The organism is Brachyspira hampsonii 30446 (assembly GCF_000316195.1).
GTDB lineage: Bacteria > Spirochaetota > Brachyspiria > Brachyspirales > Brachyspiraceae > Brachyspira > Brachyspira hampsonii_C.
The window spans coordinates 1-115,343 of sequence record NZ_JH994111.1; the positions used below are offsets into that span (position 1 = coordinate 1).

Annotated in this window: 104 protein-coding genes and 1 riboswitch (1 of these 105 running past the window's edge); of the genes, 43 read left to right on the forward strand and 61 right to left on the reverse strand. The window is 27.3% G+C overall.

Annotated elements, in window-relative coordinates; all coding sequences use genetic code 11:
• Nucleotides 1-109: 109 nt before the first annotated feature.
• The 10 genes from A966_RS04820 to A966_RS13755 form a co-directional block, all read right to left on the reverse strand.
• Nucleotides 110-967 (reverse strand): hypothetical protein, encoded by an 858-nt coding sequence (locus A966_RS04820; protein ID WP_008723141.1) that lies wholly within the window; start codon nt 965-967, stop codon nt 110-112.
• Between the two features lie 328 nt (nt 968-1,295).
• On the reverse strand, nt 1,296-2,174 hold the full coding sequence (locus tag A966_RS04825; RefSeq protein WP_008723144.1) for an Rpn family recombination-promoting nuclease/putative transposase: 879 nt from the start codon (nt 2,172-2,174) through the stop codon (nt 1,296-1,298).
• A gap of 59 nt (nt 2,175-2,233) precedes the next feature.
• Nucleotides 2,234-3,103: a hypothetical protein gene (locus tag A966_RS04830; RefSeq protein WP_039955682.1), complete on the reverse strand. Its 870-nt coding sequence runs from the start codon at nt 3,101-3,103 to the stop codon at nt 2,234-2,236.
• 54 nt (nt 3,104-3,157) lie between these two features.
• Complete coding sequence (locus tag A966_RS04835; RefSeq protein ID WP_008723148.1) at nt 3,158-3,727, reverse strand: hypothetical protein; 570 nt, start codon at nt 3,725-3,727, stop codon at nt 3,158-3,160.
• A gap of 199 nt (nt 3,728-3,926) precedes the next feature.
• On the reverse strand, nt 3,927-5,126 hold the full coding sequence (locus tag A966_RS04840) for a bifunctional 3,4-dihydroxy-2-butanone-4-phosphate synthase/GTP cyclohydrolase II (protein WP_008723150.1): 1,200 nt from the start codon (nt 5,124-5,126) through the stop codon (nt 3,927-3,929).
• 80 nt (nt 5,127-5,206) lie between these two features.
• On the reverse strand, nt 5,207-5,860 hold the full coding sequence (locus tag A966_RS04845) for a riboflavin synthase (RefSeq protein ID WP_008723153.1): 654 nt from the start codon (nt 5,858-5,860) through the stop codon (nt 5,207-5,209).
• A 115-nt stretch (nt 5,861-5,975) separates the two neighbouring features.
• The gene (ribD, locus tag A966_RS04850; RefSeq protein WP_008723155.1) at nt 5,976-7,085 is read right to left on the reverse strand and encodes a bifunctional diaminohydroxyphosphoribosylaminopyrimidine deaminase/5-amino-6-(5-phosphoribosylamino)uracil reductase RibD; all 1,110 of its coding nucleotides are present in this window, start codon (nt 7,083-7,085) and stop codon (nt 5,976-5,978) included.
• A gap of 142 nt (nt 7,086-7,227) precedes the next feature.
• Nucleotides 7,228-7,362, reverse strand: a riboswitch (FMN riboswitch).
• Nucleotides 7,363-7,417: 55 nt separating this feature from the next.
• Nucleotides 7,418-7,870 carry a protein-tyrosine phosphatase family protein gene (locus tag A966_RS04855; protein ID WP_008723157.1) on the reverse strand — a complete coding sequence of 151 codons (453 nt, stop codon included), beginning with the start codon at nt 7,868-7,870 and terminating at the stop codon, nt 7,418-7,420.
• A gap of 1,146 nt (nt 7,871-9,016) precedes the next feature.
• Nucleotides 9,017-9,490: an alpha/beta hydrolase gene (locus tag A966_RS13750; RefSeq protein ID WP_008723159.1), complete on the reverse strand. Its 474-nt coding sequence runs from the start codon at nt 9,488-9,490 to the stop codon at nt 9,017-9,019.
• Nucleotides 9,491-9,736: 246 nt separating this feature from the next.
• Nucleotides 9,737-10,060 carry an alpha/beta hydrolase family protein gene (locus A966_RS13755; RefSeq protein ID WP_232817748.1) on the reverse strand — a complete coding sequence of 108 codons (324 nt, stop codon included), beginning with the start codon at nt 10,058-10,060 and terminating at the stop codon, nt 9,737-9,739.
• A 146-nt stretch (nt 10,061-10,206) separates the two neighbouring features.
• On the opposite strand from A966_RS13755, the gene A966_RS04865 reads away from it, so the two are divergent.
• The 3 genes from A966_RS04865 to A966_RS04875 all read left to right on the forward strand — a co-directional run bounded on the left by A966_RS04865 (nt 10,207) and on the right by A966_RS04875 (nt 13,094).
• Nucleotides 10,207-11,112 carry a LysR family transcriptional regulator gene (locus tag A966_RS04865; protein ID WP_008723160.1) on the forward strand — a complete coding sequence of 302 codons (906 nt, stop codon included), beginning with the start codon at nt 10,207-10,209 and terminating at the stop codon, nt 11,110-11,112.
• A gap of 102 nt (nt 11,113-11,214) precedes the next feature.
• Nucleotides 11,215-12,450, forward strand: coding sequence for an AAA family ATPase (locus tag A966_RS04870; RefSeq protein ID WP_008723163.1), 1,236 nt, complete (start codon nt 11,215-11,217; stop codon nt 12,448-12,450).
• Nucleotides 12,447-13,094, forward strand: a complete 648-nt coding sequence (locus A966_RS04875; protein ID WP_008723164.1) for a hypothetical protein — start codon at nt 12,447-12,449, stop codon at nt 13,092-13,094. Before A966_RS04870 ends, A966_RS04875 begins: the two co-directional genes overlap by 4 nt.
• 64 nt (nt 13,095-13,158) lie before the next feature.
• Here A966_RS04875 and A966_RS04880 read toward each other — a convergent pair whose 3' ends face one another.
• Nucleotides 13,159-14,253: an alpha/beta hydrolase gene (locus A966_RS04880; RefSeq protein ID WP_008723167.1), complete on the reverse strand. Its 1,095-nt coding sequence runs from the start codon at nt 14,251-14,253 to the stop codon at nt 13,159-13,161.
• Between the two features lie 35 nt (nt 14,254-14,288).
• Nucleotides 14,289-14,876 carry a DapH/DapD/GlmU-related protein gene (locus A966_RS04885; RefSeq protein ID WP_008723169.1) on the reverse strand — a complete coding sequence of 196 codons (588 nt, stop codon included), beginning with the start codon at nt 14,874-14,876 and terminating at the stop codon, nt 14,289-14,291.
• A gap of 209 nt (nt 14,877-15,085) precedes the next feature.
• Here A966_RS04885 and A966_RS04890 point away from each other — a divergent pair, with 209 nt between their 5' ends.
• The 7 genes from A966_RS04890 (at nt 15,086) to A966_RS04915 (ending at nt 22,737) form a co-directional block, all read left to right on the forward strand.
• Nucleotides 15,086-16,441, forward strand: a complete 1,356-nt coding sequence (locus A966_RS04890; RefSeq protein ID WP_008723172.1) for a PhoH family protein — start codon at nt 15,086-15,088, stop codon at nt 16,439-16,441.
• Between the two features lie 1,126 nt (nt 16,442-17,567).
• The gene (locus A966_RS13245; protein ID WP_256093391.1) at nt 17,568-17,777 is read left to right on the forward strand and encodes a nucleotidyltransferase substrate binding protein; all 210 of its coding nucleotides are present in this window, start codon (nt 17,568-17,570) and stop codon (nt 17,775-17,777) included.
• A 13-nt stretch (nt 17,778-17,790) separates the two neighbouring features.
• Nucleotides 17,791-18,081, forward strand: coding sequence for a nucleotidyltransferase domain-containing protein (locus A966_RS04895; protein WP_008723177.1), 291 nt, complete (start codon nt 17,791-17,793; stop codon nt 18,079-18,081).
• Nucleotides 18,082-18,546: 465 nt separating this feature from the next.
• The gene (locus A966_RS04900; protein ID WP_008723179.1) at nt 18,547-20,400 is read left to right on the forward strand and encodes an MATE family efflux transporter; all 1,854 of its coding nucleotides are present in this window, start codon (nt 18,547-18,549) and stop codon (nt 20,398-20,400) included.
• Between the two features lie 5 nt (nt 20,401-20,405).
• Entirely contained in the window at nt 20,406-21,116 is a 711-nt protein-coding gene (locus tag A966_RS04905) for an IspD/TarI family cytidylyltransferase (protein WP_008723181.1), read from the forward strand.
• Nucleotides 21,117-21,191: 75 nt separating this feature from the next.
• Nucleotides 21,192-21,740 carry a hypothetical protein gene (locus A966_RS04910; protein WP_008723184.1) on the forward strand — a complete coding sequence of 183 codons (549 nt, stop codon included), beginning with the start codon at nt 21,192-21,194 and terminating at the stop codon, nt 21,738-21,740.
• Nucleotides 21,730-22,737, forward strand: coding sequence for a guanido phosphotransferase (locus tag A966_RS04915; protein WP_008723186.1), 1,008 nt, complete (start codon nt 21,730-21,732; stop codon nt 22,735-22,737). Before A966_RS04910 ends, A966_RS04915 begins: the two co-directional genes overlap by 11 nt.
• 3 nt (nt 22,738-22,740) lie before the next feature.
• On the opposite strand, the gene A966_RS04920 is transcribed toward A966_RS04915, so the two are convergent.
• The 7 genes from A966_RS04920 to A966_RS04950 form a co-directional block, all read right to left on the reverse strand.
• Complete coding sequence (locus A966_RS04920) at nt 22,741-23,229, reverse strand: hypothetical protein (protein WP_008723188.1); 489 nt, start codon at nt 23,227-23,229, stop codon at nt 22,741-22,743.
• Nucleotides 23,229-23,720 carry an LEA type 2 family protein gene (locus A966_RS04925; RefSeq protein ID WP_008723189.1) on the reverse strand — a complete coding sequence of 164 codons (492 nt, stop codon included), beginning with the start codon at nt 23,718-23,720 and terminating at the stop codon, nt 23,229-23,231. Before A966_RS04925 ends, A966_RS04920 begins: the two co-directional genes overlap by 1 nt.
• A gap of 73 nt (nt 23,721-23,793) precedes the next feature.
• On the reverse strand, nt 23,794-24,207 hold the full coding sequence (locus A966_RS04930) for a hypothetical protein (protein WP_008723191.1): 414 nt from the start codon (nt 24,205-24,207) through the stop codon (nt 23,794-23,796).
• A 70-nt stretch (nt 24,208-24,277) separates the two neighbouring features.
• Nucleotides 24,278-25,105, reverse strand: a complete 828-nt coding sequence (locus A966_RS04935; protein ID WP_008723193.1) for a sulfide/dihydroorotate dehydrogenase-like FAD/NAD-binding protein — start codon at nt 25,103-25,105, stop codon at nt 24,278-24,280.
• Between the two features lie 36 nt (nt 25,106-25,141).
• Entirely contained in the window at nt 25,142-25,552 is a 411-nt protein-coding gene (gene rplS / locus A966_RS04940) for a 50S ribosomal protein L19 (RefSeq protein WP_008723195.1), read from the reverse strand.
• A gap of 343 nt (nt 25,553-25,895) precedes the next feature.
• Complete coding sequence (locus A966_RS04945; protein ID WP_008723198.1) at nt 25,896-26,933, reverse strand: substrate-binding domain-containing protein; 1,038 nt, start codon at nt 26,931-26,933, stop codon at nt 25,896-25,898.
• Nucleotides 26,934-27,014: 81 nt separating this feature from the next.
• Nucleotides 27,015-27,623 carry a LemA family protein gene (locus A966_RS04950; RefSeq protein WP_008723201.1) on the reverse strand — a complete coding sequence of 203 codons (609 nt, stop codon included), beginning with the start codon at nt 27,621-27,623 and terminating at the stop codon, nt 27,015-27,017.
• Between the two features lie 204 nt (nt 27,624-27,827).
• Between A966_RS04950 and A966_RS04955 the strand changes: the two genes are divergently transcribed.
• The 4 genes from A966_RS04955 to A966_RS04970 all read left to right on the forward strand — a co-directional run bounded on the left by A966_RS04955 (nt 27,828) and on the right by A966_RS04970 (nt 30,976).
• Nucleotides 27,828-28,571, forward strand: a complete 744-nt coding sequence (locus tag A966_RS04955; protein ID WP_008723204.1) for a basic amino acid ABC transporter substrate-binding protein — start codon at nt 27,828-27,830, stop codon at nt 28,569-28,571.
• A gap of 94 nt (nt 28,572-28,665) precedes the next feature.
• Nucleotides 28,666-29,379, forward strand: coding sequence for an amino acid ABC transporter permease (locus tag A966_RS04960; protein ID WP_008723205.1), 714 nt, complete (start codon nt 28,666-28,668; stop codon nt 29,377-29,379).
• Nucleotides 29,372-30,100: an amino acid ABC transporter ATP-binding protein gene (locus A966_RS04965; RefSeq protein ID WP_008723207.1), complete on the forward strand. Its 729-nt coding sequence runs from the start codon at nt 29,372-29,374 to the stop codon at nt 30,098-30,100. The genes A966_RS04960 and A966_RS04965 overlap by 8 nt, the downstream gene beginning before the upstream one ends.
• Before the next feature lie 138 nt (nt 30,101-30,238).
• Complete coding sequence (locus A966_RS04970; RefSeq protein WP_008723209.1) at nt 30,239-30,976, forward strand: site-2 protease family protein; 738 nt, start codon at nt 30,239-30,241, stop codon at nt 30,974-30,976.
• A 169-nt stretch (nt 30,977-31,145) separates the two neighbouring features.
• On the opposite strand, the gene A966_RS04975 is transcribed toward A966_RS04970, so the two are convergent.
• The 4 genes from A966_RS04975 to A966_RS04990 are packed head-to-tail and all read right to left on the reverse strand — an operon-like array spanning nt 31,146 to nt 33,836.
• Nucleotides 31,146-32,036, reverse strand: coding sequence for a hypothetical protein (locus tag A966_RS04975; RefSeq protein WP_008723211.1), 891 nt, complete (start codon nt 32,034-32,036; stop codon nt 31,146-31,148).
• A gap of 15 nt (nt 32,037-32,051) precedes the next feature.
• Nucleotides 32,052-33,128, reverse strand: a complete 1,077-nt coding sequence (locus A966_RS04980) for a hypothetical protein (RefSeq protein ID WP_008723213.1) — start codon at nt 33,126-33,128, stop codon at nt 32,052-32,054.
• A 25-nt stretch (nt 33,129-33,153) separates the two neighbouring features.
• Nucleotides 33,154-33,561, reverse strand: a complete 408-nt coding sequence (locus tag A966_RS04985; RefSeq protein ID WP_008723215.1) for a DUF948 domain-containing protein — start codon at nt 33,559-33,561, stop codon at nt 33,154-33,156.
• An 8-nt stretch (nt 33,562-33,569) separates the two neighbouring features.
• Nucleotides 33,570-33,836 (reverse strand): YtxH domain-containing protein, encoded by a 267-nt coding sequence (locus A966_RS04990; RefSeq protein WP_008723218.1) that lies wholly within the window; start codon nt 33,834-33,836, stop codon nt 33,570-33,572.
• Nucleotides 33,837-34,161: 325 nt separating this feature from the next.
• Here A966_RS04990 and A966_RS04995 point away from each other — a divergent pair, with 325 nt between their 5' ends.
• Nucleotides 34,162-34,674 (forward strand): PaaI family thioesterase, encoded by a 513-nt coding sequence (locus A966_RS04995; protein ID WP_008723220.1) that lies wholly within the window; start codon nt 34,162-34,164, stop codon nt 34,672-34,674.
• A 109-nt stretch (nt 34,675-34,783) separates the two neighbouring features.
• Nucleotides 34,784-36,577, forward strand: a complete 1,794-nt coding sequence (locus A966_RS05000) for a glycosyltransferase (protein ID WP_008723223.1) — start codon at nt 34,784-34,786, stop codon at nt 36,575-36,577.
• A 3-nt stretch (nt 36,578-36,580) separates the two neighbouring features.
• On the opposite strand, the gene A966_RS05005 is transcribed toward A966_RS05000, so the two are convergent.
• The 15 genes from A966_RS05005 to A966_RS05075 form a co-directional block, all read right to left on the reverse strand.
• On the reverse strand, nt 36,581-36,853 hold the full coding sequence (locus A966_RS05005; RefSeq protein WP_008723224.1) for a hypothetical protein: 273 nt from the start codon (nt 36,851-36,853) through the stop codon (nt 36,581-36,583).
• A 483-nt stretch (nt 36,854-37,336) separates the two neighbouring features.
• Nucleotides 37,337-38,290, reverse strand: coding sequence for an ABC transporter permease (locus A966_RS05010; protein WP_008723226.1), 954 nt, complete (start codon nt 38,288-38,290; stop codon nt 37,337-37,339).
• Between the two features lie 40 nt (nt 38,291-38,330).
• The gene (locus A966_RS05015) at nt 38,331-39,446 is read right to left on the reverse strand and encodes an ABC transporter permease (RefSeq protein WP_008723227.1); all 1,116 of its coding nucleotides are present in this window, start codon (nt 39,444-39,446) and stop codon (nt 38,331-38,333) included.
• A 436-nt stretch (nt 39,447-39,882) separates the two neighbouring features.
• The gene (locus A966_RS05020; RefSeq protein WP_008723229.1) at nt 39,883-40,728 is read right to left on the reverse strand and encodes an Rpn family recombination-promoting nuclease/putative transposase; all 846 of its coding nucleotides are present in this window, start codon (nt 40,726-40,728) and stop codon (nt 39,883-39,885) included.
• Nucleotides 40,729-40,768: 40 nt separating this feature from the next.
• On the reverse strand, nt 40,769-42,298 hold the full coding sequence (locus A966_RS05025; protein ID WP_008723231.1) for an ABC transporter ATP-binding protein: 1,530 nt from the start codon (nt 42,296-42,298) through the stop codon (nt 40,769-40,771).
• A 153-nt stretch (nt 42,299-42,451) separates the two neighbouring features.
• Nucleotides 42,452-43,528: a BMP family lipoprotein gene (locus A966_RS05030; protein WP_039955558.1), complete on the reverse strand. Its 1,077-nt coding sequence runs from the start codon at nt 43,526-43,528 to the stop codon at nt 42,452-42,454.
• 77 nt (nt 43,529-43,605) lie between these two features.
• Complete coding sequence (locus A966_RS05035) at nt 43,606-44,679, reverse strand: BMP family lipoprotein (protein WP_008723235.1); 1,074 nt, start codon at nt 44,677-44,679, stop codon at nt 43,606-43,608.
• Nucleotides 44,680-44,704: 25 nt separating this feature from the next.
• The gene (locus A966_RS05040; RefSeq protein WP_008723238.1) at nt 44,705-45,787 is read right to left on the reverse strand and encodes a BMP family lipoprotein; all 1,083 of its coding nucleotides are present in this window, start codon (nt 45,785-45,787) and stop codon (nt 44,705-44,707) included.
• A 46-nt stretch (nt 45,788-45,833) separates the two neighbouring features.
• Nucleotides 45,834-46,619, reverse strand: coding sequence for a nucleoside phosphorylase (locus tag A966_RS05045; RefSeq protein ID WP_008723240.1), 786 nt, complete (start codon nt 46,617-46,619; stop codon nt 45,834-45,836).
• A 14-nt stretch (nt 46,620-46,633) separates the two neighbouring features.
• Complete coding sequence (locus tag A966_RS05050; RefSeq protein WP_008723241.1) at nt 46,634-47,455, reverse strand: nucleoside phosphorylase; 822 nt, start codon at nt 47,453-47,455, stop codon at nt 46,634-46,636.
• Between the two features lie 22 nt (nt 47,456-47,477).
• Complete coding sequence (deoC, locus tag A966_RS05055) at nt 47,478-48,131, reverse strand: deoxyribose-phosphate aldolase (protein ID WP_008723244.1); 654 nt, start codon at nt 48,129-48,131, stop codon at nt 47,478-47,480.
• Between the two features lie 154 nt (nt 48,132-48,285).
• Nucleotides 48,286-50,124 (reverse strand): type I restriction-modification system subunit M, encoded by a 1,839-nt coding sequence (locus tag A966_RS05060; protein WP_008723245.1) that lies wholly within the window; start codon nt 50,122-50,124, stop codon nt 48,286-48,288.
• Complete coding sequence (locus A966_RS05065) at nt 50,117-51,412, reverse strand: restriction endonuclease subunit S (protein WP_008723248.1); 1,296 nt, start codon at nt 51,410-51,412, stop codon at nt 50,117-50,119. The genes A966_RS05060 and A966_RS05065 overlap by 8 nt, the downstream gene beginning before the upstream one ends.
• Nucleotides 51,399-54,416, reverse strand: a complete 3,018-nt coding sequence (locus A966_RS05070; protein WP_008723250.1) for a type I restriction endonuclease subunit R — start codon at nt 54,414-54,416, stop codon at nt 51,399-51,401. Before A966_RS05070 ends, A966_RS05065 begins: the two co-directional genes overlap by 14 nt.
• A gap of 211 nt (nt 54,417-54,627) precedes the next feature.
• A complete protein-coding gene (locus tag A966_RS05075) occupies nt 54,628-55,746 on the reverse strand; it encodes a DegT/DnrJ/EryC1/StrS family aminotransferase (RefSeq protein ID WP_008723252.1) in 1,119 nt (372 codons plus the stop codon).
• A gap of 218 nt (nt 55,747-55,964) precedes the next feature.
• Here A966_RS05075 and A966_RS05080 point away from each other — a divergent pair, with 218 nt between their 5' ends.
• Nucleotides 55,965-56,405, forward strand: a complete 441-nt coding sequence (locus A966_RS05080) for an ATP-binding protein (RefSeq protein WP_008723254.1) — start codon at nt 55,965-55,967, stop codon at nt 56,403-56,405.
• Between the two features lie 286 nt (nt 56,406-56,691).
• On the opposite strand, the gene A966_RS05085 is transcribed toward A966_RS05080, so the two are convergent.
• Together A966_RS05085 and A966_RS05090 are read right to left on the reverse strand one after the other, a co-directional pair.
• On the reverse strand, nt 56,692-58,242 hold the full coding sequence (locus A966_RS05085) for an ATP-binding protein (RefSeq protein WP_008723255.1): 1,551 nt from the start codon (nt 58,240-58,242) through the stop codon (nt 56,692-56,694).
• Nucleotides 58,243-58,361: 119 nt separating this feature from the next.
• Nucleotides 58,362-58,841 carry an ATP-binding protein gene (locus tag A966_RS05090; RefSeq protein ID WP_008723256.1) on the reverse strand — a complete coding sequence of 160 codons (480 nt, stop codon included), beginning with the start codon at nt 58,839-58,841 and terminating at the stop codon, nt 58,362-58,364.
• Nucleotides 58,842-59,021: 180 nt separating this feature from the next.
• On the opposite strand from A966_RS05090, the gene rpmH reads away from it, so the two are divergent.
• From rpmH to jag, 5 genes are all read left to right on the forward strand, one after another.
• Nucleotides 59,022-59,165, forward strand: a complete 144-nt coding sequence (rpmH, locus tag A966_RS05095) for a 50S ribosomal protein L34 (RefSeq protein ID WP_008723263.1) — start codon at nt 59,022-59,024, stop codon at nt 59,163-59,165.
• A 56-nt stretch (nt 59,166-59,221) separates the two neighbouring features.
• Entirely contained in the window at nt 59,222-59,575 is a 354-nt protein-coding gene (rnpA, locus tag A966_RS05100) for a ribonuclease P protein component (RefSeq protein WP_008723265.1), read from the forward strand.
• Nucleotides 59,572-59,781, forward strand: coding sequence for a membrane protein insertion efficiency factor YidD (gene yidD, locus A966_RS05105; RefSeq protein ID WP_008723267.1), 210 nt, complete (start codon nt 59,572-59,574; stop codon nt 59,779-59,781). Before rnpA ends, yidD begins: the two co-directional genes overlap by 4 nt.
• Nucleotides 59,782-59,869: 88 nt before the next feature.
• Nucleotides 59,870-61,744, forward strand: coding sequence for a membrane protein insertase YidC (gene yidC, locus A966_RS05110; protein ID WP_008723270.1), 1,875 nt, complete (start codon nt 59,870-59,872; stop codon nt 61,742-61,744).
• A gap of 63 nt (nt 61,745-61,807) precedes the next feature.
• A complete protein-coding gene (jag, locus tag A966_RS05115; protein ID WP_008723273.1) occupies nt 61,808-62,512 on the forward strand; it encodes an RNA-binding cell elongation regulator Jag/EloR in 705 nt (234 codons plus the stop codon).
• A 443-nt stretch (nt 62,513-62,955) separates the two neighbouring features.
• Here jag and galE read toward each other — a convergent pair whose 3' ends face one another.
• Nucleotides 62,956-63,948, reverse strand: a complete 993-nt coding sequence (gene galE, locus A966_RS05120; RefSeq protein WP_008723274.1) for a UDP-glucose 4-epimerase GalE — start codon at nt 63,946-63,948, stop codon at nt 62,956-62,958.
• A gap of 443 nt (nt 63,949-64,391) precedes the next feature.
• On the opposite strand from galE, the gene pfkB reads away from it, so the two are divergent.
• Nucleotides 64,392-65,321 carry a 1-phosphofructokinase gene (pfkB, locus tag A966_RS05125; protein WP_008723276.1) on the forward strand — a complete coding sequence of 310 codons (930 nt, stop codon included), beginning with the start codon at nt 64,392-64,394 and terminating at the stop codon, nt 65,319-65,321.
• 194 nt (nt 65,322-65,515) lie between these two features.
• Entirely contained in the window at nt 65,516-66,208 is a 693-nt protein-coding gene (locus A966_RS05130) for a hypothetical protein (protein ID WP_008723278.1), read from the forward strand.
• Here A966_RS05130 and ruvC read toward each other — a convergent pair.
• From ruvC to A966_RS05160, 7 genes are all read right to left on the reverse strand, one after another.
• Complete coding sequence (ruvC, locus tag A966_RS05135) at nt 66,201-66,683, reverse strand: crossover junction endodeoxyribonuclease RuvC (protein WP_008723279.1); 483 nt, start codon at nt 66,681-66,683, stop codon at nt 66,201-66,203. The two genes, A966_RS05130 and ruvC, sit on opposite strands and share 8 nt — an antisense overlap.
• Before the next feature lie 38 nt (nt 66,684-66,721).
• Entirely contained in the window at nt 66,722-67,465 is a 744-nt protein-coding gene (locus A966_RS05140; protein WP_008723281.1) for a YebC/PmpR family DNA-binding transcriptional regulator, read from the reverse strand.
• Between the two features lie 104 nt (nt 67,466-67,569).
• Nucleotides 67,570-69,879: an EcoAI/FtnUII family type I restriction enzme subunit R gene (hsdR, locus tag A966_RS05145; protein WP_008723283.1), complete on the reverse strand. Its 2,310-nt coding sequence runs from the start codon at nt 69,877-69,879 to the stop codon at nt 67,570-67,572.
• A 2-nt stretch (nt 69,880-69,881) separates the two neighbouring features.
• Nucleotides 69,882-71,108, reverse strand: coding sequence for a restriction endonuclease subunit S (locus A966_RS05150; RefSeq protein ID WP_008723284.1), 1,227 nt, complete (start codon nt 71,106-71,108; stop codon nt 69,882-69,884).
• On the reverse strand, nt 71,108-71,464 hold the full coding sequence (locus A966_RS13940; RefSeq protein WP_198643180.1) for an N-6 DNA methylase: 357 nt from the start codon (nt 71,462-71,464) through the stop codon (nt 71,108-71,110). The genes A966_RS05150 and A966_RS13940 overlap by 1 nt, the downstream gene beginning before the upstream one ends.
• Nucleotides 71,431-71,589, reverse strand: a complete 159-nt coding sequence (locus A966_RS13990; protein WP_332835046.1) for an N-6 DNA methylase — start codon at nt 71,587-71,589, stop codon at nt 71,431-71,433. The genes A966_RS13940 and A966_RS13990 overlap by 34 nt, the downstream gene beginning before the upstream one ends.
• Before the next feature lie 2 nt (nt 71,590-71,591).
• Entirely contained in the window at nt 71,592-72,551 is a 960-nt protein-coding gene (locus tag A966_RS05160) for a type I restriction-modification system subunit M (RefSeq protein ID WP_008723285.1), read from the reverse strand.
• A 208-nt stretch (nt 72,552-72,759) separates the two neighbouring features.
• Here A966_RS05160 and A966_RS05165 point away from each other — a divergent pair, with 208 nt between their 5' ends.
• From A966_RS05165 to A966_RS05190, 6 genes are all read left to right on the forward strand, one after another.
• Complete coding sequence (locus A966_RS05165) at nt 72,760-74,028, forward strand: hypothetical protein (protein ID WP_008723286.1); 1,269 nt, start codon at nt 72,760-72,762, stop codon at nt 74,026-74,028.
• A gap of 5 nt (nt 74,029-74,033) precedes the next feature.
• Nucleotides 74,034-74,705, forward strand: a complete 672-nt coding sequence (locus A966_RS05170) for a DUF6320 domain-containing protein (protein ID WP_008723287.1) — start codon at nt 74,034-74,036, stop codon at nt 74,703-74,705.
• A 34-nt stretch (nt 74,706-74,739) separates the two neighbouring features.
• Nucleotides 74,740-75,696, forward strand: coding sequence for an alpha/beta hydrolase (locus A966_RS05175; RefSeq protein WP_008723288.1), 957 nt, complete (start codon nt 74,740-74,742; stop codon nt 75,694-75,696).
• 109 nt (nt 75,697-75,805) lie between these two features.
• Nucleotides 75,806-76,381, forward strand: a complete 576-nt coding sequence (locus A966_RS05180) for a hypothetical protein (RefSeq protein ID WP_008723289.1) — start codon at nt 75,806-75,808, stop codon at nt 76,379-76,381.
• Between the two features lie 585 nt (nt 76,382-76,966).
• Nucleotides 76,967-78,385 carry a cysteine--tRNA ligase gene (gene cysS / locus A966_RS05185; protein WP_008723290.1) on the forward strand — a complete coding sequence of 473 codons (1,419 nt, stop codon included), beginning with the start codon at nt 76,967-76,969 and terminating at the stop codon, nt 78,383-78,385.
• A 24-nt stretch (nt 78,386-78,409) separates the two neighbouring features.
• Nucleotides 78,410-79,273, forward strand: a complete 864-nt coding sequence (locus A966_RS05190) for a ribonuclease H-like domain-containing protein (protein ID WP_008723291.1) — start codon at nt 78,410-78,412, stop codon at nt 79,271-79,273.
• Here the strand turns inward: A966_RS05190 and A966_RS05195 are convergent.
• Nucleotides 79,270-80,421 carry an iron-containing alcohol dehydrogenase gene (locus A966_RS05195; RefSeq protein WP_008723292.1) on the reverse strand — a complete coding sequence of 384 codons (1,152 nt, stop codon included), beginning with the start codon at nt 80,419-80,421 and terminating at the stop codon, nt 79,270-79,272. The two genes, A966_RS05190 and A966_RS05195, sit on opposite strands and share 4 nt — an antisense overlap.
• A gap of 445 nt (nt 80,422-80,866) precedes the next feature.
• Nucleotides 80,867-82,114 (reverse strand): RsiV family protein, encoded by a 1,248-nt coding sequence (locus A966_RS05200; protein ID WP_008723293.1) that lies wholly within the window; start codon nt 82,112-82,114, stop codon nt 80,867-80,869.
• Nucleotides 82,115-82,279: 165 nt separating this feature from the next.
• Here A966_RS05200 and A966_RS05205 point away from each other — a divergent pair, with 165 nt between their 5' ends.
• From A966_RS05205 to A966_RS05215, 3 genes are all read left to right on the forward strand, one after another.
• The gene (locus A966_RS05205) at nt 82,280-83,887 is read left to right on the forward strand and encodes a peptide ABC transporter substrate-binding protein (protein WP_008723294.1); all 1,608 of its coding nucleotides are present in this window, start codon (nt 82,280-82,282) and stop codon (nt 83,885-83,887) included.
• Between the two features lie 18 nt (nt 83,888-83,905).
• Entirely contained in the window at nt 83,906-85,507 is a 1,602-nt protein-coding gene (locus tag A966_RS05210) for a peptide ABC transporter substrate-binding protein (protein ID WP_008723295.1), read from the forward strand.
• Nucleotides 85,508-85,707: 200 nt separating this feature from the next.
• On the forward strand, nt 85,708-87,300 hold the full coding sequence (locus A966_RS05215) for a peptide ABC transporter substrate-binding protein (protein WP_008723296.1): 1,593 nt from the start codon (nt 85,708-85,710) through the stop codon (nt 87,298-87,300).
• Between the two features lie 73 nt (nt 87,301-87,373).
• Here the strand turns inward: A966_RS05215 and A966_RS05220 are convergent, their stop codons facing one another.
• From A966_RS05220 to A966_RS05235, 4 genes are all read right to left on the reverse strand, one after another.
• Nucleotides 87,374-87,694 (reverse strand): rhodanese-like domain-containing protein, encoded by a 321-nt coding sequence (locus A966_RS05220; protein ID WP_008723297.1) that lies wholly within the window; start codon nt 87,692-87,694, stop codon nt 87,374-87,376.
• 84 nt (nt 87,695-87,778) lie between these two features.
• Nucleotides 87,779-89,653, reverse strand: a complete 1,875-nt coding sequence (locus tag A966_RS05225) for a GerMN domain-containing protein (protein WP_008723298.1) — start codon at nt 89,651-89,653, stop codon at nt 87,779-87,781.
• Between the two features lie 174 nt (nt 89,654-89,827).
• A complete protein-coding gene (locus A966_RS05230) occupies nt 89,828-91,126 on the reverse strand; it encodes a tetratricopeptide repeat protein (RefSeq protein ID WP_008723299.1) in 1,299 nt (432 codons plus the stop codon).
• Nucleotides 91,127-91,148: 22 nt separating this feature from the next.
• Complete coding sequence (locus A966_RS05235) at nt 91,149-91,433, reverse strand: hypothetical protein (RefSeq protein ID WP_008723300.1); 285 nt, start codon at nt 91,431-91,433, stop codon at nt 91,149-91,151.
• A 422-nt stretch (nt 91,434-91,855) separates the two neighbouring features.
• Between A966_RS05235 and A966_RS05240 the strand changes: the two genes are divergently transcribed.
• A complete protein-coding gene (locus A966_RS05240) occupies nt 91,856-92,395 on the forward strand; it encodes a hypothetical protein (protein WP_008723301.1) in 540 nt (179 codons plus the stop codon).
• Nucleotides 92,396-92,931: 536 nt separating this feature from the next.
• On the opposite strand, the gene A966_RS05245 is transcribed toward A966_RS05240, so the two are convergent.
• Entirely contained in the window at nt 92,932-93,564 is a 633-nt protein-coding gene (locus A966_RS05245; protein ID WP_008723302.1) for a lactate utilization protein, read from the reverse strand.
• A gap of 322 nt (nt 93,565-93,886) precedes the next feature.
• On the opposite strand from A966_RS05245, the gene A966_RS05250 reads away from it, so the two are divergent.
• Together A966_RS05250 and A966_RS13770 are read left to right on the forward strand one after the other, a co-directional pair.
• The gene (locus tag A966_RS05250; RefSeq protein ID WP_008723303.1) at nt 93,887-96,166 is read left to right on the forward strand and encodes a BspA family leucine-rich repeat surface protein; all 2,280 of its coding nucleotides are present in this window, start codon (nt 93,887-93,889) and stop codon (nt 96,164-96,166) included.
• 461 nt (nt 96,167-96,627) lie between these two features.
• Complete coding sequence (locus A966_RS13770) at nt 96,628-96,699, forward strand: BspA family leucine-rich repeat surface protein (RefSeq protein WP_081588946.1); 72 nt, start codon at nt 96,628-96,630, stop codon at nt 96,697-96,699.
• A gap of 1,024 nt (nt 96,700-97,723) precedes the next feature.
• On the opposite strand, the gene A966_RS05255 is transcribed toward A966_RS13770, so the two are convergent.
• Nucleotides 97,724-98,581 (reverse strand): flagellin N-terminal helical domain-containing protein, encoded by an 858-nt coding sequence (locus tag A966_RS05255; RefSeq protein ID WP_008723304.1) that lies wholly within the window; start codon nt 98,579-98,581, stop codon nt 97,724-97,726.
• A gap of 1,291 nt (nt 98,582-99,872) precedes the next feature.
• Here A966_RS05255 and A966_RS05260 point away from each other — a divergent pair.
• The 4 genes from A966_RS05260 to A966_RS05275 all read left to right on the forward strand — a co-directional run bounded on the left by A966_RS05260 (nt 99,873) and on the right by A966_RS05275 (nt 103,343).
• The gene (locus A966_RS05260; RefSeq protein WP_008723305.1) at nt 99,873-100,253 is read left to right on the forward strand and encodes a PepSY-like domain-containing protein; all 381 of its coding nucleotides are present in this window, start codon (nt 99,873-99,875) and stop codon (nt 100,251-100,253) included.
• Nucleotides 100,254-100,904: 651 nt separating this feature from the next.
• Nucleotides 100,905-101,462, forward strand: a complete 558-nt coding sequence (locus A966_RS05265; protein WP_039955564.1) for a hypothetical protein — start codon at nt 100,905-100,907, stop codon at nt 101,460-101,462.
• A 669-nt stretch (nt 101,463-102,131) separates the two neighbouring features.
• Nucleotides 102,132-102,689: a hypothetical protein gene (locus A966_RS05270; RefSeq protein ID WP_008723308.1), complete on the forward strand. Its 558-nt coding sequence runs from the start codon at nt 102,132-102,134 to the stop codon at nt 102,687-102,689.
• Nucleotides 102,690-102,710: 21 nt separating this feature from the next.
• Nucleotides 102,711-103,343, forward strand: coding sequence for a hypothetical protein (locus A966_RS05275; RefSeq protein WP_008723310.1), 633 nt, complete (start codon nt 102,711-102,713; stop codon nt 103,341-103,343).
• Nucleotides 103,344-103,404: 61 nt separating this feature from the next.
• Here the strand turns inward: A966_RS05275 and A966_RS05280 are convergent, their stop codons facing one another.
• Nucleotides 103,405-103,986: a hypothetical protein gene (locus A966_RS05280; protein ID WP_008723312.1), complete on the reverse strand. Its 582-nt coding sequence runs from the start codon at nt 103,984-103,986 to the stop codon at nt 103,405-103,407.
• 637 nt (nt 103,987-104,623) lie between these two features.
• On the opposite strand from A966_RS05280, the gene A966_RS05285 reads away from it, so the two are divergent.
• Complete coding sequence (locus tag A966_RS05285; protein WP_008723313.1) at nt 104,624-106,156, forward strand: zinc ribbon domain-containing protein; 1,533 nt, start codon at nt 104,624-104,626, stop codon at nt 106,154-106,156.
• 473 nt (nt 106,157-106,629) lie between these two features.
• Here A966_RS05285 and A966_RS05290 read toward each other — a convergent pair whose 3' ends face one another.
• Nucleotides 106,630-107,112: a hypothetical protein gene (locus A966_RS05290; protein WP_008723315.1), complete on the reverse strand. Its 483-nt coding sequence runs from the start codon at nt 107,110-107,112 to the stop codon at nt 106,630-106,632.
• 315 nt (nt 107,113-107,427) lie between these two features.
• Here A966_RS05290 and A966_RS05295 point away from each other — a divergent pair, with 315 nt between their 5' ends.
• Both A966_RS05295 and A966_RS05300 read left to right on the forward strand, forming a co-directional pair.
• Nucleotides 107,428-111,162, forward strand: coding sequence for a DUF2723 domain-containing protein (locus A966_RS05295; protein ID WP_008723316.1), 3,735 nt, complete (start codon nt 107,428-107,430; stop codon nt 111,160-111,162).
• Between the two features lie 153 nt (nt 111,163-111,315).
• On the forward strand, nt 111,316-111,681 hold the full coding sequence (locus A966_RS05300) for a hypothetical protein (RefSeq protein WP_008723317.1): 366 nt from the start codon (nt 111,316-111,318) through the stop codon (nt 111,679-111,681).
• Between the two features lie 301 nt (nt 111,682-111,982).
• Here the strand turns inward: A966_RS05300 and metX are convergent, their stop codons facing one another.
• The 3 genes from metX to A966_RS13150 all read right to left on the reverse strand — a co-directional run.
• Entirely contained in the window at nt 111,983-113,083 is a 1,101-nt protein-coding gene (metX, locus tag A966_RS05305) for a homoserine O-acetyltransferase MetX (protein ID WP_008723318.1), read from the reverse strand.
• A gap of 61 nt (nt 113,084-113,144) precedes the next feature.
• A complete protein-coding gene (locus tag A966_RS05310) occupies nt 113,145-114,440 on the reverse strand; it encodes an O-acetylhomoserine aminocarboxypropyltransferase/cysteine synthase family protein (RefSeq protein ID WP_008723319.1) in 1,296 nt (431 codons plus the stop codon).
• Nucleotides 114,441-115,114: 674 nt separating this feature from the next.
• A protein-coding gene (locus A966_RS13150; protein WP_176719970.1) for a DUF262 domain-containing protein crosses the window boundary here: on the reverse strand, nt 115,115-115,343 show its 3' portion. 2,261 nt of this gene lie beyond the right edge of the window; 229 of the gene's 2,490 nt are visible here — the last part of the coding sequence; its start codon lies beyond the right edge, outside the window — the gene reads right to left on this strand; its stop codon occupies nt 115,115-115,117.

Below are 115,343 nucleotides of genomic sequence, written 5' to 3' on the forward strand. Positions count from 1 at the left end.
CAATGTATTAAAGTATTTTATGCTTCTGTAGTTATTATCCATCATACAAACATTATAATAAGATTAATATAAATTGTCAAAATTATTATATTATTATTGCTATGATCTTTTAATAGCCTCCGTTTTCAAGTTTTATCTGTGAACCATGCACAAAGCCATGAATCGCATCTTTTCCATCTTTAGCATTCGGAGGCATATAATATACTTCACACCAACCTTTATCATCTATTTCATAATAATAATAATTATCAATAGCTAATAAAAGACCTCCATTATTAATCATATCGTTTTTCAAAATCTTTCCTATTATTTTTCCATTTGCTTTATCTCTTATATTCACATAATCGTCTTTGGAATTATATTCAAGTTTGCTGTAATAAGCATCTCCTGCATTATAATTATTTTTAGTAAAATACTCTGTTTCTACATCACCTAAAGCCTTAAAACCTACAATATCACCGTAAGCCTCTCTTCCTGCTTCACCTTCTCCGTAAAAACGATAATTTCTAATTGTTACTTCAGCTCTTACCGCAGAAGCACCTAAAAATCTTTTATTTAAAGGTTCTGGTAATTTTACTTCAATATTTTTTAATAAAACACCGAATTCCAATCTGTCAAATTCAACACCGCTAAAATCCAAAGAATCACCATATTTAGAAGCACCTTGATTTTTCAAATCCATTTCAAATGAAGCAAATAAAAAAGGAAGATTTACATTATTATCAGGATAAAATCTTAAAGCACTATAAATAATATCAATATCAGAATTATCAGCTCTTTCAAGAACTCCTGTTAATGTAATCTCTCCATCAAAATAAACTATACCACCACTTTCTACATTATAGGCTTTAAGTGTATTTTTTGTCACTTTACCATTATCACTTAAAAGTTCAGAAAAATACGCTTCAGTAGGCGGAGATGCCCATAAAAAATTAATACTTAAAAGAAATAAAATAATTTTTTTCATTGAATAACTCCTATTATATATAAAAAACTTGTTCGTTACTAAGCCCTGCCATTTTGACAAATGGCAGACACTCACAAGTTTTTTATTTAGTTTATATAATATTCAAAGGCTCGTAATTTTTTATTCTGTTACTATGCTCGCGACGAAGTCCACATTACGAAGCAATGTGAATCCGCCTTAAATAATCTAGCGAGTAAACTCACTAGCTAGATTCAGCTCACTTTTTTATTTAGTTTATATAGTCTTCAAAGGCTCGTAATTTTTTATTTTGTTGCTATGCTCACCACAGTATAAAAAATTAACTAATAAATATATAACATTTATACATTTACAATTTCTCTACTTCCTCTATACTCAAACCTGTATTTTCACTAATTATTTTTATATCTATACCAGCTTTTTTCAAATTTCTAGCTATATATATCTGCTGTTCTTTTTTACCTTTTTCCATACCTTGTTTAATACCCTCTTCAATTCCTAGTCTTCTCTCTTCTTCAAGCATTATCTGATTACCATATAAATAAGCCTGCCTCTTATCGTATTCATTCATCATTAGCCTATCTTTAATGAAATTATTGTATCGTCTCTGTACCTCTTCCATTACAGGTTTTTCTTTTACTAATTCTGACATTATAACCTCCTCATTCTCTTTCATTGTAAAGAATTTTAGCCAGCAATTTAAATCTGGTTTTAATAAATTGTTATTAAATTTCTTTAGCTCAATTATATGTATTTGTAAATGATCAGTTAGTAATCTTTGATTAACCGTATCATAAATCATGTAACAGGAATGTATATTATTACTGTCATCTAAATTGAAATTAAGAAGATTAATACTTATTACAGGAGTTAGTGCATCGTATTTTTCGCCTTGCTTTAAAAGTTTACTGTAATTAGAAGCCCAATAATAAAGTATGCGTTCTGGAAATCTTGAATTGCCTTGAAGCTGAATCTCTATTATAACAACTGAACCATTTTGAGTTATACACTTAACATCTGCAATTGTTTCTTTATCTTCATAGTTCTCCTTATAGTTAAATGGCGTAAGTATTTCTACAGACCTAAAAGTCTTCATGCCAGCATCAAGCATTGTTGAATTAATAAAATCAAGTAATATTGCCTCGCTTCCTTTATCAGAGAAAAGATATCTCACAAAATAATCGTTCAATGTATTAAAATATTTTATGCTTCTGTAATTATTATCCATCATACAAACATTATAATAAAATTAATATAAATTGTCAAAATTATTATTGCTATGCTCTTTTAATAGCCTCCGTTTTCAAGTTTTACCTGAGAACCATGCACAAAGCCATGAATTGCATTTTTTCCGTTTCCAACCACTGGAGGAAGATAAAATACCTCATACCAATTTTTTTCAAAATTTTCATAATTCATATAATCAATACCTGCTCCATTGATAGATAATAAAACTCCCCCATTATAAATCATATCATTTTTCAAAATCTTACCTATTATTTTTCCATTTGCTTTATCTCTTATATTCACATAATCATCTTTAGAATTATATTGAAGTTCGTTGTAATAAACATTTCCGTCATTATAATTATCTTTACTAAAATACTCTGTTTCTACATCACCTAAAGCCTTAAAACCTACAATATCACCGTAAGCCTCTCTAGATGCTTCACCTTCTCCATAAAAACGATAATTTCTAATTGTAACTTCAGCTCTTACAGCAGCAACGCCTAAAAATCTTTTATTTAAAGGTTCTGGTAATTTTACTTCAATATTTTCTAATAAAACACCGAATTCCAATCTGTCAAATTCAACGCCGCTAAAATCCCAAGAATCACCATATTTAGAAGCACCTTGATTTTCCAAATACATTTCAGATGAAGCATATAAAAAAGGAAGATTTACATTATTATCAGGATAAAATCTTAAAGCAGTATAATTATCTCCCATATCTTCATTATCAGCTCTTTCAAGAACTCCTGTTAATGTAATCTCTCCATCAAAATAAACTATACCACCACTTTCTACATTATAGGCTTTAAGTGTATTTTTTGTTACTTTACCATCATCGCTTAAAAGTTCAGAAAAATACGCTTCGCTAGGCGGAAATGCCCATAATAAATTAATGCTTAAAAGAAATAAAATAATTTTTTTTATCATAATATAACTATCCTTTTTAATTTTTTAATATTCTATTATAAAAAAATATAATTATATACCTTTATCTATATCATGTATTGACATGCCTCTTTTATCTAAAATATAATTTCTAAGTAAAATGCCAAATATAGACATGATATCTTCAACTAAAATTCCATAATTATATGCTTGATTTTTCACTTTTAATAATTCTTCTTCATTTAGGTATTCTATTAATTTGTTCTTTGCTAAATCCATAGAATTTTTTTGTATGTCATAAGCAGAATTACAATCTTTTAAAGAAGTGTCATTTTCTAATTTATCTAAATATTTTTTTAATATTTCATTAGCATTCATGTCTTTACTTATTTTTTGTCCTACATCAGTTAAAGAAATAGGGCTATTAGACATTATAGGAGAATTTTTATTTGTATGCTGATAAATTAAATCGATTTTAGTTTCCACCTTTATAAGTCTATCTGATATATCATCTATTTTTGATAATTTATTATCTTGATTACTAAATTTTTCTGACCATTTTCCTAATTTATAAGTTAAAAATATAATGAATATTAAGATTATTACTAAAATAATGACACTAGAATTTAACTGCTGTATAAATAAACTTAATAATTCTACCATAATATTTTCCTCATAATAAAAATTTTATTACTAATAATATTATTAAATTAACAATATTATAAAATATTTTTTATATAAAACATATAAAAACCTTTCAATATAAAAAACTTGTTCTATTACTGCTATGCTCACCTCGCCGATAATTAGCAAATAAATAAATTTATTTGCTGGCTTCGGTTCGCTTTTTTATTTGAAATTATTAATCTAGTATGTGTCCCATTCTTTCTTTCTTTGTCTTTAAATAAAATGCATCATACTCTGAAGCCTCTATTTGTATAGGCACTCTGTCTTTTATTTCAAGTCCGTAATTATTCAAATACTTTATTTTGTCTGGATTATTAGTCATAATTTTTATGCTCTTAACACCCAATTTTTTAAGCATTTGATAAGCCTCATAATATTCACGCATATCATCTCTAAAACCCAAAGCTATATTAGCATCCACTGTATCAAGTCCGCTGTCTTGAAGCTCATAAGCTCTTAATTTATTAACAAGTCCTATTCCTCTGCCTTCCTGACGCATATATACCATTATACCTCTGCCTTCAGAAGCAATTTTTCTCATAGCATAATCATACTGCTCTCCGCAATCGCATCTTTTTGAACCTAATGCATCGCCTGTCAAACATTCAGAATGTACTCTGCAAAGCACATCCTCGCCGCTTGAAATGTCTCCCATAGTTAAAACTACATGATGTTCTTTTGTTATTTTATTTACAAAAGTAAGTATTTCAAACTCTCCGTATTTAGTAGGCATTTTAGCCTTAGCATAAAGCTCCATCAAGTCTTCATTCTTTTTTCTGTAGTCTATCAAATCAGAAACTGTTATCATTTTAAGATTATGTTTTTTAGCGAAATCAATCAAATCATCTCTTCTCATCATATCGCCGTCATCTCTCATAATCTCGCAGCATAAACCGCATTCTTTAAGTCCTGCAAGTCTCATCAAATCAACAGTAGCCTCAGTATGTCCCATTCTTACAAGCACTCCACCGTCTTTTGCAAGCAATGGAAACATATGACCTGGGCGTCTGAAATCTTCTGGTTTAGATTTTTCATCAACTACTTTTAAAGCTGTAATGGATCTTTCTACTGCGGAAATACCTGTTGTAGTGTCAACATGATCTATAGATACTGTAAAAGCAGTTTCATGATTGTCAGTATTTTTTGTAACCATTTGATTTAAATTAAGTTTGTTTGTAATTTCTTTGCTCATAGGCATACATATTAAGCCTTTAGCATAAGTAGCCATGAAGTTAATATTCTCTGTAGTAGCAAACTCAGCTGCACAGATTAAATCACCCTCATTTTCTCTATCTTCGTCATCGGAAACAACTATTATTTTTCCGTTTCTTAAATCCTCTAAAGCCTCATCAATAGTGCTGTAAATGTTTTCCATTTTTAATGCTCCATTTAATTTTTTTATTCAGCTTTTTCCTAATAATAAACTGTAAAAAACTGCAAAAAGTTCAAAAATTATTAAAATCCGTTCTTAAGTAAAAACTCCATTGTGATATTGGATTTTTTACTATTATCATTGTTTTCTTTATTATCTTCTTTAAATGTTAAAAGCCTTTCAACATACTTGCCTATAACATCATTTTCTATATTAACTTTATCACCCTCTTTTTTATAATAGAGTACAGTTTCCTTTAATGTATGAGGAATAACAGCTATAGAAAAAGTGTTATCAGTTAAACTTGCCACTGTCAAACTTATACCATCAACAGCAACAGAGCCTTTCTCTACTATATACTTCATTAAATGTCTAGGCACTTCAATAGTAAGTATAATAGCATTATCATCTTTTTTCATAGACTTAATGCTTCCCACTCCGTCAATATGCCCGCTTACTATATGACCACCGAATCTTCCGCTTAAAGTCATTGCTCTTTCAAGATTAACTCTGCTTCCGTTTTTTAAACTTCCCAAATTAGTACGGTTCAAAGTCTCCTGAGTAACATCAGCATTGAATATCTTATTATCAAAACTAGACACAGTTAAACAAGTACCATTAACAGCAACACTATCACCTAAATGCAAATCATCAAATATCTTTTTTGCTTCTATCGTAATAACTTTGCTCTGTACCGATTTAACAATTCCTATTTCTTCAACTATACCAGTAAACATTTTTAATATTTTCTCTCTTAAATAATTTTGTACTTTTTCCCGCCTTCGCCAAAAGTACCAAAAAGTGCAAGTGTAAAATTAATTATATGTAAAGCTAATATATTTTATCTATAAATTAATAATTTAAATAGTATTCCAAAAATAAATCCTCATCTATTTTTGTTATATCTCCGCCTATAAGTTTAAAAGCATTATTAGGGTCATCTATACCTTCGCCGCCTATAGGGCTTTTTGCTTTAACGCCTCCAAATATTTTTGGTGCTATATAAACTAAAACCTTATTTACTAGCCTTTCCTCTATCAAACTAGCATGCAAAGAAGCACCGCCCTCTACATACACACTATCAATATTTTTCTCTTCGCCTAATATCTTCATTAATTCTTTTAAATCTACTCTTCCATTATCACTTTCTGTTTTTATTATCTCTATTCCCAAACTTTCAAGCTCTTTTATTTTACTGTCATCATTGCTAATAGTAGCTATAAAAGTTTTTATTTCTTTTGCAGTTTTACAAATATTAGAGTCCAAATCTATTTTTAAAGAACTATCTAAAATTATTCTTATAGGGTTTCTAGTATTTGGAAGTCTGCAATTAAGTGTAGGATTATCTTCTATTACAGTATTTATTCCAACCATTATGGCAGAGTATTTATTTCTAAATCTATGAGAATGCTCTCTTGCTTTTTCAGAAGTTATCCATTTTGACTTTCCGCTTACTGTTGCAATTTTGCCGTCAATAGTCATAGCATATTTCATCACAACAAAAGGTCTTTTATTTGCTATATAATAGAAAAAAACTTCATTTAATTTTATGCACTCTTCTTCAAGTACATTAACTATCACCTCAATTCCAGCATCTTTTAATTTTTTTATTCCGTTACCTGCAACTTTAGGATTAGAATCCACACAGCCTATAATAACTTTTTTTATTTTATTTTTTATAATAGCATCAGCACAAGGAGGAGTTTTACCATAATGAGAACAAGGCTCTAAAGTTACATATATAGCAGCTCCTTCGACATCTTCTCCTTTTTTTTGTGCATCAAGAAAGGCATTAATTTCAGCATGATTTTCACCGTATTTTTGATGATAACCTATGCCTATAACTTTATCATCTTTCACTATTACAGCACCAACCAAAGGATTAGGACTAGTAAAACCTTCTCCTTTTTTTGCTTCTTCAATAGCCATTCTCATATATTTTTCATGCATATTTTGCTGCATAATGCTAATACTCTTAAAAAAATAATTTTTTATTTTTAATCTTTGGGTTTTATTTTGGCGGATTTTTGACTTGTAAACAAAAAAACTCTAAATGTTAAAAATAACAGTTAGAGCCATCATTTTATGTAGTAGTTTACATTAATTTTATCTTCTACCATCCAGACTTTAACTGTCGGTTTTGGAATTGCACCAAATCTGCCATTTTGAATAAGAAACATCAAAAAAGCTCGCGGACTTTACCGCCGGTATGGAATTTCACCTAGCCCCGAAGATTTATTATACTAATATTATAATACAAATATTTTCTGTTGTCAAGTTATTTCACTATAATACTAAAAACTCATTATTTCGTACCAATAATTATCAAAATATCTATACATTCCCATTCCTGGCGAATAATAAGTATATATCTCATGAAAATCTTTTAAAGCATCTTTAAATGAAGTATTATCAATATAGCCTTTTCTCGCCATATAAAGAAGTGCTATAGACGGAGATCTGGACATGCCAAAATTACAATGAACTAACACTTCCATATCATTTATATGTTCATCTATAAACTCCATAGATCTTTTTATCATAGGAAAAGCATATTCAAAAGATAAACTGCTTATATCAAGTAAATTTAAATATAAATTATTATTACTCTGATAAACTTTTTTATCGCCTATATTTCCCCTCACACCTCTTACAAAACAGCTTTGGCAAGCATGAACTATAGCTCCTTTAAACTCAGAACAGTCTCTGTCATTTCCTACATATAAATTTTTGTATATTTGCTTCATAATAAAAAACTCCAATAAGATTTACATTATAATTAAATAATTTAAATTGTCAATTTTGTTTTACATATTATTAAATATAAAAAATAATAATCAAATTAATATTTGTTACTAATTATTCCATTAGACCTGTTGTAATTTTGTACATACATATATTGATATTATTATATAATAAATTTAAAAATAATATTTATAGTTTTAATAATTGGGGCTTTGCTGCGAAGCACACAGTCGTGCCAAACCCCACTTCTTTTGTGACGCTGTCCGCCTTCGGTGTGGCACATACGAAGTACGCCTCGCTGTGCGTGCCTTCGGCAGGCGAGAAGCAGGCAAAGCCCGCCTACGGCGAAAGACTGCATTTTTATATCTTATTTGTATAAAATTATATTACATTTAAAACAAAAAATAATATATAAAACTACTATAAATAAAATTTATATTATGTATTTTTAATCATAACTGTATAAAAATATAAAATTGCAACAGGTCTATTATTCTAGAATATAAAAATTTATATAGTTAAATGATGCATTAACAATCTATAACGCACGATAAAAAAACATATAGTATAAATATATTTATATTATATGTTATTGCTTTGAACTAAAAATTATTTAATCGTGCGGTAATTGCATAACAAATAAAAAAAGATTTGGGTGGGTGTTTTTATTTATAATTTAAACAAAAAATATCAAATAATTTATAATGCAAAATAAGATTATAAAATCTTGAGGGTGGGAATTAGAATAAGTCAAAAAATTTAAAAACTTTTTCTCGCTCCCCACCCTTTAGAAATTATTACTTCACTTTGAATTTTAGCTTTGTATTATTTTGTTATTTAATTTACATATATTAGCACCCACCCAAGCGTATTTAAATTTATTATCTATTCACTGCACGGTAAACGAAATTCTTAAATATAAATCTATTAACAATACAATTTTAATTATGTTTTAAAATAAAATTTTGCGTGCGTTGTAAAAATTCAAAACCTAATCAAAACTTTGGTGGGAGTTAATAAATTAGAATAAAATATAAAGGCAAATAAAATCTAAATATCATAATTAAACAATAAGCCTAGAGGGTGGGAATTAGAATAAAGCAAAAAAATTAAAAATATTCTAACTTCCACTTTTATATATTTATTATTCATGAATTTTTATTTGTCATACTATTATTAAAGAATTCGCTTAATTTATCAAAAGGTATTAAATCTGTTCTGTCATATAGATCAACATGATTAGCATTAGGTATTATTATTAACTCTTTTGGTTCTTTAGCTTTTTGATATGCATCTTCGCTGAAATATCTTGAATGAGCTTTTTCACCTGCTATAAAGAGTATAGGTCTTGGAGATATAATATCGATATTTTCTAAAGGATAATAATTCATCAAGCTAATACTGCTTATAACAGACATGGCAGTTGTGGCACGAGGGTGAAAACCTCTTTTTGTACGATAATAACTGTAGAACTCTTTTACTATATCTGGGGCATTTTCATCTATAGTTTCAGGAGTACCTATTTGAAATTGTTTTTCTCCGCCCTGATATTCATTCCATCTTTGCATGGAAGCTGCTTCAATCATTTTTTTTCTCTCTTCATCAGTTAAAGAATCATACATTCCGTTTCTGGCTATCTTCCCATATCATACATACTAGCCACAACTATTGCTTTTATTCGGCTGTCAATTTTAGCTGCACTTAAAACAAAACTTCCGCTTCCGCATACTCCTATAGCTCCTATTTCGTCTCTGTCAACATAGCTTAATGAACCTATAAAATCTACTGCAGCACTGAAATCTTATGCAAATGCCTCTGGTGAAGCTGTATAATGAGGAGAGCCTCCGCTTTCTCCGTTGTATGATGCATCAAATGCTATAGCAACAAAGCCTCTCTCTGCCATAGCCTGAGCATATACTCCTGCAAGCCTGTTCTTTTACTGCACCGTAGGGACCTCCTATAACTAATGCCTTATATTTTTTATTGGTATTAATATCTATAGGTGTGTATAAGTCAGCAGCTATATTTATACCTAGTCTATTATAAAATGATACTTTTTTAACATTTACTTTATCGCTCTTTTTGAAAGTTTTATCCCATTGTAATGTATTGTTCTGTGCCATAATACTTCCTATAGGAAAAAGCATATATGCTGAAAATAATAAAGCTCTTTTTAAAAAATTTTTAAACATTATAATATCCTCCTTTTAGTTATTTATAGAATATAATAATTAATAAACTATAGTAAATATTTATTGATTATGAATATATATACTTTTTAGGTATTGATTAAAAACTAATAATTCTGTATTATAATAAATAAAGGAGATTTAAATATATGGAGATAAGAGCTTTAAAATATTTTTTAACTACAGTAAGAGAGGGAAACATTACAAAGGCGGCAAAATATCTTAATTTAACACAGCCTAATTTATCGCGTCAGATAAACATGCTAGAAAGAGATATAGGGCATAAATTATTTGAAAGGAAACATAATAATATAGAGCTTACTCCAGAGGGTATTTTACTTAAAAAAAGAGCAGAAGAAATATTAAATATGATAGATAAAACAAGGGCTGAGTTCAATTTTACTGATGAATTAATAGCAGGCGATATATTTATAGGAGCAGGTGAAACTTGGGCTATTGCATTGCTTGCCTCTATTATGCGGGATATGCAAAAAGACTATCCGCATATAAGATATAATATTTACAGCGGAAACTCTGAAGATATTACAGAGAAGCTAGATAAAGGACTATTAGATTTTGGGGTGTTGATAGATCCAGCCGATTTATCAAAGTATGATTATTTAAAAATGCCTGCCAAAGATACTTGGGGTCTTATTATGAGAAGAGATTCAAAGCTCGCACAAAAAAAGTATATATTAAAAAAAGATATTCTCAATATTCCTTTAATAGTATCAAGACAGACTATTCAGAATGATATGCAGAATAATGATTTTTTAAAATGGTTGGGAGGAAGTTTCAGCGGTTTGGAGATAGCGGCTACTTATAATCTTATTTACAATGCATTGATTATGGTACGCGAAGGTATGGGGTATGCTTTTGCTTTGGATAGGCTCATAGATAATATTAATAATAAAGATATATGTTTCTTGCCTTTAAAGCCTAAATTAGAATCTGGGCTTAATGTTGTATGGAAGAAAAATCAGGAGTTCTCAAGGGCTTCAAAAATATTTTTGGAAAGAATGAATAAAAGTTTTTGTAATATAATTGATAATTAAAAAATACTAGACTTAATTTATATATATGATAAAATTTATTATATAGAAATATTTTTTATTCCGAATTATATAATAATTTTTTATAGTAAAGTGAGAAAATAAATGCTTGTAAGTTTTAGTGCAAAGAACTATAAATCATTTTATGATGAAGTTACTCTTGATATGCGTATAGAAGTTAATGACAAGAACAGAGAAGAAATTGAAAATAATCCTTTTGTATATAAAATAAATGATGATTATATATCAAAACTATGCATACTATACGGACATAATGGAAGCGGAAAATCTAATTTGTTAAAGGCTATTCAATATTTAACTAATATTAATATAAATCATTTACCTTCAAATTATGAAGAATTATTTATTCCAAATATGATTTATGGTAAAGATAAAAATACAGAATTCACATTAGAATTTTATTATAATAATATTTTATTTTTCTATAAAATAATATTAGATAATAAAAATAAAAAAATAGAATATGAATTGTTAAAAGAAAATAATAATATAGTTTTTGAAAGAAATAATAGTAATATAGTAGATGGAAATGACTTTTTTATCAATATTAAAGGTATACCAACACAAATTACCGTCATATCTCATTGTTATAGTGTTGACGATTATAAAAAAAAAGTGAATAAACACAGAAAAATATTTGTAAAAAATTTTTCTATTTATTTAGACAATACAAAATTATGGCAAATATTATTTTTTGAAATTGATAATATATATTCTTCATTAAGAAAATCTAAGACTTGGAATATATATAAAAAACTTATCTCTCTTGCTGATGTTGGTATAGATGATATAAAAATTATAAAAAATAAAAAAGATAATGATATATTTGAAGATTTTATAAATAGAAATAAATATAAATTAACATCTATACATGAAAATTATGAAGATGATTTTAAAAAAATAGAATCTGATGGAACTAAAATTTATGCAAATAATTTAGTATCTATATTAAAATCTTTAATAAATGGAAATTTATCTGTATTAGATGAATTTCAAGGTGTGCAGTCTGAACTTTTAGAGCTTGTTATAAGTTTGTTTCAAAAAAATATGTTTGAAGATTTGGATAATCCTACAGTTCAATTAATATTATCAACTCATGATACAAATTTAATGAGCCTTAAAAATACATTGTTAAATCATTATTGGTTTCTAAACAAAGAAGATAATAAAAGCGAATTATACTGTGCTTCCGACTTTGAAGATTTAAAAAGAGAAGATTTAGAAAAAGAATATAAAAGAAACAGCCTAAAAGCAAAATACAACTCCCGATTATTTGAAGTTCCTTCAAAGTTTTTTATTGATGAGGATATAAATAAATGAGGAATAAACAAACACTAAATACTTTAAATAACAAAAAATATTATTTATATTGTTTTTCGCCCGGAGAAACCGAATTTGAATATTTAAAAAAATATATAAATGAAAAACTTAATGATAAAATTAAATATAATGGTAATGCTCAAACACATCAATTAAGTTCAAATATTAAAGATGATGTACAAAAAAATAAAGAAATAAATAAAATAGTAGATTTTATAACAAATAGAACTTCAACTATGAATGAATATGGTTTGGGAAAAATAATTGTGTTTATAACTGACTGTGATAATGCTGAACTTAACCATATAGAAGATTTAAGAAAAAAATTTAATAAGTGTCTGCAATTATACGGCAATATTAATTCTAGTATATTTATACTTAATTATCAGGCATTGGAAAGCTGGCTTGAATATTATTATGATAAAACAACAGATAAACAAATAATTAGAGATGATGTATTTAAACATTGGGATAAAGTATTTCAAAATAATCATGATAATGCTGTAAATAAATATTTAAACAAACATAATCAAAAAGTACCTTCATCAATAGATAATTATTCAGATATACATACTAAAAGCTATTCAGATTTTCCTTATGCTTTTAAATATTTGGAAGAACTTGAAATTAATAAAAATAGTTAACTTTTAAAAAACTCCCAAGCAAATTAATACCTGAGAGTTTTATTAATTAATGATTAGATTTATATTATTTTAGATTGTCATTGAAGAACTGTGTTATTTTTTCAAAAGGTATTTTTGACATGTCATCGTATAATGAAACATGATCTGCATCTTCTATTATTACTAATTCTTTATTGTTTCCTAATATTTCATTATAAACATCTTCAGAATAATATCTTGAATGTGCTCTGTCGCCTGCTATTAAAAGTACAGGAGTAGTATCCAAATCCCCAAGATTATCCATCAAATTAAAGCTCCAGAAAGAAAAAGGCATAGTAGCAGTCCAAGAAGTAACGAAGTTTATAGCACGAGGGTGATAAGCTCTTTTTGCATAATAGTTGTAAAAGGCAGCAAATACAGGATCAGCATTCTCTGGAAGCTCTTCAGGTACAACCATTGCAGAAGCCTGTATATTATTATTTTCATCAAAAGTAGGCTCATGATTACCTAAAGCATAATTTCCATTTTCAGCATCTTTCCAACGCTGCTCGCTTAAATACTCTCTTATTTTTCTTCTCTGCTCTTTTGTATAATAATCCTGATGTCCTTTGCTCATATCTCTTGACATGTCATACATTGAAGCAGTTGCTACGGCTTTAATTCTAGTATCAGTACCAGCAGCAGTTATAGCCATACCAGAAAGCCCGCATATACCTATTGCCCCAATGCGATTCCTATCTACATAATCAAGCAAACCTAAATAATCTACAGCAGCACTATAATCTTCTGTGAATATATCAGGTGAAGCATTATTTCTAACCTCTCCGCCGCTTTCACCAGTAAAAGACGGATCAAAAGCTAATGCTACAAAACCATTGCTAGCCATTTCCTGTGCATATAAACCTGATGACTGTTCCTTAACTGCTCCGAATGGTCCAGAAACTACCAATGCGGGATTTTTTTTATTGCTGTAGTCTTGAGGCAAATATAAATGTCCTACTATTTCTATACCGTAGCGGTTTTTGAATCTCACTTCTTTCATTTCTATATTTGTGTAAACTGTAAATACTCTGCTGTCCATATTATTTTCTCCTTTATTTTGATTGTTTTCTGTGCTGTTATTATTACAAGAAATTATAAATGCTAGTAATAATAAAATTGATGATATTGTTTTTTTCATGTTTTCTCCTTTTTTTATTTATTTTAATTTTTTATTTAATTTGCTATTTTTAATTTGTTTATTTCTTTTATGATTTTGGCAGGTATTCCTCCTACTATCACATTTGAAGGTACATCTTTATTAACTAAAGCTCCAGCTGCTATTATAGAATTATCTCCTATAGTTACTCCAGAAAGTATATGTACTCCTGAACCTATCCATACATTATTTCCAATTACCACTTTTTTTGGGTATGTTGTGCTTCTGTATTCTACTTCTATTCCATGATTGAGTGTTGAAATAGTGGCATTCATTCCTATAAATACATTATCTCCTATAACAATGCCGCCTCTATCCTGAAATGAACAGCCGCAGTTGAAAAATACATTCTTTCCTATCTTTATATTCTTTCCAAAGTCAGTATAAAATGGAGGAAAGCATGTGAAACTTTTATCTATTTTTTCGCCTGTAAGCTCTTCAAATAATTCTCTTACCTCATCTGTTGTATGATATTTATTATTAATTTCCATAGTTATTTTTATTGCATTCTGAGAGCATTCATATAAAAGCGGTGATAATTCTTTATCCTCGCTTGATATTGTATTGCCTTCTTTGCAGTATTTAATAAACTCTTCCATATTCATTTTAGTTTTTCCTTATGTTTTTGATTTATTTGCATTTTATAGAAAAATTAAATTATATCAAATAATTATGTGTTATATATTATTATACCTAAAAAGTATAATATTAATGCATACATTTAATATTCTTTTAATTAAAATGAATTTGCTTTTTTTATTTTTATGTATCATACTATAAGTAGGCGAAATACAAACAAAAAGGATTTGTGATAATGATAGAAAATTTTATACCTAATAAAAAAGTATTCGTATTTGATACTAATGTCATACTTCATGATTTTAAGTCAATATTTTCTTTTGAAGAAACTAATATAGTTATACCTATTACCGTACTTGAAGAGGTTGATAAGTTCAAAAAAGGAAGCGATACAATCAATTTTAATGCAAGGGAGTTTATAAGGGAGCTTGATGTTATAGTAGAGAAAAATGAAGAGCTTCAGGGTACTAAAGATATTTTTAAAAAAGGTGCTTTGCTTGATAATAAAAGTAAAGTATTTATAGATGTTAATAATGAAGAGAGAGATGATTTCAAAAAAATATTTGCAGGTAATATACCAGATCATAAAATATTATCATGTGCCTATAATATAAAATGCGAAAATCAGCGTGTAATTCTCATAACAAAAGATATTAATATGAGAATGAAGGCTAGAAGTTTAGGTATTGACACGCAGGACTATAATACTGACAAGATAGAAAAATTATCATCATTATTTACAGGTATAGAAAGCATATCTGGAGATAATGCACGCATTTATATAAAAGAGCTTAATGAAAACAAAGAAATAGCAGTAAAAGGTGAGCATTCTATTTATCCTAATACATATTTGTGCTACAGAGTAAAAGAAGAAGATGAGGCAGTAATAGGTAAATATAAAGATGATACAAAAACAATAGTTCATGTTGATACTAATATAGATGCTTATGGAATAAAGCCTAGAAATGAAGAGCAGGCTATGGCTTTGGACGTTTTACTTGATAATGATATACCTTTAGTTACAATAATGGGTAAAGCTGGTACTGGTAAAACTCTTTTAGCACTTGCTGCTGCTTTAGCAAAGAGAAGGGAGTACAGACAGATACTTTTAGCTCGTCCTGTAGTTGCACTTTCTAATAAAGATTTGGGTTTTCTTCCCGGTGATATTAACAGTAAATTAGATCCTTATATGCAGCCTTTATTTGATAATCTTTCTGTTATACAGCATATTCATTCTGACGACAGCGATGAAAGTAAAAATATTAAAAAAATGCTTGAAAATGAAAAGATAGTCATTTCACCTTTGGCATATATAAGAGGAAGGAGTTTGAACAAAATATACTTCATAGTAGATGAAGCACAGAACCTAACGCCTCATGAAATAAAAACTATTATAACAAGAGCGGGAGAAGGTACAAAAATAGTTTTCACAGGCGACATTCATCAGATAGACACTCCGTATTTGGACGAGAGAAACAATGGTCTTACTTATTTGATAGACCGCACAAAAGCGGAAGTATTAAGCGGTACTGTTACGCTTGAAAAAGGTGAGCGTTCAAAACTTGCGGAGCTTGCTGCCAATGTGTTATAAAATTATTTAACATTAACAATTAAAGCATAGAGGAATTGGTAAATCAAATCCTTTATGCTTTTTTATTTTTAACTAAAATAAAATTTATATTAACTTTTTGATTGATTAAAAAAGTATACCCACCAAAGATGTAATTAAGTTTATAACTTTTTAAACGCACGCAGAATTTATTTTTTAAACATACTGAAAATTGTATTTTTGATAAATTTTATATATTTAGTTTCGTTCACCGTGCGGCGTATAGGCTACAAATTTAAATTCGCTTGGGCGGGTTTTAATAAATTCTAATTAAATAATAAAACAGTATGAAGTTAAAATTAAAAATAAAGTAATAAATTCTAAAGGGCGGGAAGTGAGAATAAAATTTTTTACTTTATTCTAGTCCCCACCCTCTAGGCTTATTATTTAATTCTGAAATTAAAATTTTATTTGCCATTTTACTTTACTCTAATTTATTAAAGCCCACCCAAGTTTTGATTAGGTTTAGGACTTCTTTAACGCACGCAGAATTTATTTTTTAAACATACTGAAAATTGTATTTTTGATAAATTTTATATATTTAGTTTCGTTCACCGTGCGGCGTATAGGCTACAAATTTAAATACGCTTGGGCGGGTGCTAACAAATCTTATTTAAATAATAAAACAGTATGAAGTTAAAATTAAAAATAAAGTAATAAATTCTAAAGGGCGGGAAGTGAGAATAAAATTTTTTACTTTATTCTAGTCCCCACCCTCTAGGTTTATTATTTTAATCTGAAATTATAATTTTATTTTCCTTTTTACTTTACTCCAATTTATTAACGCCCACCCAAGTTATGATTAAATTTATAATCATAACTACGCACGGATAATGAAATTTTATAATATAATAAGATTTGTATTTCAAATAAAATCTATATTTATAATTTTTTCTGCGTGCGGTAAGTAAAACATTAAATTTAAATTAAAGCTTGTGATGGGGAGAACTTCTAAATCTAAATAGAGTTTAACATAAAAATAAGTTAATATATACTAGAGATGCTGGTTGAAACAAAATTTAAAACTTGATAAATATAGTCTAAATTGTATAATTAATAATTAAAAACTATTTGGAAATACTATGTATGAGAATATTCGCTGGAAAATATATCACCCAGAAATATTTTTAAAGAAGCATACGCAGCAAAGATTATTAAAAGTCAAGATGAATTTATTGATATGATGCTAAGCCGTAATTTGCTTTCACATACTTATGATTTTATTAAATTTAAGGAAGTTATTATCAAGATAGAGAATGATTATTTGAAAATATTAAATGAATTATATAGTTTCTTTTTGGAGAAAATAAATGATTAAAGGATAAATATTAATGCTTGATGAAAAGATAAAAGAAGGTATAAGAAATATATGCAGTTCTTATAAAAATATAGAAAAAGTTATACTCTTTGGCTCTAGGGCGATTAATAAAGAAAAATATAATTCTGATATAGATTTAGCTTTAGTCGGAGAGTTTGATTTACTTTTTTGCGAAAGATTAAAAGAAGAATTATCAGACCTTCCTACTCTTTTAAAATTCGATGTAATTTCCTATAATAATATTGAAAATGATGAATTATTAAATGATATAAAAAATCATGGAAAAGTTATCTATAAAAAATAATATACTCGTTTCAAAAGTGCTTGATAGGATTAAGGATAAAATTCTAAAATAGAATGTTTTATAGTGTATTGTTTTAGTATGTAAATATGTATTCTTCTGACTGCATGCTATACTCATAAAAGGGTACTTTGTATGTATTAGTCCATTCTTAAATGTAGTCTTACACATTGCCTAGCATGTCCCTTATATACAGTATGCAAAGAATCACTTTATATGCTTCTCAATGGTAAATAAACTCTTATAAAACTAAATACTATATTTTAAATTACTAAAAATAGTTATATAATACTTTTTAACTAATTATATTATAAAAAATTTGCTATTATTTATATAATAATTCGCCTATATGATAATTAAAAAAAATTAATTTTTTTATTTTATTTATGCAAAAAATTGTTTTTAATATAAAATAGAATATATAATAATCGGTTATATTGTTAATACGAGAAATTTTAAAGGATAAATATGATTAGTTTTTTTAAAAGTCAGTCTACAGAGGCAAGAAGAGATCTGATTCTTCATGGTCCTATTAGTAATACTTTAATAATGCTTTCTATTCCAACTCTTATAATGAGTATAGTTCAGTCTATGATACCATTGATGGACGGACTTTTTCTTAATAATGTTGCTGGTACTGTTATAGCAAGCAGCGTGCATTTTTCAGAGCCTATAATCAATATGATGACAGCATTATCTCAAGGTTTGGGGGTTGCTGCTATGGCTATAGTGGGGCAGTATAATGGACTAGGGGACTTTAAAAATGCCAAAAGAATATCCACACAAATAGTTGTTATAGGGGTAATGTTTGGAATTGCTATGGGGCCTACTCTATATGTTGTAAGTATATTAGTGTCAATGAATCTTTTGCCTAATATTAAAGAGAATGTATTTACCTATTTATCTTTATATAGTTTTGTTATGCCTATGACATTTTTAGCTGCTCTATATAATGGTATAAAAAACGCTAATGGTAAACCTGAAGCTACTCTTATAAGAAGTATAATACTTCTTCTTTTGAAAATATTATTTAATTTTATATATGTTTATTTACTTCATTTGGGCATAGTAGGAAGTGTATTGGCTTCCTTTTCCACTTATGCTATTGTAACAGTTTGGATGTATTATGATTTATTCATAAAAAAAAGCGATGATAAATTATCTTTAAAAGAATTTAAATTTGACTCTACAGTATTGAAGGAGCTTATGATTATAGGTATTCCTTCTATGCTCAATACATTTTTAACTAATTTAGGATTCTTTCTTATCAATACGGAGGTTGAAAAATATGGTGCTTCTGTATTAAACGGGCAGGGTATATCTAATAATATAGTTAATATATGCTTTAATTTTACAGCTGCTTTTGGTTCTGCTGTTACTACAATGGTTAGTATGAATATAGGTGCTAAATATAATGATAAAGCTAAGAAATCATGTTATACAGGAATCATAATGTCAGTTATTACATCCATTGTTCTTATAGCTATTATCATACCTCTTACGCCTCATCTTACTATACTTTTTACTAGGCAGGCTGAGGACTTATATGTGGCTAATGGATCTCTTCCTATATTTGCTTTTGGTGTATTGGGATTTGGAGTGGCTATGGTTTCTCAGGGTGCTTTGATTGGACTTGGAAGAACTAGAATACCTCTTATAATAAGCATACTTAGAATATGGCTTTTGAGATTTATATTTATTCTTTTAACAAGCAAATATTTATCATATTGGTCAGTATTTTGGGGCAATTTATTTTCAAACACTATGGCTGGAGTAATAGCACTATTAGTAATATTAAGAGTTCCTTGGGTTTCTGTTATTAATTTGAAAACACAAAACAGCCTTGTTTTAAGGACAAGATTATTTGTAGATGCTCTAGGTGCTAGATTATTTCCTAAAAATATTGGTAAGAGAAAAGATTATGTTCAGAAGATGAGAGATAAATTGAGTAAAATAAAAGATCCTGTTAAACTTGTTTTATTTAGAGAGAAAGAACTTGAAAAGATAGAGAGGATGCAGGAGAAGGAAGAGAGAGAAAAACAAAGAGAAGAAAAGAGAAAATTAGAAAGGGCAGAATGGAAAATGCAGCTTGAAGAGATGAAAGAATTGAGAGATAAGAAAAATCGAGAACGCAGAGAATATAATGAAAATAGGAAAAAAGAGAAAGAAGCTAAAAAATTACAAATGAAACAGGAAGTACAGGCTAGAAGAGAAGCAAGATATAAATTAAGAGAGGAGAAAAAATTAGAAAGTCAAAAGCGTAAGGAAGAGAGAATGAATTTAAGAAATAAAAATACAAAAAATAATAAGCCGAGAGAATAAATTTTATGAATAATACAACTTTAGTAATATTAATAGCAGGAAGTTCTAAAAGATTTGCAGGTAAAGTAAAAAAGCAATTTATAAAAGTTGATAATAAGCCTATATTTATTCATACTCTTATAAATATGCTTAAATTTAATTTTAATAATATTGTTTTAGTGAGTGCTGAAGAAGAGATAAAAAATATAAAAAAATATATTGAAAAAGAAGCTCTTATAAAAGAAAAAATAAGGAAAAATATTCATTATATAAAAGGCGGAAGTGAGAGGGTGTATTCAGTATATAATGCTATGAGGTTTCTAAATGAACATAGAGAAGATATTAAAACCGATTATGTATTCATTCATGATGGGGTAAGACCTTTAGTGAAAAAAAAGGAAATTATGCAGTTATATGAATATGTTGTAAAGTATGATGCTGCTATATTGGCTTCTAAGGTTGTAGATACGATAAAAAAGGTTAATGAAGATAAAACTATAATAGATACTATTGACAGAACCTATCTTTATAGGGCAGCCACTCCTCAGGGTTTTAAATTTGATAATTACATGTATGCAATTGAAAAGTATATTAATGATAAAAATGCTGTTTTAGTTACAGATGATGCTGAAATATATAGTAAATATTTTGGAGATGTAAAGATATATGAATGTTCTTCTGATAATATAAAGATAACCAGCAGAGAAGATTTAGATATTTTTATAAAATTAAGATAAAATCATATTAATTATTTGCTTTTTTTTTTATTCAATGATAAAATTTTGATAATAAGTTATTAGGGGCGGTATATTTTGAAGTGCAATATATGTGGTAAAGAAAAAGCTGTATTATACATTCAAGAAATAATCGGTAATGAAAGAAAAGAAATTTCTATATGCAAAGAATGTGAAATAAACGGCAATATTATAGAAAAATGTTTGGAATTGGAATTTAATAATATTGATACCATATTTCCGAATTATAAATCATTGCCTTCAAAAAAGAAAAAGAAGAAAACTCCTAATTCTAATAAAATATGCAAAGTTTGCGGATACTCCTTAGATAATTTTATAAAAACAGGCATAGTATCATGTCCTAAATGCTATGAATATTTTAAATCAGAACTTAGCAGGCATATTAAAAAAATACATAGAGAAAATAAACATATAGGAAAAATATCCAGCAGAAATTTAACTAATAAAGATATAGAATCCAAAATTAATAAATACAGAGAAGAAATAGAACTTCTTATAAAAATAGAAAAATATGAAGAAGCTGCTTTGATAAGAGATAAATTAGAACATTTGAAAAAAGATTTAATATCTAAAAAAACTAAGAGCGAAAAAAAAGATGTCCGTTAATAATACAGCAAATTGGATATATAAAAAAGGTGAAGATGATAATATAGTATTATATTCTAAAATTTCCATTTACAGAAATGTAGACGGTATTAGATTCTTTCATAATATGGATAAAGAAGATTTTAAAAATACAGAAAATATTTTAAAATCTAATATAGAAAAATTAAATCTTAATTTATCATATAAAAAACTTATTGAACTTCCTTCTATTGATATTAGAATGCTTATAGAAAATCTTACTATACCCAGCAATAAGAATATAGTGAATGCTTCATTATTTACAAATGAAGATGAAGATATATCTTTACTAATAAATTCTAATGAACATTTAGAAATTCAAACTATATCAAGAGGTTTAGAATTAGAGAGCTGTTTTAATAAAGCCTATGAAATAGAAAGCATTTTAGATCAGCAAATAGATTTTGCTTATGATAAGAAATTCGGCTTTCTTACAAGTTCTCCGAATATAATAGGTACGGCTATGATGGCTGAAGTTTGTATTGCCGTTCCTTGTCTTACTTGGAAAACTTCTGATAATATAGATTATATAATTAGCGAATGCAATAAAAAGGGATTAGAAGTAAATGTGAAAAACGGACTGCTTAATATAAGAAATAATATTATGATAGGAGTGACCGAAAAGTTTATACTTGACACTATTATAGAAAAAGTTAAAGAGATATCTGAAAAAGAAAAGAAAATAAGAAATAGAATAAAAAAACTAGACAGGGTAAAAGCTGAAGATAGAATATACAGAAGCAATGCTATATTATTATCAGCAAGAAGTTTAAAATATAGAGAACTTATTAATTATAGCTTATGGCTTAGGTTGGGTATTTATTATGAGATTATTGATAATATAAGTTTGGATACTATATATTATATGGCTTTTGTTGGAAAGAATGCCCATTTAAAGCATCTATATGAAAAAAGCAGTTATTATAGAAATGTTGATGAGATAAGGGCTAATGTTGTAAGAGATATATTAAAACAGTAGATACTATTTTATAAAATTTATTTCCACATTGTATTTAAATTGAAAGTTCATACCATAAACATTAAAGGTTAGTATTATATCAGCATTGCATTTATAACTTTCTGTCATTATAGCATCAAGGGCGGTTTGAAATAAATCCATATACTTTACTTTAGACTTCATATTCATTTCTCTGGAATCATTGGCTGGAATTCTTATAATGTCTGATTCTTCAGATGATTGTGAGTTTGCAAATACATCGCCTGAAGAATTAATAAGATTTATTTCAAGTTTTTCTATTGGAAGCTCAAATGGTAAATTATTTTTTATTTCAAGCAATGTATTTAATGTAATATCTGATAAAGTAATATTATATATAGATGCAGATTTTACAGTTATATCAGGTTTATATTTTTCTATATATTCCCTTGTAATTTTATCAGCCTCTGACTTTACTTTAGAGCATGATAGAACTGTAATTAACAATAAAATTGATATTTTAATTAATTTCATTATTCTTTAAATGTTAACTCTTTAGTATAAGGGAATTCAAATTGCATTCCGTATATAGTAAATGTTAAAGTTATTTTAGCATCGCATTTAAAAGATTTTGATTTTATAGCATCAAAAGCTGTTGTAAATACATCTACATATTTTGCTTTAAAATCTAAATTAATATCTTTTGCCTGATTTGCCGGTATCTTTAATGTTTCTACAGAATTAGCTGTTGCAAAAGTTTTTCCTGAAGTATTAATAAGATCTATTTGAACTTTATCAATAGGAACTTCAAAATCTAGATTATTCTTTATTTCAAAAAGAGTAGTTAAAGTGATATCCTGTAATGTTATGCTTGATATTGAGGCATTTTTAGCTTTTATATCAGGTTTATGTTCTTCTATATAGCTTCTTGTGATTTCTTTTGCTGATGATTTTAGGGTTTCACATGAGTACAATACAAATAGCATTGATAATATTGAGATTATAGCAGTTATTTTCTTAATCATAAATCATACCTTTTTTATTTAATACATATTTATATAACAAATACAACTAAAAATAGTGATATGTAGTAGTTTATTATTGATGATATAAATGTTTTATAATATTAAGTATATCAATATTATGTTCATAATTTTTTAAATTTATTGGTATTATAGAGAACATGTTTAATTTACCGGTTATTACATGAATTTTAAATATTGATTTTTTTAAATTAAAAAAGTTATTTATTAAATTTGAAAATTCTTTATTATATAAAATAAGATTAAAAGTAATATCTTTAGTTTCTTTTGATTTTACTGATATATCATCGCATTCTATATAAGCGAATTTTTCATTTAGGCAATTAATGAGATTAAGCTTTAAATTTTCAAATTTTATTTTTATAGGGTAATTATTTTTTACATTTAATGTTATTTGAAAGTATGTACTGTCCCATTCAAATTTTTGCAGAATAATATTTTTAATATTAATATCAACATGTAATTTCATTGTTATAATAGATATAGCATTATAAAAAAGTTACAATCTGATACAGATTGTAACTTTTTATAATTAAATATTAATTAGCTAATTTTAAATTGCATTCATGCTCTTCTTTTTTGTACATAGCCTGTCTTTTCATAAGAAGATCAAAATCAATTAAATGACCGTCAAATTCAGGTCCTTCAACGCATGCAAATTTAGTTTCATTTCCCACTTTTACTCTGCAGCATCCGCACATTCCTGTACCATCTATCATAATAGGGTTTAAGCTGACAACTGTAGGAAGATTATATTTTTTTGTAAGCAAAGAAACAAATTTCATCATAATAGCAGGACCTATAGCTACAACTTCTGAAATTTTTTCTCCTCTTTCATATATTCTAGTAATCATGTCGGTTACAAGACCTTTTTCCCCATAACTTCCATTATCAGTACAGATAAGAACTTCATCAGATATTTTTTTCATCATGTCTTCCATAATGATAAGTGATTTATCTCTTGCCCCTAATATAGAAATAACTTTGTTTCCGGCTTTATGATGTGCTTCCATGATAGGATGCAAAGGAGCAATACCAACTCCTCCTCCTACACCTAAAACTATTCCGTCTTTTTTTTCTATATGAGTAGGCTGACCTAAAGGACCTATAATATCCATTATTTCATCACCAACTTGAAGCTCCATAAGTTTAGCAGTAGAATATCCTATACTTTGAGTAACTATAGTAATAGTACCAGCTTCTGCATCAGCATCAGCTATAGTTAGCGGTATTCTTTCACCTTTTTCATCTAGTCTGAATATTATAAAATTACCTGCTTTACGATGTTTAGCTATATCTGGGGCTACTACTTTCATCATAAAAACTTTTTCCGACCATTGTTCTCTAGCGACTATCTTATAGCCCATAAAATTCTCCTTAAAATAACAAAATTGTAAATAATATTATTCTGCTGCTTTATTTTCTTCGGCAATGTTTTTTACTAAATCTGAATGTTTAGGGATTTTTACACCTAATCTTTCTACTAAGCGAGCTTTTTTACCAACTTTGTTTCTAAGGTAGTAAAGTTTAGCTCTTCTTACTTTAGCTTTTCTTATGATATCAACATGATCTATTCTAGGAGAATTCAATAAGAATATTCTTTCAACACCCACGCCGTAAGATATTTTTCTAACAATAAAACTTTTATTAATTCCTTTTCCGCGAATAGAAATAACAGTACCTTCATAAGCCTGTAATCTTTCTCTATCGCCTTCAATAATTTTTACCCATACTTTTAATGTATCACCTATTTCAAAAGGAAGTATGGCTTCTTTTTTATATTTTGCTTCTACTAATCTTATCTGTTGATCCATTTGTAATATCTCCTAATTAATTTTATTTATATTAATGTTATTTAATTTCATAAAGAATCTAAAATAAACAAATATAACATTATAGAATATAGTTGCAATATTCTATCATAATATGTTAATTTTATCAAGTAAAATTCCAAAATAAATTTTAATAATATTCTTGTTAAAAGTGCATGGCAAACAATTTTAGGATTGATTTATTTTGCTATAAATGTTTTATATGTTGTGCAAATTGTATCTATATTATAAAAATGCAGCATTTCACAAACCTAATGCACATAAAACAACGCAGCTATATACTTCAAAAATTAATAAATAAAATTAGTTTTGAAACAGCCTAATATTAATTTTCTAAATTTTCTAAAAATATTATTTTAGAGTCAGATACCTCCCAATTAGTATTAACATTTTTTTTATATATCATTTCAAACATTATTTTACCGGCATTATATCCTTCCATAAATACAGCTTCCATAACAGTAAATGATATTATACCTGATTTTATTAGGTTTTTTATACTTTCTGCCATACCATGAGTAACTATTTTTTTACCTATTAGTATGTTTTTATCTATCATATCATAAATTTCCTGAGCATATCTATTAATATAAATTCCTTTAATATCCTCTTTAAGGCATATTTCTTTTATAGTATGTATGCTGTCTTCTATATTTCCGCAGTAAATAGGACCTAAAATATCTATTTTTGTGTCTTTTATTCTTTTCAAAAATCCTTCTAAATACATTCCTGAAGAAATATTATCATCTCCATTATCAATTATCAGAAGTTTTTCATTGTCTCTCAAAATATTAGCAGCTATTCCAGCAACTATAGAACCTTGTTTTATATGATTAGGTCCTACATGCGATATGCTGTCAGACAATCTCGTTCCTATAGAGATTATATTAATTTTACCGAAATAGGGCTTTAATATATTATATATAATATCTCTATTTAAAGGCGTTATTATTAAGCCGTCTATATTACCTTCTTCTAATATCTTTTTTAAAGTTTCTATCTGCTTATCAGGAGAATGTATTTCTGTGGGCGTTATTTTTAGATTATAATTATATATAGAATATTCTTTCTGAACGGTATTAAGTCCTCGTATAATTTCTTTTGTATAAAACTCATTAAAAGAATCAGCTATGAGACAATGTACTATCTTTTCTTTTTGATTTGCCAGAGAACTTCCTATGTAATTTTTTTCATAATTTAATTCGGAGGCTAATTCTAATATTTTAGATTTGGTTTCTTCTTTAATAAATTCGCTTCCGTTTATTGCTCTGGCTACAGTTGTTCTGCTTATACCAAGTCTTTTAGCTATTTCTTTCTGAGTTACTCTCTTGAGTTTTGTTAATTCTTTTACATCATCGTTCATATTAATCCGAATAATTTAATTTAGTCTATTATAGTAAAAGTTTTAATTTTTGTAAATATGATTAATGCTAATATATTTTATCTATTGAAACATATTAGCAGTTTGTGCTATTATATTAGTTCCCGTTTCAAATTTCAAGAAAGGAAATTTTCCCATTATACCTGCTACTATACTTGAAGGAGGAGTTGTTGTAAGTCTATTATACTCCAATACATGATCATTATAGGCAGATATATATTTTTTTTCATCTTCTATTATAGGACGCATCTCATTTAAAGCGGATATATAGTTCTGATTTGTTCTTAAAACGGGATAATTTCTAGCTGTATAATTAATTTTATTTATATTTTCAGTTATTCTTGCCTGTATATATTGATATTCCTGAAATGTTAATGGTTTTTCTATTAAAGTAGAATCGGCTTCTATTGATTTTATTCTTGCTATATAATTGCTTAGTGAATGAAGTACATATATATCTATTTTTGGTATTACTGATACGGCATTATAATAATTTTCTGAAGCTATATTTTTTTTATAATAAGTATCCATTATGGAGTCTAATGATTCTCTTGATAATTTTTCTTCTGTTAATATAGATTCTTTTATAGAAGTTGTAGAAACTATCATAAATATAGTAATAGCTATTATATTCACTAAAATAAATATTATTGCTACCGCAGAGCCTCTCATATATTTTAATCCCCGTTTTTTATATATTTTAGATTAAAAATTATATATTATATATCTTATTAATTCAAATTTATTTATTTTATAAAACAGTTAATATCAATTTATGTGATAAATCAGTATTTGAAAAGTATATATATTTTACCTTGACTTTTTTACATTATTATATAGAATTATCAAAAAATATAAAATTATAGGATTTAAGTTATGTTTAAGAATAATATTGTAAAAATAGTGATAGCTTTGTTAGCAGTTTTAGTTTTATTCATAAGCTGTCAGAAAAAAGAAGAAAAAAACAAATTGTATGTAGGCACTAATGCTGAATTTGAGCCTTTTGAGTATAGAGAAGGGGATAAAATAGTTGGATTCGATATGGATTTGATAGCTGAGATTGCTAAGTTAATAGGTAAAGAAATAGAGATAGTAGATATGCAGTTTGACGGACTTCTTCCTGCTTTAGAAGCTAAAAAAATAGATATAATTGCTGCAGGTATGACTGCTACTGAAGAGAGAAAGAAGTTTGTTAATTTTACAGAACCTTATTATAATTCAAAACAGTCTATAGTAGTTCAGGCATCAAATACTGATATAACTTCTTTTGATAGCTTTGCAGGTAAAAAAATAGGTGTTGTTTTAGGATACACAGGAGATATTTTAGTAAGCGAAATGACTAATGTAGAAGCTCAGAAATTTAATAGTGCTTCAGAAACAATATTAGCTTTGAAATCTCAGAAAGTTGATGCTGTTGTATTAGATTATGAGCCTGCTAAAAATTATGTTGCTCAGAATGCTGAATTGAAATTAGTAGAAACTGATGCTGCTGTTGAAGAGTATTCTATAGCTATGAGAAAAGAAGATACAGAGCTTCTTGCTCAAATTAACGATGCTTTAAAAACACTTAAAGATAACGGCACTTATGATGCTTTAATAAGCAAATATTTTGGTGAATAATATATTATACTTTATATCTTCTTCTTATTACCTTTCAATTTTTGCTTTGAGATTATAAGAAGAGGATATATTTTTATTATAAAGGTTTATATATATGCTTGAATATTTAGAACTTCTAAAGTTAATATTCATATCAAATGACAGATATATTTATATTATAAAAGGGTTATTATTTTCTGTAGGAACAACTGCATGTGCTACAGTGATAGGTATTATATTGGGTATATTAGTTGCTTTGCTTCAGCTTTCTGAATTTTATCCATTTAAAAACTCTAAAAAATTGAAAGATTTTAATCCTTTAGCAAAAATAGCATTCTGGTATGTAAATATTTTAAGAGGAACTCCTGTTGTAGTACAGCTTATGATATGGGCTAATATTGTTTTTGTTGATAATTTAAGAAATACTCCTATACTTATTATAGCAGCCATTGCTTTTGGTATAAACTCTGGTGCTTATGTTGCTGAAATTATAAGGGCTGGTATACAGAGTTTAGATAAGGGACAAATGGAGGCGGCGAGAGCTTTGGGTATGAATTATGGACTTGCTATGAGGCTGATAATAATACCTCAGGCTATCAAAAAAATACTTCCTCCTTTAGTAAGCGAATTTATAGCTTTGCTTAAAGAAACTTCTGTTGTAGGATTTATAGGAGGAGTTGATTTACTTAGATCTGCAAACATCATAACAAGCCAAACATATAGGGGAGTTGAGCCTTTACTTGCTGTTGGTATAATATATTTTATACTTACTTCTATATTCGCTATGATTATGAAGAGAGTAGAGGAGGGTTTAAAAGAAAGTGATTAAGGTAAAAAATTTACATAAACAATTTGGAAAATTAGAAGTTCTTAAAGGTATTGATGTTAACATTGCAAAGGGAGAGATCATTGCCATAATAGGACCTTCCGGAAGCGGTAAATCAACATTTTTAAGATGTCTGAACAGACTTGAAGAGCCTTCTAAAGGTGATATTATCATAAACGGCAAAAACATAATGGATAAAGATACTAATATTAACATTATGCGGCAGGAACTTGGTATGGTATTTCAGCATTTCAATTTATTTCCTCATAAAACTGTTATGGAAAATATCACTTTAGCTCCTATGAAAGTAAAGAAAGTTTCAAAAGAAAATGCTGAGAAAAAGGCTATAGAGCTTCTTAATAAAGTAGGATTGGTTGATAAAAAAGATGTTTATCCGAGCAAACTTTCCGGAGGACAGAAACAGAGAATAGCTATAGCTAGGGCTTTGGCTATGGAGCCTGATATTATGCTTTTTGATGAGCCTACTTCTGCTTTGGATCCTGAGATGATTAAAGAGGTTTTAGATGTTATGATAGAGCTTGCAAGAGAAGGCATGACTATGTTAATTGTTACTCATGAAATGGGGTTTGCAAAGAATGTTGCTACGAGAATACTTTTTATGAATGACGGGCAGATACTTGAAGATGAAAAACCTAATGAATTCTTTTCTAATCCTAAACATGACAGAGTTAAAGATTTCTTGTATAAAGTATTAAATCATTAATTTTGATAATATATTAATAAAAAATAAAAATTATACTTTTTATTCTATAATAGTTTTATATGTTTTAATCTTAAATTGATTTTTTAATTTGGCATAAAAATAATTTTTAATAAAAACAATTTTTTAAGGAAACAAATAATGGTTTATGAAATATTTTCTAACAAACTTTCAATAGGAATCATATCTTATGTTGTATTTATAATATCAGCAAGTACGCATGAATATTCTCATGCCAGAACTGCATTTATGTTTGGAGATAGAACTGCTATGAGACTTGGAAGGCTTACTCTAAATCCTTTAGCTCATATTGATATATTGGGAAGTGTAGTTCTTCCAATAATTGCTGCCGTTACAGGTATTCCGGTTATAGGCTGGATGAAAGCTGTTCCTGTTAATCCGCATAATTTTAATAATTTTGAAAGAGATCAGGCATTAGTATCATTTGCAGGACCTTTTGCCAATCTCATAATTGCATCTATAGCTTTTATCATAATGAAAATACTAACAATAACTACAGACGGTACTTTTTTAATATATAAAATTATAATGATTTTAGAACAAAATAATAATGCTTTCTTTAATATGATAATTAATGCATTACCTATAATTTTGGCTATGCTTTTTATGTTTTATATGATTAATATAATGCTTATGTTTTTTAATCTTCTTCCTTTTCCTCCATTGGACGGAGGATGGATACTAAGGTTTTTCTTATCTCCAAAGGGTAAAGATACTTATGATAAAATATACCCTTACGGATTTCTAATACTTTATGCCTTGCTTTTCTTTGGAATATTAAGAACTATATTGGCATTTATACAGACTATATCTCAGCATTTATTGGGAAAGAGTATTAATATTATATTTTCTATATAAATAGAGTTTCTTCCAAACTAATTTTATTATTAATTGCCATGTATATTTTACATGTTTTTAATGCAGTATGTAGGCTTAAATACCGCATGTTTATACAACATGTAGAATATTATTTTTATAATTGATAAATTTCTAAAATTTTATCAAGCACTTTTTAAACTAATATTTTTTATCTGTTCAAACTCCACCAGCTACCTTTAGGAGAATAGAACATATATTCTATGGCAAAATTGAATGTTGATGTATTTGGGGCATTGCCTTTTCCATATACTGTTTTCTGATATGATACTGTCATATACAAAAAGTCCGATATTGTAGCTTTAAATTTTACAAATATGTCCAAATAAGAAAGAGTTGATTGTTTGGTATATGGAAATATATAATTAACTCCTGTATATAGAGTGATAAAAGGAGAAGTAATTATTTCTACGCCTCCGGATATTTCTCCTGTATTAAGAATATCTTTTAATAAATTATCTCTAGTATCAAATGTATAGCAAAAGAAGAAATTAAGAGGTATTACTTTAGGAATACCGGCAAACATTATTGTGGTATATAGATTAAAAGGATCTTTAATATCTAAATATATATGATTATTTTTCATAAAACTATAGCTTAATCCTACTTTAACACCTATAGATAAATACCAATCCAATAGTGTGGCTTTCATAGTGGCATTAATGGAATCAAAATTAAAATCATCTGTCATATTTGTAGCACTAGTGATATCATTTCTCCAATCTTGTCTTTGATATGTGAAGCTAGTTGATACTCCTAGTTCTAAATATTTAATAGGTCTTACTTTAAAATAAGGCATAAATGTAAAATATAAATCTCTTCTGCTTATATTTGGGTTATTAGGATCCAATATCTGTAATTTTCCATCAAACCAAGAATTATATTCAGAAAATATTCCGCCTATGCCTACAGAAAACATTTTATTTTTTTCTATAAGAGGTGTAACATCAAAATCAAAGTCATTTCTTCTTGCAAAAGATATTTGAGAAAAACAGAATAATATAAAAAGTATAAAGTATATAATTGATAATCTATTTTTCATAATATTAGTTAACAATCACTTTTTTAATAATAAATCAATATTCTTTTCTATATTGTATCGGTATCTTAGATCTGTAACTAATATTTGATATTTTTGCTGAGTTTTAGCTTCTACCACTAAGCTTGCTAATGCTTTTTGGGCATCAGCATAAGGCAAAGAATCTATATTATACATTTTACCATATCTTTCATAAGCTAAATTGATTTCTTCTTCTGTAGGAGTAGGTATAGTAGATCTTATGGTTTTATTTATAAAATTGGCATTAACAGCATTTCTAGTTAAGAAATTTTCTATAGATTTAGCCTGAGGGGTTTCATAAAATCCTACTTTTTTAGCTTCATACATCATAACTTCTCTAGCTACAAATGCCTTAAACATTCCCTCTTTAGCCTGAAGTTTTAAGGCAGCCGGAATATTTGCCCCAGCCTGTTTTATAGATTCATCAAACATATTATTAAATTCTGACAAAGGTACAGTTTTTTCTTCTATAGTAATGCAAGGATCACTATTAATTGAATATTTAAAATTATTATAATTAGTTCTTGCTGATTCTATGATTTTATCATATTCATTTCTCATACGCTCTTGAAGAATTGTTGTTTCTATTTCCATAGCAACCTGTTCATAAGTTACATTAGGACCTACAGCAGCCCTTATTCTTGATATATTATTATTAAAGAATCTTCTTTTTTCTTCATCTGTTACTACGGCAAAATCATCTGCAACTTTTTCTTGCATATAAAGCTGCGATAATTGATTATCTCTTTCTTTAGAAATTAATTTTAATACTTCTTCATCTTTATCATATCCCGCTTCAACGGCTTTTAAGTATATTAATTCCTGCTCTATAATTTGGGAAGCAAACTGCCACAATTGAAAATCATTAGTAAGAAGAGCATTAACAGCCTCTTCAGGAGCACCTCTTAAAACGGTAAGATTAGATATTTCAGACAAGCATTCTTCAACAGTCATAAGTTTTTTTATATTTCCTTCGCCGTCTCTTATCCTAATTACCCAATTAGTATCCTCTGAATATAAAAAAGAAGAAAATAATACTATACAAAAAATTGAAAAAAATATTTTTTTTATCATAATAAAACAATTCCTAAATTATAAATCAAAAATCTTCATCATCATTTTCGGTGAAATCATCTTTTTTTCTATTTTTACCGGTAAATAGGGCAAATATAGATTTAAATATATTAATAATGCTAAAGTTATTAGATATATTTGAAGTCATTGAACTAAAATTACTAATGCTGCTGGATAAATTATTAAACGAATCATGTATACTGTCTAATGTTAGTTTAACCTTATTAGCTTCATCATCTACTGTATTTGCAATGCTTCCTATTTTTTCACTAATAGATTCGATATTTTCTAATATTCTATCGAATCTATTAGTAAATCTAAAATAACCTGCAAGTAAAACAAAAAATATAGCTAATACTAATATTAATATAGAAATAGCTATGAAAGCTAAAGATATAGCTATAACATTAATTTGAAATGTAATATCCTGCATGTTAATTATTATTCTTCAACAGTTTCTTCAGAAGCTTTTTTCTTTCTTTTTTCAAAGAAATCATTTGTTTTTTCTTTTCCTTTTTCAACTAATTCTGAAGTTTTTAATACGCTTCTATGATAAATATCATCTACTTTATATTTAATATTATCCATAGTTTCTTTAATATCTTCTCTAGTTTCTTCTCCGGCTTTTGGTGCGAATAATACTCCCAAAGCAAGACCTGCAGTTAAGCCCAATAAAAATGAAAACATACCTGATACTTCTCTAGACATAATAATATCCTCCTAGTTGTTACATAACTTATCTTTAATATTAAATTTAATTTACATTTTTGTCAACTAATCAAAAATGCTTTTCTAATATAAAAACTAGAAATAAAGTAATAAGTAATATTGTTTTTTTGTATAAAAAGCCTTAATATTAGTTTGATAAATAATACTAATTAAAATTTTTTAAAATTATAATTTATCACTAGTAATATAAAGCATTAAATTGGCAGATTATTACTGCAGCATAATGTAAAAGAATCGTACTAATATATTAATTAAACATGTAAAAATTAAGTTTACAATTTTTATTATAATAATAGGAGCTATTATGGAATTGAAAGTTTTGAATAAGCAGAATAATTCTAGAATGTGTCTTGTATGCGGATTTAAAAATGATTTGAGTTTGAAAGCAGAGTTTTATGAGTTGGAAGATAAATCATTATGTGCTTTAGTAACTTTTAAAGATGTGCATCAGGGGTATCCTTCAAGAGTTCATGGCGGTATACTTGCAGCCATTTTAGATGAGACTATAGGAAGAGCTATGATGCCTTATACAGGCGAAGATAAATGGGGCGTTACTATGACTCTTACTACGAAATATAAAAGACCTGTGCCTATCAATGAACAAATTAGAATAATAGGAAAAATCACTTCCGGAGACGGAAGGATATTTGAAGGTGAAGGATATATACTTCTTAATGATGATAAAGTAGCTGTAACTGCTAAGGGTACATATATATGTATGGGGCTTGAAAAAATAGCTGAGATGGATCCTAATAATGAAGAAGATTGGTTTGTAGAAAAAAAAGAAACTGATCCTAAAATAATAGATATACCTTAATTTTATTAATTATATTATAAAGTATTATCACGATTTGACTTTGATTAATAGTTTTGTATAATACTTTGTATTTATTTAAATATAAAATTTATTAGCTGAAATGTAAATTATGAAAATAAATGAATTAGTATCTATATTAGTTCCTGTTTATAATATAGAAAATACAATAGAAAAAAATATCAATGTATTAATAGATAAAGTTTCACCATTTTTAATGAACTTTGAAGTAATTATATCCGATGACGGAAGCAGTGACAATTCTAAAGAAGAAATAAAAAAATTATGCTCAAACTTTAGAGAAAATAATAAAAACTCAAATTTAAAAAATATAATAGGAGTTTATGCTATAGAAAATCAGGGAAAAGGACATGCTTTAAAAAGAGCATGCGAAGTTTCTAACGGAGAGTATATAATATTTTGCGACGGCGATATGGAAATAGATCCTTCTCAATTAGAAAATTTTTTCGTGATTATGCAAAAAGAAAATGCTGATGTTGTTATAGGCTCTAAAAGACATAAAGATTCTATAGTTAATTACTCTAATATAAGAAAATTAATATCTTTTATATATTTTATGTTTGTTAAAATATTTTTTCATCTTCCTATACAGGATACTCAGACTGGATTAAAGCTTTTCAAAAGAGATGCTATAATAAATATTTTTCCAAGGATATTGGTAAAAGCATTTGCTTATGATTTGGAAGTTTTAGCTGCATGCAATTCAAACGGTAAAAAAATAGTATCAGCACCTGTTATAGTTAATCCAAACAGACATTTTGGCTTTATTAAGTTTTCAGTATTATGGAGAACTTTTATTGATACTTTGGCAATATTCTATAGACTTAATATAGTTCATTTTTATAGGGATTTATTTTCTGAGCTTAAAGAAAAACCTCTTGTAAGCATCATAATACCTTTAAAAAAAATTAATGATTATATAAAAGAAGAAACACAATATTTACTTGAGCAAATATATACTAACTTTGAAGTGATAATACTTCCAGATAAATATACTGATGGTGAAATTAATATAGAATTATTTAAAGATGATAGAATAAAAATTATAGAAACAGGGGAGTTTCCTCCAGCTATAAAAAGAGCAATGGGAGTAAAAAAGTCAAAAGGAAGTATATTAGCGTTTTTAGATGATGATACATATCCAGAAAAAGATTGGCTTTTAAATGCATTAAGGGCTATGGAGAGTAAAAAAGTTTATGCTCTTGGAGGACCTGCTATAAATACACCGAAAGATAATTTTTCAAAACAGATAAGCGGACTTATTTACAGTTCAACACTTATGAGCGGAAAGCATAAGGCTAGATATATACCAGATAAGGTGCAGTATGTTAATGATTATCCAAGCTGCAATTTTATCATCACAAGAGAGCTTTATGATAGGGTAGGAGGCTTTGACAGTGAGTATTGGCCTGGTGAGGATACCATACTTTGCAATAATATTATGAAAGCAAATGAAAAGATATTGTATACTCCAGAAGCATTGGTTTATCATCATAGAAGAGATTTATTTTTTGGGCATTTTAAACAGCTTAAAGGTTATGCTTGGCATAGGGGATATTTTGTAAAAAGGTTTGGAGGCAATTCTTTGAGTTTATCTTATTTTATACCTTCAGTATTTTTACTTTATACTATATTTGTGCCTTTTGCATTATATTTTGATTTGCCTAAAGTTTTAAATAGTTATATACCAGCTATTAATAAAAATATATTTCTTTATTTATTGCTGTTTCCTCATAGTTTTTACGGACTATGTTTAATTGGAAGCTGGGTTAGTACATTATCGCCTATAAAGGGTTTTTGTAAGGCTATAGGTATATTTCTATCTCATTTAACTTACGGATTTTTCTTTATAAAAGGTTTTATTAAAGGACTTGTAAAAAAATGATTTTTAAAACTCTATGAAATATAATTCCATTTTTCTTATTATACTTGATAGTGCTTTAACTTTTTCATCATCTTCAATATTTGATATTTGATATTTTGAAGGATTTGACTTTATCATATCCAATAATTCAAATGATAATACAAATAGATTCTCTGTTAGAATATCATCTAATTCCATATCATCTTTTAGCAATTCGTTTATTTCAATAGCATTACATAATAAATTTTCATGATCCAAATTTTCCGTTAGGCTATTTAATTTATTATCATTCACCATAATCAAACTCCTTTTTACATATTTTACAGTATATGAGAAATATAATATAAAGTCAAGATTGTGTAAATATAATATAACAAAATATTTACTTATACTAACAATTAATTATAAAAATAATATACATCATAGTAATTTTGTATTTTTATACAGTTAAATTATTATTTTAATTTGAAAAGTAAAATGAACTAATATACTTGTTTCAAAACTAATTATATTTATGATTGTGTGAACTAGCCGTTCGTATGGAAAGTAGATACTTGGCGAATGCAGTAGTTGAAAGACTGCATATTTAAGATAATTGCAATATATTATAAAAATTATTTCTATAATTGATAATTACACAAATTTTATATATAATCTCATCAAATACTTTTGAAATAATTATATTATTAAAATTATAAATATATTTAAAATAATTCTATAATAGAATAACCCATATAAAAATCTAAAAAGCTCTAATAAAATTATTATATAGTAAAATTATCATCTAGCTCCCTTATCATAAGGAACACCTGATGCCTTAGGAGCCTGAGAATTTTTAGAAGTAAATGCAAGCACTATTATAGTAGTAATATAAGGAATCATCTTATATATGTTATTGGATATAGGAAGACTTGCAAGTATAGGTATTCCAGAATAGGCAGATGCTAAAGTCTTCATAAGTCCAAAGAAAAATGCAGCATATAATATCTTCATAGGCTTCCATTGTCCGAATATGAGTACCGCCAAAGCTAAAAATCCGTATCCTGCCACAGTGGCATTAAAGTTAGTAGAAGTAGGAATAACAAATACTAATCCTCCTAAACCTCCCAAAGCCCCTGATATAGCAACACCAATATAACGCATTTTATAAACATTAATACCAACAGAGTCTGCCGCCTGAGGATATTCTCCGCAGCTTCTAAGTCTAAGACCGAATCTAGTTTTATAAAGAATAAACCAAGATAATGCTAATATTATAAAACCTATATATGTTGTTATATATGTGTTTTTGAAAAATAGTCCTCCTATTATGGGAATGCTTCCAAGTATAGGTACAGATTCTATTCTAAAGTTATTAACAAAACTTATCTGCTGAACGGTTTGAATAGCTCTTGTAACATATATAGCAAAAGCAGGAGCAAATATATTTAAAGCAGTACCGCTTATAACCTGATCTGCACTCATACTAATGGCAGCATAAGCATGAAGAAGAGAAAATACAAGACCGGATAAAGCTGATATAATCATCGCTAAAAATAATGTTATCATAGGCGGAAAATTAGCACCTAATCTGCTTATAAAAAATATTCCGGCAAAGGCCCCTATTATCATTATGCCCTCAAGAGCAATATTAACAACCCCGCTTCTTTCAGAAAACATTCCGCCTAATGCTACAAGCAAAAGAGGAATAGAAAAAAACATTGTCTGCTGTACTAAAAAATAAATTGTTTCCATTTTAAATAAAATCTCCTTTATATTTTCTATTCTTTACTAATTACTCATTAGCATTCTTTTCTTCTTTTTTGATTATCTTCTTAGATATAAATCCAACAATAGATTTAAAAAGCAAAGCAAAAGCACTGAAATATATTATAGCAGATATGATCATCTCTATAATTTCCGGAGTAAAATCATATATCTGCATATAAAATCCTCCGACAGTAATATGAGCAATGAAAAGCCCAGCAATTAATATACCTATAGGGTGAGAAAGCCCAAGCAAAGCAATAGGTATACCCATAAATCCTTCCTCAGCAAGCACATCAACAACCTCTATATGCTTACCCACTCCAGAAAGATATAAAAGTCCGCCTCCTAGTCCTGCCAAAGCTCCGGCTATAACCATAGAGAGAATTATATTTCTTTTTTCGTTGATGCCGGCATATTTACTTGCATCCTTATTTAGTCCGCATGCTTTAAGCTCGAAGCCGAATGTAGTTTTTGAAAGTATTATATATACTATTATTACTACAATCACAGCAATGAAAAAGCCTCCGTTGGCACTTGAACCTTTAAATATCGTATTAAGCCCCATAGTAGGAATAGTAGAAGAAGGAGTAATATTTTGAGACTGATTTTTAAGCATATCATAAACCGTAAGCGTAACAAGATAATTAACTAAATACATACCAATATAATTCATCATAATACTTGAAATAACTTCATTAACATTGAAATGTGCCTTTAAAAAACCGGGTAAATAAGCCCAAAGCCCTCCGGCTATAAAAGAAACAAGTAAAGCAATAATCCAATGCAAAGCAGGCGGAAGAAATGTACATTTTACAGCAACCAATACAGCAGCATAAGCCCCCACTATAAATTGACCAGGTGCACCAATATTAAAAAGTCCGTTTTTAAAAGCGAATCCCACAGAAAGCCCTGTAAGTATCAAAGGAGTTGCAGTGTATATAACCTGTCCCAATCCTCTGCTTCCGCCTGAAAAACCTCCTGAAAGTATTGTCATAAAAGCTGGAAAAGCATCATGAACATTACTTATAAGAAGTATTATAAGCCCAAGAAGCAATCCTATAATAATAGCGAGAAAAGAAGAAAATATATTAATAAATCCTTCTTTCTCCAAAATACCTGCCAATTTATTTTTGAAATCCATTAATCACTCCTTTTATAACAATACATTTTATATTAATAATTAAAATTTCATATGCTAACTATAAACAGTATATTTAACATGCCATTTTAACTAATGTCATAATGTTCACAAGTTTTTATTTTATTATTGTTATGCTTGCCTACGCCTTAAAAAGACAGCGAGTAAACTCACTATCTGGCTTCGGCTCGCTTGCATACATTTACAAACGCTCACAAGTTTTTTATTTTATTATTGTTATGCTCGACTCCGATTTAAATAGCTAGCGAGTAAACTCACTAGCTGGCTTCGGCTCGCTTGCATATATTTACAAACTCTCACAAGTTTTTTATTTTATTATTGTTATGCTCGCCTCGCCTTAGATAGCTAGCGAGTAAACTCACTAGCTGGCTTCGGCTCGCTTGTTAGTATAATATATACCTAATATATTTACAAACGCTCACAAGTTTTTTATTTCTTCTATACTCAAGCCTGTTAATTTACAAATAAGATTAATATCCATATTTTCTTTTTTCATATTTCTAGCTATAGATATTTGCTGTTCTTTTTTACCATCTTCAATACCTTTTACACGCTCTTCATTAAGCATTAATATATTAAAATAATCCCTCTCATAATCACTGTAACCATTATATAAATCACTGCTATTAACAAATTTATAATATTCATCATATACTTCTTTCATTATAGGATTTTTTTTCACTAGTACTTTCATTATATCCTCCAATTGATTTTTTGCACTTAAAAATTTAAACCAATCTGATAAACCATCATATATACTATTATCATTTTTAAACTTTTTCAATTCTAAAAAATGAATCTCTAAATGATTAGTCAATATATGATTAGTTTCCAATTCTTTTATAAAATAACAGCTATGTGCTTTATCTGAATCTTTTATTAAATTAAAATCTAAAATATTAATACTTATAACAGGTGTCAAATCGGAATATAGATCTTTAGATTTTAAATTTGAAAAATAGTTTTTAGCCCAATAGTATAAACTTCTATATATAAAAGATTGATTGCCTATTCTTTGTATCTCTATTAAGATAGTATCTCCAGATTTTGTTTTTCCTTTTACATCTGTTATAGATTCTTTGTCATTTATACTTTCTTTTAAGTTAAAAGAATTTAATACTTCTATACTTTCAAAAGGTTCTTGATTAGCATCTATTCTTACAGAATTAATCAAATTTTTTAAAATATGCTCATGTCCTTTTTTAGCAAACATATAACGCATAAAATAATCATTTAAAACATTAAAATCTTTATTAATTTTCATAGTTCAATTCATATAAAAAATTAAATACAATTTATTATATTTAAGCACTCCTCTTAGAACCAGCCATATAAAGACCAAGTTCATTAATAGTTAAATCTTTATTAAGAACATTAGCTACTATCTCACCCTCATATATAACCAATATTCTATCACTTAAATTCATAACCTCATCAAGCTCTAATGAAACAAGTAAAACAGCCTTTCCATTATCTCTTTGAGCTATTAATTCTTTATGTATGTATTCTATAGCACCTACATCAAGTCCCCTTGTAGGCTGAACCGCTATAAGTAAATCCGGATTTCTGTCTATCTCTCTTGCTATAATTACCTTTTGCTGATTTCCTCCTGACATACTTCTTGCTATAGTTTTAGAGCCTTCGGCACTTCTTATATCAAATCTTTTTATAAGTTCATCAGCATAATTATCTATTTCTTTAAACTTTAAAAATCCGTTTTTTTGAAATTTATCTGTAAAATATGTCTGAAGTATAGTATTTTCTGCAAGAGTATAATCAAGCACAAGTCCATGTTTATGCCTGTCTTCTGGAATATGACCTATACCGCTTAAAGTTTTATTTCTTATAGATAAATTTGTAATGTCTTTGCCATTTAAATGAATGCTTCCGCTTGACATCTCTATAAGACCGGTAAGAGCATATATGAGTTCGCTTTGTCCGTTTCCATCAATACCAGCAATACATACTATCTCTCCTGCACGAACATCAAAAGAAACATTTTTAACTATATTTTTTTCACTATGAGGAGATTTAACATTTAGTTCTTTTACTGATAATATTATATCCTTAGGCTTAGCCTCAGTTTTATCTACTACTAAAGATACCTTTCTTCCCACCATCATTTCTGACATTTCTTCTTTAGTAGTGCTTTTTACATCAATAGTTCCTATATATTTACCCTTACGAAGAACAGAGCATCTGTCAGCAACCTCTTTAATCTCATTTAATTTATGTGTAATAAATAGTATAGATTTACCTTCTTTTACTAATGACTTCATTATCTTCATAAGCTCATCTATTTCATTAGGAGTAAGTACAGCAGTAGGCTCATCAAAAATAAGTATATTATTATTTTTATAGAGCATTTTTAAAATTTCTACTCTCTGCTGCATACCTACAGTTAAATCGCTTATAAGAGAGTCTGGATAAATTTCAAGTCCATAAGTTTTGCTTAATTCCATTACTTTTTTTCTTGCATCATCAACCTGAAGTATTCCATGCTTTACAGTTTCAACACCAAGCATAATATTTTCTAAAGCAGTAAAATTATGAACTAATTTGAAATGCTGATGCACCATGCCTATTCCCAAAGCATTTGCCGTATTAGGATTATCAATATTTACTTCTTTGCCATTAACTTTAATAATCCCCTCTTCTTGTTTATAAAGCCCAAATAATACACTCATTAAAGTAGATTTACCGGCTCCGTTTTCTCCAAGCAAAGCATGTATTTCACCTCGTTTTAATTGTATAGTGATATTATCATTTGCTATTATACCCTTAAAGCGTTTGGTTATATTAAGCATTTCAACTACATATTCTGAATTTTCCATTATATTTCCTATCATATATTTTATATATAACTATTTAAAAACAATTATATATAAAATATAGTTCAATGATTTTAAATTGTCAAATATTTATAAAAAAAATAGAGATACCAGATATGAAGCTGATATCTCTTAATATTTTAATAATTAATAGTTTTATTGTATCAAATTAACTTTAACTATATCTAAAGGCAGTTCATTAACATCTTTAGCATCTTTATCAGTAAGAACTTTTATTTCTCCCATATTAAGTTTCTGATATATTGTATCATAATCATTTTGAGTGAATTTTTGGAATTTAGAAGTAGCCATAGGAAGACCTATACCATTAACTTTAGCATCAAGTACAACAGATTTTCCTCCAGGGAATTTAGCATTATAAAAATCATCTATAGCATTATAAACAGATTCTCCAAGCATTTTCATAGCAGAAGTTATAACAGTAGGAGATTCAGCACTTTGATCTATATCAACACCTATAACTAATCCGTTATTTTGTTCAGCAGCACTCATAACAGAGTTTCCAGCTCCTCCTGCAGGAGCAAATATTACCTGTATGCCACTTTGATACCAAGAAGTAGCTAAAGTCTGATTTTCAGGAGTAGCATTGAAGTTTCCTATATATGTATAATTTATTTTTATACTTCCTACAGGAATATTCATTTCCTTAGCAGCATAATTAGCACCCTGTACAAATCCGTAACCGAATCTTATAACAGCAGGAACAGCCATACCTGCCATAACGCCTAAATTAGTATAGCCTTCTTTTACTATAGCATAACCTGCTAAAAATCCTGCCTGTTCTTCAGCATAAAGTACAGAATAAACATTAGTTTCTATTCTAAAATCAGTATAAGTTCCGTCCTGAGGACTTCCGTCTAAAAGTACAAAACTTACATCTGGATGAGTATCTTGAGCTCTGTATACTGCAGGTTCAAATAAAAATCCCGGAGTTACTACCAATTTAGCACCGGCAGATACTGCTAAATCTATAGCGTCAACATAAGCATCAGTAGTTTTTTGAGCAGGCTGATAGTATTTATGAGATATAGAGTTTTCCTCAGCATATTTTGTTAAACCTTCCCAAGCTCCTTGATTGAAGGATCTGTCATCTATGGTGCCTACATCTGTTATTAATGCTAGTTCATATCCTCCGGATTTCTTTTCTCCTCCGCATGAAATCATGAGAAGGAAACTCATTAATGTAATGATTGAGATAAGAATTTTTTTCATAGTTTAATGTCTCCTATTTTTATAATTTTTATAATATGTTTGCTTGCTAAAAATTATTAAATCTATATAGTAAAAAGTTATTTTATATAATTTATTTCTATTATATCTAAAGGTAAATCTTCTACTGTTTTGGCATCTGTATCTTTTAATATTTTTATACTGCCGTTTGAAAGCGGATTGTATATAGTATCATAATCATTTTGAGTGAATTTTTGGAATTTAGAAGCAGCCATAGGAAGACCTATACCTTTAACTTTAGCATCGAGTATAACAGATTGTCCGCCTGGGAATTTACCATTATAAAAAGAATCAACAGCATTATAAACAGATTCTCTTATTAATTTTATAGCAGAAGTAATAACAGTAGGAGATTCAAAACTCTGATCAACATCAACCCCTATAACTAATCCATTATTTTGCTCAGCAGCACTCATAACAGAGTTTCCGGCAGCACCTGCAGCAGCAAATATTACCTGTACACCGCTTTGATACCAAGAAGTAGCCAAAGTCTGATTTTCAGGAGCAGCATTGAAGTTTCCTATATATGTATAATTTATTTTTATGCTTCCTATAGGCATATTCATTTCATCAGCAGCATAATTAGCACCCTGTACAAATCCGTAACCGAATCTTATAACAGGAGGAATTGCCATACCTCCAATAACACCTAAATTAGTATAGCCTTCTTTTACTATAGCGTAACCTGCTAAAAATCCTGCCTGTTCCTCAGCATAAAGTACAGAATAAACATTTTTCTCTATTCTAAAATCAGTATAAGTTCCGTCTTGAGGAACACCGTCTAAAATTACAAAACTTACATCCGGGTGATTATCCTGAGATTTATATATTGCAGTTTCAAATAAATAATTAGGTGTTATTATTAATTGAGCACCGGCAGATACTGCTAAATCTATAGAATCAATATATCCTTCTGTAGTTTTTTGAGCAGGCTGATAATATTTATATGTTTTTCCATTTTCTTTAGCATATTGAGTTAATCCTTCCCAAGCTCCTTGATTAAATGCTTTATCATCTATTGTGCCTTCTGTAATTAAAGCTATTTCATATTTTCCAGATACAGTATTTTTAGAGCATGAAGCAATAAATATAAAAGAGATAATAATTATTATTAAACTGAAAAATTTTTTCATATTTTAATTTCCTATAATATAGAATTTAATTAATATAAGTAATTTTTACTAAATTCAAAGTCAATTTTTCTACGCTTTCAGCATCATTATCTTTTAATACCTTAATAGTTTTTTTAACAAGAGAGTCATATATGATATTATAATCATCTTCTGTAAAAACTTTAAATTTTGAAGTAGTCATAGGAAGCCCTACGCCTTTAACCTGAGCTCCTAATATGCTGGTTTTTCCTCCGCTGAAATTCCCATTATAATAAGAGGCAACCGCATTGTAAACAGATTCTCTTATTAATTTCATAGCAGAAGTTATAACAGAAGGAGATTCAAAACTCTGATCAACATCAACACCTATAACTAATCCGTTATTATTTTCAGCAGCACTCATAACAGAATTACCAGCAGCACCTGCAGCAGCAAATATTACTTGTACTCCGCTTTTATACCAAGAAGTAGCAAGAGTTTGATTTTCCGGAGTAGGGTCATAATTACCTACATAAGTATATTTTATATTAATAGCATCTTTAGGCAGCTTTGATTCAACAGCAGCATAATCAGCCCCCTGCACGAATCCGTATCCGAATCTCACTACCGCAGGGTGAGCAACGCCTCCCATAAATCCTAAATTAGTATATCCTTCTTTTACTATAGCATAACCTGCCAAAAAACCTGCTTCCTCTTCAGAATAAAGAATTGCAATTGTATTGGACGATGTTTTATAATCTGTATAGGTTCCGTCCTGCGGTTCTCCGTCTATTAATATAAAATTAACATTTGTATAAATATCCTGTGCTTTATAAATTGCAGGTTCAAACTGATATCCAGGAGTTACTATTAATTTAGCACCGCCTTTAACTGCAAGGTCTATAGTATTTAAATAAGAATCTATATCTTTATCAGGAACTCTATAATATTTATAGCTTATACCATGATTTTCAGCATAATCCTTTACGCCTTCCCAAGATCCCTGATTAAAAGATTTATCATCTATAGGTCCTAAATCTATAAGTACAGCTATTTCAAAGCTATTTGTATCTTTATTTGCACTTTTAGAGCATGAGAATACAAATAAAGAAATGATAAATAAAACACATAACACTATTTTTTTAATCATAATTACTTCCTAAAATTATTTTTTATTATTTGTTTTTTTTTTGTTATTATTTTTTATCTTTGTCTATTAAAATTTTAATAGATTCTATTATTAAATCTATAGCTTCTTCTCCTGTATAATTTTTGGGATCATCGATATTATTTTTTACTCTCTCCTGATTATGTAAAACAAGCATAGCAGCTCCGGTTCGTACATTTTTTGCAGCCCCCACAGCAAAAAGTGTAGCAGACTCCATTTCAGAAGCTAAACAGCCTGCTTTAATATAACTATCCCACTTATATAATAATTCCTTATCCACAGCCATACTTTCAGGTGCATGCTGAGCATAAAAAGCATCTTTGCATTGTACAACACCTACATGCGTTCTTGTTTTTATTTTATTAGCACCCTCAATCATAGCTTCAAGAACATCTATATTAGGTATGCATGGGAATTCTTTAGGTATATAATTATCCATTGTGCCGCCGCCCTTTATAGCTCCATTAACTATAACAACATCACCCGGTAAAACCTCCATATTCATACCTCCGCATGTGCCAACACGAATGAAAGTATCTGCTCCGATTTTGATAAGTTCTTCTAAAGCTATAGCAGTGGAAGGTCCTCCTATACCATGCGAAACAGCAGAAACTTTAACCCCGTTTATATATCCTGTGTAAGTAGCATATTCTCTGTAATCAGCTATTAATTTTGCATCTTCAAATCTTTTAGCTATTTTGACGCATCTTTTAGGATCCCCCGGCATAATGATATATTTTCCTACATCACCTTTCTTTAATTTTAAATGATGAACTAGATTTTCATTTTCCTGATAATAGGCTTTTGGAAACATATTTAATTACCTCTTTAGTTATTGCTTTCAGCTTTTTTGTCTTTTTCATGTAACAGCACTACAGCCTCTAATGCAGTTAATATCATATTTTCTATATTATCATTATATTCTAAATGAGTACCCATTCTCTCTATCATAGTATTTTCTACTATATGCATTATTCCGCCAGCACGAACCTTTCTTAAAGAAGCACAAGCAAAAAGAGCAGCACATTCCATTTCGGAAGCTATAGCACCGCATAATGTATAGTATTTAAGATTATTTTCAAACTTTTCTCTGAAAAAAGAATTCTCCGGCTCTAATTCTCCGTAAAAACAGTCCTTGCTATGAACAACCCCTATATGATAATTGGCATTCATTTTTTTAGCGGCATCTCTCAATGCGAACATAACATCAGTATTTGCAATAGCAGGGTATTCAAAAGGTATATATTCTCTTGTAGTACCTTCATCTTTGATTGCAGCCTGAGCTATTGCCAAATCATTGGGCTTTACTTTGAGGCTAAGTCCGCCTGCAGTACCAACCCTTATAAATGTATCGGCACCTACTTTAATAAGTTCTTCCATAGCTATTGAAGCGGAAGGACCTCCTATACCTGTGGAAGTTACAGATACATCTACTCCTTTATATTTACCTGTTACTGTTACATATTCTCTATAATCAGCTTTTAATTCTGGATTATCTAAAAAATTGGCAATATATCCCACTCTTTTAGGATCACCGGGAAGAAGTACATATCTTGCAGCATCTCCTTTCTTCAATTTTATATGATATTCAAGAAGATTATTTTTAAATGCCTCTTCATCATAGAATGCTTTAGGTTCTTTTTGCTCCATAAAATTACCCCAAATAATTATTTCAAGATTTTTGAGCTTTTACTATAGCTATACCGCTGCTTGTACCAAGTCTGTTTGCACCAGCATTTATCATTTTTATAGCATCTTCATAGGTTTTTATGCCGCCTGAAGCTTTAACTCCCATTTCTTTGCCTACAGCTTCACGCATAAGTTTTACATCATGCTCTGTTGCTCCGCCTGTAGAAAATCCTGTAGAAGTTTTAACAAAATCTGCTCCGCATTCTTTGGCTATTTTACATGCTAATACTTTTTCTTCATCTGTAAGAAGACAAGTTTCTATTATTACTTTTAATACGCTGGCATGGCATGCATCTCTTACTTTTTTTATGTCTCTTTCAAAAAGATCTATTTTTTTACTCTTTAGAAAGCCTACATTGATAACCATGTCTATTTCATCAGCACCGCTATCTACAGCAACCTTTGTCTCATAGGCTTTAGCTTCTTTCATCATAGCACCCAAAGGAAAGCCCACCACTGAACATACTTTTACATCTGAATGCAGAAGAAAATTATAAGCTACATTTACATAAGCCGAATTTACGCATACAGAATAAAATCCGTATTCTTTTGCTTCTATGCATAGTTTTCTTATATCATCTATTGTAGCTTCTGGTTTGAGAATGGTGTGATCGATTAATTTATTTATGTTATTCATTTTTTCTCCTCTTTTTATATGATATAAAACATTCTTCTATTTGTCAAATTTATATCTATATATTATTAGTATATAAATTAATTTCTTTAAATCACAATAAAGATAAAAATAATAAAGATTTTTGTTATTTATAGTATAAATTACAGCACAAAATTTAAGGAAGTTCTTTAATTCCAAGTTCTTTTAAGAAGCCATTATGCTTTAATTTAGCATTTTTTATTTCTAATTCTATATTTTCAAGTTCCCCTATAACATCATCTATATTTATTATTTCTTCTTCATCTGAAGTATTTACATATCTTGAAATATTAAGATTATATCCGTTTTTTTCTATTTCTTTCATAGATACTCTGCGGGAATATTTCTTATTATCTTCTTTTCTATACTGATATGTATCAACTATTTTATCAATATGTTCATCTGAAAGTATATTCTGACGCTTTCCTTTTATAAATTCATTGCTGGCATTGATAATAAGCACATCATCGAATTTTTTGCATTTTTTAAGCACCAATATACAAACAGGTATACCAGTAAATGCAAAAAGATTGGAAGGCAAACCTATAACAGCATCAATATTTCCATCTTGTAAAAGTTTAGTCCTGATTTTTTCTTCGGATCCTCCTCTAAATAATACACCATGAGGAAGTATAATTGCCATAGTACCCTCATTACTCAAAAAATGAAATCCATGAAGCAAAAATGCAAAATCTGCTGCCGATTTAGGGGCTAAGCCATAATCTTTAAATCTAAAATCATTTTCCATATCTTCTTTAGGCTGCCATCTATAACTAAAAGGCGGATTTGCTACTACTACATCAAACAGTATTTTTTTGGCAGGATTCATCTCGCTTAAAATATCCCATTCATTTAATAATGAATCGCCATGAAAAATTGTAAACTCAGAATCTTTTACTCCATGCAAAATCATATTCATTCTTGCAAGGTTATAAGTAGTGATATTTTTTTCCTGTCCGTATATCTGTCCGAAATTATTTTCTTTGAATTGTTTTCTAACATTTATAAGCAAAGATCCTGAACCGCATGCGAAATCAAAAATATTGTTAATTTTAGTTTTCTTGCCTTTACTTGGATCCTGACAGTCAAGCACAACAATACGGGAAAGAATAGTAGAAACAGGCTGAGGCGTATAGAACTCTCCTGCCTTTTTTCCAGAACCTGCAGCAAATTGAGCTATCAAATACTCGTAAGCATCTCCCAAAATATCAGTGTCATTTGAAAATTGAGAAATACCATCTGCAATTTCTGTGATAATAGAGCTTATAAGTTTATTTCTTTCTGTATAACTTCTTCCTAATTTTTCAGAGTATAGATTTATCTCAGAAAATAACCCACTGAATGTACTTTCAAAAGATTCATTTTCAATATGTTTAAAACCGCTTACCAATGTATTTAAAAGCTCTTCATTTTGAGTTTTTGCTAATTCATATATATTTCTCCATAAATATTGAGGCTTTATCACATAATGTACTTTTCTTCTAATGTCTTTTTCAAATAAATTTATGCTATTTAAATTTTTAATATACCATAAAATAAGAGGCTGCAAAGTATTTGATGAAAGCATTTTAGTATAATCATCAGCCCAATTTTCTCTAGCTTTTTTTATCTTTTCTTTATCTTTTTCATCTTCATTTAAATTCAATTTTGATAGCGGTATAGTTTTAGAATATTTAAGTATAATTTTTTTTAGCTCTTCTATATATCTGTCATTATTATTTTTTACAGCCTCATTTTCAATTTCATCATAATCTTTTCCAAGAAGAATTTTTACAGCTTCTTCATACTTGTCAGATAAATATTTTAAGAACAAAAAAGAAAGCATATAATCTTTAAAATCATCAGCGTCCATTGCCCCTCTTAATTTATCGGCTATAGCCCATAAAATAGCCCCCAACTGTTTTTTTTGCTCATCACTCATCTTTTTTCTCCTATTTTTATTATCAATTATATTTTTATTTAATTGATTATTCATACTCCTCAATACTCTCCATATCAGGAAAAAGCCCCTGCATCAAAGCCTTTTTATGTTTAATTAAATTGTCTATTCTTTTAACCTGACTGTCAATAATGCTGTCAATAGAAGCCAAGCAATCAGCGATTTTTTGTTGTTCTTGAAAATTCTTTGGAATATAAAATGACAAATTTAAAATATCTTCTCCTCTAAGATTAGCAATAGAACCATTGCCGCCACTTAATATAATGTCTAATTTTTTTTTATATAAATTTGTCTGAAATAAATATCTAGTAATATTTAATTTACTTCTAAATATTCCACAAAAAGCCCCAACTGTAATATCTCCACTATACATACCATCATAAAATGAAGCTTTTCCAACTAAATCTCTGCTCCCATTTGCCATACAAATAGTTATATCTCCTGTAATTAATTTTTGTTCTTCTTTGCAAGGCTTTTGTACATATTGTAATCCATTTTTATAGTCTGTAATTCCCATTGGAATAATATTATTAGACCTTATAATTAATAATTTGGAAGTATCATTTGTTGTATCTTCACCCTTATAAGAAAATCCTCTTATAAATTTACCTATTTCAGATAGTTTTTTATTTTCCCATTCTCCTGAGTCTTTAAACTCCGCAAATCTCAATTCTGGAATGGAAGAATCTTCAGATGGAAAAAGTTTCTGCATTAAGGCTTTTTTATATTTTTTTAAAACCTCTAATTTTCTTTTCTCAGCCTCTATAAGCTCATCAATAGAATCCAAACAATCGGCAATTTTTTTCTGTTCTTCTAAGCTTGGTAAAACAATAGGTATATCCCATAAATGTTTTGTATCAAAGTTTAAAGAACCATGAGCACGTCCTCCTACTTCAATATATTTTCTTAGCCAATAACCATGATAATTATTATAAAAAAGGTAATTTAATATATTGGGATAATATTGTTTATCAGTAATTCTAAAACAAATAAAAATACTATTTGGGACTGCAGCAATATCATAATTGTTTAGCATAGATATAAAGCCTTCAGGAAATTGTTTTGTGGCACTTTTATTATAAGCAAAATCGTATTTTCTAATTACAATATAATTTTTATATGAATTTCCAGCTATTTCTCTTCCAAATTTTTCTGTTTGAGATATTAAACCAATACCTGATGTAACACTAAGGGGAATATATTTATTTTTTCCTGCTTTTTCCTCAATAACTGAAGATATTTTGCCTAAATTTGTAATATCCCAGCTAGGAGAATTTTTGAATTCCTGAAAGCGAAGTCTTGGAACTAATTTATTCTTCTTCATAAATACTTAATCCTTTAATACTTCTATCTTTAGAAAGTTTTTTCAATATCGGTAAAATATCTTTCATTATGGCTTTCTCTTTAGAACTTCTCTCTATCCAGCCTAAATTTAATGGGGAGACCAAATCTGTTAATGAATCCTCATTAAGAACAAGCATATCTGAAGTGTGGTATACAAATGTTTTAAGTGCTTCATTGTCTATACCATGTTTTTTAGCTATAGCATTTATCTCTTCATTATTCTTTTTCTCTTTAAACTTATTATAATTTTCTTTTAATTCTTTTTCGCTTAAAGGTTTATTATAAGTAAGAAGATTTATATATTCTTTGAGATCTTCCTGTTCATCAAGCATACTTGTTGTAGAGGATAATAATTTTATTATATCTTCTTTTGCTGCTTTTACTTTTTCTACATTTTGGCCTGTCATTTTTGATATAAGAGACATTATATAATCATAATCTATAATATCATTGGCAAATAGTATATATTCAAAATCTGTTTGCTCAAATGTTTCATCATTTTCGCCATTTTCAATATGATCTCTATTTTGTTTTTTTAGTCTTTCTGCCACATCGATATACATACCTGAAAATGCTTTAAAAAGATTTTTTGACATGCATTTTTCTATTTTCTCGGCATCTTTTTCTTCTATATTCACATACTGTTCAATATAGTTTCTTATTCTTCTTATCTCTTTAAACTTATTAATAAATTCATATCTGGCATCATCGCCTTTTAAATTACTTATCTCTTCAGGTTTAAAATCAAGTTTCTTTGATTCCATAAACTTTTTTAATTCATTGACAGCATTATTATATTCTTCTGCCATTTCAAATGCCTTAGGAGTAAGCCATATTTCTTTTACTGTTTCGCTATTTTCATTTCCAGAAAAAAGTGATATAGCCTCATCAACAGCCTCCTTTTGATATCTAAAATCGAGTATATTTCCATAAGGTTTTAAGCCATTTAAAATCCTGTTGGTTCTTGAAAATGCTTGTATTAATCCATGATGTTTTAAATTCTTATCAACATATATTGTATTTAAATATTTTGAATCAAAACCTGTTAATAGCATATCAACTACTATTGTTATATCTATTTTTTTATTATGCGGATAATCGGCATTGCTGTATTTTTGATTTTTTATTCTCTCCTGCACATCTTTATAATATGCATCAAAATTATTAATATCATAATTAGTATTATATTGTTTATTATAATCATCTATAATATCGCTTAATGCTTTTTTCTTTTTTTCAGGATCTTTTTTATTATCTTCTTTTTCCTGCAAAAGATCCTCTTGAAGCTGTTTAACATCTTTATTGCCTTCAGCGGGAGGAGAAAACACGCAGGATATATTTAGAGTTTCAAAATCATCATTACTTTCTTTATATTTCTTTTGCTGAGACTTAAAAATATCATAATATTCAATAGCTTCATTAATAGAAGATACTGCAAATAGGGCATTATATTTTCTATAAACAGTTACTTTATCATGGCTTTCTAATATTTTATTTACAATGGAGGTTTTATTCTGATATTTATTTGCTACTTTATCATCATTAGGACCAAAGTATTGAATATTAAAACGCAAAACATTATTATCATCAATAGCATTTGTGATAGTATATGAATGAAGTTCTTTTTCAAAAATATCTTTTGTTGTGGCATAAGTGCCTTCTGTTCCGTCTATCTTTTTATAATTAGAATTTTGTGCAAAAATAGGGGTTCCTGTAAAGCCAAAAAATTGTGCCTTTGGAAAGAAGTTTTTAATGGTTTTATGATTTTCTCCAAATTGCGAACGATGACATTCATCAAATATTATAACAACTCTTTTATTAGAAAGCGGTGATAAAAGTTCTTTGTATGTAGGAAGTCCAATTTTCTTCTTACTTTTATTTCTTTTACTATTTTCATCGAGTGCTAATACTAATTTTTGTATTGTAGTTACTATCACTTTGTTTTTTATATCATCAGAAATAAGCCTTTCCACTAGATTTTTTGTATTTGTATTTTCTTCTACACAGTTCTCTTGAAATTTATTAAACTCTTCTCTTGTTTGTTTATCTAAATCTTTTCTGTCTACAACAAAAAGACATTTTGCTATATTTCTATTATCTTTCAATAATGTTGAAGCTTTGAAAGATGTTAAAGTTTTTCCGCTTCCTGTGGTATGCCAAATATATCCGTTTCCTCTGTTTTGTTCTATACAGTCTATTATAGCTTTTACAGCATGTATTTGATAATAACGCATAAGAAGTAATTTTTTTTCTGTTTCCATTAAAACTATATACTTGCTTATAAATTCACCTAATGGGCATTTTGATAAAAAAACCTCAGCAAAGTCATGTAAATATGTAATTTTTTTATTTTCTTTATCAGCAAGATAATGTATATCTGTAAATTCTTCTTTAGCATTAAAATTAAAATGTTCATTGTTGTTGTTTGCAAAATAATATGTATTGCTCCTATTACTCACAATGAAAATCTGCACAAAACACAATAAAGAATTAGTAAATCCATTGCCTGCATCTTTTTTATATTCCACTATCTGTTCCATAGCTTTTTTAGGTGAGATATGAAGAGTTTTTAATTCTATATGCACAACAGGTATGCCATTAATAAGTATTACAACATCATAACGATGATTACTATTTTCTGTATTCATACGAAGCTGATTAGTTACTTCATATTCATTTTTGCACCAATCGGTTGTATTTACAAGAGTGTAATCTAAAACAGTATCATCATCTCTTTTTAAATTATTTTTTTCTCTTAATATTTTTGATGCAGAAAATACATCTGAAGTTATAATATCTTCTTTTAATCTTGAAAACTCATTATCACTTAATTTAACTTTATTAAGATTTTCAAAATGATTCCTGAAATTGGCATCAAGAGACATTCTATCTCTTATATCATTTCTATATGTATATTTTAAATCTATAAGTTTATTAATAAAGTCTTTTTCTATTTTTGTTTCACATTCAATTTTTTCTTCCATTTTTTACATACCTTTTATTTGCAGTAAATATTTATTGAAAAATCGTTATTAGTATTAATAAATTATATATTAAAATTGAATATTATACCATAATTATTGATATAATACCATTTATTTGAAATGATTATAATATTGAAATTGATATTTTGTAATTTTTTATAAGAAATAAAAAAGCAAGTGCCTAAACACCTGCTTTTTATATCATTATGATTTATTTACCTACTACTTTTTTTATAGCCTCTATAACTATATCCTGTTCTTCTTTTAAAATATCATTATCTATAGGCAAAGCTATATTATGTTTGGAAGCGTATTCAGATACAGGCATATCACCTTCTTTGTATCCTAATTTTTTTACTAAAATAGGAGCCAAATGTATAGGATGCGGATAATAAAGTGCTGTAGGAACTCCTAATTCAGCTAATTTTGCTCTTACCTCATCTCTGTTATTTTCTACCTGTATAACATACTGGGCATGAACACTTTGAGTATATTCTGCTATTTTAGGTACTTTTACTATATCTTTGAGTTTCTCATTATAATACTCAGCTGCCCCTCTTCTATGTTTCATGTCATCTTCAAAACCCTTAAACTTCTCAAGCAAAATACCAGCCTGCATATTATCAAGTCTTCCTGTAGTACCTAATTTTACATGATTCATGCCGCCTTCATCACCATGATGGCGTAATTGTTTGAGATTTTTGTAGAATTCTTCATTATCTGTAAATACCATTCCTCCGTCGCCGAAACAGCCCAGAGGCTTAGCTGGGAAAAATGATGTTACGGCAATATCTCCTAATTTTCCGGAGCATGATTTTATATTTTTATAGCTTGCTCCAAATGACTGACATGCATCTTCTATTACAAAAATATTATTCTTTTTAGCAATATCAAGTATAACATCATAATTGGCACATTGACCGAATAAATTTACAGGTATAATAGCTGCTGTATTTTTATTTATTAAACTTTCTAATTTTTTTACATCCATATTAAAATATTCATCAATATCGCATACCCTCACTTTCATACCTAAAAATGAAGGAGCTTCAGCAGTAGAAAAGAATGTCATAGCAGGTACTATTACCTCTTTTTGAGAATGATCCTCACCAGCATTAAATCCCAATGCCAAAAGAGCAAGAACCAAACCAACATGCCCAGATGAAACTCCTACAGCATATTTTGCCCCTGTATAATTTGCTAATTCTTTCTCTAAAGTATCTAATTCTTCTCCGAATACAAACTGACTTCTCTCTATGATAGAAGATATTCTTTTGTCAATAGCTTCTTTTCTTTTTTCATATCCTCTGTAAAGATTCATATATTTCATAAAAAGTCCTTTATATAAATTATTAAAATTAAATATAAAATTTATATAAATTGTATTCAAATTATAATTATTGTCAATAGATTTATTAAAAAAAATATTATTAATAGTAATATTTTAAAAATACAGGTTAAAAATCCTTGAAATCCATATTTTATTTTACTATACTATAGAGTAATTGATAATAAACTGATAATAATAAGAACAAGCGGAAATTGATTATGAATATGTATGTTAAGGATTGTCCTAAGCGAACAGAAAAAATATTATTTATGAAAAAAATACCAAGCGATAAATCATTAATACCAAAAATTTCTAAAGATTTTTTGGATATGCTTCATTCAAACGGCATAGAACAATGCGATGCACTGCAGGTAGCATTTGAAGAAGCTCTTACAAATGCCATAATCCATGGAAATAAAAATAATCATGATAAAAGTGTGTATTTAAATATTAATATAGATGATGAGAAAATAGAAATTATAATAGAAGATGAAGGCGAAGGATTTGATTATATTTCGGCTATGATAGAACTTACAGAATCTCAGGATAATATTTATAAAGACAGCGGAAGAGGGATATTTCTCATATCTTTATATACAGATGATTTTTATTTTGAAGATAGTGGAAGAAAGATAGTAATAATTAAAAACAGAAATTGATTTATTTTTTATATTTATTACTTGGCTAATATAGCTATGAAATTTACAAATAACGCACGGTGAACGGCATTTTTTATTATAATTAAATTTGAATTTTAACATCATTAATATTTATAGTTTAGCTTATCGTGCGTTGAGTGCCATAATTTTTTTAAATCAGCTTGGGCGGGGTGCTATATTTTATTAATAGATAATAAAGAAATGTAAAATTCATATTTCTTAGCAGATTAAAAAATTAAAAGGGCGGGGTATGTAATTAGACTATAAATTTAGTATTATTTATAATCTAATTTCTGCTAGGAATTCCAAAAGGTATTCTTAGTTTTACTATTGTACCAGCACCTTCTGAACTGTCTATATTTATAGTTCCTTGCATAGTATCAAGCAAATCTTTTACAACAGATAAGCCAATACCCATTCCGCCGTACTCTCTTTCAAATCTTGAATCAGCCTGATAAAATGGTATGAATACTTTTTTTAATTTGCTTGGTTTTATTCCCTTTCCTGTATCCTTTACTATTATCTCAATTTCATTTGGTATTATATTTTTCATAGTATGATAATTAAATAAGTCAGGCGAGAAATCAAGCTCTTTTTTTTCTATAGTATCTAAAGTTCTTACATTTATAGATATAGTTCCGGATTTTGTAAATTTAAAGGCATTTGATATTATTCCTTCCATAATAAGTCTGAATCTTCCTTGATATCCTATTAATGTGATGCAGTTTTTTTCTACATTTATATCTATATTAATATCTTTTGGATAAATAAATTTGTATCCTTCTATAATAATATTAAGTTCTTCTTCAATATTAAATTCTGATACATATTTTGAACTTTCATCATCTTTCAATGCTATTTGTATAAGGTTGTTATTAGTATCATAAAGTTTTTTAATGCTTCTTGAAACTATATTAAAGAACTCCTCTCTTTTTTCTTCTGGCATATTATTTTTTTTAAGGAGATTAATATATCCCATAATTTCTGTAAACGGATGTCTTAATTCATGAGAAACAGTAGCTTTGAATTCCCTTATCAATCTATTGTAATGTTCAGCACTTTTTTTTAGAGAATTTATTTCATTTAATAGAGACTGAAGCCTTTTTTGAAGTATTAAATTATGATTTTTTTGATGTTCATATAATATAGAGAAATAAAGTCTGTGAAGTCCTATTTCAGTACCCGCATTTTTTATTACACCTTCTTTGCACCATCTCATAGCTTTATCAAACGGCACGAAAAAAGATTCTATAGTTTCTTCCATAACAGAACCGTCAGTTTTAATTTCTTTTACCGGAGTTAATCCTGTTATATCGCATGTTGCAATATTAATTCTTTCTGTAATAATGCCTGAAGAACTATAATATCTATGTCCTAATACATTTATCTTTTTTAAATCTACATTATACCCTGTTTCTTCTTCAAGCTCTCTTTTGGCACATCTTTTTATTCCCTGATTAGGATTCTTTTCATTGATTTCATCTTCTTCGAGCATACCAGCAGGAAATTCTAAGAAATTCATAATATGTTCATCAATTTCCTCATAGTTTTTTCCTGTCATTACTTTCTCCCTATAATAAACAACCGGTCTGAAAGTGCTTATCATAAGAACCTGTATTTGATTGTCTATATAAGTGTATGGAACTATAATAACAGCATCTCTTCCTTTTCTATTTATTATATCGCAGTTATATTCCTTAGAAAAAGTTCCATCATCATATTCATTTATAGCCATAAACCTCTCTAAATTAACAAATCCTGTATCTAGTTGTATAGGGGGAGACTTACGAAAAAATTTGGTATTTTTTACTTTTTTTGTTTTTTTATCATTAGGCATAAATTAAATCTCTTTAAAAGTTATTTTATTTCAGCAATAATAAATCAGCATAAAATTATACTATAATAGCTATTATTATATGCTTGTTTATTGTATAAATAATTTATTCTGTAAAAAAGTTATTCTTTTTTTATTACTTTTATTAATGTTATGACATTACCTTTTTTATTGAATTTTACTTCATCAAAATATGATTTAATCATCATAATTCCTCTTCCGCTTTCACGGGCAAATCCGTCATTATTTATTTTTTTTGCTTCCTGTTTCGGTTTAAATCCAAGTCCCTGATCTTTAACTGCAATAATAATATTATCATCTTCTATTTGCAATGTTATTTCCACATGTGTGTTTTTAGCTTTATCAGTTTTTAGAAGTTCTTTTAATTTTTTATGATAAACATTTTTTTTAAGCCAATTTTTTTTGGTTTCATATAATATATTAAGATTTCCATGCTCAATAGCATTCATAATCACTTCATATAATGCAGCAGCAAATAAATCCATTTCATTATTTGGTATGTATTTTTTTACTTCAGCAGACAAATTTTCTATTAATGGAGTAATGTCTTCTAACTTATTCTCAAGTAAATACTTTTTCATAAAATTATTATATCATTAAATAATATAATATCAAATTTATCAATTATATTCATTTTTTTGAAAGAACTTTATGTGCTTGACAAAACTAAAATCGTATAGTATAATACTTCCGTATATTTATATGAATTTTTTTTATGTGAAAATGATTAATAAAGAAATATAATCTTTAAGGAGACATATATGAAACGAACTTATCAGCCAAGTAAGCTGCGTCGTGCTAGAAAATTCGGATTTTTTAAGCGTATGGCAACTAAACATGGACGCGATGTCTTAAAACGCAGAAGAAGAAAAGGTAGATATCGCTTAACTGCAGCAGATGAGTAAAATATCAGGCAATTATTAAGCAGTACTTATTGGAAAATAGTTACAGGAAATTCTAATTGAAATTATATAATAAAGAGCGTTTAAAGCACAGAAGTGATATATCAGCTTTTTTCAATAATAGCAGCAGTGTTAAAAGAATTTATAATTCTAAATACACTATGCTTTTATTAGAAAATAATCGCTCCTATTCTAGGTTCGCTGTAACTATAAAAAGAAATAAAACTAATTCCGTAGGCAGAAATAGAGCTAAGAGGATTGTTAGAGAAATATATAGAACTCAAAAAGATAAAATTCCTACTGGGTATGATTATTTTATTATAGTTAATAGGTTTGATAATTATAAGCTGCCTTCATTTGATGATTATAAAAGAGACTTATTAAAATTATTTCAGAAGGTTTTACATATATGAAAAATATTATTTTATTTTTGATTTTTTTGTATCAGAAAGCTATTTCCCCTTATTTAAGACCTTCCTGCAGATATATACCTTCATGTTCTGAATATGCTAAACAGGCTGTCATTAAGTATGGACCTATAAAGGGTAGTTTTCTTGCAATTGCCAGAGTACTGAGATGTAACCCTCTAGCAAAAAAAATATATGATCCTGTGCCATAGTATTTTTATATGCTAGACCATCTTCCTTTTTTAATTGCTTAAAGAATTCTTGTTTGTATATAATTGATTTAAGGAGCTTAAACATTTTATGAGCAATAATAAAAGAATGGTTATAGCTATTGGACTTTCCGCTATAATAATGTTTCTATACATGTTCTATCAGGCAAAAACTATGAAGCCTGTTTATAACTCTAATGTAGGCACAAATTCAAATGCTGTTAGTAATAGCAATAATACAGATTCTGTAAATCTTCTATTGAATACCGATCAAATGCAGAAAATAGAAAAGATAGAAAACACAAATGCAGTAATTAATAATAATGAAAAAATACTTGAAAATGAGTATGTTATAGCAACTTTTAAAAATGGTTCTTTATATTCATATAAATTAAAAAATTATTATCCGCAGGATTTAGGGGCAGATGCTACCAATGAAATTATTGATATGGTGGAGCAGGTTTATGAGGGTATTTATCCTTTTACAGTAACATTTCAAAATCTATCCAACTCCATAGCAATACCTGAAAATTTGAATTATCAATTATTAGAAGAAGATACTGATAAAGTTTCATATTCAGCTGATGCTGTTATTGATAATACAAAAGTGAAAATAATAAAAACTTTTGCTTTTGGAGAGGATCCTTATCAGCTGCAAAACTCTGTTACTATAGAAAATATAGATGAGAAAGATCTCTCTTTATTCTATTCATATTTCTTAGCTACAGGTATAGGTCCATACAGAACAGATAAAAATGCTGTAAGGGAAGATGCTACAAAAGCTCAGTACTTAATAAAGGGAAATGGTAAATCTAAGATATTATTAACAGGGGATATAGTAAAAGATAATATATTATCCAGATTATTTGGTTTTGGTTCTTCTTCCGGAGCAATTAAAACTAATCAGTTGAAATATAATATATATGAAGGTCCTGATAAATGGGTAGCTTTAAATAACAGGTATTTTGCTATTATTTCTTCTCCTGCACAGTCTAATAATACAGTTTTTGAAACTATGACTTTTTCTAAACCTTCAACTAATGAATATAGAAATGATTTTCATTTGGCAAATTTAGTTTCTAAACACAGTATTAAAAGCGGTTCTTCGGTAACAGATACATATTCTGTATTTATGGGACCAAAAATAAGAAGTATATTTTCAAAATATTATTTAGAAGAGTCTTATGAATCTATATTTCAGGAATCTTTCTTAGGTATTAATTTAAGACCTTTAACATATATATTAGATGTCATGCTTAATGCTTTATATAATATTACAAAAAATTATGCTTGGGCTATATTATTATTTACACTGCTATTTAAAATAATAACATTCCCTTTGAATAATGCCTCTTATAAATCTATGAAGAAAATGCAGCTTGTCAATCCTAAAATAGAGCGTATAAGAGAACAATATAAAGACAACCCTGATAAATTAAATGCAGAGATAATGGCTATTTATAAGAAAGAGAAGATTAATCCTTTAGGAGGATGTCTTCCAATGCTTCTTCCATTCCCATTATTAATAGCATTCTTCTATCTCATGCAGTCTATGGTTGAACTTAGAAATACGCCTTTTTTGTGGATAACAGACTTATCTTCTCCGGATAAATTATTTGTATTTCCTGCAGGCATACCAATATTAGGAGGATTCAATTTTAATTTATTTCCTATAGTAATGGCAATAACTAGTTATTTGAGTATGAAACTTCAGCCTTCATCTTCAGCTGCAGGAGGCGGAGCTGCTGCTGCTCAAATGAAAATGATGACAACTATTTTTCCGCTTATGATGCTTCTTATGTTCTATAATTTTGCAAGCGGACTTGCTTTATATTGGACTGCACAAAATGTATTTGGAGTAATACAGCAATTTATAACATCAAAATTGGATAAATCTAGTGCAAGTGAGGTTATTGAAGAAGAAGAAAATAAAACATATTCAAAAAAGAAAAAAGAAAAAAAGTAAATAGTTTTTAGCAAATTAAAAGTAATATTAAGATATTACTTTTCATATAGAAAGGAGGATACTATGTTAGTAAAAGAGTTTAGTGGCAAATCAGAAAAAGATGCCGTTAGTAAGGCATTAGAAGAGCTTAACCTTACAGAAGAGCAGGTTAGAATTGAGGTAATAGATAAGGGTAAACGAACATTGTTAGGTTTTGGAGAGGAATCTCCTACTATTATAAGAGTTTATTATGAGGAAATTTCTACGAATTTGGGTGAATTTCAATCTATAGTATCTAATATATTAAAGTATATGGGAGTTGAAGCTGAAGTTACTGCTAAAGAAGAGAGTGAAAAAAGAATTTATATTAATATTTCTACGGAGGATTCTGGAGTTTTAATAGGTAAAAAAGGTGCTACATTAGAGGCTTTACAGTTCATTATATCATTAATAGCTTCTAAGAAATTTAATGATGATGCTGAAAGGCATATTATATTAGATGTTGATGGATATAGAGAAAGACGCGAAGAAACACTAAAACATATAGCCCGTCAAGCTGCTCAGCAGGCTAAAAAGACTAGAAGAGTTGTAGCTTTAGATCCTATGTCGCCTTATGAAAGAAGAATTATACACTTAGAATTACAAAATGATAATGATGTCGAAACTAAGAGTGATGGTGAGCCGCCATACAGAAGTGTTAAGGTATATTCAAAAAGAAAAGGCGGTTATAATAATAAGAGATATAATGACAGAGGCGGTTATAATAAACCATATTACAGAAACAGATAATCTTATATGATTTTAATGGGGCTTTTTAAGCCCCATATTTTTTATTGTATTGAAATTTTATTCTAATTCCCCGCCCACTATGCTTGGCAATTAATTTGCAAACTTTTGTTTTCATTTTCTTTATAGCTATAATCTAAAAAGCATGCCCGCCCTAGCTTGTTTAAAATATACAGCTTTCAAAAACGCACGGTTAGCTATTCTAAACATATAAATTAATTAATCATTCAAATTAAATTATATAATAAAAATCTTTTCACCGTGCGTTGGGATAAGCAGCAAATTTAATAAAAACTTGGGTGGGTTGTTCTTTTTTAATTTTAGCTTAAAAAGAAAAAATAATTAATATTTGCAATGAAAACAGTAAATATATAGGGTGGGGAATTAAATGAAGCTGTATAACAAAGGGACTTAATTCAAGCCCCTTTGTTTTTCATAAGTAAATATTATCTGTCATTATATCCATTAGGGTGATTCTTATGCCAATTCCATGCAGTTTGTACTATGGTTTCCAATGAGTCTATAGTAGGAGTCCAGCCCAAAACTTCTTTTGCTCTTTTACTGCTTGCTATAAGTTCTGATGAATCTCCTGCTCTTCTAGGACAAACTTCTGCAGGTATAGGATGTCCTGTTACTTTTCTAGCTACTTCAATAACTTCTTTTACGCTAAATCCGTTTCCATTACCTAAATTGCATGAAACACTTTTACCGCCATTCTTTAAGTAATTCATAGCAGCAATATGTGCTAAAGCTAGATCGCATACATGTATATAATCTCTTAAACATGTTCCATCAGGAGTAGGGTAGTCATCGCCGAATATTTTTATTGAATCTCTTTTTCCAAGAGGTACTTGAAGTATTAATGGTATTAAATGTGATTCAGGTTTATGATCTTCTCCAATATGTCCGTCTGGGTTAGCACCTGAAGCATTAAAATATCTTAAAGCTACATAGTCAAAATCATAAGCTTTACTATACCAAGAAAGTATTTTTTCTAATGCTAATTTACTATCGCCGTAGGGATTAGTAGGCTCTTTTCTGCAGTCCTCTTCTAATGGTATTTTTTCAGGTTCTCCGTAAACTGCTGCTGTAGAAGAAAATATAAAATTCTTTACTTTTGCTTTAAGCATAGCATTAAGAAGATTAATTGAATTAGATACATTATTATAATAATATTTAGCTGGATTTTGTACACTTTCACCAACTTCTATATAAGCACATAAATGCATAACAGAATCTATATCATGACTTTTAAAAATTTTATCAAGTAAATCACTATCTCCTATATTTCCATGATAAAAATTTTTGCAGTCTTTAATAGCATCTTTATGTCCATATTCCAATGAATCTATTATAACAGTTTCGATATTCTGATTTAAAAGTTCATTAACTACATGTGAGCCTATATATCCGGCTCCTCCGCATACTAAAACAGCCATATTAATACTCCAAATTAAAAGTTTTATTTATTATTATATAAGTAAAGTATAATTAAATTATAAAAAAAGTCAAAGAATTATTGTTATAAAATAAAATGTCAATATTTGATTATAATTAATATTAGATTTGTTTCAAAAATAATTTTATTTATTAATTGTGAAGTAGACGGTAATAATGATGAAGTACTTCTAGAGAAGTAGTCCTGAAGCTATATCCTATATAATCTCGGACACTATTTGTGAAAGACTGCATATTTATATATTAAATAATAAATTATTGCAACATACAAAATATTATTTTTATAATTGATAAATCATGAAAGTTTTATATATAATCTTATCAAATGCTTTTTAAACAAGTCTATTTTATTTTTTTTATATATAAGATATAATATATTAATATTACTTACTAAATAATAAACAATAAAGATAAGGGAGTTTATATGATTTATACTTTAACACTAAATCCTGCAGTAGACTATTATATGGATATGAATAAATTTGATGAAGGAGAACTAAATAAAGTAAATAATTCATACACTTTAGCAGGAGGAAAAGGAATAAATGTTTCTAAAGTATTAAAAAATTTTGGTATAGAATCTGCTGCTTTAGGATTTTGCGGAGGTTTTACAGGTGATTATATAAAAGCAGATTTAAATAAATATGGAATCAAAGATAATTTTATTTCTCTTGCAGAAGATACTAGAATAAATGTAAAAATAAAAACAGCAAAAAAAGAAACTGAAATAATGGGCAAATCTCCTAAAATATTGCAGGAGAATATAGATGAGATGCTTTATATTATAGATAATAATATTCATGATAATGATATATTAGTTCTTTCTGGAAGTGTGCCTAGTTCTGTGAAAGAAGATATTTATAAAGATATCATACAAAAAACGAAATCAAAAAATAATGTAAAAGTAATATTGGATTCAAGAGAGAATGCTTTTAAAATAGCGGTGAAAGAAAATGTTTTTCTTACAAAACCAAATATAAAAGAATTATCTGAATATTTCGGAAAGGATATAAAAACTGTATACGATATCATAACTTATGCCAAGAAATTAGTAGAAGACGGAAGTGAAAATGTTATAGTATCATTGGGTAAAGATGGTTCTGCTTTAGTTAATAAAGACGGCTCTTATATAGGAAATGCTCCTGAAGGAAATCTCATTAGTTCTGTTGGGGCAGGAGATGCTATGGTAGCTGGTATTGTATATGGTATAAGCCAAAATTTAAATATACTTGATTCATATAAATATGCTATAGCTTCAGGAACTGCTACTGCTTTCAGTGAGGGGCTTACTACATTTGAAAATATGAATAATTTATTGGATAAGATTGAAATAAAAGAGATTAATTTAAAATAGAAAAAATTATTTGTTTTATTGATTTTATTATTTATTTTATTGCAGCAGAAGGCTTAGTTTTTTAGCTTTCTGCTGTTTTTATTTTAATATGTAAACTAAAATCGTTAAAAATTTTTTTTAATTTTATATTTATTATTGATTTTAATTGATAAAACTATCATAATATAACTATAGAAAAGTAGATGGAGCTTTTTATGAAAATAGTAAAACGAATCATTATTATTATGATCTTTATCAGTTCTTCTTTATTGTATTGCGAGTATTATGCAATAGGTGAATGGCATTTAGTTGAAAAAATAGATCCTATAACAGATGAAAAAGAAATTTCTATTTTTATAAAAAAACAAGAAGAAAATAGTTTAAACTTCAATACTTTGATGATAAAAGTAAACAGCAATTCCATTAATATAAATTTATATACTCCTTCTTTAATTTTTAAACAGCGTTTGAATGAAAATGATAAAATAGATATTATATACAGATTAGGTAAGAATGAGCCTAGAAATACATCATTAAATAAATACGGTGAAACTGAATTTTATTCATTAACCAATTCTCAAACAGCAAGTCAGCAAAGTATAATTTTACTTAAAGAATTATTATATAATAATTCCTTAGCTGTTAGAGCTGTAGAAACTATAGGCAGTGCAAAATATACATACACTTATGTATACGATTTGCAAAAATTAAAAGATATCCTATTGTATGCTGATTTAAGCAGTACTATATTAGAAAATTATCAATCAGAATTTGAATCTATAGTTGAAAATCAAATATCTAAAGATGAAAGTTCTAAAGATTCAGAAATATTAGAAACTCCTAAAACTAATCATAAAGATAATATATATATGATAGATGATATTAACTACGAAAAACCAATTATTTGATACTATTGAATATTCTATTTCTTGAAGCATGGGCTAAAGCTATAGCTACAGCATCGGCTGTATCATCTTGAATAATATTAGAACCTGTAAAAAGATTAACCATTTTCATCATTGCATCTTTATTGGCATTTCCATTTCCTGTTATTTGAGATTTTACTTCTTTAGGTTTGTATTCTTGAAATTCTATATTATTTAAAGTGAGAGCTAATATAATAACCCCTCTAGCTTCAGCAACTTTTATTGCTGTTTTAGTATTTTTTGAAAAAAACAGTTCTTCTATTGCAGCATTGCTTGGATTATACTTTTTGATAAGAGTATCTAATTGAGTATATATAAATGAAAGTCTTTGATTATATTCTTGATTTTGAAAAGTTTCAATAAGCCCGGAATTTACTATTTTGTATGATGAGTTTTTACTTTCTATAAAAGCATAACCGCATCTGGCAAATCCCGGGTCTATTCCTAAAGTTATCATAAAGATATTAATTGCTTTTGATTATTTATGATAAAATATTATTCTTCTATTAAGTTATCAGTAATTTCTAAGTTAGTAGCAACTGCTGAAACATCATCATGATCTTCAAATAAACCTATGATTTTCATAACTTTTTTAGCATCATTTTCTGCTATAGTCATAGTATTATCAGCAACGCGTACTATTTCAGCACTTTCAGGTTCAATGCCTTTAGCTTTTAGAGCATCAACTATAGAAGATAATGCCTCCATAGGTCCAGTGATAGTAAATACTTCTTCATCTTGTTCTATATCTTCAGCACCGGCATCTAAAACTATATCCATTAAACTCTCTTCAGTATTTCCAGCAGCAGGTATAATAACAACTGCTTTTTTCTTAAACTGCCAAGAAACTGCACCATTTTCTGCTAAGTTTCCGCCGTTTTTACTGAATATAGATCTTATTTCAGCAGCTGTTCTATTTTTATTATCTGTAGCAACATCCACTATGATAGCGACTCCTCCTGGAGCATAACCTTCATAAGACATCTCTTCAATATTAGCACCTTCGCCTGCACCAGCACCTCTTTTTATGGCTCTGTCTATATTATCATTAGGCATGTTAGTACCTTTAGCTTTTACTATAACCATTCTTAATCTAGCATTCTGGTCTGGGTCTGGGCTTCCGCCTTCTTTTACTGCGATTGTGATTTCTTTTGCTATTTTTGACCAAATTTTACCTTTTTTTGAATCATTCGCGGCTTTTTTATGTTTAATACTAGCCCACTTGGAGTGTCCTGACATATTACACCTCTATTTATTAGATTTTTTATTTATAGATTATTTATCGCTGTAATTATATATTAAAATACAACTATTGTCAACTTATAATATATATTTTGATTTATTTAATCTATATTATATAAATTATTCTGAAAATTATAGAATAAATTTTTTATATCCTCTAAATTCATATTAATAGTTTTTGCTGCATCTTGTATTGTTCCATATTTAAATATTAATAAATCTCCAATTTTTTGTAAATATAATTCTTTTATTCCATTGTATTTATATTCATTTAAAACAAATTCTATAAAAGCTAATTGTCTTTCTTCATATTGGTCTTTAATTTTTTCTAGGCATTTATCAGCTCTTTCTTCTCTCGTTATTAATTTTTTATTGTATCCTGCTATATATTCTATCACATCAAATATATCACTATTTTCAGCATTTAATAATTCCTGCATTTTTTTAAATTCATTATCTAAAGTATATCCTTTTTCTTCAAATCTTTTTAATAATTCTTCTCTTGTTGAAGGGGCTTTCCATATTTTACGCAATTCTTGTTCGGATTCAAAAAAGTTTGGAATGATTCCTAAAAAAGTTTTTATAAACTCATAAGATGATATTATCTTTTGAGAATTTTTATCATAAAATAAAGTTCCATTATCATATAATTCAACCTTTCTTCCGTCTCCTAATGTTATTTTTATAAGTTCTTTTTTCTTATGTTCTGTATCATCTTCATTGTCAGAATCTTCTGCAATATTAGTTTTGTCATTTATATTTTTTATGTTATGAGCATTTTCTGAAATAAATATAGTTTCACCATCCCACTGAGGATCTTCAAAATTCTTTGATGCATTAACAAAATCATACACTACAAAATAATTTTTTTTATAATATAAACGAGTTCCTCTACCTATAATTTGTTTAAACTCTATAATATTATTTACAGAACGAAGAAGAACTATATTTTTTATTTGGGCTGCATCAACCCCTGTGGATAATTTTTGAGATGTTGTAAGTATTGAAGGAAGTTCTTTTTCATTATACTGAAAAGTTCTTAAAATAATTTCACCGTCATTGCCATCTGCTGCTGTAACTCTTTCGCAAAAACTGTCATTACTAGAGCTTGGAAGTTCATTATTTATGATATCTCTTATTATTCCTGCATGCTCTATATTTGCACAAAATACTATAGTTTTATCATATTTATTAATTTCATTTAGAAAATATTTTACTCTTTTTTCTTCTTTTTCTTTTATTTGAATGATAGTGTTATAATCACTTTGTTTATAAACTTTATCTTCATCAAAATTTTCTCCATCGATATCGTCGCTAGGATCATATTTATAAGTTTCAAAATTATCAGTTATTTGTCTTACTCTAAAAGGAGTTAAATATCCGTCATTGATACCCTCTTTCAAAGAATATACATAAACAGGATTTCCAAAATAAGCATAAGTATTAGCATTATCTTTTGCTTTAGGTGTAGCGGTAAGTCCAAGATGCACTGCACTTTGAAAATGATCTAAAATATCCCTCCACTCACTTTCATCATTAGCACCGCCTCTATGACACTCATCTATTATAATAAAATCAAAAAAGTCTTTTGTATATTTTTTATATAAATTTGATGACTTCATAGTTTGAAAAATAGTAATATATACATGTGCAGACATAGGAATATCAGCATCTTTTTTTATATTTGAAGCCTCAAGTCTAATTACTCCACCCTTTGAGTTTATTTGCAAAAAAGTATTGTTAGCCTGATCAGCAAGTATATTTCTGTCAGCTAAAAATAGTATACGAGGTGTTGTAATTCCTATATCTTTTTTAGTCCATCTAGCTTTTATTAATTTATTTGCGATTTCGCATGCTATAAGAGTTTTTCCTGTTCCTGTAGCCAAAGTTAATAATATTCTATTACGTTTTTCACTCAAAGCATTTATAACTGCATTTACAGCATTTTCTTGATAATACCTTATTGTAAATTGATTAATATACGGTACTTTTGTAAGTTTGTTAAATATTTCATTATCTTTTTTATATGTCATATCCAAAAGCTCATTAGGAGTAGGATATTTTTTTATCATTATGCTTTTTTTAGTTTGCATATCTATTTGAGATATATTTTTACCGTCTGTAGCATAAGCAAAACGAATATTCAAAAGCGAAGCATATTTTTTAGCCTGACTAACAGCATCAGTATAAGAGCGATTCTCACTTTTAGCCTCAATAACCGCTAATTTAATATTTTTATGCACCAAAACATAATCGGCTTTTAAAGGTGCAGCTCTTGTGCCGTCAGGATTAATTCTGCCTTGATTTATTGGAAACTCTCTAAAAACCCTTATATCTTTAGAATCAATCCAGCCTATTTCTCTAAGCATAGGATCAATAATATTAGCTCTGGTGTCTGCTTCGGTAGGCATATTTATAACTCCCCATTAAAAGCCTTGTTTAGAATAGACTTTTTTAAATTTTCTAAAAGTTCAAGTTTGTTTTGATAATTTTGTTTAATGATTTGTATTTTATTATTGAATGTGTCTAACTTATCAACAATTTTTTTCTGTTCTTCAATTTTTGGAAATGCAATAGTAAGTTTTTTTAATTTATTAAGAGATACTCCTCCTATTAACCCTGTTTTATTATCGTAAAAAATTTGCTTAAATTTTGGTGATTGTAAATAGTAGTAAACAAACATATGATTTAAATATTTATATTTTATTACAAAAGCACATAATTTATTTACAAAACATACATCTTCTTTCAATATACCTATTTTTCTTCCTGCACTTCCACCTTCTATGCATAACAAAATAGAATTTTTAGGGGCTATTTTAAATTTATCTTCATTTTTAGGAATTTTTATTCCATTTTCATAATTTATAACATTTGAAAATGATATATCTTTTGTTGCTATATAATTATAACCATCATCTAAATTAGAATATTTTTGTTTTTTTATATTAGCATTTATACTATTTCCTGTATATATATTAAATACTTTATCAAATGTTTTCTCTTCCCAATCATCAGTATTTTCAGTAAACATTTTATTCAAATATGATTTATATAAATCTTCTATATTCTTTATATTTTCTTTTGTATTATTTTCTAAAGCCTCTATTTTTTGAAAAGCATTATCAAGTTTTTCTGTTATTCTTTTTTGTTCTTTAAGTGTAGGAAGTAAAAACGTTATCTTTTTTAATTCTTTGACAGATGATATATTTTGTATAGCACTTCCTTTTGAACTTGAAAAAATCTTATTTTGAAAGTATGGAGATTGAAATAAATACATAAAAAAATTATTATCTATAATATTATTATCAAGTCTTATTTTTAATAATGCTTGATTTATAATACCTTTTTCTGTTCCTTCTGGTAAGAATACTATTTTACCCATAGTGCCTGAACAGCTTATTAAAAAATCTCCTGCTTTACAAGTAAATGCTTTTAATTCTTCATATTTTTCTTTAGTTATTCTATATCTGCACCAATTAGGATCATTATTAATAGGGTTATATTGTTCAAATACTCTTATTCCTTTTTCAACAAAAAATTCTTTTCTTAATGAACTTCCAAAAGGTCCTCGTTTTATAGAATATTTTTCTTTAGATATAATATCTTCTAATGTTTTCTCTTCCCATTCATTTAACATTATAAAATTTCCTTAAGTTCTTCCAAAATATTTTTATTTTCTTCTTCAATACTTAAAATATTTTCAATAATATCTTCTGGTTCTTCCAATATGAATTCTTCATTTCTATTTGGGTTTTTTACTGATAAATCATAACTAGACTTATCTATATCTTTAATATTTACTAACCAAGAATTTTCGCTTACTTTTTTATTTTCATAACAATTAATAAAATCTTCCAAATCTTTTTCATTTAAAGGATTAGTTTTGCCTAAATTCCTATTTAAATTTACTTGATAATACCATATATTTTCAGTGGGCTTTCCTTTTTCAAAAAATAATATTACGGTTTTACCCCTGCCTGAAATACTTTTGATGGTAAATCAAGAACTGCAAATAGATTGCAGCTTTCCAAAAATTCTTTTCTAAGATTGGCGGCATCTGAATTGCTTAAAAAAGTGTTTTTTACAACTATACCAGCTCTTCCGCCTTTTTTTAACATTTTTATGAAATGCTGTAAAAAGAGATATGCCGTTTCCTTAGTACGCATAGGAAATTTGAAAGTACAGAATCTTGAGTGGCTGCCCCAAATGGAGGATTAGCCAATATTATATCATATTTATTTCCAACAGATGTCATTATATTTTCTGATAATGTGTCTTTATGAACTATATTAGGAGCATTAATTCCATGCAGTATCGTATTCATTGTACCTATAACATAAGGCAGAGGTTTGAACTCCTGTCCGTATAGAGTTTCTTTTTGAAGAATATTATATTTTTCTCCTTCAGACATATTTGCTTTTAAGTTATTCAAATAGTCATAAGCTTCAACTAAAAAGCCTGCAGAACCGCATGCACCATCATAAATTTTTTCACCTATTTTAGGTTTAATAACTTTTATAATTGCTCTAATCAATGGTCTAGGGGTATAGTATTCTCCTCCTGCCCTTCCGCTGTTGCCCATTTTCATTATTTTATCTTCATAAAAATAAGAAAGTTCATGACGTTCTTCTGAAGTTTGAAATTTCATACTATTAATAATATTTATAACATCTCTTAATATATATCCGCTTTTTATTGAGTTTTGTACCTCGCTGAATATTTCTCCTATTTTATATTCCAATGTATCTGCACTTAAAGCACTATCTCTAAAACTTTTTAAATATGGAAATAATTTAGTATTTACAAAATCTACTAGATCATCACCTGTCATAAATTTATTATCAAGTTTGCCTTCTTTATTTAAAGGATATGCCCAAGACCCCCAAGTAAATTCTTTATCTAAAATATTTTTATATTCTTTTCCGCTTAATTCACACTTATCTTTTTTTTCTTTTTCTAAATCATCAAGGTATTTTAAAAACAGTATCCAAGAAGTTTGTTCTATATAATCCACATCATTAGAACAGCCGCTATCTTTACGAAGTTCATTATCTATATTTTTAAAACATTGTTCAAACATATAATATTCCTACATTTTTTTACATACTTTTAATTATAGTATAATATTATTAAAAATCAAATTAATACTATTTTCAGCATATTATTTATAATTATAAAGAGAACTATATATTACTAAATACCATTTTTATAAAAATTTAGTTATTTTTAATCATTGAAAAATAAAAAAGATGATTTAATATATTAATATAAAATTATGGGCTATGAGTATGAGACATCTTTATAAATTGGATAATGCAGCTAAACTTTTTGTTTCTATAAAAAATAAAAAAAATATACCAATATTTAGAGTATCAGCAGTTCTTAATAATGAAGAAGTTAATCCTGATATACTTCAGCAGGCATTGGATATCACTATAAAAAGATTTCCGACTCTTTCGCTTATGATAAAGAAGGGAGTTTTTTGGAATTACTTTGAAGAAAATCATAGAAAATTAATTGTAGCAGAAGACAAATATTATCCTTGTTATAATATAAACAGTAAATTAAATAATGGCTATCTTTTGAGAGTGGGATATTATAAATACAGAATATTTACAGAAGTTTATCATTCTCTTGCAGATGCTTCATCTTTAATAAGTTTTTTTAAATCTTTGCTTTATCATTATTTTGTTTTATCAGGAAAAAATATTGATGACAAGAATGATGATATATTTAAAGATACTGTTCCTATTATAGCTGACTATGATGACAGCTTTTATGTTCATACAAAAAATAAAATAAAAACTAAAAAAGAAAAAAAGATAAAAAATATTTATTTGATTAAAGGAAAGCCTTTAAAGTTTTATGGTGATAATGTGGTGCATGGCATATTAAGTTTGAAAAGGATAAAGGAAGAGAGCAAAAAACATAATACCACTATCACCTCTTATATAATATCAGTTTTGGGTTATTCTATTTATGAAACTAGAATAAAAAACAGGTTTGATGGAAAAAATATAGTTATGTGCGTGCCTGTTAATTTAAGGAATATATTTCCTTCAATATCATTAAAAAATTTCTTCGGCATTGCTAATGTAGTTATTCCTACAGATAAAGAATTAACTTTTGATGATATTATAATAATGACAAATAAAGAGATGAAAGAAAAAGTTAGTAAGGAAAAACTTCAGAATTTTATATATGAAAATACAAAATTAGAAAATAATATATTTGCTAAATTTATACCATTAGTTATTAAAAACTTTGCAGTTAATTTAGCCTTTGAACTTTTTGAAGATAAATTAAAAACTATGACAGTATCCAATTTCGGTAATATATCATTGCCTGATGATATGAAAGATTATATAAGACATTTTGAAGCCATTGTATATCCTACAATAAACAGTCCTTTAAATTGCGGTTTATGCAGTTTTGAAGATAAATTGTCAATTACATTCAATAGAACTGTGATAGAAACAGATATAATAAAATATTTTTTTAATTATATATCCAATATTACAGAAGTTGAAATTTATTCTAATGATTTTGGGGTGTAAATAATATGTCTTATTGTAATAACTGCAGATTGAAAATAAAAACTAATAGAAATATATGTCCTTTATGTTTAAAAGAATTAAATAATAATAATGATAATATGATGATAAATGAAGAATATCATTCTTATGAATGGTTTTATAAAATGCAGAAAAAAATCAATTCTAAAAAAATAGTTTTGCTTTCATCATTAACGATGATAATAGTTTTGATAATAGTAAATATTTCAACTAATTCAAAATATAATTGGGCGGTAATATCTATTATATCCATATTATGTGCATATTTCACATTTATATGTTTTACAGCCAATACTTTATATTTAAGGCAGAAATTGATTATAGAGTTTTTTATACTTATACCTCTTGTTATTGTAGTAGATATATTTAGCGGTTTTCATAAATGGTCATTTAATTATGTTATTCCATTTTTAGCTCTTGGATTAAATATAGCTATGTTTTTAATTGCCATTATAGATAGAAAATATTTTAATGAATATGTTTCTTATATAGTGTCTTCTTCTTTTATATCAATAATGATTATAATTCTGCCTTTATTTCATTTTGTACTTTGGAGCAGTTTATCGGCTTTGGGAGGAGGTATTATAATTATTTTAGCTATGCTTATATTATTTAGAATTGATTTTATTTCATCTATAATAAAAATTTTTCACATATAAAAAATATGTATTAAAATAGTTAAGGAGTATTTTTATGGAAGATAAAAAAAATGTTGAAAAAGAGCAGATAAAACTAGAGAAAGAAAAAGATAAGTTAGAGATAAAAAATAATAAAATAGATGAAAAGAAAAGAAGAAAAAATTTACTTGGAGAATATTTAAGTTATCCAAGTATGGCTTTAAATTTTATAAGGTCTGATAAAAAAATAAAGCCTGAAAAGTATCAATTTGATAAGGATAAGGCTCAATATATATTATATTTTTCTCCTCAATTAAAAGAAAATGAAAGCCCTAGAAAACAGGTTATAGTTTATCTTTATGGAGGCGGCTGGAGAGAGGGTAATGCGAATTTATACAGATTTGTAGGAAGAAGATTTTCAAAGGAAAAATTTTATACTATTTTGCTTGGTTACAGACTTAGTAAAAAATATAAATATCCAGCTCAAATAGAAGATGTATTCTCAGGGTTTAATAAGGCATTGGAAGTTTTAAAAAATAAAAATATTGATTATTCAGATATTGTAGTAATAGGTTCATCAGCTGGGGCACATTTAGGAGCTTTGCTTGTATATTATAAAGAAATGCATAAGAAATATAATGTAGATTCTAATATTTTTAAAGGTTATGTATCACTTGGAGGTCCTACTGATTTAAATGTATGCACTAATGATATAATTACTCCTATGCTTAATGAATTATTTGAGGAAGGCTATAATAGAGAAGATGCTAATCCGTATAATCATATAGATGGAAGTGAAAAAACAAAGGTATTATGCGTTCATTCAGAATTGGATCCTATTTGCGATGTTAAGAATTCTATTAATTTTTCTAATAAAGTTAATAGTTTTTATAATGGTTTAGCTGATTGTATTGTATTTAATAATAAAAATATTTATCATAATAATTTAGTTAATGGTATATTCTTTGAAGCTATGGACAGCGAACATATATTTGATAAAGTATTTAAGTGGATTGAAAGAATTGATAATTAAATATGCAGTTTTTAGTTTTTATTTATCATTTAAAACAAAATAAAAATGTATTGAGAAATTAATTGATGACGATAATGAATAAAACTAAATTATAAATTGGATATATTTTATGAAAAAAATTTATTTGCTATTAGTTTTATTTGTTTTTATATCTATTAATGTTTATAGTCAGGATAATGCTTCCTCTATGGTAAAATCTATGCAAATAGAAGAAGTTGCAGACATATCTATATCCGATGAAAACTCAACTATGACATTTCAGCAATTAGCAGAAAATTATGCAGATATTATAATGAACAAAAATGCCTCACCTGAACAATTAGAGGCATTAGGAAGTATAATTAAGTTATGGATGGATACTTTATCAGATAATTACACAAAAGATGAAATGTTTAATGAATACAGCAGAATCACATCCACTTTATCATGTATGTCTATACATTTGATATTAAGAATAGCAATAAAAGATAATAATATTCCCACAGAATCAGCCCAGAATAGTATATATAATTCTATTAATAATAAATTTATACCATCATTTGCCGAATTTAAAAATGACGGTTGGAAGACAGAATTTAATTTTTATGTTATTAATATGTCAGCAGCTGTATGCAAATGGTATGAAGATAAATCTAAGAAATTAGACTATCCGGACTTTAAAGTTTGGAGAGACGGCAGCTTCTAAAAAAGCATTATTCATTATTCAAGGAGGAATTAAATAATGACACAAACAGAAGATAAGGTAAAACAAGACCTTAAAAGTCTAATATCTAAATATAAGGAGCAGGCTACTGTGGTAATAAAAAAAAGCAAGGCTGTTTGATTTTTATTATTTTGGTTTATATTTAGAAAATTATTTTATTTATTAAAATAAATAAAATTTGCGAATCCTTCCTAAAATTTTTAGGAGGGATTTTTTATTAATTTGGCTTGTTTCAAAACTACTTGACAAGATTATATATATAAAAATTTTGTAATTTTATAATTTATAAAATAATGTTTGATATGTTTTATAAATTATTGTTTTGGTATATAGATATGCAGTCCTTTGCCTTCCAAAGGTAATCTTATCGAGGCTGATAGCATCATAAAAGAAGTTTGGGTTGCTGCTACTGTGGCTTCATAGTAAATTAAAAAAATAAGTATTAATAAATCGAGTTTTGAAACAAGTCTAGTATGAAAAACATTTGTAAAAAATGAATAATAATACCTTGACAAATAAAGTCTTTTAAGTAAAATGTTAATTATATTTTAAGGAATACAATTTAATATGAAAGATATAATATTTTATAATTCACTTACTAGAGAAAAAGAGGTATTTAAACCGATTAATTCCAATGAGGTTGGCATGTATTCATGTGGACCTACAGTATATAATTATGCTCATATAGGTAATTTCAGAGCTTATGTATTCAGTGATTTGCTTAGAAGGGTTTTAGAAGATTATGGATACAATGTTAAACTTGTTATGAATTTAACTGATGTTGATGATAAAACTATAAAAAATTCTAAAGAGAATCATATATCATTGAATGATTATACAAAAAAATATAAAGAAGCATTTTTTGAAGATATAAAGACATTAGGAATAAAAAAGGCTTCGGTAAATCCTGCAGCCACTGATCATATAAAAGAGATGATTGATATTATAGAACTGCTTAAAAAGAATGGTCATACTTATGAAGCAGATGGTTCTGTATATTTTAAAATAAGCACTTTTCCTCAATACGGAGAGCTTGCCAATTTGGATAAGCAGGAGCTTCTTGAAGGAGCTTCAGGACGCGTTCTTAATGATGAGTATGATAAAGAAAATGCAAGCGATTTTGTACTTTGGAAGGCATATACTGAAGAAGACGGAGATGTTTATTGGGATTCTCCTTTCGGAAAGGGAAGACCGGGCTGGCATATAGAATGTTCTGCTATGAGCTGTAAATATTTGGGTAAGCATTTTGATATACATACAGGAGGAATTGATAATAAATTCCCTCATCATGAAAATGAAATAGCACAAAATGAAGCTGCTTTTGATGAAAAGTTTGTTAATTATTGGCTTCACTGCGAGCATTTGATAGTTGACGGTGAGAAAATGTCAAAATCTAAAGGAAATTTTTATACTTTAAGGGATTTGCTTGATAAAGGACTTTCTCCTGAGGCTATAAGATATTCGCTCATAAACTCTCATTATAGAAAGCAGTTAAATTTCACTATAGAAGGAATTAAACAGTCTCAAAGTGCTATTGACAGAGTTAATGATCTTATATTCAGATTGAAAGATATAAGTAATAGTGAATCTAATGAAATTAATGAGAATTTATTAAAAGAGTTAGAGATTTCTAATGAAAAGTTTTCAGATTCTATTTATAATGATTTAAATATATCAGAGGCACTTGGTATATTGTTTACTTTGGTTAAAACGGTAAATACTTCTTTTGATTCTATTAATGTTAATACAAGAGATGCTGTATTAAAATTTATAGAGAGAGTAAATAATATTATAAATTGTTTTAATATAGGCGATACTGATAAAAAAGAAGACAATGAAGAAGAAATTAATAAATTGATAGAAGAGAGAACTCTCGCTAAGAAAGAGAAAAACTATCAAAAAGCAGATGAGATAAGAAATCAGTTATTGTCTATGGGAATAGAGATAATGGATACGCCTCAAGGTGTTAAGTGGAAAAGAAAATAAAAACGAAAAATATAAGGGAATTATGTGGATTTGATAAAAAAAACATTTCAGCATATAGAAGGTATAGGGCCAAAAAAAGAAAGTCTTTTATGGGAAGAAGGTGCTGTTGATTGGGAAGATACTTTAAAAAATATAAATTATTATGCTATGCCTGCAAGTATTAGAGAATCTTTGAAAGATGAACTTCCAAGAAGCATATATAATTTAAAAAATAAAAACTATAATTATTTTTTGAAAAGATTTCCTTCTTCTATAGTATATAGACTTTATCCTATACTTATGGATAAAACTGTTTTCCTAGATATAGAAACTACAGGAATAAAACCTGCTAAAGCCCATGTAACGGTTATAGGCTGTTATGACGGCAAGGAAATGAAAGTTTTTGTACATGGCAGAAATGAGCATGAATTTTTGGATTATATAAAGAATTATTCTATAATAGTTACATTCAATGGCTCTTGTTTTGATATACCATTTTTGGAGAGATATTTTGCCACAACTATAAAATGTGCTCAGATAGATTTGCGTTTTGTACTTAAAGATTTAGGATATACAGGCGGATTAAAGAAAATAGAGCAGGATGTAGGTATTTCCAGAGGCGATGATATGGAAGGGGTTAATGGATATACTGCAGTTTTATTATGGAATTATTATCAGGATACCAAAGATGAAACCGCTATAGATTCTTTGATACACTATAATCTGCTTGATACTATCAATTTGGAATATCTACTTTATTTGGCATATAATAAATATGCTGAAAGCTATAACTGTAGGCTTTTGGAATATAAGGATTTGCCTTCTGTTGATCATTACAAGCCTAATAAGAAATTAATAGATGCTTTACATAAGAAGCCTTATAAATATGCTCCTAAAAGCGAAGATTAATAAGCCTGTTCCAATATTGTCATTATTGAATCTAAATTCATAGTTCTAGGAAGCTGATCCATACCCGGATATTTTAATGCCAATTCTGCAACTTTATCAAACTTACTTCTGTCTATATTTATTTCATTAAGTCTTGTAGGCAAGTTTATATTATGAAGAAATTGTTTTATATGCTGTGCAGATTGGTTTGCAATTTCAAAAGGAGTCATTTCCGGATCTATTCCGTCTATAACATTTGAAAGTACAACATATTTATCAGGTGCTACAGTGATATAATATTCCATAATATGAGGAAGCAATATAGAACATACCATAGATTTATTAACTGCATAAACACTATTTATAGCAATAGATAAAGCTCTTATAGCACCTAAACTGCTATGGCATGCAGAAGTGGCACATAGCATATTTGCTGTGGCTAAAGTTGTTATATTATCTATATTATTACTTTCAGATATAAGTTTTTTTAATCCCTGCATACTTATTTTCATAGCATGTACTATTAAAGGTTCTGTTATGCTTGTAAGAGTATTGCTCATATATATGTCAAATGATAAGGCAAATACTGATAAAGCACTGCTTATAGTATATTTTACAGGTACAGTTGCATATAAAGTAGGATCTATAATACAATTAGATGAGTATATATTAGCTTCATTATTTTGTTTATTTACCTCATCATATTTATCATATAAGCATATTCCTGTGGCTATTTCTGATAAAGAGCCTAATATTGTAGGCACTGCTATAATAGGTAAAGGTTTATGGTATACGGGCTGTCCATTGATATAGTCTGAAGCTTCGCCGCTGTTTGTTACTACAATAGCTGCTCCTTTAGCAGTATTTTGTATTTTGAAGCCTCCTACTGCTACTATGGATTCTGCTCTGCTATATCTTACCAAATTGGCAATAATATCGGCAGCGTCGCTTGTACTTGTAGAATTTACATCAGAATAAACCATTACATTGATAAAGTTATCATTAAGTTTATTTACTATTTGATCTATTAATCCGGTTTGATTGAATGATGCTCCATCTGTAACTAATACTGTTCTTCCGCCGTATTTCTTTATTGTATCAGATAAGCAGTCAAGAGAATCAATGCCGAATGTGATTTTTGTTGGTATATTAAATTCTATTATAGCCATAGTCTTCTTCTATATATGTATTTTTATATTTCTTATTATATATATTCGGAAATATTAACCTTAATTTTTAATTTAACATTCAATTAATTTTATACATTTTATCATATTTACACTTGCCCGCCCTTTTTCCTTACTGTTTTTATGTACAAATTCATTTTTATTTTCTTTATTATCTATACAGAAATTAAAGCTGCCCACCCTAGGTTTTGTTAAGTTTTTAATCTCTTTAACGCACGGTTAGCAAAACTTTATATATAATTAAATTGTTATTATTAATCAATTTTTATTTATGGCTTAGTTTTGCGTGCGGTAGAGAAACAATAAATTTAAACACAACTTGGGTGGGTGTTAAAATTTCAGTAAAGATACTAAAACTAAAATGATTATAAATTCAAAATAGATAATAAACCTAAAGGCTGGGGTTCAAAATAAATCAAAAAACAGATTATTCTATTATGTATAAATATTCATCTTTTATGAATGAACTAATTTCATTAAAGCTCAAAACTATTTCTGTTTCACCTAAAACATAAGGAGTTATAGTATATATAGGCCATACAAAATGCACGCCGTCAGAATAGATGTAAAAAGATGTATCAGCTAAAGTTATTTCATCTAATGGAACTAAATAATCTTCTTCTGTTCTATTATCTATTGATAAAAGTTTATCTCTCATAATGCTTCTTAATTCATCATCATCAAAATCTTTTATAAAATTAGTAGCTTCTATTTTTTCACCTGTTTCTAGTGAGTATACTGAATTATAATTATTGTACACTCCATGGGCTCCGCCTAGATATAGTGTTGAAGTTCTTCTTATAGATATAGTTTTATCATTAAAATAAGTTATGTTGATAGATTTACTTGATTCATAGCTGTCAGCAGAATTTGTTAACCATTCATTATAAGGAGCACTCATATCATTTTCAAATAATTTTGATATATTGTCTTTTTTATCTTCAAATTCTAAATTTTCATTTCTTTTTAAATTATTTAGATTGAAACCTTCATTTATATCAAAAGAAATTTTATCATATACTTCTAATTTGTTAGTGTCATCAGGTATAAGCAAAAATATAGAATCTTTATATGAGAATGTTGATGCACTTCCATATTCATTAGTTTCAGAAACATCTGAATATGCATAGTTATATACTGCTGCTTTTAATGATGAAGCAGTATTTATTTCTTTTGATGAACTATTTAATGATTTGGAAGTCATTTTAAATGATGTAATATTTGAATATGTACTTTCTATACTGTCTCCGTTTTCAGCTTCTGCATATATTTTATTGTTCGTTATATCAAGAATGCTGTTTTTATCATAGAATTGATTTACATCATTATTTAAATTTTTATAATTAAAAGCTGCCTTTATTTTTTGATAATTAGGCATTAATTCAGAATCGCTATTTATATAGTCTGGCCATCTATCATTTAAATATACTGAACAGAAATCTCCTTCATCATTTTTCATATAGTAGTAATGAGATATCCATTCTATATTTTTTTGTTTATAAGAGATATTATTTTCAGCATTATTATTGTTTGATTCTTCGGCTTGTTTTAATTCATTAGTTTGAGTTTCTATTGTATTAGTATTGGTTTGATTATTATTAATGTTATTATTTTTATTATTTGAACATGATATTATTAAAAGTATAAAAGATAATGCAAGAATATTTCTAATCATAAATTGTTTTCCTAGATTTAAAAGATATAGTAAACATAATATTTTACATTGTTGTTTTTGTCAATATAAAATATTACTATATAAAGAAGTTTTTTATTGACATTATAAAAGTTTATGATATAACATAATTTATAACTTTATAATTTTTTATATAGGGGCTGTATTATGAAAAAGATATTTATTGCTTTTTTGATGATTTTTTTGATTGTAATATCATGCGGTAAAAAATCAGAAACAAGTAGCGGAGCGGTTTCATCTGTATCAATAAATTTGGGACCTGAACCTAAGACTATGGATCCTACATTAAATTCTATCAATGTTGTATCATCTTATATACTTCATGCTTTTGAAGGCTTAACAAAGATAGATTCAAATAATAATGTAAGACCCGGTATGGCAGAAACTTGGGATATATCAGACGATGGTTTGGTATATACATTTCATCTAAGAAAGAATGCAAAGTGGTCTGACGGTAAGCCTGTAACAGCACATGATTTTGAATATGCATGGAAAAGGGCAGTTGATCCGAATACAGCAGCTGAATATTCATATATGATGGAAATAGTAAAGAATGCTAAAGAGATTAATGTAGGCAATATGGATTATAATAGTTTAGGAGTGAGAGCTATTGATGATTATACATTTGAAGTACAGCTTGAAAATCCTGCTATTTATTTTATAGACTTTATAGCTTCTACAGTAGTATTTATGCCTGTTAGAAAAGATATTATAGAACAATATGGAGATAAATGGACTTTAACTCCTGAAACATATATAGGAAATGGTCCTTATAAAATGAAAGAAAGGGTAATAGATGAGAGAATAGTTTTTGATATTAATACTAATTATTATGATGCTGATAAGCAGGTAGCTAAAGAGATTAATTTTGTACTTATGAGCGATCCGAATACAGCTATTGCAGGAATTAGAGGAGGCACTATAGATTTTTCTGCCTTAGAACCTCCTGCAGCTGAGATAGAAACATTAAAAAATGAAGGTTATATAGTGGCAAATAATGCTTTAGGTACTTATTATATAGAATTAAATATTACGAATAAGGCTTTTGCAGATAAAAGAGTAAGACAGGCTTTATCACTTGCCATAGACAGAAATTATATAGTATCAAATGTTACTAAAGGCGGACAGATTCCTGCTGGTGCTTTTGTGCCTACTGAAGTGAGAGGATTAAACACTACATTTAGAAAAGAAAATAAAGAATATATAAATGTTAATGACTATGAGAATAATGTTCAAAAGGCAAAAGAGTTAATGGCTGAAGCAGGTTATCCTAATGGTGCAAATTATCCTGTAATAGAATTAAAAGTGTCTCCTGGTATTTATGTATTAATTGGAGAGGCTTTGCAGCAGATGTGGAAAGAGACATTAAATGTTAATGTCTCTTTAGTACAGGAAGAGTTTCCTATAACACTTCAGTCTTTGATAGAAAAAGATTATCAAATGGCTAGAATGGGCTGGACAGGTGATTATAATGATCCTATGACTATGCTTGATGTTATGGTAAGCGGCGGCGGAGTAAATCATACAGGATTTGCTAACAAAGAATATGATGATAAAATATTAACAGCTAAACAAAGCGAAGATAATAAGATAAGAATGGCAGCTATGGCTGAAGCTGAAAATATACTTATGGATGAGATGCCTATTATACCTTTATATTATAGAGCAGATTCATTTATGAAAAATCCTAAATTAGAAGGTGTGGTATTAAATCCTTTAGGAAGACATAAATTTAATTATTCATATATAAAATAAAATGTTAGGAGAAGAAATATGAAAAAAGTAATGGCTGTATTTTTAATATTAAGTTTCTTATTTATTCTGTCATGCACAGGTAATTCTGGAAACAAAAATGATACTATAGTTATTAATATGGGGGCAGAGCCTAGAACTATAGATCCTAGCTTAAACAGTTTGAATGTTGTTTCTGCTATGTTATTTCATGCATTTGAAAGTTTGACAAGAATAGGACCGGACGGAAAACTTACAAATGGTATGGCAGAAAGCTGGGATATATCCGAAGACGGAAAAGTTTATACTTTTCATTTAAGAACTAATGCTTTATGGTCTGATGGTAAGCCTGTAACAGCACATGATTTTGAATACGGCTGGAAAAGAGTTGTTAATCCTGATGTGGCAGCTCAATATTCTTCTTTATTAGAAATAATAAAAAATGCTAAAGAGATTAATGCTGGTACTATGGATTATAATGAACTTGGAGTAAAAGCTTTAGATGATTATACATTTCAAGTAGAGCTAGTTGATCCTGCAGCTTACTTTTTAGAGTTTATGACTACAGTAGGAGTTTTTTCTCCTATAAGAAAGGATATTATAGAGCAGTACGGAGATGATTGGACTTTATCACCTGAAACTTATGTATGTAATGGTCCTTACCAAATGTCAGAAAGAGTTATGGATGAATATATAATTTTTGAGGCTAGAACTAATTATTATAATGCTGAAGAGACTGTTGCTAAAAAATTAAAATTCCTTTCTATGGCAGATCCTAATACGGCTATTGCCGGAATCAGAGGAGGAACTATACATTTTTCAGCATTGGAGCCTCCTTCCAGTGAAATAGAAAAATTAAAAGCTGAAAATTATATTGCTCTTAGAGACGGAGCAGGTACTTTCTACTTATCTCTTAATATTACAAATAATGCTTTAAAAGATAAAAAAGTAAGGCAGGCTTTATCTCTTGCTATTGACAGAAATTATATAGTATCTAATGTTACTATGGGCGGACAGGCACCAGCTCAGGGATTTGTACCTCCTACAATAGATGGTATTAGTAATTCATACAGAGCTGAGGCTGGTATATTAATAGATACTGATAATTATACTGCAAATGTAGAAAAAGCTAAGGCATTAATGGCTGAGGCTGGATATCCTAACGGAGAAGGTTTTCCTGTATTAGAGATAAGAGTTTCTCCAGGTCTTCATATAATAGTTGCTGAGGCTATACAGCAGATGTGGAAATCTAATTTAAATATTGATGTAACATTAAAAAATGATGAGTATCCTCTTGTACTTCAGTATTTAGTAGAGAAAAACTTTGATATTGGTTCTATGGCTTGGAATGCTGATTACAGAGATCCTATGACTATGCTTGAAATAATGCTTACAGGAAATTCATTCAATTACGGTTCATATTCTAATCCTAGTTATGATGTTTTGGTTAATAGTGCTAGAAAAACTGCTGATGCTTCTGTGAGAATGAAATACATGATGGATGCTGAAAAAATATTAATAGATGATATGCCTTTTATACCTCTTTATCATAGAGCATTTACTTTAATGGTTAGTCCTAAATTGAAAGGTGTAGTATATAATACTTTGGGAAAACATAAATTTAATTACTGCTATATAGAATAGATTAAAAAATAATAATAATTTCTGATTTATGAAAGAGGCTTTATTATAAGCCTCTTTTTTATTTTTTATTAAAATTTTTATCTGAAACGATTCAATTAGAAATATATACATTGAATTTAATTTTATTTAGTTATTGACAAATATTTATATTAGAGTATAAATAAGATGTTAACATAATAATTTAGTTTTGGATAATCACTATGAAAAAAATAATCTATTTATCAATTATCATTATTTTATTATTATTGAATGCCTGTAAAAATAAAGATTTATATAATGAAAGCATAAGAGTAAGCATAGGAGCTGAACCTCAAAGTATAGACCCATCATTTTTATCAGCTATAGACAGTATGATTTATGCAGTTCATGTATTTGAGGGACTAACTTCAAAAGATAAGGATGGAAACATAATAGGAGGAGCAGCTGAAAGTTGGGATATTTCTGAAGACGGACTTACTATTACATTTCATTTAAGGGAAAACGCTAAATGGTCTGACGGTAAAAATGTTGTTGCTGATGAGTTTGTATATTCTTTTAGAAGGCTTGCCGATCCTAAAACAGCATCTTCATATAGTTTTTTAATATCATCTGTAAAAAATGCTGATAAGATTCTCAAAGGAGAACTTCCTATAGAAGAACTAGGAGTAGAGGCATTAGATGATAAAACTTTTGCGGTGTATTTTGAAAGTCCTACAGCGTACTTTTTGGAATTAGCGGCCGTTCCTATATTTTCACCTCTTAGAAAAGAAGTTATAAGCGATAATTGGACTTATTCTCCTGACACATATATAGGTAATGGTCCTTACAAAATGATAGATAGAAAACCTGATGAGATAATATCTTTAGAATTAAATACTAATTATTGGAATAAAGATGACATAATAGCTAAGAGAATAGATTTTGTTATGTTCTCTGATGTATCTACGGCTTATGCTGCTTTAAAGGAAGGATCTATATTATATTCATATAAGATACCTACTTCCGATGTAGATTTACTAAGAGAGGAAGGCTATTTAGTTACAACACCTTCTTTAGGCACAGCATATTATGCTTTGAATAATACAAATGAAGTTTTAAAAGATAAAAGAGTAAGAAGAGCCTTATCTCTTGCAATAGATAGAAATTATATAGTAGAAAATATTACTAAATTGGGAGAAATACCCGCAGCTGCTTTTATACCTTATGGTTTAAAAGATGTAAATGGTGATTTTAGAGAAAACGGCGGCGGATATTACAGTGTTAAGAAAGAAGATTATAAAGCAAATATTGAAGAAGCTAAAAAACTTTTAGAAGAAGCAGGCTATACTAATGGAGAGAATTTTCCTGTATTAGAGTTTAAAACTAATCCGGGAACAGGTGTTACAATAGCTGAAGCAGTTCAGCAGATGTGGAAAGAAAATCTCAATATAGATATGACTATCACTCAGGAGGAATGGTCAGTATTTCAAAGAAACAGGCAGACAAGACATTATGTGGTATGCCGTGCTGATTGGCTTGGAGATTATATGGATCCTATGACTTTTGCTGATCTATTTGTAAGTACAAGTGCAGGAAATAGAGTAGGGTATAATAATCCTGAATATGATAGGCTTATATTAGAGGCTAAAAATACTATTGATAATAAAATAAGAATGGCTAATATGCATAAGGCTGAAGATAAACTTATAGGTGAAGATATGGCTTTTATACCTATTTATCATTATACTTCTTCTTCAATGCAAAGCCCAAAATTGAAAAATGTTTTAGTTGATACTTTAGAAATAAGAAGATTTTTTTATTCGTATATAGAATGAAATTATGTTTTATAGTATTAATAATAAAAAAGTTAGTATTTAATTTTTTGAATACTAACTTTTATTATTATTATTAATTATTTTTTAAGGCCATTGCTAATTGACTATATCCGCCGTAAATTAGATTATAGATTTCTTCAAATCCTTTTTTGTGCATATAATGAGCTAAAGCTTCGGCTCTTGCACCTGTAGCACAATAGAGAAGATATTTTCCTGATTTATCTAAGCTATTAACTAAATTTTCAGCTTTAGGATCATTCAAATCTATTAATATGCTTCCTTCTATAGTACCTGTCATATTAATTTCCATTTCGCTTCTTACATCTAATATTTTTATATCATTATTAGACTTTATCAAATCAGCAGCCTCTTTTGCATTTAAAGATTTTAACATTATAACACCTACTTTTTATATATACATATTATGGGTATATAATAACATGAATATATATAAAATCAAGATTATATTTTTATTAATTTACTCAAATCTGCTGAAAGGTATATTCTCTATAGCACCTTCCGCTCCTATAGTTTCATTTAATTGTCCATTAATAAGGAATATAACATTGTCTATACCTTCAAATTGAGTAGCTGTATATACAAGCTGATAAATCTGTACCATAGTTCCTTCATTTCCAAGAGGATTAAATTCAAAGTTCTCATTGAAGTTCAAATATACTGTATTATTCTCAATGAATATATCAAGTAATTCAGTATCTTTAGGTATGCAGCTTATTATATTTCTATTATTCTCTTCATCAGTAGCACCAATCAATAATTCTTTTATAGCTTCCTCTACAGAAGATTTATTATTAAATTTCCTTTCTCTGAATATCAATGTAATAGAGCCTGTTGATTCGCTGTATTCAACTAAATATATTCCTTCGTTACTATTTTCTTTGAGTTTTCTTTCTTTTAAATCTCTAGTTATATTATTATTAGCTTTTTTTATATTATAATTATTAATATCATTTTGAGCTTTTTTAATAATTTCTTTTTTATATTCTGCATTATTATTATTATTTATGATGCTATTATTTTTTAATTGTGAAGTTTTTCTTATATTATCTTTTACTATGTTTCCTCTGACTTCTTTTATATCATTTTTTTCCTCTGAAGGCTTATTTATTATTGAATTATTATTTGCTTCTTTAATATTATTATTAACTGTATTATTATTATTTACGCTATTATTATTTTCTCTTACAACATTATTATTGTAATTAGGATTAACCATATCATTTATTACTCTGTTATAATCAATATTAGATTTATCCAGAGAATTAGTTATAGTATAAATAGATGATTGTATTATATCTTTTCTATTTGGTAATGTATTATTATTTACGGTATTATTGTTTGTATTGGAATTCAGATTTTCTTTAGTATCATTAACTTGATTATTATTGGCAGATATTTCTTTACTATTATTATTTAAATATTTATCAATATTAAAATTATAATTTTCATTTGTATTTGAATTATTTTGTTTAGTATTTTCTATATAACTTGCCGGAGCTCTTGTACTGAAAGTAGTAGTTGATGCCGGCTTCATAGTTGTAGTTTCTCTTTTAGTAGTATTATCTTTTGGTTTTAGAATATCATCAAATATGCTTTTTTTAGTCTCAGTATTATTTTGTCTATTAGCAGCATTTGTATTTTTTTTAGTATCCTGAGTATTATTATTATTCTGTCTGTTTTCTAATATCATTTGCTCTAGATAATTATGTGTTTTTTCTTCTTCAGGTGTTTTCATATCTGCGACAATGATATTTTCTTCACTATTATTTGTAATATTATTTTCAGGTATTCTATTTAATGTATTCATTTTGTTTGATAATATTACTGATTCATGATTATTTCCGTAATCCACATATCCGCTGTCATAAAGTATAGAATTATTGCTTCCGCTATTATTGAAGAAAGGAAGTAAAGATTCCTTTGTTATTATACTAGAATTTGTAATATTTTCAGACATCATATCCAAAGATGTTTCTATTTTGGAATTTGTTTCATAAGCCATTACAGATAGAGTTTCATTTGTATCAGTTTTTATAAAGAAGTTGAATAATGGTATATTATTTAAGAAACTCATTTTATTTTGATCTTCTGTAATTCCATCGCTTTCCAATACTAATGCTTCTCTATGATTGATTGAGAAGAAATCTTTTATTGCTATATCCACCATAGGAGAATATTTTTTTACAACTGTAAATATCAAAGCTGCTGCGATGATAAAAGCTATTGAAATTATGAATGGTTTTTTTAGATTTATTTCTTTACTTTCATTTTTAATTTGTCTTGTATATGATATACTTTTAGATTTAGATTTAAGCTGCTCGTATCTTGGCACTTGTTCACTCCGGAGTATTATGTATCGTTTAAATTATCGATAAAAATGGGAATGCTATTAGAATTTATTTTATAGGAGAGTTTTAGAGAATTATTTTTATAAAAAACCCTTTTAGAAAAACTATATTTCTAAAAGGGCTATTATTATTTCTTATTTAATGATTTTTTTATTATTCTATTGTAAGTGAACAGCATTACGAGATAAGAAATTTTTTCTGTCATTAGCATATTTAGCTTTAGAAGAAGTAGGGTATTCGGCTAAATATTGATTATAAGTTTTATAAGCTTTTTCAAAATCTCTTATATTGTTATTGCCTTTTTCATATATTTCAGCTAGAAGAAGTATAGAATCTCCTCTTTTAGAAAATTTTACATTTTTTTCTAAAGATTTTTCTAATATATCAGCACCGTCAGATATTCTTCCAAGCTTTTTCAAACTGTCAGCTATTTCATAAACAGCATTACCGTATAAAGGAGTTTGAGAATAATTGTTCATTACATCATTGAAGTATACAATAGCTTCATCATGTTTATTCTCAGATTTTTTCATAATACCCATAGAATATATGGCTGCTGCTTTTTCATTATTATCAGCATTTTTTAATTTGGAAGCTTCATTATACATGTTAAAAGCATTGTTATAATCTTTCTTTTGATTATAAATATCTCCTATTCTAAAATGGCTGTATACAGAATATTTAGAATTCGGATATGAAGTTATAATATTACTATAAGTGTTAACCGCATTACTGTAATCTTTAATATTTTTTAATTCTTCTGCTGAATTAAATAATGCTATTATTTCAGGATTAGTTTCAATTGCTTTAGCAGGTTTTTCAGCTTCTTTTTTTATTATTGAACTTTGAGCATTATTAGTAGCTGCTGTCTGATTAGTTTGATTTGTATTATTATTAGGTACGGCTTCATTTGTGCTTACTGTATTAGTAATTGTATTATTAGTACTCATCATATCATTAGTCATAACATTATTAGTAGTCATCATGTTATTAGTATTATTAGTTTCATTATCAGGATCTAATATAGCATTAGTTTCCATAGAAGCTATGCCTTGACTATTAGTTACAGTTATAGTATAAAAGTATTTTCTTATTATACTTTCTTCATTATCAACTTGGAAATTAAGTTTTCCTATACCGGCTGTTAATGTTCTGAAAGTAAGGAAAGCATTAGTTTTATCTCTTGTGAATCTTACAAAATCAAGGTTAGTAGAATAGCTTGTTATACGAATATATCTGTCGAAATTAGTAGCATTTAATTTTATTGAGAAAAGAGTATTTTCAGCTAAATCTACAGATTTAATCAAATCATCTTCTAGTGGTCCGCTTTTTATACGGCCTGAAGATGCATTAGTTACAACTTTATCATCTGGCTGCACAGTGATCGTTTCCTGAGCAAATGCGGCATTAATTATAATGAACATTGCCATAACAGAAGAACATAAAAAAACACGCATAATTCTCTCCTAAAAGTTAGTGTTATTTTTTTCGGCTTTCTACAAAATTTCTTGAGTATTCTAAATCTTCAAAACTTAGATTGTCTTTTGTAGAGAGCATTTCACCTTTTATAATTTTTTCTTCATCTTCTTTAAGAATATTAATAGCTTTTGAGTTTTCTTCTTCTGGTGTTAATGGTATAACTTTAGGTTTAGAACAAGAGCCTATTAATATTCCTGATAATATTGTTAATAATAACCAAATAAATAGAATTATAAAAAATAAGATCTTTTTTGTTTTATAAAAATCTTTTACTTTTTCAAGCATTAATTTATACCCCATAGTTAAATTATAAAATATAGTAAAAAAATTGCAATGAATTTATTTAGAAAATGCAGTTAAAACTTATCGTATGATTGAAATAAATGTTTAGTATAAAAATAATCATGTTTGTATAATTTTATATGAATAAATAATAATTTTCATTAGCAATAATAAAAAATAATAATTTTTAAATACTAGAAAGCCAAACATAAAAATTAAATATTAGTTATGATATAAGTTTTTAAAGCGATAAACGAGCAGCTGATAACTGACAAAGGAAGTTGTCAGCTATATTTTAGCGAGTTTATCGCTAGCAATAATAAAAAAATTGATATTTTTTATTTCTAATACTTTACAAAAAATTAACGAGAATTATAATAAAGTAAACATAATATATAGATAAATACAGGAGAACAAAAATATACATGAATAAAATTTTACTTCTATTTATAACATTATTAATAATATCAATGCAAGCATTCTCTGCTGCTGTAACTACACATTATAATAATTGGAAAATAAGAAGAATAAGCTATAACAATACTGATACAAAAACTGTTACAATGACTATAAAAAATAATAATAGTTTGGAGGTATATATAGCTGCTAGAAATAATCAGCTTAGTGTAAGTATAAATTGGTATAAAGATAAAATAGATGAAAATACTCCTATAGTAGAATATAGTTTTAATAATTCTCCTTATAAATCTGTAGAGCCTTTTATGAGGTCTTCAAGTGATAATTTTGATATATTATATACAATCTCACCTGCTTTCGGAATAATACAGGAAAAAGAAGTTATTGAATTTCTAAATAAATTAATAAACAGCAAAACTTTATCAATAAAACCTAATACTGATGCTCAGGGATATACTATTGATGTTACAGGGTTAAAAGAGGCAATACAAAAAACTGATTTCTCAGGAACTTTATTTGATAAATACAAAAGTCAAATATTAAAATAATATATACTAGAAATTTTACATTTACAACGCACGCAGAAGAAAGTTAAAAAATACAGCCTATTTAATATTCAAATTTTTATTATATTTTTTGTTTAGTTCACCGTGCGTTAAATAAATTTTAAATTTAATAAACACTTGGGTGGGTGCTAGCTTATAAAGATAATTAATATTAAAATTTAAAATAAGGCTCTAAATATTAAAGGGTGGGGTGTGTAATTAATTTTTTAAAAACTTATTTGAAATCCCACCCTATAGGCTTTCAATCTTTTTCGATTTTTATAAACTATTTTTATTTTAAATCTCGATAGTCATTCTAGTTGCCCACCCAATTTTTTTAAATTTACTAACTATTCACCGCACGCAGAAGAAAGTAAAAAAATATAGCCTATTTAATATTCAAATTTTTATTATATTTTTCGTTTAGTTCACCGTGCGTTAAATAAATTCTAAATTTAATTAACTCTCGGACAGATACTAAAATTATTATTAAGTTATAAATATAATTAATATAGATATAAAACTTTCTTAAATAAAAATTAGAATCCTAATTCCTCATCTATAAATATTATATGTATTCTTTCTTTTATATGGCATTTATTAACTATAATAGTATATGCACATAATCTATTTTCTATATCGCAGTTTTCCTCATCGCATATCATATTGCCTGTGCAGCAAGGATTATCTACTTTAAATCTTACAGAATTCTCTCCAGCGGCAATGTTTCTTACTCTTTTTACAGCATCTTCAACAGTATTACAAACTTTATTTCTTCCAACAATTAAAAATACTTTTTTAGGTCCGTAAATAGTAGCAGCAACTCTGTTTCCTCCTCCGTCTGTAGATACTATATCACCATTTTTTGTTACAGCATTAGCAGAACATAAATAAACATCACTGCTGAATGCTTTTATCTCTGCTTCTGCTTTTAATTCCTTATTGTTTCTGTCAACAAAATTCTTATAGCCTTTCAAATCTTCTAATATACCCATTTGATTAACTGATGTGCTTCCACCAAATGTTATAGTATCATTTTCTTTTATAAGAGATAATACAAACTTTTTTGCCTCTTCCTTATTACTGAAACTGTCAAAAGCAAAGCCTTTTTTATTAAACTTTTCTTTTAAAACTAAAGATAATCTTTGAAAATATTCTTCCTGAACTGTCATAAAAAATCCTTCATTTATTATATTTATTAAACTAGTATAAATACAACTTATATTTTTTTCAATATCATTTTAGCTTTAATGCTTACTATATTTGCAGCTCTGACAATATATCTTACATAGATAAAAATTATAAATTTAATAAAAACTATACAAACAAATTTTAGAATAATCAAATATAAAGAATGATGTATGTATTTACATTTCTTTTTTTATAGTATGTAATATTACTGTCTTTTCTGTAAACAATATTTTTTGTTATAAATTTTATTTTTCACATTAACAAATATTTTATTTAGATTGCTTTGAAGTGTGGGAGGTTATTATGTCAGAAAAACAATTTAAGCCAAAAACTAAAGAAGAATTAAAAAAATTAGTAGAAGATGAAAAAATTAATCTTGGAAACATTGATACAAGTTTAATAACCGATATGAGCGAATTATTTAGAAATAGTGAAAGAGAAGATTTCTCAGGTATAGAGACTTGGGACGTATCTAATGTTGAAAATATGAGCAGTATGTTTAAAGGATGCAAAGAATTTAATCAGCCTCTAAATAGCTGGAATACCAATAAAGTTAAAGATATGTCAAGAATGTTTGAGAGCTGTTCTAACTTTAATCAGCCTTTAAATAATTGGGACACTTCTAATGTTGGCAGTATGAACAATATGTTTCAAGAATGCAAATCTTTTAATCAAGACATTAGTAATTGGAATGTTTCAAAAGTAACAAATATGAATTCTATGTTTAATGGATGTACAAGATTTAATCAAAATATAAGTAATTGGAATATAAAGAGCATAAAATATATGAGCTTTATGTTTGCCAATGCTTCATCTTTTAATCAGGATTTAAATAATTGGGATATAAGCAAGGTAAAAAGAATTAGTTTTATACTTAATCGTGCTAATAGTTTTAAAATAATTCCTTATAAATGGAATTTTGATAATATAAAAGAAGATATTGAGTATATATTACCAGAAGAAATGCTTGATGAAATATATTCTAAAAAAGAACCTATTAATTTATTATGCTATTTATTTTATGACAAATATTATGAAGATGAAAATTTACAAAAAGTAGATGTTAAATTGTGGCATAAGACTTTAAAAAATTCAATTAATAAAAAAATTATTTCTTTTGTTTCAAGATTAGAAAAAGATTTTGAAAATGAACTTAAAGATGAAAAAGATGCAGTTGATAATAATAATGCACATTTTCAAAATATTGAAGAGGCAGAAGAATATGTTAATAATAATTATGATAAGTCATTTGATAAAAGCATAAAATTTATAGATGATAAATATACTATCTTTACTAAAGACAGAAAAACAAAAATAAGTTTAAAGATGATTAGATTTATTTACGGAAGTTATTTAAAAGTCAAAGATAATGTTGTAAGATTAGAAATTATTGATGATATTATTAATTTGCTTGATATAGAAAGTTTTATAAATGCATCTTATGAAATATTTTTAAGTGGCAGAAGTAAATTAGCTTCAAGAATTATTTGCGGTATATATGGAGATGGTAAAATAGTAGAAGATTATGTAAAAAGTTTAAAAAAAGAATTTTATCCGCGTTCATACTATGTTTATATTTTAGCTTTAAATAAAAATAAATATGCATTAAAATTACTTTGCGATACATCTTTAAAATCAAAAATAGAAAGCATAAAAAATGCAGCCGAATTAGCACTTGAAACTATATCCAATAGAATGAAACTTGAAAGATATGAATTAGATGATTTACTAGTTCCTGATTTTAATCTTGATAAGAATGGCGAGAGAATAGTATATGCTGAAGATAAAGAATATAAACTTTTTATTGATGATAATATGGAGCTTCATATTATGCATAATAATAAAGAATTAAAAACAGCACCTAAAACTTTTTCTAAAGAGTTAAAATCAGAAATAACTTTTATTAAAAAAGAGATAAAAAATATTGTAAAAAGCCAAAGAGATAAAATGATATATCTTTTAATGAATGGAAGAAAATATTCTTATAATTTTTGGAAATCTGTTTATATAGATAATTATTTTTTTAATGGGTATGCTGTTAAATTGATTTGGAACTTATATGATGAAAATAATTTATTTTTAACAACATTCAGATATTTAACTGATGGAAGTTTTACCGATTATAATGATAATGAAGTAAAAATCAATGAAAATAATTCTATTAGTTTAGCATACATTAAAGAAATGGATAATGATATTATAGAGAAATGGAAAAAACAATTATCAGATTATGAGATTGTTCAGCCTATTAATCAATTAAGAGTTATTGATGATTTAGAAAAAGAATTTTATTCATATAATGGTGAATATAAATTATCTAAGTTAAAAAATTTTGTTAATAAATATCCTTTTAATGAATATTATGAAGATTATTACACAATAGATGGATATAAATTTGAAGAGAAAGTAAGCGGTTTAGCATTAGACATATCAACAAATGGTATTAGCAGAGATAATGCTGACTTTGGAGATATGATAGAAATAGTATTAAAAATATTAAATATATCAGAAAATAATAAAGATTTAGTTGATAGATTTATGTTTGGTTGTATTTTAATGCTTGAATATTTAAGAACTATGTAAAATTATTTTATTTATAATAAACTTGTTTCAAAAGTATTTGATAAGATTATATATAAAATTTTGATAATTTATAAATTATCAAAATAATATTTTACATATTATATATATTATTATTTTAGTATATAAATATGCAGTCTTTTTGATTCTTGCCTGCCGAAGGCACGCACAGCGAGGCGTACTTCGTATGGGACACCACCGAGTAGGTGCCTTGCCTACGGCACGCAGAGCGGACGGCAAAAGAAGTGGGGGTGTGGCAACGCAGTGTACTTCGTAGGCAAAGCCCCAACTATAATTTAAAAATATTAAATTAAAAATTTATAAATTTAGTTTTGAAACAAGTCTAATAAAATAGATACTTCTTTAATAATAACAAATATGAGCGAAGTTTTTAGAGATTCTAAATTAAAAAATTTTGATAGAATTGAAACTTGGGATACTTCAAATGTTACTAAAACGGAGGTATGTTTTGGGTAGCTGTTAACTTTAATCATAATATAAATAGCTGGAATACTTCTAATGTTACTGATATGTAGGATATGTTTCTAAAGTAAAAAATATGAAAACTATGTTTATATATTCAGGTATGCAAAATAATATGCCTTCTTGGTATAAAGATTAATTTATAATGAAAATTCTTAAGTTTATAAATTTTTTTATTCAACTTTTTTTGCCAAAAAAGTTGCAAAAAGACAAATTCTATAATAATAAAAATTTGAAAATTGAAAATATTAAAAAAAAATATAAAATAACATAAAAGCAATTATGACATATAATTATGAAGTACAAACCTCAAACAATAGAAGAATTGCAAAAATTAGTGAAAGATGAAATCATTAATTTTGAAGCATTGATACAAGTTTAATAAAAGATATGAGCTATTTATTTTTGGGAAGCATAAGAAAAAATTTGATGGTATAAAAAAGCTAAAATACATTAAAAGTTCTTAATAGTATGTTTGATAATACTAAAATTTTAATAATAATATAAATAGTTTAAATGTATCCAAGCAGATCCTAATCATATGAGAGATGTGTTTGATAACTCAGCAATTAAAAATAATACTCATTCTTAGTATAAAATTAATTTATACTGAAACAACTTTTACTTTAATTTAATTACTTTAAGAAAAATATTTATTCTAACTCCCCGCCACATAAGTTCATTATCTTATTTAGACATTTTTATTTTTTAATATACTTATAACTTCATCTGTTATTTAAAGCACCCACCCTAGATTTATTTAAATATTACAGTCTTTTTACCCGCACGCATGGAAAAATTAATAAAATATAAATAAAATTAAAGAACAAATATAATTAATATTAAAAATTTGCTTAAACGTGCGGGTAATGGGAACAATAAATTTATAAAAAACTTGGGTGGGTGTGTATTTAATAATTACAACTTTTAAATATTAATGAAGTTATAATAAAAAATGAAAACATATAATTTTAAGGGGGTGGGCTTGTAATTAAAACTTTAAAAATAAAAAATAGCCAGTCCCATTATAAAAATGAGACCAGCTATTTTTAATTAGTCTGCTATAAATGAACTAAATCATTGTACCAAACGTAAAACACCTTGAGTCATAGTGTTAGCTTGAGCCAACATAGCCAAGTTAGTCTGACTTAAAATTTGGTCTTTAGCAAATTTAACAGAAGTTTCAGCCATATCAGTATCTCTGATTCTGCTTTCAGAAGCTGCAGTGTTTTCATAAGCGATCATCAAACCTTGAGCAGTAAGCTCTAATCTGTTTTGATAAGCACCTAAGTTAGATCTTTGTTTAGAAACTTTCATTAAAGCTTCATCAACTATACCTATAGCACTGTTAGCTTTGTCTATAGAAGAAATAGAAATACCAGTACCTTCAGCAGTTTGTAAGCCTAAAGCAGCAGCTGTCATAGTTCCTATATAAACTCTTCTTCTTTCATCCATGTTGGCACCCATATGAAACCACATAGAAGCAACAGGAGAACCGCCTTCATTAGGGTTAGCAAATCTTCCAGTTAACATGTTAAGAGTATTGAACTGAGCTTGGCTAGCAATACGATTAACTTCATCAACTAATTGAGAAACTTCAACTTGAATAAGCATTCTGTCAGCATCAGTATAGATACCGTTAGCAGATTGTACAGCTAATTCACGAATTCTTTGTAAGATGTCTTGGCTCTCTTGAAGATATCCTTCAGTAGTTTGAATGAAAGATATACCGTCTTGAGTGTTTCTTTCAGCCTGACGCAAACCGCGGATTTGTGTTCTCATTTTTTCAGATACTGCAAGTCCTGAAGCATCATCTCCAGCTCTGTTGATTCTTAATCCAGAAGATAAAGCAGCCATGTCTTTAGAAAGGTCTACATTTCTGAATTTTAATGTACGCTGTGCATTTATAGCACTAATGTTATTATTGATGATCATCGTCATCCTCCATGATATTTATTCAAAAAGGCATCCGTGCCTAATTGGCAAAAAATATTAAAGAGAATTTAAGGTATTCCGACAATCTAAATGACTATATGAAGTTGCCAAAATACCATTAAATCCTATAGTAAGAATATATTACGCCAAAATATATTCTTAATAAATTATATGGTATCAACTAAGCAAATAGGGAGTTCGAGACCGCCAAATACTTGAACTCTCATTTTGCTATACAATAATTTTCGGACGCTTCGGCATAAAGTTTAATTTGGTTTAGCACTTTTTTCCTTTTTTTCTAAAAAAAATTAAAAATAATCATTATACGATACATTTTGTACATAAAATACAAATTTATTTAAAATCATCTTAATTCATATTGAAAAATATCAAATATAATCATCAAATTTATAAAAAATAATATATATTTTCTATATTTTAAACTGTAAATATTTTTTTATCTTTAGCAGTTTTATTAATTTTTTTAATAATTTTAAAATTTAATCACATTACAAACCTATGCATTTAGGGATTACAAATTTAAATAGCAATTGGGCGGGTGCTTAAACTTCTAATTAAGCATTTAGGAAAATTCAAATATAATTTTCTAAACTAATTAAAAAATATAAAAGGCGGGTATGTAAATAATTTCTTAAATTTAATTACACTTGCCCACCCTCTAGCTTTATAAGTTAAATCTGAAACTCTTATCTTTTATTTTTTTATTACTAAAATTAGACTTTTTAATTCCCACCCTAATATACTTAGATTTAAAAATTATTCAAACGCACGCATAGCAGAACTTAAAATATAAATCAATTAATAATCATAATTCAAATAATGTATAAAATTTCATTCACCGTGCGTTTAGTAGATAACAAATTTAAATAGCACTTGGGCGGGGAATTATAAATTCTATACAAGCATTTAAGAAAAGTTAAATATCATTTTCTTAATGAATTGAAAAATATAAAGGGTGGGTATGTAAGTAAAATTTTTTATTTTGTTTTATAACAAATTACAGATTTTAATCAAAATTTCCAATTTATTTCTAATTTTCATAGTGAAATCCTATATTTATAGCTAATTCTCAATATTTATAAATATATTTTACATTAATTTGTTATATATAACTCATTTATGTATTATATGTATTAATAACTAATAAATATCTATATGTTTTGTAAATTTATTGTAAATTATTTGTAAATAAATATTGCTTAATTTTTACATTCTGCTATAATTATAAATGTAAAGAGATTTTACAATACTAAACATAAGGAGATACATTATGACTAACAGCTTAAACCTTTTTATTAAAATTACACCTAGCAAATTACCTGAAAATATTAGAAGATTTATTGCTTCTAATTACAGCAAAGCTAAAATAGTTTATATTGACATAAGAAAAGAACAATATGAAATAAAATTAAGCAATGGAATTTATATAAATTTTGACAAAAACGGAGCTTGGAATTATATAAGCAGTGATGATAAATTATCTGAAAATATACTTCCAAAAAATATAGCCGGCAAAATAAAAAACATAATGAAAAAATATAATAATGCTTATATTTTTGAAGTGAGCAAAAGAATAGAATTCTATAAAATAAGATTGACTAATTCTTTGGAAATATGCATAAGAAATAACGGACAATTAATAATGGCATGACTTTAATAATTTTGTATCTCCTAAATATGAATAAAGCCTTGAATATATTCGAGGCTTTTATTAAAAAAATAAAAATAAAGGTATATAGGGTATTGACAAAAAACTATTATATAATAAAATAATAAAAAACTAAGAAGATATATGAAAAAAAGTAAATAAAATGCAATCGCTTTTATTTTAAGTGATTGCATTTTTATTTTATTAATTTTAATACAAGTATAAGATTATATATTTTCATTAACTATAAACTCAATTTAAATTGTATACAAAATTTGTAAGTAAATTCAAAATTAAATCTGGGATTTATAATTATCCAAAAAGTTTAAATAAAATTTTAAAAACTGAAATTAAATATTCCCACCCTCTAGGCTTTTTATATTTATTAGTTATTTTTATATTATTTTTCTTTTTAGTTTCAAACTGTTATTACAGCACCCACCCTAGATTCATTTAAGTTTAAAAATATATTTACCGCACGAATAATAAAATTAGAAATATCTAATTATTTTAAATGATAATTTTTATTATGTATAATAATCTTCACACCGTGCATAATTGAATAAACATATATACCGTATTGACAAAAAAACCATGTACATTAGAATTGAAAAACTATATATGATAAAATAATTTTAATAAAAGAGTACTTAAATAAAAATGAAAATTAAAAAAAATGATAGCAAAGATAATGTAATAGTTTTTATACTATATCTATTCTTGTCTTTAATTATACCTACTACTGCAATAACAATTTTTGCTATGGCTGATAAAAATATACAAGAAAAAAAAGAAATAATAGATAATAATAAAAAACAAACTAATGCAGACAATTTTGACAAAGAAGAAACACTTCAAAAAATAATAACATTATTATTATTAAAAGGGACTTCATCATCTAAATATAGCGGATCAAAAGCGGATTTGAATATTGTTGGTGTGAGAGTATTGCTTGTATATGCAATGACTTATATATTATCGCTTGCAATTACCGCAATTATAGCCCAAAAATATTATAATGAAGAGATAAAAATAAAAGAAGATATTAGAGAGACTATAGTATCAACATTAATAGGGTTAGCTACTTTGGTTGGAATTCTATTTCTTTTAATAGTAATAGTAATAAAAATGGAAAGTAATAGAGAATATTTAGCTTTCAGCGGAGTGATTTTCGGTTTTATAGCATATATTATAATTAGGAAAATTTCTTAATTAAATTTATTAGTATTATAAAAAATATATATTGAAAATTTTTAACTTTATAATTTTTTTATTGTTCTTTTTTCCGCCGCACACCTGCCTACGGCACGCAGAGCGAGGCGGACTTCGTCAAAAGAACCTTATATCCTCGACAAGCTCGGATACGCTTCGTGAAAGTGCAAGCCTAAAAATAATACTAATTATATTTTATATGTAGGATAAATTATTAAATTTAACCTAAAATATAGCCTTTTTGCTTCTCGCCGAAGGCGTACTTCGTATGTGGCACACCGAAGGCGGACAGCGTCACAAAAGAAGTGGGGTTTGGCACGAATGTGTACTTCGTAGGCAAAGCCCTGCAAATATTTTAATTTGACTAATTATAATTGTTTATGTATATACTAAAAATTTTTAGGTTTGTCAATTTAGTTTTGAAACAAGTCTGCTCTATTGACAAAAAAAGCATATATAATAAAATGATAATAGGATTATGAAAAAAGTAAAATGCTTCTAAATTCAATTATAGGCATTTATTAATTTGCACAATACAGTTTTATTTTCTATTATAAAAGTCTATATTATCATAAATAAAAAAGTATTGTTTTTCTTAATCATTATATTTTAATAAAAATATATTCATAAATACAAACGATTATAGAATAAAAAAATAATAAAGTTATTATGAGAAAAAGAAAAGAAATAAAAGACAGAGAAGAAAATATTTATATAAGAGCTATTCTTGTTATTGTACCTACTATGGCAATAATGATAGGATTGATATTGTTTATAATTAATGCCCCTAAAATATTAAATAAGTATGATGTAGTAAATAATAAATCAGAAATGATTGATAAATATTCTAAAAAATATGATTTTACTAATGAAAATAAAAAATATAATTTACTTAATTTAGTTATACATTCTCTATATCCTAGACGACTTCATTACGGGAGATTTGAATGGATCCCAGAGAGTTTATTTTTTAGAGTTATAATCATGTTTTTTCTTAGCTTTTCATCAGCACTGTTTGGTATTTTAGCAATTCGTAAAATAAAAAAAGAAGGATTAAAAAATAAGAAGGAGTTAATAATTAATTTTCTTCCATTACTATGGATTTTAATTACTATATTTGCTTTCTTTATGCTAAAAGATAATATTATAACTTCCAAAGAATATTTAAGTATAGCGGCTGGTATTATATTAGGTTTACTACTTGCAAATTATAAATACAAGAATTAATAAGGATAATAAAAAATATTTATGAAAGATATAATTTTTAATTTAATATACAAAATCAATATACCAGAAAATAATTTATTTAGAATATCTGCATTATTTTTATGCTCTTTTATAATAGTGTTTTCTATATTAGTATTGATTAAAGGAGATTTGAGTCTTGATGATTTTTTAGGTGATAGTGATGGTATAGGTTTGGGAATAATGATAATATTAGTAATAGCATTTTTTGGAGTATCAGAATTTTTTATAATAAAATACATTGAAAACATTTATGAATATATATTTATAGCAATTGGTATTATAACGGCATTATTTAATATAAAAGATGACAATATAAAAAAAACATTTTTTGTTGCTTTGATATTTTTCTTTATTCTTTTATATGCAGCATTTTTTAATGCACCTTCAGCTATAAATGATGCAGCTATCAATAATCAAAACATTACAAATAATTATACTAATGATTTGAAATCAACTTTATCAAATCAAAAAGCTATTGCTCACTTATTATTAGGATACAACAATCTTTTTGCTTCGGTTTTATTAGGTGATATTACATTAAAAGATTATATAATAATATCATTAATTTTCATTTTATCTACAATTATAATTATTTATATAATTAAAAGAATTGAAAAGAGAAAACCAAAATAAGGCATTTTAATAATTTTAATTTTGTTATTTTTTATATTTTTATAATAGTTTCACTATAAAATTATTCATTCTTATTTTTATCCTTATCCCTAAGGTATTTACTAATTCTCAATGCTATAAATGATAGTATACCGCCAGAAAAGAAAGCTAATAACTCTATCATGCTTTCAATACTTCCGTTCATATTAAAAATAGCCATGTTTCCATGTATTTTATAAATAATAGCCAAACTAACTATAAGAATTACAGCAAATGCAATAAGATAAAATTTATAAGAGTAATTTTTAAAAAAAAGCATCTCTGCCAAAATGCCTATGATAGCACATCCTATAAAAAATATTATTACTAATCTCGAAAATAAATCTTCTGAAGCCTCTCCAAAATCTACATCATAAGGCTCATTATCTCTATTCAAATAGCGTCTGTATCTAATTTCCTTAGTTTCTATACTGTTATCAAAATCATAACTATTTTCTACAATAACATTATTATCACTTACTATATAGTTTCCATTATAGATGTTATTTTCTTCATTGTTACTTTCTTCTATTATACTAGATATATTATAATGATGTTTTGTCATTTCATTATAAAATATAAAAGAAATAATAATTAATATAACTGCTAATACACTAATTTTCATAATACCTACCTTTTTGATAATCCTTCATTTATTATAAATTTAAATAATTTTTATTTCAATGAATTTTACTATAACCCCCGCCCCCTATATTTTTTACTTTATTCTAAATTGCTGCTTTTCTTTTTTTACTGCTTAATTAACATTTATTAGCACCCACCCAAAGCATTATTAAAAAATAAACATATATATAACTCATGTATAGTGAAAAATATATTTTTTATATCTATATAAAATACTCACCGCATGAATAATAAAACTAAAAAATGAAGTTTTTAAATTAAATTATAATTTACAATATTATAAATGCTTGACAACAATTAAATATTATATTATCATAAGTATATGGTTATGTTAGTTTTTTTGAAAAAATCTTGTAACAGTCTACAGTCTACAGTCTACAGTCTACAGTCTACAGTCTACAGTCTACAGTCTACAGTCTACAGTAATTAATTCATTATCTATAAAATTTATATTATCAAATTTACTTTTATTACTAAACAAATATTTTCTTTTGTTGTTGCATAAATTAATATCTAGTTACAAGGTAAAAAATATATATTTCATAAAAATATTATGTACAAATTTCAATTATACTAAAATAATTGTTAATAATAAATAAAAAATAAGGAGATTAATTATGTTTTGTTCAAATTGCGGAAATAAAATAGATCAAGGAGCAAAATTTTGCACTAATTGTGGGGAAAAATTAAATAGTGCTGAAGAAAATAAACTTGCTCAAGAAAAAGAAGACATATCTGATAAATCTACATCGTACGCTGTTGCAGATAATATTGATTTAAAAGATAATAAAGACGAAAATTATATAGACGTAATAAAAAAACAAGTGGAAGATATAAAATCAGATACTGATGTAGTTATTATATATACAGATGATAAAGAATTCAATGAGTTAGCAAAAATTATCAATAAAGATGAAATTATATTAAGTTTCATTACAGGTGTTCAATCTTTTAGTAATGAAAAAGTTTTTGTTATTTTAACTACAAAAAGAATTATATTTACTGAAAGATTAATTTTTAAATCTATTATAAATGAAAAATTTTCAATACCTTTAAAAGCAATAGATAAAGTCGAATTGTTAGATACCTCAATTACAATAAATTATAATGAAAATTTATGTGAATATATAAATGGATTAACTAATGATAAAAAAACTCTTAATTTGTTTATATATAAAATCAATAAAGAATTAGAAAAATATCCTAAAAAAGAATACATTGAAATAGAAAAAGCATCATATAATAAAACAGATAATGTAGAATACAGGTATATAGGAAAAAATAATGTGAAAGCCTTAGGAGAATATGAACAATATATTGCAGCATTTTTGGGTATAACAGGAGAATTAGATGATAATAAAAATAGAGAGATAGGCAGTTATGCAACTTTATTTAAATTCTATGATACTAAACCAAATATAATTAAATATCTATTTAAAAAACCTAATTTTTCATTAGGAAGTTTTTTACCAATGGCAGATTATTATTATTACGGAATGTATGGATATGCTTTTTTATCATCATTAATATATGCTGCATTTATCATTTTAGCATGTACAACAGCTCATTATTTTGAGTCAATTTTTATAGGAGTTGCTATAAATTACATAATAAGCAATAGCGGAGCTTTTTATAGAACATTTAAAAAAAGAGTAAAAATTGCTGAAACTGAAAAAGATACTGAAAGCAGATTAGAAAAATTTAAAAGTATACATAAATTTCCTTATGATTATAAAAAAATTTTAATAATATCAGCTTGTTCAGTTATTGCATTTTTCATTATTTCTTTTCTTATAATACCTAAAGCAGCTGCACAAGATGGAAAATATATTCAATTAGTTAAAAATTCGACATTTCATTCTTTACCAAATATAACCGTAGAAGAGTTAATAAATGGATCAATAGATAATCCTAAATGGGAACAAATAGTAGCTAATGATGGAAAAAATTATGTTAATGTTTATGGTGATTTATTTGGATTTAATGTAATAATACAGTTTAAAATAAACAATGAAGAAAATGGTTGGCGTGTACATGCTTTAGAAGTAGATGGAAAACCTGAACCTGTTGGAAATATAGCTCAGGATTTATATAATATATATTTAGGTAAGGATGAAATAGATAATATAGAAGAATATTTTGAGTATTAATTTAAAATTACTTAAGTTAATATTGTAAATTTATGATTTATAATGTTACTTAACTTTGTATTAAATAAAGTTAACTTAAAAAACAAGGGTGGATAGAATAAAATAAGTTTTAAAACTTAATTACATTTTCCCACCCTTTAGGCTTTTTATTATAACTGCAATTTTTGTGTTATATTTCTTTTTAATATCACCTGTTATTTAAGCTGCCCACCCCAATTTTTTAAATTTGTTAGTTATTTAAACGCACGCAAGGCTAAGTTTTAAACATAATATATATCTAAAATTCAAAATATTATCAATTATAAAATTTTGTTCACCGTGCGGTTAGTAAATCTATCATTCTAAATAAAACTTGGGCGGGCGTTAAAAAATATAAATGTAACTTTTAAATGTAAGTAATGTTTATTAAGAAAAATAGTATTGCAAATCTTAAAGGGCGGGAATGAAAATAAAGTTTAATTTAAGTAAATATATTATTTAAATATTAATCTTGCCAATATAAAGCCTACTATAAAGCCTATAGGTAAAGATAAATATTCCAATATGTTTTTTATATTCTCATAATTTATAAAAATAATTATCCCTGTAATTATAACAGATAAAATGAGTATTATTTTGGCAGGTATTAATTCTTTTTTATAGAATTTATTTTTTGATAATAATATAAAACTAAGTAAAAAACCTATAATAAGAGATCCTGTGAACATAATAAAGACTCTGTCCCCTTCAAGGTCAAGATCATGTCTGTATCTTCTTCTTCTACTGATTATGTTTTGATATTTAATATCAGAGTCTGTATTATAATTATCTTCTATAATGTAGTTGTTTTCTATATAGTTTAATTTATGAATATTGTTTTCTAAGTTTTTATTATTATTTTTTATCAAATCATTATAAAATATGTAAGAAATTATAATGAGTATTAATATAATATCTATTTTTTTTAAGAATTTCATTTTATTTCCTAAATATGCCTTCTAAATAGAGTTATACTATAATTTAAAACTTATTTTATTTCAATATAAAAAAGGTTTTACATTCTTGAATAATAAGCGATTTTATTATATAATATTCTACTATTATAGTTATTTTTTGCAGGGCTTTGCCCCGCACCCCACTTCTTTTGGTGACCCAAAGAAGCAAAAGGACTGCATTTTTTAACTTAAAACTATTTGTTAAAAAAGATTTCTTTTAATTCTTAAAATTATTTATTTAAATATGTCACTATTAAGATATATAATTTTTTATAAATAAAAAGAGGTAAATAATTAATGGCAAAACTTTCACATCTGGAAAAAGAGTATATCAAAGCTAATTATAAAAATAAAAGCATTGATGAGCTTACAAAAAAGTTAGAAAAAGACAGAGAGTTAATAGAAGAATATATTAATAATCTGCAAAACAGTCAAAAAACTAGTACAAAAAATAATAAAAAAGAAAAATCTAATAAAGAAAACAGCGGAAATATACTTTCAAAACTATTTTCAAAAAAAGATAATGAGGAACCTATTTTTAAAAGATATGAGGTAAAACCATATCATCTTTCAAAAATAGATGCAATATTTGCTGCTATAGCTTTTCTTTTCACATTCTTTTTGTATTTGTTTACGCTTACTCCTTCACTTTCAGCAGGAGATAACGGAGAGCTTACAACGGCGGCTTACTTCTTGGGTGTAGGGCATGCTCCGGGATATCCTTTCTATACTTTAATGTCCAAATTATTTACTTATATACCTTTTGGAAATATAGCTTGGAGAACCAATCTATTTTCAGGTACTTGTGCTGCTATTGCTATGATTTTCTTTTATCTTATTATGGTAAAAGTGCTTGGACAAAACAGAGTTGAAAGAGGATTTTCTCCAATAGTGCAAATACCAGCACTTTTTGCAAGTATTGCATTCGCTATATCTGATAATATGTGGGCACAGGCTACTATGGCTGAAGTTTATAGTTTGAACATACTTCAAATAGCCTCTATGCTTTTAATACTTGTTTACTGGTTTGAAAATGTATGGAAACATGCATATGATGAAGTGCCTTATTATGGAAATAAATATTTAATGGCTTTCGGATTTCTTTACGGTGTGGCACTTGCAAATCACCATGTAACTTTGCCTTTTGCTTTTGCTCCGCTTTTGTTTATAGCAATAGTTTTATTCTTGGTTCATAAAGACAGATATATTAATCATATAGAAACTTCTTTTATATCAATATTTGTATTTTTGGTATTATTATTTATAGGCGGTTTCGGATACTATAGATTTATTATGAATTATGAGGCTTATTTATATTTCCCTCCGGGAGTAGCTTCTAATGATTCAATATTTTCTATAATATTTAAGCCTTTCGCTGATATGAATATAATGAGCGATATATTTACAGCACTTGCCAACGGTTCTTATTTAAGACCAGATATGATACAGAATCTTAAAGTTCCATTCTACCCTACTTTATATAAAGGAATGTTTTTAGTATTCTGGCCTTTATTTTTAGTAGTTGTTTGGTGCTTAGTATATAGATATTTCTTATGCAAAATAGATAAGTTTAATAATGATAATGATTTTATAACAGGAATATCAATATCATATTATAAAATGCTTTTAATGCTTGCAGTAGGGGTTATGATATATGCGTACATGCCTATAAGAGCAAGAGCTTTACCTCCTCTAAACTGGGGACAATTAAATGAGCCTTCAGGCTGGGAGAATTTAAGCTATTTATTTAGTATGATACATAGAAAACAGTACGGATCTTCAGGAAATGATATAGCTGCTGCCTTCATACTTCACCCAGAACAGGTATCTGCTTTGATAAATATATTCAAAACTCAATTAACAGTTTTAGGATTACTGTTCTTAATACCTGGATTATTTCAAATATTTAAGAAAAATAAGTTTATAGGTATATTCTCAGTATTCGGACTTTTAAGTTTTGCTGTGTCTCTTATGGCATATACTAATCCGCCTCCAAGTGTAAGAACTTTATCATTTGTAGAAGTATTTTTCCTTCCAGCAACTTTATATATGCTTGTAATAATAGGTTTTGGCTTTCAATGGTATATGGAATATTTTAATACTAATATAAAAAATGTATTAAAACCTGCTAAAGAGGAAAGTGCCGATACAAAGTTAAAGCCTTATCATGCAGTATCACTTATAGCAATATTTGCAATAATGATACCTATATTTGTAATGAATCTAAGCCGTAATAATAACTCAAAAGATTACAGCAACCATGATTATTCATATAATATGATGAACTCGCTTCCAGATAATGCGATATTTGCAACAGAGGGAGGTGACAACCAAGTATTCGGACTTGTATATTATACTATGGTTGAAAGAAGAAGACCAGATTTGAAAATATATGACCAAAAGGGTAATGTATTTGAAAGAATATATGGAAACCTTATGAAAACTGACGGCAGATGGCTTGGAGATATAAGCGATGCTGTTGATAAAGACTTTATAGAGTCTGGAAGACCTTATTATATGGCTTGGAGACGAGATGGGCTTTACAGGCTTGGCGATTACTACTTCAAGGCTTATGGTTTGGTATTCAAAGTACAGCCTATCAAATATGCTTTGGTTGATGAATTAGAGTTCTTTAAAGTGCTTACTGTTAATGACTATAAAGATATTGCCAAAGAGCATTTAAAAAGAGATTATGAGAATGAAAAACTAGCAGCAGATTTAAATGCATTGTTAGATGAAGGCTTAATTTCTGTAGCAAGAAAAAATATTTATGACGGTAACGAAGAGATAACTTTTGTAAAAATGTATGAACTTCCTTTTCCAGAGTTTAAAACAGAAGAGGATTATTGGAACAGCTATACTATGCAGGGAACTGCTGAAGAGATTTCGCATTATGATTTCTTAACCAGAGAGATCTTTGTAAGTTCATATTCTCTTGCTAAAATAGATTTATACAATAGAAGAATAAAAACATATCAGAAACTTTTAGGCTTTATGGGTAATGGAGACATTGCTAAAAATGGCATTACAAGAGAAGAAGCTAATCAAAAAATAGCAGAGTTTCAGGATTTGAAAAAGCAGGAAGAAGAGAGAATGCTTACTATAGGTTTTGATATGTCTAATGTATACTTTGCTGTGGGCAATCAGGCTATTATGGACGGCAACTATGAAAGAGCTGCTTTAATGTTTGAAGAGCTTATAAAACTAGAAAAACTTATTTATCCTGCTTACTTTAATTTGGCTGCTTCTTATGAATATTTGGCGCGTTCTAAAGATACTCCTTATGATAAAGAGGCAGAGTATTTAAATAAAGCTAAAGAAACTCTATCAAGAGCAGAAAGAACTTTCCACAGAGGTAAAGATATGGGAGATGCTGCAAGAGAGCAGAATCAAACTTATCAGCAGATAAAACAATTTATGGCTAGAATAGATGCACAGCTTAAAACTACAAGACAGCAGGCTGATAATCTAAAATCTCAGGCCATGAAAGAAGATACTTTTGAAAGCTATTCTTCTTATGCTAATTATATATATCAAAACAGACAGGATATAGAAGAAACTCTATGGGCTAAATTAGAAGCTAAAAAGAGAGCAAGAAGCAAAGAACATTTAATAGGTGTTAATAAAGATATATCAATACTTTATGCTAATCTTGGAGATACAGCAAGTTCTATCAGTATATTAAATGATACTCTAAAAATGCCAGACTTAACTAGAGATGAAAGAAGAGGATTAGAATTTGATTTAGCTAATATTTATCTTAATAATAAAATGTATGATGAAGCTGTAAGCACATATTCAAAATACACTAATGATCTTACTCAAGACGGTGCATTTGCCTTGTATGCTATAGGACATATATACATAGAACAGAATAAGGTTGTAGAGGCTTTAAATATATATAATGACTTCAAAAGGATAATGTCTCCTTTAGCAGCAACTAATGATGTGATAGCTAATTTGGATAAAGATGTAGAAAGCAGAAGACTTCAGATAATGCAGTATTTGGCTTCTATGAATAATGTACAGTAAAAAACAATATTTTAATAAAAAGGCTTGCTATTAAATTAGCAGGCCTTTTTTATTATATTGATTTTTAAAAAATAAAATGAATTATATATTGTTTATTTTAGTAAAAAATAAAATATCATAAATATCATCAAACTTAAAAAGGAGAGCATATTTATGAATAATAATCAATGGTTTTTATTTTCTGGAATAGAACATAAAGAAATTAAAACAGCATCATATTGTCTAGATTATATTACTTGGGATAATACTAATTGGACTGCTATTTTTCATGATGGATATTTTGTACATTATAGAAATGGTGACAAAAATAATTGTCATACTGAAGATTATTTATACTACAAAGATGTAAATTTTAATAATTTTAGATTAGATATAAAAGGAGATAAAATATTTATATCTCCGAATGGAGATCTATCTAAATCCAGAGAGGTTGATTGTATAGAATATATTGGCTGGGATGGAAAAAAATGGAGAGCTGAATTGCTTAGACTCATAAATAATTTACATCCAGATCTATAAATAATAAATGTTTTAGGCTTACTAATTAAATTTAGTAGGCCTTTTTATTTGCCAAAAATTACAAAGTTTATATCAGACTTATTTCAAAACTCAATTTTTTAATTAGTTTAGTATTTTTTTTATTATATTTGGGGATTTACATAAAACTTAAATCACCACTTATTTTGCATACACTTTGCAGCCGTAGGCAGATAAAATACGGCATATTTATATACTAAAATAGAGTTTAAAACATTATTTTTATAATTAACAAATTACTATTTTTATATATAATCTTGTTAAGTCTTTTGAAACAAGTATATTAGTTATTTAAAAAATTTTTTATATATTTAGTCTGTTCCGTATTCTTAAGTAAAAAAGCATCATGTCCGTAATTAGATTCTATTTCATGAAATATCGTATCTATACTAGAATGATGGTATGCAGAAACTATCTCTGCTGACTGTGTGCTTGGATAAAGCCAATCCGATATAAAAGATATAACAAGAACTTTTTCTAAACTAATATTTTTTTTATGTTTTATTTTTTTTATTTCATCTTTAACATCAAAGAAATCCATAGCTTTAGTAAGATATAAAAAACTATTTGCATCAAATCTTGATGTAAATTTTTCTCCGTTATAATGAAGATAATTTTCTACTTCAAAAGAAGGAGTAAAATATTTAACAGCTTTTTTTCTCTTTCTTCCGAATTTTTTTCTCATATACTCTTCACTCATATATGTAATATGTCCGAGCATTCTAGCTAAAGCAAGTCCTCTGTCAGGAGTAGACATACCATAATATTTTCCGCCGTACCATTCAGTATCTTCTGTTATTGCCTGTCTTGCTATTTCATTTAAAGCTATCTGCATAGGAGAATGACTCATAGAGCTCGCTATTACTATTGCTTTTTCCATCATTTGAGGATAAGAAGCCGTCCATTGTAATACCTGCATTCCTCCCATAGAGCCGCCTGCAACACAATAAAGTTTATTTATTCCTAAACTATCAACTAATATCTTTTGTACTTTTACTATATCTTTAATCGTGAAAGTAGGGAAATCTGTACCATAATATGAATTACTATTCGGCTTTTTGGAAGAAGGTCCTGTTGTTCCGCTGCAGCCGCCTAAAACATTAGAACATATTACAAAATATTTATCCGTATCTATTGCTTTTTTCTTACCTACAAAATTATCCCACCAAGAGAGAACATCGGCATCTCCTGTAAAAGCATGGCATACTAAAATGGCATTATCTTTATTAACATTTAAATGTCCGTTTAATGTATATGCTATAGTTAATTCATTTATTGAAGCTCCATTTTCAAATTTGAAAGCCTTATCATAATTAAAATATTTAATTTCATTGTTTTCCTGTTCATTATTTTTATCTTCTTTTTTGTTTTTTATATTCTTCATAAAATAACCCTCTTATCAAAACAGGAGTAAATATTTATACCCCTGTTTTTTATATTGTAAATTATTTATTTGCTATAGTTAAAGCCTCATCTAAATAATAAAGTATATCATCAATATGTTCTATACCTATTGAAAGCCTGATAAAGTTTTTGCTTATTCCACCTTTTTTCAATTCTTCTTCAGATAATTGAGAATGTGTAGTAGAAGCAGGATGGGCAACTAAACTCTTAACATCTCCAACATTTACCAAATGGGAGAATAATTTGATATTATCTATAAATTTAACTGCAGCTTCGTATCCGCCTTTTATGCCAAATACAACCATTCCTCCGAATTTATCTTTTAAATATTTACTTGCCGTATTATATGAAGGATCATTTTTAAGTCCAGGATATCTTACCCATTCAACTCTATCATCTTTTTCTAAAAACTCAGCAACTTTTAAAGCATTAGAACAATGTCTGTCCATTCTTACTGCTAGAGACTCGGTTCCCTGAATAAATACCCAAGAGTTATCAGGTGAAAGACAAGCACCTAAATTTCTAAGCGGTACAGTTCTTACTCTCAGAGTAAATGCTATATTTTTAAGCTCATCTGGTAAATCATAAGCCCATCTTAATCCATGATAATTTGAATCTGGCTGTGAAAATAGAGGGAATTTATCGCTTTGCCAATTAAAATTACCGCTGTCAGTGATTATTCCTCCGATAGCACTTCCATGTCCGCCTATCCATTTTGTAAGAGAGTTGATTACAATATCTGCACCATGTTTGATAGTCTGTAAAAGATAAGGTGTTGTAAAAGTAGCATCTATAACTAGAGGTATTCCCGCATCATGTGCTATTTTAGCAACTGCTTCAATATCTGTAAAATCTAATGAAGGGTTTGAAATTGTTTCTATAAATATTAATTTGGTTTTATCAGTGATAGCCTTAGCAAAATTAGAAGGATCTTTAGCATCTACAAATTTTGTATTGATTCCAAGTTTAGGAAGTATTGCAGCAAATTGAGAATATGTACCGCCATATACATTAAATGATGAAACTATTTCATCTCCTGCTTCACATATAGTTATTATAGTATAGAATATTGCATTTGTTCCAGATGATACCGCAATAGATGCCTTACCGCCTTCCATAGCAGTAATTCTTTTTTCTAATACATCTGCTGTCGGATCGCCAAGTCTTGTATAAATATACCCAAGTTCTTTTAAATCAAATAAATCAGCAGCATGTTTTGAATCTCTAAACAAATACGAAGTAGTTTTATATACCGGAACTCCTCTGCTCCCGAATATATCATTAGAATCCTGTCCTGCATGTGCTGCTAATGTTTCAAATTTTAATTCTCTTGACATCTTTATAATACTCCTTAATGATAAAATAAAAAAAAGCCGCCAAATAAATTTGACGGCTTTAAAGTACAAAATAAAAAATAAATTATTATTGACAGCCATCATTATTAAACATACACATTTGCATGAGGCAAAACATTTTGTTCATAACGATGATTGTTTTCATTTACAATATTTCCTAAAATATTTATTTAATAATTAATTAAAGATTATACAACAATATAAAATTATTGTCAACAGTAATTAGTTTTATTTTTTTAAGTATTACAATAATTTTAAATAAAGCTTTAATCATAATTAATATAACTAAATATTCGACTTAAAACAATAAGTCTAATATTAGGTAATAAAATTTAAATCAAAATCTTATTTAAATTAACATTTCATTTAACGCACGCTAAATCGATTTATATAATAAATTTAAATTGAATTAATAACTAAATTATATTTCTTTAACTGCTATGCGTGCGTGTTAATACATTATAAATTTAAATAAAACTAGGGCGGGTGCTTTAATTTATAATTTGACTAACAAAATAATTGAAGTTATATTTTAAAAAGAAATTAGTAAATATAAAGGGTGGGGTATGTAATTAAAACTGTTTTATAATAAAAAAAGGAGCTTAGCTTTTAATTTAAGTTAAACTCCTTTATTTTAACAACAAATTAATTATTATTTATTTTTTAGAAAAAGCGTCTATAACATGTATCAATGTATTTTTATATTCATCTAACATTTCACCATAATTATCCAAATCTTTCATATAATACCAATCATCATTAGGATCTTTATTATATCCATCGAAATTAAGTCCTTTATCTTTTATTAATTCAAAAACTTGTTCAGATATTTCTGCATTTTTAAAAGGTTTTTGTTTTCTTAATCCGCACTGAATTATATAGCCA

Coding starts and splice junctions, on each gene's coding strand:
- A966_RS04820 (WP_008723141.1), bottom strand. CDS start 967: ATGAAAAAAATTATTTTATTTCTTTTAAGTATTAATTTTTTATGGGCA.
- A966_RS04825 (WP_008723144.1), bottom strand. CDS start 2,174: ATGGATAATAATTACAGAAGCATAAAATATTTTAATACATTGAACGAT.
- A966_RS04835 (WP_008723148.1), bottom strand. CDS start 3,727: ATGGTAGAATTATTAAGTTTATTTATACAGCAGTTAAATTCTAGTGTC.
- A966_RS04840 (WP_008723150.1), bottom strand. CDS start 5,126: ATGGAAAACATTTACAGCACTATTGATGAGGCTTTAGAGGATTTAAGA.
- A966_RS04845 (WP_008723153.1), bottom strand. CDS start 5,860: ATGTTTACTGGTATAGTTGAAGAAATAGGAATTGTTAAATCGGTACAG.
- ribD (WP_008723155.1), bottom strand. CDS start 7,085: ATGCAGCAAAATATGCATGAAAAATATATGAGAATGGCTATTGAAGAA.
- A966_RS04855 (WP_008723157.1), bottom strand. CDS start 7,870: ATGAAGCAAATATACAAAAATTTATATGTAGGAAATGACAGAGACTGT.
- A966_RS13750 (WP_008723159.1), bottom strand. CDS start 9,490: ATGTATGATTCTTTAACTGATGAAGAGAGAAAAAAAATGATTGAAGCA.
- A966_RS13755 (WP_232817748.1), bottom strand. CDS start 10,060: ATGTTTAAAAATTTTTTAAAAAGAGCTTTATTATTTTCAGCATATATG.
- A966_RS04865 (WP_008723160.1), top strand. CDS start 10,207: ATGGAGATAAGAGCTTTAAAATATTTTTTAACTACAGTAAGAGAGGGA.
- A966_RS04870 (WP_008723163.1), top strand. CDS start 11,215: ATGCTTGTAAGTTTTAGTGCAAAGAACTATAAATCATTTTATGATGAA.
- A966_RS04875 (WP_008723164.1), top strand. CDS start 12,447: ATGAGGAATAAACAAACACTAAATACTTTAAATAACAAAAAATATTAT.
- A966_RS04880 (WP_008723167.1), bottom strand. CDS start 14,253: ATGAAAAAAACAATATCATCAATTTTATTATTACTAGCATTTATAATT.
- A966_RS04885 (WP_008723169.1), bottom strand. CDS start 14,876: ATGAATATGGAAGAGTTTATTAAATACTGCAAAGAAGGCAATACAATA.
- A966_RS04890 (WP_008723172.1), top strand. CDS start 15,086: ATGATAGAAAATTTTATACCTAATAAAAAAGTATTCGTATTTGATACT.
- A966_RS04895 (WP_008723177.1), top strand. CDS start 17,791: ATGCTTGATGAAAAGATAAAAGAAGGTATAAGAAATATATGCAGTTCT.
- A966_RS04900 (WP_008723179.1), top strand. CDS start 18,547: ATGATTAGTTTTTTTAAAAGTCAGTCTACAGAGGCAAGAAGAGATCTG.
- A966_RS04905 (WP_008723181.1), top strand. CDS start 20,406: ATGAATAATACAACTTTAGTAATATTAATAGCAGGAAGTTCTAAAAGA.
- A966_RS04915 (WP_008723186.1), top strand. CDS start 21,730: ATGTCCGTTAATAATACAGCAAATTGGATATATAAAAAAGGTGAAGAT.
- A966_RS04920 (WP_008723188.1), bottom strand. CDS start 23,229: ATGAAATTAATTAAAATATCAATTTTATTGTTAATTACAGTTCTATCA.
- A966_RS04925 (WP_008723189.1), bottom strand. CDS start 23,720: ATGATTAAGAAAATAACTGCTATAATCTCAATATTATCAATGCTATTT.
- A966_RS04930 (WP_008723191.1), bottom strand. CDS start 24,207: ATGAAATTACATGTTGATATTAATATTAAAAATATTATTCTGCAAAAA.
- A966_RS04935 (WP_008723193.1), bottom strand. CDS start 25,105: ATGGGCTATAAGATAGTCGCTAGAGAACAATGGTCGGAAAAAGTTTTT.
- rplS (WP_008723195.1), bottom strand. CDS start 25,552: ATGGATCAACAGATAAGATTAGTAGAAGCAAAATATAAAAAAGAAGCC.
- A966_RS04945 (WP_008723198.1), bottom strand. CDS start 26,933: ATGAACGATGATGTAAAAGAATTAACAAAACTCAAGAGAGTAACTCAG.
- A966_RS04950 (WP_008723201.1), bottom strand. CDS start 27,623: ATGAGAGGCTCTGCGGTAGCAATAATATTTATTTTAGTGAATATAATA.
- A966_RS04955 (WP_008723204.1), top strand. CDS start 27,828: ATGTTTAAGAATAATATTGTAAAAATAGTGATAGCTTTGTTAGCAGTT.
- A966_RS04960 (WP_008723205.1), top strand. CDS start 28,666: ATGCTTGAATATTTAGAACTTCTAAAGTTAATATTCATATCAAATGAC.
- A966_RS04970 (WP_008723209.1), top strand. CDS start 30,239: ATGGTTTATGAAATATTTTCTAACAAACTTTCAATAGGAATCATATCT.
- A966_RS04975 (WP_008723211.1), bottom strand. CDS start 32,036: ATGAAAAATAGATTATCAATTATATACTTTATACTTTTTATATTATTC.
- A966_RS04980 (WP_008723213.1), bottom strand. CDS start 33,128: ATGATAAAAAAAATATTTTTTTCAATTTTTTGTATAGTATTATTTTCT.
- A966_RS04985 (WP_008723215.1), bottom strand. CDS start 33,561: ATGCAGGATATTACATTTCAAATTAATGTTATAGCTATATCTTTAGCT.
- A966_RS04990 (WP_008723218.1), bottom strand. CDS start 33,836: ATGTCTAGAGAAGTATCAGGTATGTTTTCATTTTTATTGGGCTTAACT.
- A966_RS04995 (WP_008723220.1), top strand. CDS start 34,162: ATGGAATTGAAAGTTTTGAATAAGCAGAATAATTCTAGAATGTGTCTT.
- A966_RS05000 (WP_008723223.1), top strand. CDS start 34,784: ATGAAAATAAATGAATTAGTATCTATATTAGTTCCTGTTTATAATATA.
- A966_RS05005 (WP_008723224.1), bottom strand. CDS start 36,853: ATGGTGAATGATAATAAATTAAATAGCCTAACGGAAAATTTGGATCAT.
- A966_RS05010 (WP_008723226.1), bottom strand. CDS start 38,290: ATGGAAACAATTTATTTTTTAGTACAGCAGACAATGTTTTTTTCTATT.
- A966_RS05015 (WP_008723227.1), bottom strand. CDS start 39,446: ATGGATTTCAAAAATAAATTGGCAGGTATTTTGGAGAAAGAAGGATTT.
- A966_RS05020 (WP_008723229.1), bottom strand. CDS start 40,728: ATGAAAATTAATAAAGATTTTAATGTTTTAAATGATTATTTTATGCGT.
- A966_RS05025 (WP_008723231.1), bottom strand. CDS start 42,298: ATGGAAAATTCAGAATATGTAGTTGAAATGCTTAATATAACCAAACGC.
- A966_RS05030 (WP_039955558.1), bottom strand. CDS start 43,528: ATGAAAAAAATTCTTATCTCAATCATTACATTAATGAGTTTCCTTCTC.
- A966_RS05035 (WP_008723235.1), bottom strand. CDS start 44,679: ATGAAAAAATTTTTCAGTTTAATAATAATTATTATCTCTTTTATATTT.
- A966_RS05040 (WP_008723238.1), bottom strand. CDS start 45,787: ATGATTAAAAAAATAGTGTTATGTGTTTTATTTATCATTTCTTTATTT.
- A966_RS05045 (WP_008723240.1), bottom strand. CDS start 46,619: ATGTTTCCAAAAGCCTATTATCAGGAAAATGAAAATCTAGTTCATCAT.
- A966_RS05050 (WP_008723241.1), bottom strand. CDS start 47,455: ATGGAGCAAAAAGAACCTAAAGCATTCTATGATGAAGAGGCATTTAAA.
- deoC (WP_008723244.1), bottom strand. CDS start 48,131: ATGAATAACATAAATAAATTAATCGATCACACCATTCTCAAACCAGAA.
- A966_RS05060 (WP_008723245.1), bottom strand. CDS start 50,124: ATGAATAATCAATTAAATAAAAATATAATTGATAATAAAAATAGGAGA.
- A966_RS05065 (WP_008723248.1), bottom strand. CDS start 51,412: ATGAAGAAGAATAAATTAGTTCCAAGACTTCGCTTTCAGGAATTCAAA.
- A966_RS05070 (WP_008723250.1), bottom strand. CDS start 54,416: ATGGAAGAAAAAATTGAATGTGAAACAAAAATAGAAAAAGACTTTATT.
- A966_RS05075 (WP_008723252.1), bottom strand. CDS start 55,746: ATGAAATATATGAATCTTTACAGAGGATATGAAAAAAGAAAAGAAGCT.
- A966_RS05080 (WP_008723254.1), top strand. CDS start 55,965: ATGAATATGTATGTTAAGGATTGTCCTAAGCGAACAGAAAAAATATTA.
- A966_RS05085 (WP_008723255.1), bottom strand. CDS start 58,242: ATGCCTAATGATAAAAAAACAAAAAAAGTAAAAAATACCAAATTTTTT.
- A966_RS05090 (WP_008723256.1), bottom strand. CDS start 58,841: ATGAAAAAGTATTTACTTGAGAATAAGTTAGAAGACATTACTCCATTA.
- rpmH (WP_008723263.1), top strand. CDS start 59,022: ATGAAACGAACTTATCAGCCAAGTAAGCTGCGTCGTGCTAGAAAATTC.
- yidD (WP_008723267.1), top strand. CDS start 59,572: ATGAAAAATATTATTTTATTTTTGATTTTTTTGTATCAGAAAGCTATT.
- yidC (WP_008723270.1), top strand. CDS start 59,870: ATGAGCAATAATAAAAGAATGGTTATAGCTATTGGACTTTCCGCTATA.
- jag (WP_008723273.1), top strand. CDS start 61,808: ATGTTAGTAAAAGAGTTTAGTGGCAAATCAGAAAAAGATGCCGTTAGT.
- galE (WP_008723274.1), bottom strand. CDS start 63,948: ATGGCTGTTTTAGTATGCGGAGGAGCCGGATATATAGGCTCACATGTA.
- pfkB (WP_008723276.1), top strand. CDS start 64,392: ATGATTTATACTTTAACACTAAATCCTGCAGTAGACTATTATATGGAT.
- A966_RS05130 (WP_008723278.1), top strand. CDS start 65,516: ATGAAAATAGTAAAACGAATCATTATTATTATGATCTTTATCAGTTCT.
- ruvC (WP_008723279.1), bottom strand. CDS start 66,683: ATGATAACTTTAGGAATAGACCCGGGATTTGCCAGATGCGGTTATGCT.
- A966_RS05140 (WP_008723281.1), bottom strand. CDS start 67,465: ATGTCAGGACACTCCAAGTGGGCTAGTATTAAACATAAAAAAGCCGCG.
- hsdR (WP_008723283.1), bottom strand. CDS start 69,879: ATGCCTACCGAAGCAGACACCAGAGCTAATATTATTGATCCTATGCTT.
- A966_RS05150 (WP_008723284.1), bottom strand. CDS start 71,108: ATGTTAAATGAATGGGAAGAGAAAACATTAGAAGATATTATATCTAAA.
- A966_RS13990 (WP_332835046.1), bottom strand. CDS start 71,589: ATGTTAAAAAAAGGCGGAAGAGCTGGTATAGTTGTAAAAAACACTTTT.
- A966_RS05160 (WP_008723285.1), bottom strand. CDS start 72,551: ATGTTTGAACAATGTTTTAAAAATATAGATAATGAACTTCGTAAAGAT.
- A966_RS05165 (WP_008723286.1), top strand. CDS start 72,760: ATGAGACATCTTTATAAATTGGATAATGCAGCTAAACTTTTTGTTTCT.
- A966_RS05170 (WP_008723287.1), top strand. CDS start 74,034: ATGTCTTATTGTAATAACTGCAGATTGAAAATAAAAACTAATAGAAAT.
- A966_RS05175 (WP_008723288.1), top strand. CDS start 74,740: ATGGAAGATAAAAAAAATGTTGAAAAAGAGCAGATAAAACTAGAGAAA.
- A966_RS05180 (WP_008723289.1), top strand. CDS start 75,806: ATGAAAAAAATTTATTTGCTATTAGTTTTATTTGTTTTTATATCTATT.
- cysS (WP_008723290.1), top strand. CDS start 76,967: ATGAAAGATATAATATTTTATAATTCACTTACTAGAGAAAAAGAGGTA.
- A966_RS05195 (WP_008723292.1), bottom strand. CDS start 80,421: ATGGCTATAATAGAATTTAATATACCAACAAAAATCACATTCGGCATT.
- A966_RS05200 (WP_008723293.1), bottom strand. CDS start 82,114: ATGATTAGAAATATTCTTGCATTATCTTTTATACTTTTAATAATATCA.
- A966_RS05205 (WP_008723294.1), top strand. CDS start 82,280: ATGAAAAAGATATTTATTGCTTTTTTGATGATTTTTTTGATTGTAATA.
- A966_RS05210 (WP_008723295.1), top strand. CDS start 83,906: ATGAAAAAAGTAATGGCTGTATTTTTAATATTAAGTTTCTTATTTATT.
- A966_RS05215 (WP_008723296.1), top strand. CDS start 85,708: ATGAAAAAAATAATCTATTTATCAATTATCATTATTTTATTATTATTG.
- A966_RS05220 (WP_008723297.1), bottom strand. CDS start 87,694: ATGTTAAAATCTTTAAATGCAAAAGAGGCTGCTGATTTGATAAAGTCT.
- A966_RS05230 (WP_008723299.1), bottom strand. CDS start 91,126: ATGCGTGTTTTTTTATGTTCTTCTGTTATGGCAATGTTCATTATAATT.
- A966_RS05235 (WP_008723300.1), bottom strand. CDS start 91,433: ATGCTTGAAAAAGTAAAAGATTTTTATAAAACAAAAAAGATCTTATTT.
- A966_RS05240 (WP_008723301.1), top strand. CDS start 91,856: ATGAATAAAATTTTACTTCTATTTATAACATTATTAATAATATCAATG.
- A966_RS05245 (WP_008723302.1), bottom strand. CDS start 93,564: ATGACAGTTCAGGAAGAATATTTTCAAAGATTATCTTTAGTTTTAAAA.
- A966_RS05250 (WP_008723303.1), top strand. CDS start 93,887: ATGTCAGAAAAACAATTTAAGCCAAAAACTAAAGAAGAATTAAAAAAA.
- A966_RS05255 (WP_008723304.1), bottom strand. CDS start 98,581: ATGATCATCAATAATAACATTAGTGCTATAAATGCACAGCGTACATTA.
- A966_RS05260 (WP_008723305.1), top strand. CDS start 99,873: ATGACTAACAGCTTAAACCTTTTTATTAAAATTACACCTAGCAAATTA.
- A966_RS05270 (WP_008723308.1), top strand. CDS start 102,132: ATGAGAAAAAGAAAAGAAATAAAAGACAGAGAAGAAAATATTTATATA.
- A966_RS05275 (WP_008723310.1), top strand. CDS start 102,711: ATGAAAGATATAATTTTTAATTTAATATACAAAATCAATATACCAGAA.
- A966_RS05280 (WP_008723312.1), bottom strand. CDS start 103,986: ATGAAAATTAGTGTATTAGCAGTTATATTAATTATTATTTCTTTTATA.
- A966_RS05285 (WP_008723313.1), top strand. CDS start 104,624: ATGTTTTGTTCAAATTGCGGAAATAAAATAGATCAAGGAGCAAAATTT.
- A966_RS05290 (WP_008723315.1), bottom strand. CDS start 107,112: ATGAAATTCTTAAAAAAAATAGATATTATATTAATACTCATTATAATT.
- A966_RS05295 (WP_008723316.1), top strand. CDS start 107,428: ATGGCAAAACTTTCACATCTGGAAAAAGAGTATATCAAAGCTAATTAT.
- A966_RS05300 (WP_008723317.1), top strand. CDS start 111,316: ATGAATAATAATCAATGGTTTTTATTTTCTGGAATAGAACATAAAGAA.
- metX (WP_008723318.1), bottom strand. CDS start 113,083: ATGAAGAATATAAAAAACAAAAAAGAAGATAAAAATAATGAACAGGAA.
- A966_RS05310 (WP_008723319.1), bottom strand. CDS start 114,440: ATGTCAAGAGAATTAAAATTTGAAACATTAGCAGCACATGCAGGACAG.